Origin of the sequence: Flavobacterium algicola, assembly GCF_022399565.1 — a bacterium.
Classification (GTDB): Bacteria; Bacteroidota; Bacteroidia; order Flavobacteriales; family Flavobacteriaceae; genus Flavobacterium; species Flavobacterium algicola.
The window spans coordinates 1-115,343 of record NZ_JAJTUT010000006.1 but is presented as its reverse complement, the minus strand read 5'-3'; the positions used below and the strand labels follow the sequence as shown (position 1 = coordinate 115,343).

Annotated in this window: 93 protein-coding genes and 1 tRNA gene (1 of these 94 running past the window's edge); 43 read left to right on the top strand and 51 right to left on the bottom strand. The window is 34.2% G+C overall.

The genetic code is table 11. The features are described 5' to 3' along the window. Positions 1-388: the 3' portion of a dihydrofolate reductase gene (locus LXH21_RS16880; protein WP_239868717.1), read on the top strand. The gene continues 95 nt to the left of window position 1, outside the view; the window shows 388 of its 483 coding nt (coding positions 96-483); its start codon lies beyond the left edge, outside the window; it ends in the stop codon at positions 386-388. A gap of 51 nt (positions 389-439) precedes the next feature. Here LXH21_RS16880 and LXH21_RS16875 read toward each other — a convergent pair whose 3' ends face one another. Further along, the gene (locus LXH21_RS16875) at positions 440-757 is read right to left on the bottom strand and encodes a hypothetical protein (RefSeq protein ID WP_239868714.1); all 318 of its coding nucleotides are present in this window, start codon (positions 755-757) and stop codon (positions 440-442) included. Positions 758-1,135: 378 nt separating this feature from the next. Here LXH21_RS16875 and ubiE point away from each other — a divergent pair, with 378 nt between their 5' ends. Next, complete coding sequence (ubiE, locus tag LXH21_RS16870) at positions 1,136-1,867, top strand: bifunctional demethylmenaquinone methyltransferase/2-methoxy-6-polyprenyl-1,4-benzoquinol methylase UbiE (protein ID WP_239868711.1); 732 nt, start codon at positions 1,136-1,138, stop codon at positions 1,865-1,867. A gap of 25 nt (positions 1,868-1,892) precedes the next feature. Further along, on the top strand, positions 1,893-2,603 hold the full coding sequence (gene porT / locus LXH21_RS16865; protein ID WP_239868709.1) for a type IX secretion/gliding motility protein PorT/SprT: 711 nt from the start codon (positions 1,893-1,895) through the stop codon (positions 2,601-2,603). A gap of 4 nt (positions 2,604-2,607) precedes the next feature. Here porT and LXH21_RS16860 read toward each other — a convergent pair whose 3' ends face one another. Further along, entirely contained in the window at positions 2,608-3,336 is a 729-nt protein-coding gene (locus tag LXH21_RS16860) for a TrmH family RNA methyltransferase (protein WP_239868706.1), read from the bottom strand. A 37-nt stretch (positions 3,337-3,373) separates the two neighbouring features. Between LXH21_RS16860 and tamL the strand changes: the two genes are divergently transcribed. The 5 genes from tamL (at position 3,374) to LXH21_RS16835 (ending at position 10,968) form a co-directional block, all read left to right on the top strand. Beyond that, the gene (gene tamL, locus LXH21_RS16855; RefSeq protein WP_239868703.1) at positions 3,374-5,929 is read left to right on the top strand and encodes a translocation and assembly module lipoprotein TamL; all 2,556 of its coding nucleotides are present in this window, start codon (positions 3,374-3,376) and stop codon (positions 5,927-5,929) included. Between the two features lie 64 nt (positions 5,930-5,993). Continuing rightward, positions 5,994-7,061 carry a class II fructose-bisphosphate aldolase gene (gene fbaA, locus LXH21_RS16850; protein ID WP_239868700.1) on the top strand — a complete coding sequence of 356 codons (1,068 nt, stop codon included), beginning with the start codon at positions 5,994-5,996 and terminating at the stop codon, positions 7,059-7,061. Positions 7,062-7,149: 88 nt separating this feature from the next. Next, positions 7,150-8,004 carry an acetyl-CoA carboxylase, carboxyltransferase subunit beta gene (gene accD, locus LXH21_RS16845; RefSeq protein WP_239868697.1) on the top strand — a complete coding sequence of 285 codons (855 nt, stop codon included), beginning with the start codon at positions 7,150-7,152 and terminating at the stop codon, positions 8,002-8,004. A 540-nt stretch (positions 8,005-8,544) separates the two neighbouring features. Further along, positions 8,545-9,819, top strand: coding sequence for a dicarboxylate/amino acid:cation symporter (locus LXH21_RS16840; RefSeq protein ID WP_239868694.1), 1,275 nt, complete (start codon positions 8,545-8,547; stop codon positions 9,817-9,819). A gap of 414 nt (positions 9,820-10,233) precedes the next feature. Beyond that, the gene (locus tag LXH21_RS16835) at positions 10,234-10,968 is read left to right on the top strand and encodes a flavodoxin family protein (protein ID WP_239868690.1); all 735 of its coding nucleotides are present in this window, start codon (positions 10,234-10,236) and stop codon (positions 10,966-10,968) included. A 164-nt stretch (positions 10,969-11,132) separates the two neighbouring features. On the opposite strand, the gene LXH21_RS16830 is transcribed toward LXH21_RS16835, so the two are convergent. Further along, positions 11,133-12,383, bottom strand: a complete 1,251-nt coding sequence (locus tag LXH21_RS16830; RefSeq protein WP_239868687.1) for an ABC transporter permease — start codon at positions 12,381-12,383, stop codon at positions 11,133-11,135. Between the two features lie 198 nt (positions 12,384-12,581). On the opposite strand from LXH21_RS16830, the gene purH reads away from it, so the two are divergent. The 6 genes from purH (at position 12,582) to rodA (ending at position 19,786) form a co-directional block, all read left to right on the top strand. Beyond that, positions 12,582-14,108: a bifunctional phosphoribosylaminoimidazolecarboxamide formyltransferase/IMP cyclohydrolase gene (gene purH / locus LXH21_RS16825; RefSeq protein ID WP_239868684.1), complete on the top strand. Its 1,527-nt coding sequence runs from the start codon at positions 12,582-12,584 to the stop codon at positions 14,106-14,108. 53 nt (positions 14,109-14,161) lie between these two features. Then, entirely contained in the window at positions 14,162-15,190 is a 1,029-nt protein-coding gene (locus LXH21_RS16820) for a rod shape-determining protein (protein WP_239868681.1), read from the top strand. Positions 15,191-15,286: 96 nt separating this feature from the next. After that, entirely contained in the window at positions 15,287-16,114 is an 828-nt protein-coding gene (gene mreC, locus LXH21_RS16815) for a rod shape-determining protein MreC (RefSeq protein ID WP_239868678.1), read from the top strand. After that, positions 16,107-16,613, top strand: coding sequence for a rod shape-determining protein MreD (locus LXH21_RS16810; RefSeq protein ID WP_239868675.1), 507 nt, complete (start codon positions 16,107-16,109; stop codon positions 16,611-16,613). The genes mreC and LXH21_RS16810 overlap by 8 nt, the downstream gene beginning before the upstream one ends. Next, positions 16,610-18,538: a penicillin-binding protein 2 gene (gene mrdA / locus LXH21_RS16805; protein WP_239868672.1), complete on the top strand. Its 1,929-nt coding sequence runs from the start codon at positions 16,610-16,612 to the stop codon at positions 18,536-18,538. The genes LXH21_RS16810 and mrdA overlap by 4 nt, the downstream gene beginning before the upstream one ends. Positions 18,539-18,550: 12 nt before the next feature. Continuing rightward, positions 18,551-19,786, top strand: a complete 1,236-nt coding sequence (gene rodA, locus LXH21_RS16800; protein WP_239868668.1) for a rod shape-determining protein RodA — start codon at positions 18,551-18,553, stop codon at positions 19,784-19,786. A gap of 15 nt (positions 19,787-19,801) precedes the next feature. Here rodA and LXH21_RS16795 read toward each other — a convergent pair whose 3' ends face one another. Together LXH21_RS16795 and LXH21_RS16790 are read right to left on the bottom strand one after the other, a co-directional pair. After that, on the bottom strand, positions 19,802-20,680 hold the full coding sequence (locus LXH21_RS16795; protein ID WP_239868665.1) for a DNA/RNA non-specific endonuclease: 879 nt from the start codon (positions 20,678-20,680) through the stop codon (positions 19,802-19,804). A 10-nt stretch (positions 20,681-20,690) separates the two neighbouring features. Continuing rightward, entirely contained in the window at positions 20,691-22,943 is a 2,253-nt protein-coding gene (locus tag LXH21_RS16790; RefSeq protein WP_239868662.1) for a carboxy terminal-processing peptidase, read from the bottom strand. 177 nt (positions 22,944-23,120) lie between these two features. Here LXH21_RS16790 and surE point away from each other — a divergent pair, with 177 nt between their 5' ends. The 5 genes from surE to LXH21_RS16765 all read left to right on the top strand — a co-directional run bounded on the left by surE (position 23,121) and on the right by LXH21_RS16765 (position 27,929). Continuing rightward, on the top strand, positions 23,121-23,900 hold the full coding sequence (gene surE / locus LXH21_RS16785) for a 5'/3'-nucleotidase SurE (protein ID WP_239868659.1): 780 nt from the start codon (positions 23,121-23,123) through the stop codon (positions 23,898-23,900). Continuing rightward, complete coding sequence (locus LXH21_RS16780) at positions 23,860-24,165, top strand: hypothetical protein (RefSeq protein WP_239868656.1); 306 nt, start codon at positions 23,860-23,862, stop codon at positions 24,163-24,165. Before surE ends, LXH21_RS16780 begins: the two co-directional genes overlap by 41 nt. Before the next feature lie 83 nt (positions 24,166-24,248). After that, a complete protein-coding gene (gene lpxB, locus LXH21_RS16775; RefSeq protein ID WP_239868653.1) occupies positions 24,249-25,367 on the top strand; it encodes a lipid-A-disaccharide synthase in 1,119 nt (372 codons plus the stop codon). 10 nt (positions 25,368-25,377) lie between these two features. Further along, a complete protein-coding gene (locus LXH21_RS16770; protein WP_239868650.1) occupies positions 25,378-25,860 on the top strand; it encodes a C40 family peptidase in 483 nt (160 codons plus the stop codon). Between the two features lie 38 nt (positions 25,861-25,898). After that, entirely contained in the window at positions 25,899-27,929 is a 2,031-nt protein-coding gene (locus tag LXH21_RS16765) for a ComEC/Rec2 family competence protein (RefSeq protein ID WP_239868648.1), read from the top strand. 1 nt (position 27,930) lies between these two features. On the opposite strand, the gene LXH21_RS16760 is transcribed toward LXH21_RS16765, so the two are convergent. From LXH21_RS16760 to LXH21_RS16725, 8 genes are all read right to left on the bottom strand, one after another. Beyond that, on the bottom strand, positions 27,931-29,226 hold the full coding sequence (locus LXH21_RS16760; protein ID WP_239868645.1) for a DASH family cryptochrome: 1,296 nt from the start codon (positions 29,224-29,226) through the stop codon (positions 27,931-27,933). Further along, the gene (locus LXH21_RS16755; protein WP_239868643.1) at positions 29,226-30,758 is read right to left on the bottom strand and encodes a cryptochrome/photolyase family protein; all 1,533 of its coding nucleotides are present in this window, start codon (positions 30,756-30,758) and stop codon (positions 29,226-29,228) included. Before LXH21_RS16755 ends, LXH21_RS16760 begins: the two co-directional genes overlap by 1 nt. A gap of 2 nt (positions 30,759-30,760) precedes the next feature. Continuing rightward, positions 30,761-30,898 (bottom strand): DUF2256 domain-containing protein, encoded by a 138-nt coding sequence (locus tag LXH21_RS16750; protein WP_239868641.1) that lies wholly within the window; start codon positions 30,896-30,898, stop codon positions 30,761-30,763. Between the two features lie 176 nt (positions 30,899-31,074). Continuing rightward, positions 31,075-32,565, bottom strand: a complete 1,491-nt coding sequence (locus LXH21_RS16745; protein ID WP_239868639.1) for a cryptochrome/deoxyribodipyrimidine photo-lyase family protein — start codon at positions 32,563-32,565, stop codon at positions 31,075-31,077. Further along, positions 32,555-33,211: a flavin reductase family protein gene (locus LXH21_RS16740; RefSeq protein ID WP_239868636.1), complete on the bottom strand. Its 657-nt coding sequence runs from the start codon at positions 33,209-33,211 to the stop codon at positions 32,555-32,557. Before LXH21_RS16740 ends, LXH21_RS16745 begins: the two co-directional genes overlap by 11 nt. A 248-nt stretch (positions 33,212-33,459) precedes the next feature. Beyond that, positions 33,460-33,918, bottom strand: coding sequence for a thioredoxin family protein (locus LXH21_RS16735; protein WP_239868634.1), 459 nt, complete (start codon positions 33,916-33,918; stop codon positions 33,460-33,462). Between the two features lie 50 nt (positions 33,919-33,968). Further along, entirely contained in the window at positions 33,969-35,513 is a 1,545-nt protein-coding gene (locus LXH21_RS16730; protein WP_239868631.1) for a peptide MFS transporter, read from the bottom strand. A 61-nt stretch (positions 35,514-35,574) separates the two neighbouring features. After that, on the bottom strand, positions 35,575-37,749 hold the full coding sequence (locus tag LXH21_RS16725; protein WP_239868628.1) for a S9 family peptidase: 2,175 nt from the start codon (positions 37,747-37,749) through the stop codon (positions 35,575-35,577). Positions 37,750-37,894: 145 nt separating this feature from the next. Between LXH21_RS16725 and LXH21_RS16720 the strand changes: the two genes are divergently transcribed. The 4 genes from LXH21_RS16720 to LXH21_RS16705 all read left to right on the top strand — a co-directional run bounded on the left by LXH21_RS16720 (position 37,895) and on the right by LXH21_RS16705 (position 40,978). Next, the gene (locus LXH21_RS16720) at positions 37,895-39,241 is read left to right on the top strand and encodes a hydroxymethylglutaryl-CoA reductase, degradative (protein WP_262916227.1); all 1,347 of its coding nucleotides are present in this window, start codon (positions 37,895-37,897) and stop codon (positions 39,239-39,241) included. Between the two features lie 8 nt (positions 39,242-39,249). Further along, positions 39,250-40,194: a GYDIA family GHMP kinase gene (locus LXH21_RS16715; protein WP_239868622.1), complete on the top strand. Its 945-nt coding sequence runs from the start codon at positions 39,250-39,252 to the stop codon at positions 40,192-40,194. A gap of 93 nt (positions 40,195-40,287) precedes the next feature. Continuing rightward, positions 40,288-40,641, top strand: coding sequence for a hypothetical protein (locus LXH21_RS16710; RefSeq protein ID WP_239868619.1), 354 nt, complete (start codon positions 40,288-40,290; stop codon positions 40,639-40,641). A 10-nt stretch (positions 40,642-40,651) separates the two neighbouring features. Further along, the gene (locus tag LXH21_RS16705; RefSeq protein ID WP_239868616.1) at positions 40,652-40,978 is read left to right on the top strand and encodes a lipoprotein; all 327 of its coding nucleotides are present in this window, start codon (positions 40,652-40,654) and stop codon (positions 40,976-40,978) included. Between the two features lie 83 nt (positions 40,979-41,061). Here LXH21_RS16705 and LXH21_RS16700 read toward each other — a convergent pair whose 3' ends face one another. From LXH21_RS16700 to LXH21_RS16675, 6 genes are all read right to left on the bottom strand, one after another. Continuing rightward, positions 41,062-43,158 (bottom strand): peptidylprolyl isomerase, encoded by a 2,097-nt coding sequence (locus LXH21_RS16700; RefSeq protein ID WP_239868613.1) that lies wholly within the window; start codon positions 43,156-43,158, stop codon positions 41,062-41,064. Between the two features lie 107 nt (positions 43,159-43,265). After that, a complete protein-coding gene (locus tag LXH21_RS16695; RefSeq protein ID WP_239868610.1) occupies positions 43,266-44,525 on the bottom strand; it encodes a hemolysin family protein in 1,260 nt (419 codons plus the stop codon). A 3-nt stretch (positions 44,526-44,528) separates the two neighbouring features. Continuing rightward, positions 44,529-44,723 carry a hypothetical protein gene (locus LXH21_RS16690; protein ID WP_239868607.1) on the bottom strand — a complete coding sequence of 65 codons (195 nt, stop codon included), beginning with the start codon at positions 44,721-44,723 and terminating at the stop codon, positions 44,529-44,531. A 36-nt stretch (positions 44,724-44,759) separates the two neighbouring features. Next, positions 44,760-45,314: an LPS export ABC transporter periplasmic protein LptC gene (gene lptC / locus LXH21_RS16685; protein WP_239868604.1), complete on the bottom strand. Its 555-nt coding sequence runs from the start codon at positions 45,312-45,314 to the stop codon at positions 44,760-44,762. A 36-nt stretch (positions 45,315-45,350) separates the two neighbouring features. After that, on the bottom strand, positions 45,351-46,571 hold the full coding sequence (locus tag LXH21_RS16680) for a hypothetical protein (RefSeq protein WP_239868602.1): 1,221 nt from the start codon (positions 46,569-46,571) through the stop codon (positions 45,351-45,353). Then, positions 46,564-47,298, bottom strand: coding sequence for a type III pantothenate kinase (locus LXH21_RS16675; RefSeq protein ID WP_239868599.1), 735 nt, complete (start codon positions 47,296-47,298; stop codon positions 46,564-46,566). The genes LXH21_RS16680 and LXH21_RS16675 overlap by 8 nt, the downstream gene beginning before the upstream one ends. A 99-nt stretch (positions 47,299-47,397) precedes the next feature. On the opposite strand from LXH21_RS16675, the gene LXH21_RS16670 reads away from it, so the two are divergent. Next, positions 47,398-47,470 (top strand) — tRNA-Phe (locus tag LXH21_RS16670). Between the two features lie 220 nt (positions 47,471-47,690). On the opposite strand, the gene LXH21_RS16665 is transcribed toward LXH21_RS16670, so the two are convergent. From LXH21_RS16665 to LXH21_RS16635, 7 genes are all read right to left on the bottom strand, one after another. Continuing rightward, positions 47,691-49,454, bottom strand: coding sequence for a DUF885 domain-containing protein (locus tag LXH21_RS16665; RefSeq protein WP_239868597.1), 1,764 nt, complete (start codon positions 49,452-49,454; stop codon positions 47,691-47,693). 196 nt (positions 49,455-49,650) lie between these two features. Then, positions 49,651-50,559: a pseudouridine synthase gene (locus LXH21_RS16660; protein WP_239868595.1), complete on the bottom strand. Its 909-nt coding sequence runs from the start codon at positions 50,557-50,559 to the stop codon at positions 49,651-49,653. Between the two features lie 219 nt (positions 50,560-50,778). Continuing rightward, a complete protein-coding gene (locus LXH21_RS16655) occupies positions 50,779-53,070 on the bottom strand; it encodes an FdhF/YdeP family oxidoreductase (RefSeq protein ID WP_239868593.1) in 2,292 nt (763 codons plus the stop codon). Positions 53,071-53,114: 44 nt separating this feature from the next. After that, positions 53,115-53,909: a formate dehydrogenase accessory sulfurtransferase FdhD gene (fdhD, locus tag LXH21_RS16650; protein WP_239868591.1), complete on the bottom strand. Its 795-nt coding sequence runs from the start codon at positions 53,907-53,909 to the stop codon at positions 53,115-53,117. Positions 53,910-54,018: 109 nt separating this feature from the next. Beyond that, entirely contained in the window at positions 54,019-54,975 is a 957-nt protein-coding gene (locus tag LXH21_RS16645; RefSeq protein ID WP_239868589.1) for a geranylgeranylglycerol-phosphate geranylgeranyltransferase, read from the bottom strand. Between the two features lie 74 nt (positions 54,976-55,049). After that, the gene (locus LXH21_RS16640) at positions 55,050-55,988 is read right to left on the bottom strand and encodes a mevalonate kinase family protein (RefSeq protein ID WP_239868587.1); all 939 of its coding nucleotides are present in this window, start codon (positions 55,986-55,988) and stop codon (positions 55,050-55,052) included. 280 nt (positions 55,989-56,268) lie between these two features. Next, positions 56,269-57,351, bottom strand: a complete 1,083-nt coding sequence (locus LXH21_RS16635) for a diphosphomevalonate/mevalonate 3,5-bisphosphate decarboxylase family protein (protein WP_239868585.1) — start codon at positions 57,349-57,351, stop codon at positions 56,269-56,271. Positions 57,352-57,465: 114 nt separating this feature from the next. Here LXH21_RS16635 and LXH21_RS16630 point away from each other — a divergent pair, with 114 nt between their 5' ends. Then, positions 57,466-57,942: a TspO/MBR family protein gene (locus tag LXH21_RS16630; RefSeq protein ID WP_239868583.1), complete on the top strand. Its 477-nt coding sequence runs from the start codon at positions 57,466-57,468 to the stop codon at positions 57,940-57,942. Between the two features lie 55 nt (positions 57,943-57,997). Here LXH21_RS16630 and LXH21_RS16625 read toward each other — a convergent pair whose 3' ends face one another. The 6 genes from LXH21_RS16625 to LXH21_RS16600 all read right to left on the bottom strand — a co-directional run bounded on the left by LXH21_RS16625 (position 57,998) and on the right by LXH21_RS16600 (position 65,650). Continuing rightward, positions 57,998-58,723: a hypothetical protein gene (locus LXH21_RS16625; protein WP_239868581.1), complete on the bottom strand. Its 726-nt coding sequence runs from the start codon at positions 58,721-58,723 to the stop codon at positions 57,998-58,000. A 213-nt stretch (positions 58,724-58,936) separates the two neighbouring features. Next, positions 58,937-60,571, bottom strand: a complete 1,635-nt coding sequence (locus LXH21_RS16620) for a BACON domain-containing protein (RefSeq protein ID WP_239868578.1) — start codon at positions 60,569-60,571, stop codon at positions 58,937-58,939. A 70-nt stretch (positions 60,572-60,641) separates the two neighbouring features. Further along, entirely contained in the window at positions 60,642-61,862 is a 1,221-nt protein-coding gene (locus LXH21_RS16615) for a BaiN/RdsA family NAD(P)/FAD-dependent oxidoreductase (protein WP_239868576.1), read from the bottom strand. 29 nt (positions 61,863-61,891) lie between these two features. Beyond that, a complete protein-coding gene (locus LXH21_RS16610) occupies positions 61,892-62,569 on the bottom strand; it encodes a glycerophosphodiester phosphodiesterase (protein WP_239868573.1) in 678 nt (225 codons plus the stop codon). A gap of 274 nt (positions 62,570-62,843) precedes the next feature. Continuing rightward, positions 62,844-64,652 carry a glycoside hydrolase family 13 protein gene (locus LXH21_RS16605; protein WP_239868570.1) on the bottom strand — a complete coding sequence of 603 codons (1,809 nt, stop codon included), beginning with the start codon at positions 64,650-64,652 and terminating at the stop codon, positions 62,844-62,846. 170 nt (positions 64,653-64,822) lie between these two features. After that, a complete protein-coding gene (locus LXH21_RS16600) occupies positions 64,823-65,650 on the bottom strand; it encodes a helix-turn-helix domain-containing protein (protein ID WP_239868567.1) in 828 nt (275 codons plus the stop codon). 139 nt (positions 65,651-65,789) lie between these two features. Between LXH21_RS16600 and LXH21_RS16595 the strand changes: the two genes are divergently transcribed. Beyond that, positions 65,790-67,136: a deoxyguanosinetriphosphate triphosphohydrolase gene (locus LXH21_RS16595; RefSeq protein WP_239868564.1), complete on the top strand. Its 1,347-nt coding sequence runs from the start codon at positions 65,790-65,792 to the stop codon at positions 67,134-67,136. Positions 67,137-67,239: 103 nt separating this feature from the next. Here the strand turns inward: LXH21_RS16595 and LXH21_RS16590 are convergent, their stop codons facing one another. Continuing rightward, entirely contained in the window at positions 67,240-68,199 is a 960-nt protein-coding gene (locus LXH21_RS16590; RefSeq protein WP_239868561.1) for a DUF3078 domain-containing protein, read from the bottom strand. A 19-nt stretch (positions 68,200-68,218) separates the two neighbouring features. Next, on the bottom strand, positions 68,219-70,000 hold the full coding sequence (locus LXH21_RS16585; RefSeq protein WP_239868557.1) for a 1-deoxy-D-xylulose-5-phosphate synthase: 1,782 nt from the start codon (positions 69,998-70,000) through the stop codon (positions 68,219-68,221). Positions 70,001-70,209: 209 nt separating this feature from the next. Here LXH21_RS16585 and LXH21_RS16580 point away from each other — a divergent pair, with 209 nt between their 5' ends. The 7 genes from LXH21_RS16580 to LXH21_RS16550 all read left to right on the top strand — a co-directional run bounded on the left by LXH21_RS16580 (position 70,210) and on the right by LXH21_RS16550 (position 75,182). After that, positions 70,210-70,653, top strand: a complete 444-nt coding sequence (locus LXH21_RS16580) for a nucleoside deaminase (protein ID WP_239868554.1) — start codon at positions 70,210-70,212, stop codon at positions 70,651-70,653. Between the two features lie 1,630 nt (positions 70,654-72,283). After that, positions 72,284-72,442: a hypothetical protein gene (locus LXH21_RS16575; protein WP_239868551.1), complete on the top strand. Its 159-nt coding sequence runs from the start codon at positions 72,284-72,286 to the stop codon at positions 72,440-72,442. A gap of 32 nt (positions 72,443-72,474) precedes the next feature. Further along, positions 72,475-73,008: a carboxymuconolactone decarboxylase family protein gene (locus tag LXH21_RS16570; RefSeq protein ID WP_239868548.1), complete on the top strand. Its 534-nt coding sequence runs from the start codon at positions 72,475-72,477 to the stop codon at positions 73,006-73,008. A gap of 62 nt (positions 73,009-73,070) precedes the next feature. Next, entirely contained in the window at positions 73,071-73,391 is a 321-nt protein-coding gene (trxA, locus tag LXH21_RS16565; protein ID WP_239868545.1) for a thioredoxin, read from the top strand. A gap of 4 nt (positions 73,392-73,395) precedes the next feature. Beyond that, a complete protein-coding gene (locus LXH21_RS16560) occupies positions 73,396-73,821 on the top strand; it encodes an OsmC family protein (RefSeq protein WP_239868542.1) in 426 nt (141 codons plus the stop codon). 28 nt (positions 73,822-73,849) lie between these two features. Then, complete coding sequence (locus tag LXH21_RS16555; RefSeq protein ID WP_239868539.1) at positions 73,850-74,311, top strand: YHS domain-containing (seleno)protein; 462 nt, start codon at positions 73,850-73,852, stop codon at positions 74,309-74,311. 136 nt (positions 74,312-74,447) lie between these two features. Continuing rightward, positions 74,448-75,182, top strand: a complete 735-nt coding sequence (locus LXH21_RS16550; protein WP_239868536.1) for a hypothetical protein — start codon at positions 74,448-74,450, stop codon at positions 75,180-75,182. A gap of 173 nt (positions 75,183-75,355) precedes the next feature. On the opposite strand, the gene LXH21_RS16545 is transcribed toward LXH21_RS16550, so the two are convergent. From LXH21_RS16545 to LXH21_RS16535, 3 genes are all read right to left on the bottom strand, one after another. Continuing rightward, positions 75,356-75,676, bottom strand: coding sequence for a hypothetical protein (locus LXH21_RS16545; protein WP_239868533.1), 321 nt, complete (start codon positions 75,674-75,676; stop codon positions 75,356-75,358). A 112-nt stretch (positions 75,677-75,788) separates the two neighbouring features. Further along, positions 75,789-76,421, bottom strand: coding sequence for a response regulator (locus tag LXH21_RS16540; protein ID WP_239868530.1), 633 nt, complete (start codon positions 76,419-76,421; stop codon positions 75,789-75,791). Further along, a complete protein-coding gene (locus LXH21_RS16535) occupies positions 76,418-78,073 on the bottom strand; it encodes a sensor histidine kinase (RefSeq protein WP_239868527.1) in 1,656 nt (551 codons plus the stop codon). The genes LXH21_RS16540 and LXH21_RS16535 overlap by 4 nt, the downstream gene beginning before the upstream one ends. A gap of 490 nt (positions 78,074-78,563) precedes the next feature. On the opposite strand from LXH21_RS16535, the gene LXH21_RS16530 reads away from it, so the two are divergent. Next, positions 78,564-79,052 (top strand): PAS domain-containing protein, encoded by a 489-nt coding sequence (locus LXH21_RS16530; protein WP_239868523.1) that lies wholly within the window; start codon positions 78,564-78,566, stop codon positions 79,050-79,052. Between the two features lie 302 nt (positions 79,053-79,354). On the opposite strand, the gene LXH21_RS16525 is transcribed toward LXH21_RS16530, so the two are convergent. The 3 genes from LXH21_RS16525 to LXH21_RS16515 all read right to left on the bottom strand — a co-directional run bounded on the left by LXH21_RS16525 (position 79,355) and on the right by LXH21_RS16515 (position 84,215). Beyond that, a complete protein-coding gene (locus LXH21_RS16525; RefSeq protein WP_239868520.1) occupies positions 79,355-81,742 on the bottom strand; it encodes a ribonucleoside-diphosphate reductase subunit alpha in 2,388 nt (795 codons plus the stop codon). Between the two features lie 304 nt (positions 81,743-82,046). Further along, positions 82,047-83,024, bottom strand: a complete 978-nt coding sequence (locus LXH21_RS16520; RefSeq protein ID WP_239868517.1) for a ribonucleotide-diphosphate reductase subunit beta — start codon at positions 83,022-83,024, stop codon at positions 82,047-82,049. A 609-nt stretch (positions 83,025-83,633) separates the two neighbouring features. Next, positions 83,634-84,215, bottom strand: coding sequence for a DUF3109 family protein (locus LXH21_RS16515; protein WP_239868514.1), 582 nt, complete (start codon positions 84,213-84,215; stop codon positions 83,634-83,636). Between the two features lie 155 nt (positions 84,216-84,370). Here LXH21_RS16515 and LXH21_RS16510 point away from each other — a divergent pair, with 155 nt between their 5' ends. The 3 genes from LXH21_RS16510 (at position 84,371) to LXH21_RS16500 (ending at position 85,986) form a co-directional block, all read left to right on the top strand. Then, a complete protein-coding gene (locus LXH21_RS16510) occupies positions 84,371-84,946 on the top strand; it encodes a MarC family protein (protein ID WP_239868512.1) in 576 nt (191 codons plus the stop codon). A gap of 222 nt (positions 84,947-85,168) precedes the next feature. Next, on the top strand, positions 85,169-85,372 hold the full coding sequence (locus LXH21_RS16505) for a hypothetical protein (protein WP_239868509.1): 204 nt from the start codon (positions 85,169-85,171) through the stop codon (positions 85,370-85,372). Then, on the top strand, positions 85,372-85,986 hold the full coding sequence (locus LXH21_RS16500) for an FAD-dependent oxidoreductase (RefSeq protein ID WP_239868506.1): 615 nt from the start codon (positions 85,372-85,374) through the stop codon (positions 85,984-85,986). The genes LXH21_RS16505 and LXH21_RS16500 overlap by 1 nt, the downstream gene beginning before the upstream one ends. 5 nt (positions 85,987-85,991) lie before the next feature. On the opposite strand, the gene LXH21_RS16495 is transcribed toward LXH21_RS16500, so the two are convergent. From LXH21_RS16495 to LXH21_RS16480, 4 genes are all read right to left on the bottom strand, one after another. Beyond that, positions 85,992-87,560 carry a S41 family peptidase gene (locus LXH21_RS16495; RefSeq protein ID WP_239868503.1) on the bottom strand — a complete coding sequence of 523 codons (1,569 nt, stop codon included), beginning with the start codon at positions 87,558-87,560 and terminating at the stop codon, positions 85,992-85,994. After that, on the bottom strand, positions 87,561-87,992 hold the full coding sequence (locus tag LXH21_RS16490; RefSeq protein WP_239868501.1) for a deoxycytidylate deaminase: 432 nt from the start codon (positions 87,990-87,992) through the stop codon (positions 87,561-87,563). It lies immediately after the preceding gene. A 1-nt stretch (position 87,993) separates the two neighbouring features. Beyond that, entirely contained in the window at positions 87,994-88,587 is a 594-nt protein-coding gene (locus LXH21_RS16485) for a HupE/UreJ family protein (RefSeq protein ID WP_239868498.1), read from the bottom strand. A 274-nt stretch (positions 88,588-88,861) separates the two neighbouring features. Further along, entirely contained in the window at positions 88,862-90,331 is a 1,470-nt protein-coding gene (locus tag LXH21_RS16480) for an MFS transporter (RefSeq protein ID WP_239868496.1), read from the bottom strand. Positions 90,332-91,072: 741 nt separating this feature from the next. Here LXH21_RS16480 and LXH21_RS16475 point away from each other — a divergent pair. Next, positions 91,073-91,504 (top strand): TerB family tellurite resistance protein, encoded by a 432-nt coding sequence (locus LXH21_RS16475; protein ID WP_239868494.1) that lies wholly within the window; start codon positions 91,073-91,075, stop codon positions 91,502-91,504. 70 nt (positions 91,505-91,574) lie between these two features. Here LXH21_RS16475 and fbp read toward each other — a convergent pair whose 3' ends face one another. Beyond that, positions 91,575-92,588: a class 1 fructose-bisphosphatase gene (gene fbp, locus LXH21_RS16470; RefSeq protein ID WP_239868491.1), complete on the bottom strand. Its 1,014-nt coding sequence runs from the start codon at positions 92,586-92,588 to the stop codon at positions 91,575-91,577. Between the two features lie 148 nt (positions 92,589-92,736). Between fbp and LXH21_RS16465 the strand changes: the two genes are divergently transcribed. The 3 genes from LXH21_RS16465 (at position 92,737) to LXH21_RS16455 (ending at position 98,068) form a co-directional block, all read left to right on the top strand. Continuing rightward, positions 92,737-93,213 carry a GNAT family N-acetyltransferase gene (locus LXH21_RS16465; RefSeq protein ID WP_239868488.1) on the top strand — a complete coding sequence of 159 codons (477 nt, stop codon included), beginning with the start codon at positions 92,737-92,739 and terminating at the stop codon, positions 93,211-93,213. A gap of 23 nt (positions 93,214-93,236) precedes the next feature. After that, complete coding sequence (locus tag LXH21_RS16460) at positions 93,237-94,496, top strand: aspartate kinase (protein WP_239868485.1); 1,260 nt, start codon at positions 93,237-93,239, stop codon at positions 94,494-94,496. A 137-nt stretch (positions 94,497-94,633) separates the two neighbouring features. Then, on the top strand, positions 94,634-98,068 hold the full coding sequence (locus LXH21_RS16455) for a hypothetical protein (RefSeq protein ID WP_239868481.1): 3,435 nt from the start codon (positions 94,634-94,636) through the stop codon (positions 98,066-98,068). Between the two features lie 127 nt (positions 98,069-98,195). On the opposite strand, the gene LXH21_RS16450 is transcribed toward LXH21_RS16455, so the two are convergent. From LXH21_RS16450 to LXH21_RS16440, 3 genes are read right to left on the bottom strand one after another with little or no spacing between them, the layout of a single operon-like run. Then, positions 98,196-100,139 (bottom strand): OmpA family protein, encoded by a 1,944-nt coding sequence (locus LXH21_RS16450; protein WP_239868479.1) that lies wholly within the window; start codon positions 100,137-100,139, stop codon positions 98,196-98,198. Positions 100,140-100,155: 16 nt separating this feature from the next. Beyond that, the gene (locus LXH21_RS16445) at positions 100,156-101,085 is read right to left on the bottom strand and encodes a PorP/SprF family type IX secretion system membrane protein (RefSeq protein ID WP_239868476.1); all 930 of its coding nucleotides are present in this window, start codon (positions 101,083-101,085) and stop codon (positions 100,156-100,158) included. A gap of 54 nt (positions 101,086-101,139) precedes the next feature. After that, the gene (locus LXH21_RS16440; RefSeq protein WP_239868474.1) at positions 101,140-107,718 is read right to left on the bottom strand and encodes a DUF7507 domain-containing protein; all 6,579 of its coding nucleotides are present in this window, start codon (positions 107,716-107,718) and stop codon (positions 101,140-101,142) included. A 366-nt stretch (positions 107,719-108,084) separates the two neighbouring features. On the opposite strand from LXH21_RS16440, the gene LXH21_RS16435 reads away from it, so the two are divergent. Both LXH21_RS16435 and LXH21_RS16430 read left to right on the top strand, forming a co-directional pair. Further along, positions 108,085-109,563: a sensor histidine kinase gene (locus LXH21_RS16435; protein ID WP_239868471.1), complete on the top strand. Its 1,479-nt coding sequence runs from the start codon at positions 108,085-108,087 to the stop codon at positions 109,561-109,563. An 11-nt stretch (positions 109,564-109,574) separates the two neighbouring features. Then, positions 109,575-110,213, top strand: a complete 639-nt coding sequence (locus LXH21_RS16430; protein WP_239868467.1) for a response regulator — start codon at positions 109,575-109,577, stop codon at positions 110,211-110,213. Positions 110,214-110,358: 145 nt separating this feature from the next. Here LXH21_RS16430 and LXH21_RS16425 read toward each other — a convergent pair whose 3' ends face one another. The 3 genes from LXH21_RS16425 to LXH21_RS16415 form a co-directional block, all read right to left on the bottom strand. Further along, positions 110,359-112,302 (bottom strand): OmpA family protein, encoded by a 1,944-nt coding sequence (locus LXH21_RS16425; protein WP_239868464.1) that lies wholly within the window; start codon positions 112,300-112,302, stop codon positions 110,359-110,361. Between the two features lie 16 nt (positions 112,303-112,318). After that, positions 112,319-113,248, bottom strand: a complete 930-nt coding sequence (locus tag LXH21_RS16420) for a PorP/SprF family type IX secretion system membrane protein (RefSeq protein WP_239868461.1) — start codon at positions 113,246-113,248, stop codon at positions 112,319-112,321. Positions 113,249-113,302: 54 nt separating this feature from the next. After that, positions 113,303-115,343: gliding motility-associated C-terminal domain-containing protein (locus LXH21_RS16415; RefSeq protein ID WP_239868458.1), on the bottom strand; the 2,041-nt coding region annotated here is incomplete at its 5' end.

Sequence of the window (115,343 nt, the reverse complement as noted above, 5' to 3'; positions counted from 1 at the left end):
AGCAATTACAAGCGGGCATCGTATTGTTATGGGGAGAAAAACTTTTGAAAGCTTTCCCAAGCCACTTCCAAATAGAACGCATATCGTCATTACAAGAAAGAAAGACTACAAACCAGAAGGTTGTATAGTAGTAAATAATTTAGATGAAGCTTTAGCTCTTTGTCCTCAAAATGAAGACTCTTTTATCATAGGAGGAGGAGAAATATACAAATTGGCTCTACCGTTTGCAGATATTCTAGAAGTAACAAGAGTACACCACAGTTTTGAAGCAGATGCTTTTTTTCCTGAGATTAGCCTCGAAGAATGGGATCTATCGAAGTCGGAACCACAATATAAAGATGACAGACATCTTTTTGATTACACTTATCAGACCTTTACCAAAAAATAAAAACACCCCATCTCTGGGGTGTTTTTTTACAATGATTTTAGGATAACAAATCTACTCTTGCAGTAGAATTTGACAACTTAATATAAAAATTACAAAAGTTAACATAGCTCCCGTAAGAAAGATAATAACGTTTGATGTTTTTTGAGAGTACATCTCAAAATAGCCTTTAATACCAAATACCACGAAGGTACTAAAGACAGAGAAAATTAAAATTTCCAAAAACAAATTTAATCCTAAGAACGTATTTTGCGTTATAAACAAATTACTGCTTTTGATAGCAGCACCGTCAAAAAAACACACAAGAACAAATGAAATAACTAGCGCAAAAATTACCCATTTGATTTGACCTGTCAGCTCCTTAATAATCATTGTAATAAATATTAATATTTATTCTGTAAAAATCATCTTTTTACATGTAGTACACAATACCCACTTTTAGTGATATTTCAAATAATATTAGCGGCCTTTAATGGTGCAACTTATACTACTGAACGCCAATTACAGCAAATAAAGCATTAACCATCAATAATCTAACTCCTAAGCAGGGCTCGGAAATATACCTCACATCTCTTTTTAGCAATTATTTCGACATGCCATTTTCTATTTAAAACAGCAAATAATAAAGTCCTTTTTAATTTGCGAAGAACTATCCATACTGTCGCATCTACACCTTTATTTTGGCAATTTTAAGAACTAAATTAAAGTTCAAAATAGATTGTATTATATTTGTGGAAAATATATATAAAAATGTCAAACAACATCACCCCATATAAAAATTCGGAGCTAAGTAAAAAAGAACAGGTCGCGCAAATGTTTGATACCATTTCTGGGAATTATGATAATTTAAATCGTGTCATCTCTTTTGGAATAGATGTAAAATGGAGAAAGAATGTATTGGAGATTGTAAAAAAATCAAAACCAAATACAATTCTTGACATTGCTACTGGAACTGGAGACTTAGCAATATTAATGGCACAGACAAAAGCGGAAAAAATAATCGGACTGGATATATCTGCGGGTATGTTGGAAGTAGGTGAAAAGAAAATCGCAGCAAAAAATCTATCTAAAACAATCGAAATGGTTTTGGCAGATTCTGAAAATATGCCTTTCGAAAATGATTACTTTGATGCCATAACGGTTGCATTTGGTGTGCGAAATTTCGAAAACTTAGAAAAAGGTTTGAAAGAAATATTGAGAGTCCTGAAGCCAGGTGGAGTATTTGTTATATTAGAAACATCTGTCCCGGTAAAAACACCATTCAAACAAGGATATAATTTTTACACAAAAAACATTTTACCATTAATTGGAAAATTATTTTCAAAAGACGATGTAGCATACGGATACCTATCTGAATCTGCTGCTCAATTTCCTTATGGAGAAGCTCTGAACAATATTTTAAGAAAAATTGGGTTTATAGAAGTGAAAGCAATGCCCCAAACTTTTGGAGTTGCAACCATTTACTCTGCATCTAAAAAATAATATTGACATTACAGTAAGCTTAACAATGAAAAAAATAGCGGCACTTATAATTTTGTTTACCCTATCTCTTGACAGTATAGCACAATCAGGAACAAACATGTTTGGGAAAGACCCTATTATTCATCTGGAAAACTTTCAGAAACAAAGAGTCTACTTTGGTTACTATTTGGGATTTAATACCTTTGATTTTAAAATTGATTACAAGGATGTTCAACCTATCGATGTTGCAGTCAAAAAAACAACAGGATTTAATGTTGGTATCGTCGCCGATTTAAAACTTCAGGAATACATCAACCTTCGGTTTGAGCCGGGCTTATACTATGCAAAAAGAGATTTAACATTTCCCGGCTTTATTAATGAGGCAGAAGCATTAAGAGAAGTGAGCAGTACCTACATTCACTTTCCTCTATTACTAAAATTTTCTGCTTTACGTACCGGAAATATTCGACCCTATTTAGTAGGTGGAATCTCGTCGACATTAAATCTTTCTAGCAATTCAAAATCAAAAGACGACAACAACGAACAAAAATTTAGAGTAAAGCCATGGACTTCAAGTTACGAGGTCGGCTTTGGAATTGATATTTTTTCGCAATATTTTATATTTTCCCCTTCAATCAGAGGTCTTTTCGGATTAAAAGATGAATTGATTCGCGATAATGATCCTAACAGTCCATGGACGGGAAATATCGATTCTATGAAAAGTCGTGCCATATTAATTAACTTCACTTTTCATTAAATTGCTATAATGACCTTCTAAATTCACTTAAAATAATTGCGGTGGCAGTGGCAACATTTAAACTTTCTGTTTGTTGCAGTTCTCCTGAACGAGGAATAGTCAATCTATTTCTAACGAGTAATTCTATTTCAGGTGAAATACCGTTTGCTTCATTTCCCATGACGATAATTCCTTCTTGTGGCAATACTGTTTTATAAATAGAATCACTGTCCATAAAAGTACCAAATATTTGTTTTGATGATTTTTTCAGGTATTCACTTAGATTTATATAGTTCACATTTACCCTACCTATAGATCCCATTGTAGCTTGCACCACTTTTGGATTATAAATATCAACAGTCTCTGTAGTACATAATAATTGTTTAATACCAAACCAATCACATAATCTTAGAATGGTCCCCATGTTACCTGGATCGCGTATGGAATCTAATGCTAGCACGATACCTGAATCATTAATAGGCTTTTCTTCGGGTATTTTAAAAATTGCCAAACAGCTATTTGGAGTCGCAAGAGCAGATATTTTTTTCAAGTCCGCTTCTTGCGTTAGTGTTTTACTAAAGGCGTCAACTTCTGGGAAATCATTTTTGGTCGTATACAAATGAAGCAACTCAAAATTAGAATTCAGCAACTCCCGAATACCTTTCACACCTTCAGCAAAAAACATTTGTTGGGCAATTCTATACTTTTTCTGCTGTAAACTTGTTATAAGTTTGATTTGGTTTTTACTAACCATAAAAATATGTACTTTTGAATTAAATATTTTAGAACACTTGAAAAAACTTTCGACAAAAATATCATTTATTATTCTAATTGGAATACTAATCGCTGCCTGTAACGCCGAAAAAAGAGTTCCAGATGGAAAACGCCTACTTACAAAAAATAAAATACTTGTAAATGGTAAGCGTACCACTTCAGAAAATGTTAGCAATCAGCTCTACCAAAAGCCGAATGGAACACTTTTGGGTTATCCGTTGCGTCTGAACATGTACAACATTGCCAATCTTAATCCAGACTCTACCTATCAAGCAAAATTTACTGCAGATCCGAAAAAATACGAAAGAAAGTCAAAATGGTTATCTGCAAAACAGGTTGATCGACTTGGAAAATCATTCTGGTACCATGGAATTCATGACTTTTTGAAAAAAACTGGTGAAGCACCAGTAATTATTGATACCGCTAAATCAGTAAAATCACTGTTACGATTAAAGTACTATTATTTCAACAATGGATATTTTAATGTGGATGCAAATTATCAAGTAGATAGTTTAAAGGACAAAAAAGGACAAATACGTTACAATATAAGCACAGGTAAGCCTTATTTATTGGACACGATTAGATCTACTATTTCTACTCCTGTTTTAGATTCACTATATGAAGAAACTAAAAAGTTAAGCTTGTTAAAATCAGGAAAACAGTTTAATACTGCTGATTTTGAAGAAGAAAAAACTAGAATTACGACCTATTTTAGAAACAATGGTATTTACCACTTTCAGCCTACGTATATAAATTTTGATATTGATACCATTCAAAAGGTAGAGCAGGCCAATGTAAACCTTATCATAAATAACTATACTTACCAAGACAAAGATTCGACCAAAACCGAGCCTTTTAAAAGATATAAAATTAGTGAAGTTAATGTCTATACAGATTACACAGCAAACAACAATAATAAACCTATAAAAGACAGTGTCACTTATAGAAGAATCAATCTATACAGTCATGAAAAATTAAAATACAAGCCTCATGCCATTGCAGATGCTATCTTTATTTCTCAAGGAACTTTCTTTGCAGACTATAAGACTGTTCTAACAACACGATATCTGAACAACCTTAAAGTTTTTAATTATCCGATTGTACAGTATGAAGTTGACAAAAGAGATACAACATACAGTTCATTACTCGCAAAAATCTACTTAACTCCCAGAAAAAAGTACAGCTTTGGTGCATCTGTAGATGTGACGCATTCCAACATTCAAGATGTTGGAATCTCAGTTAGCCCTGCCTTAACAATTAGAAACATTTTTAAGGGAGCTGAAACTTTAGAGATTTCAGCAAAAGGAAATTTGGGTTCATCAAAAGATTTAGCCAATCCAAACAATCAGTTTTTTAATGTTTCTGAGTACGGAATCGATGTCAAGTTAAACTTCCCGAGAATCTTCTTGCCTTTTGGAACAGAAAAAATTATTCCTAAAAGTATGATTCCATCGACCATTATCGCTACCGGTTTTTCTCGACAGACAAATATTGGTTTGGATAAAGAAAATTTCACAAGCTCCTTTGCTTATAACTGGACACCTAAAAAAAATAACAGTTCTCGTTTTGACTTGTTGAATGCTCAGTTTGTTCGAAATTTAAATCCACAGAATTATTACAATGTATATTCGTCTTCCTATGATGCGCTGAACACGATTGGACAAACTTATAGTGTGAATGCAGCTGATTTTGACTCGGATGGTGATTTAATTATTGAAGATGGAACGACTGGTTTTACAAATGATGTAATTTCTGGCAACACTTCATTATCCTCAACAGATGACGATTACCAAACAGTAAAAAGTATTGAAGAAAGGAGAGTTCGTTTAACAGAAAATTCTTTTATTCTATCTACAAGTTTCACCTTTTCGAAGACAACCAAAACGGATCTTCAAGACAATACGTTTTATCTTTTTAAAACAAAAATAGAATCTGCAGGCTCTTTACTGTCTATGATTGCAAGAGCAGCAAAATTGCAAAGTAATGCCGACGGAAATTATGAACTCTTCAATTTACAATATTCAGAATATATAAAAACGGAATTTGACTATATCAAACATTGGGATTTAGGAAAAGAAAAAGTATTTGCAGTGCGTTCTTTCTTTGGGATAGCAATTCCTTTTGGCAACTCTGAAAACATTCCTTTCTCACGAAGTTATTTTGCAGGAGGATCAAATGACAATCGCGCATGGCAGCCTTACAGCTTGGGACCAGGAAGTAGTGGAGGTACAAATGACTTTAACGAAGCAAATATGAAAATTGCTTTGAGCGCAGAATTTCGATTTAAAATTTTAGGAGAATTGAAAGGAGCACTCTTTGCTGATACTGGTAACATCTGGAATGTCTTAGATAATGTAACTGATGAATCCTACCGATTCACCAGTATAAAAAGCCTAGAAAACATGGCATTAGGTACTGGATTTGGATTGCGATACGATTTAAACTTCTTCATTGTTCGATTTGATTTTGGTTTTAAAACCTACAATCCGGCTAAAGATATGGGAGAAAAATGGTTTAAAGAATTGAATCTTTCCAAGACTGTGGTAAATTTTGGTATCAATTATCCATTCTAATGCTATTTAATTCTTATTTTTGCAGTCTTAAACTAAAAACTAAAAGTAACTAAAAACAATTAAAATGGCACACAACATCAAAGCGGGAGTAGCTACAGGAGATCAAGTTCAAGAAATTTTTAACTATGCTAAAGAAAAAGGATTCGCTCTTCCTGCTGTAAACGTAACAGGATCAAGCACTATCAATGGAGTTCTAGAAACGGCAGCAAAATTAAATGCTCCAGTAATTATTCAGTTCTCAAATGGTGGAGCTCAATTTAACGCTGGAAAAGGATTATCAAATGCAGGAGAAAAATCAGCAATCGCTGGTGGTATTGCAGGTGCAAAACATGTACATGCTCTTGCAGCAGCATACGGAGCAACTGTAATTTTACATACTGATCATTGTGCAAAAAAATTATTGCCTTGGATCGACGGTTTATTAGATGCTTCAGAAGAACATTTCGCGGCAACAGGAAAACCATTGTTTAGCTCTCATATGATAGATTTATCTGAAGAGCCAATTGAAGAAAATATCGAAATCTGTAAAGGTTACCTAGCTCGTATGAGTAAAATGGGAATGACTTTGGAAATTGAATTAGGAATTACAGGTGGTGAAGAAGATGGTGTTGACAACTCTGATGTTGATAGCTCTAAATTATACACACAACCAGAAGAGGTGTCTTATGCTTACGAAGAATTATCTAAAATAAGCCCTAAGTTCACTATCGCAGCAGCTTTTGGAAACGTTCACGGTGTTTACAAACCAGGAAACGTAAAATTAACTCCAAAAATCCTTAAAAATTCTCAAGATTTCGTACAAAAGAAATTCAACACGGGTAACAATCCAGTTGATTTTGTTTTCCACGGTGGATCAGGTTCTACAGTAGAAGAAATCAGAGAAGGTATTAGCTACGGGGTAATCAAAATGAACATTGATACTGATTTGCAATTTGCTTACACAGAAGGTATCCGTGACTATATGGTAAAAAACATTGACTATTTGAAAACTCAAATTGGTAATCCTGATGGAAGCGATGTTCCTAACAAAAAATATTATGACCCAAGAAAATGGGTTCGTGAAAGTGAAGTAACTTTTAACACAAGACTTGAGCAAGCATTTGCTGACTTAAACAATGTGAATACACTATAAAAATTATGAATTATGAGTTGTGAAACAAGGCTTTAGTGCTTTTTTCACAACTCATAATTTTATAATACATAACTTATAATTAATTAATATGGCTTGGTTTAAACGACAAGAAAAGGGAATCACTACTGCTACCGAAGACAAAATGGATGTTCCAAAGGGACTTTGGTACAAATCTCCTACTGGAAAAATCATTGATGCTGACGAATTGGAACGCAACTTATTTGTAAGTCCAGAAGACGGTTTCCACGTAAGAATTGGTAGTGCAACTTATTTTGAAATTTTATTTGATGACAACAAATTTGTCGAATTGGATAAAAACCTGACTTCTAAAGATCCTCTGAACTTTGTTGATACAAAGAAATATTCAGATCGTCTGAAACAAGTTACCGAAAAAACCAAACTTAAAGACGCCGTGCGTACTGGAGTTGGACAATCAAAAGGAAAAGATATAGTAATTTGCTGTATGGATTTCGCCTTTATTGGTGGATCTATGGGTGCCGTTGTGGGAGAGAAAATCGCAAGAGGTATTGATCACGCTATCGCAAACAAATTACCTTTCTTGATGATCTCCAAATCAGGGGGAGCCCGTATGATGGAAGCTGCTTACTCGTTAATGCAATTAGCAAAAACTTCTGTCAAGCTAGCACAATTGGCAGAAGCAAAACTACCATACATCTCTCTTTGTACAGATCCTACAACAGGAGGAACTACTGCATCATACGCCATGCTTGGAGATATCAATATCGCCGAACCAGGAGCATTAATTGGTTTTGCAGGTCCACGTGTTGTGCGCGACACTACAGGTAAAGATTTACCAGAAGGGTTTCAAACTTCCGAGTTTTTACTTGAACACGGTTTCTTAGATTTTATAACCGCTAGAAAAGAGTTGAAAGACAAGATTAACTTGTACATCGATTTGATTCAGAATAATGAAATAAGATAATTCAAGATCCCGAGCAATCGGGATTTTTTTTGCTTTATACTTTTCAAAGCCTGCCATTTATTTTCATCTAGGAGCGGCACATCTACTGCACTTAAGACCTCTCCTCCTGCTCTACACTATATCTCTTGCTTTGGCTATCGCCACACAAGAGGATGCCGCTTCGATCAGGGCTAATTACAACTTTAACTCTTTCATTACTATTCACTGCAAAAATCAGTATTAGCCTTCGATTAAGTCGAATTATATGCAAATGAATAACTTTAGAATAAATTGCTCCTCTTTTAAAACTGAGAAGCATTTACATAATATATTTATTCACATAAAAACTTTAATCATATATAATGACATAATGTGATATTATACCCAAAAAGCAAAATTTGGTAATAATATTGCAAAGTAATTTTGCAAAACTACCTGCAATTCAAATAAGTTTCTATATTTACACATTATTCCTAAATGACGTAAGAACTCAACCACCTCCCGTAAGAATTGGATTAAATACAGTTAAAAACCAATCTAAAAAAATCAAATTACACTCAAATGAGTTCAGCAGAAACAAAAAAAGCAGGCCTTTTATCCAACCTTACCACACAAATTCTTATTGCAATGATCCTTGGAGCAGCCTTAGGAATTGTAATTCACAATAACATATCTGAAGCAACTGCATTAGAGTTCAGTAATAAGATCAAAATACTTGCAACTATTTTCATTCGATTGGTACAAATGATTATATCGCCATTGGTATTTACAACTCTCGTAGTTGGAATTGCTAAGCTAGGAAATGTAAGCGCAGTAGGTAGAATTGGAGGGAGAGCTTTGGGTTGGTTCTTCACAGCTTCGTTTATCTCCTTATTGTTAGGAATGTTTTTTGTAAATATTCTAGAACCTGGAGTAGGTTTAAATTTATCAAATGTAGATTTAGGAACAGCAACAGAAGTAGCCGAAAAAACGAAAACAATATCTTTTGATAATTTTATCGAACACATTGTCCCTAAAAGTATTTTCGAAGCAATGGCAACCAACGAAATTTTACAAATCGTTGTCTTTTCGATCTTTTTTGGCTTGGCAGCAGCTTCTTTAGGCGATTATGTAAAACCAGTTGTAGTGTTCCTAGATAAAACTTCTCACATAATTTTAAAGATGGTGACCTACGTAATGAATTTTGCACCAATAGGTGTGTTTGGAGCCATTGCAGGGGTTTTTGCCGTTAGAGATTTCCAAGAATTAGCAATTACTTATTTTAAATTTTTCGGTTCCTTTTTAATTGGAATTTCTTCCTTATGGGTTGTTCTAATCCTTGTAGGTTATATTTTTCTAAAAAGCAGAATGACTGTATTATTAAAAAGAATTGTTAGTCCTCTAATTATTGCTTTTGGAACTACAAGTAGTGAAGCAGTATTTCCTAAACTTACTGAAGAATTGGAACGATTTGGAGTAAAAGACAAAATTGTTTCATTTATGTTACCACTAGGCTATTCATTCAATCTTGATGGTAGTATGATGTACATGACTTTTGCCAGTATTTTTATAGCGCAAGCCTATGGTATAGAACTAGATATCGCTACACAAATGACAATGCTATTAGTGCTGATGCTCACTAGTAAAGGGATTGCTGGTGTCCCTAGGGCAAGCTTAGTAGTCGTTGCTGCAACTTGCGGAATGTTTGATATTCCAATAGAAGGAATTGCCTTAATACTACCAATCGATCACTTTTGTGACATGTTTAGAAGCGCTACAAACGTTTTAGGAAATGCTTTAGCAACATCTGTCGTTGGACAATGGGAAGGTAACGAAGAAATTGAGGCCACAGAATGACCTTCTGAAAAAAGTAGTTCAACAACAAAGATTTACAGTTTAGATAAGCTAATCATTCCAGTTAAAAATGGATGATTAGCTTTTTTCATTTAAGAAAGTATGATTACACTGCCTAAAGCTTTTATACCATTCGAGAATAATAAATTAAAAAATGCTGAGGTCACTAATAATTTGCATTTTTTGAATGAAGTTAATTATATATCTTTTTGAGATATTACGTAGTACAATTTATCATTATACTTTTAAACACAAATCACCAATCAACTCAAATAGAAATAATTAAATCTGTTTTTAAGCTTTTCTTATAATTTTCCTACTACATATTTCATAACTTACAAATTGAAAGTAGTAAAAGTATAACGTTAGCTATCTATTCTACTTTCAATTTATTATGCTTTTTTAAAAATATAAATCATGAAAAATATAGATTTTAGCAACTTAAAAGTAATTTACGTCAATTGTACCTTAAAAAAATCTCCCGAGATTAGCCACACTTCTCATTTGATAGATGTTTCAAAAACTATTATGAAAAAAGAAAAGGTGACCGTTGACGAAATCCGATTGATTGATCACCGAGTAGCGAGCGGAGTGTATCCTGATATGACAGAGCACGGGTGGGATGTTGACGAATGGCCTGCATTATTCAAGCGAATTATTAATGCAGATATATTAATTATAGGAACACCTATATGGCTAGGAGAAAAATCATCTGAAGCTCAGAAGTTAATTGAAAGATTATACGCCATGAGTGGATTAACAAACGACAAAGGACAGTATCTCTTTTACGGCAAAGTAGGCGGAAACATCATAACAGGTAATGAAGATGGTGTAAAACATTGCGCAATGGGAATGCTGTATTCGCTACAACATGTGGGTTACTCGATCCCTCCGCAAGCCGACAGTGGATGGATTGGAGAAGTTGGGCCTGGACCAAGTTACGGGGATAAAGAATGGAAAGGTAAAAAACTAGAGAAACCAATTGGCTTTGACAGTGATTTCACCAACAGGAATACCACATTTATGACCTATAATTTACTTCATCTTGCATCTATGCTAAAAGCAAATGGTGGATACCCTAAATATGGAAATTCTAGAGAAGATTGGGACAATGGCGAGCGCTGGGAATTTGACAATCCTGAATACAGATAGAATAGTATAGATATTATTATGGCTTGACACCGAAGTTTGGAATTACAATTAGATCTGAATTCTAAAACAAATCTAAACTTGGGTGTCAATTTGTAGTAGCTCAAAATTTCCAAGCAAGTTCAGTATAATACATATATAAATTCTTCGGCGTTGTTTTGTAACTACTACATACCAGTTCTAATTGCCTCAACTGGATCTAACCTCGAAGCTGTTATGGCAGGAATAATTCCAGCGATTAATCCAATAATTGCAGCTAAGAAGGTGCCCAAAAATACATTTCCGTAACTTAATACAAATTCGAAATCTGCTAAATTTGTAGCTATAATTGACATTATAAACACTAAGAGCAGACCAATTACCCCACCAATTACAGAGAGAATTACTGATTCAAATAAAAATTGAAATAAAATAAACCTATTCTTGGCACCCAATGATTTTTGGATACCGATTAAATTGGTTCTTTCCTTTACAGAAACAAACATAATATTAGCTATTCCAAAACCACCAACAAGTAGAGAAAAACCACTGATTATCCATCCCATTACATTCATCTGACCTATGATCCCATCAATTAAATTGGTAAACCCAGAAAAAACATTAATGAAGAAATTATCAAACTGACCATCTTTCATTCCTCTGTAATTACGGAGTTTCCCAGTTAGTTCCGCTTTGTAAGCATCCATATCAACACCCTTGGTAGGCTTTAAAATAATTACTGGAGTCATAGCATCGTTATTATCTCCATACATTCTTCGAATAAAATTTACAGGTATATAAACTGAAACATCATTACTATCACCAAATAGACCTTCACCCTTTTTCTTTAAAACACCAATTACTGTAAAACGTTGACCATATAATCTGATATTTTTGCCAATTGGATCTATATTTTCGAACAAAGAATTGGCAATTTCGAAACCTAACACAATTACTGCCTTACCGGAATTAGACTCTGATTCATTATAGAAACGACCACTTTCAAATTCGAGACCTTGAATATTTATGAATTCAGAAGAAACTGCTACAATATTAACATCGCTTGCTGTTTTCTCTTCTTGTTTTAATAATTCGTTTTTTAGAAATACTTGATAAGCTACCTCTTCTGTATTATTTAGTGAGCTTTTTAAATACTCATATTCATCATATTTGACATCAGGATATTGCTCTCTTTTCCATTTTGGAATTTCAGAGGGACCAAAAGAGAAACGCATTAAGTAAATTGTATTTTTATCTAAATTACTTAAATCACTAGTAATTTTTCTATCTAATGAATCAACTGCTGCCAAGACAGCAATGATGGAAAATATTCCAATCGTCACTCCCAACAACGACAATAATGTACGTAGCATATTATTGGTTAATGCGTGAATCGCAAAAACAAAACTTTCTTTTAGTAATCGAAAATATAAACGCATTAAGAGATGGATTTTGAATCAAGTAAAATTCCAACTTTTATCTTCAATAAGCAAATAAATTAAAGCAACTCCTTCATTTTAAAAGCTAATTTTAATAATATTAAGCCAATTAACAAGTATTTCAAAATTATCTCTTTTTCAAATAGTCTTATTTTCAGTTAAAAAAACTACTTTTGCACTTTCAAATTATAACACAATATGAGCACAACTAAAACAATTCAATCAGCATTAATTTCAGTTTTTTCTAAAGAAGGTCTTGAGCCTATTGTAAGACAACTACACAGCCAAAGCGTAACATTGTATTCTACAGGAGGTACAGAGGACTTTATAAAAAATCTAGGAATTCCTGTTGTGCCTGTTGAAGATGTGACTTCTTACCCTTCGATCTTAGGTGGAAGAGTAAAAACATTGCACCCAAAAGTTTTTGGTGGTATATTGAATAGACAAGATCATGAAGGCGATATCGCACAAATGATAGAATACAATATTCCACAAATTGACTTAGTAATTGTTGATTTATATCCGTTTGAAAAAACTGTTGCATCTGGAGCTAGTGAATCTGATATTATTGAAAAAATTGATATTGGTGGTATTTCACTGATTCGTGCTGCTGCAAAAAACTTCAAAGACACAGCGATTGTTGCTTCTGTTGATGATTATGCATTATTCTTGGACATGATTACTTCTCAAGAAGGTGCTACTACAATTGAAGACAGAAAATTGTTAGCTACAAAAGCTTTTCACGTTTCTTCTCATTACGATGGTGCTATCTTTAACTACTTTAATACTGACGAAACTTTCTATAAAGAAAGTATTGCCAACGGACAAATACTACGTTACGGAGAAAACCCACACCAAAAAGGGTTTTTCTTTGGTGATTTTGAAGCAATGTTTACCAAATTACACGGTAAAGAACTTTCATACAACAACTTACTTGATGTAGACGCTGCAGTTAATTTAATCAATGAATTTAAAACTGACGGACCTACATTTGCCATTTTAAAACACAACAACGCTTGTGGACTAGCATCAAGAGACACTATCGAGGAAGCTTACAACGCTGCTTTGGCATGTGATCCTACTTCTGCATTTGGGGGAGTATTGATTGCAAATAGTACAATTGACGTAGCAACTGCAATTGAAATAAATAAATTATTTTGTGAAGTAGTAATCGCTCCTTTATATGATTACGAAGCTTTGGCAATTTTACAAGAAAAGAAAAATAGAATTGTATTAATACAAAATGAGGTCGAATTACCTAACCGTCAAGTAAGAACATGTTTGAATGGTTTGTTAATTCAAGACAGAAACAGTATTACAGACAATAAAGAAGACTTAAAGACCGTTACTACTACAAGTCCTTCAGAACAAGAGATTCAAGATTTAATCTTTGCTTCTAAAATTTGTAAAAACACGAAATCAAACACGATTGTTTTCGCTAAAAATGGTACTTTGATTTCATCAGGTACAGGTCAAACTTCAAGAGTAGATGCATTACTCCAAGCTATTGAAAAAGCCAAACACTTTGGATTTGATTTGACTGGAGCCTCTATGGCAAGTGACGCATTTTTCCCGTTTCCTGACTGTGTAGCTCTAGCGAAAGAAGCTGGAATTACCGCTGTAATTCAACCAGGAGGATCTATAAAAGACGCATTAAGTATTGACTATTGCAATGAAAATAATTTGGCAATGGTATTTACAGGAACACGTCATTTCAAACATTAATTTGTTTAACTTTGTGCTCGATTAAATTTATAACTTTTAACCCAAAATAATCTATGGGATTTTTTGATTTCATGACTGAGGATATCGCGATAGACCTTGGTACCGCTAATACCTTAATTATCCATAATGACAAAGTCGTTATCGATAGTCCATCTATAGTTGCTCGTGATAGAATTTCAGGCAAAATAATAGCCGTTGGTAAAGAAGCTAACTTGATGCAAGGTAAAACGCATGAAAACATTAAAACGATTAGGCCACTTAAAGATGGTGTAATTGCTGATTTTGATGCTTCAGAAAAGATGATAAGCATGTTTATCAGAAGTATTCCAGCATTAAAAAAGAAGATGTTCACTCCTGCCCTTCGTATGGTAGTATGTATTCCTTCAGGAATTACAGAGGTAGAGATGAGAGCAGTAAAAGAATCTTGTGAGAGAGTAAATGGTAAAGAAGTGTATTTAATACACGAACCTATGGCTGCAGCAATTGGTATTGGAATCGATATCATGCAACCAAAAGGTAATATGATTGTTGACATAGGTGGTGGTACTACCGAAATTGCAGTAATCGCTTTGGGTGGAATTGTATGTGATAAGTCTGTGAAAATTGCAGGTGATGTGTTTACAAATGACATCGTATATTACATGCGTACGCAACACAATTTGTTTGTAGGTGAAAGCACTGCAGAAAAAATTAAAATACAAATAGGAGCAGCTATTGAAGATTTAGAAACCCCTCCAGAGGACATGTCAGTTCAAGGTAGAGATTTGCTTACAGGGAAACCTAAGCAAGTCGAAGTATCTTATAGAGAAATTGCCAAAGCGCTAGACAAGTCTATTCAAAGAATTGAAGATGCGGTAATGGAAACTTTATCTCAGACTCCTCCTGAATTAGCTGCAGATATCTACAACACAGGTATTTATTTAGCTGGTGGAGGTTCTATGTTAAGAGGTTTAGACAAACGTATTTCTCAAAAAACCGATTTACCTGTTTACATCGCTGAAGATCCATTAAGAGCAGTAGTTCGTGGAACTGGAATAACATTAAAAAATATAGGTAAATTTAAAAGTATCTTAATCAAATAAGATTTTCTTATCTGTATCTGATTTTTTATAAGATTATATAAACTTATAAAAAATCAGATATTACGCCTATTTTGAAACATATAATCAAATAAGAAAATGCAGCAAATTTTTAATTTCATATTCAAAAACAGTAATCGAATACTGTTTTTGCTGTTATTATGCATTTCACTATTGCTTACTATTCAATCGCATTCTTTTCATAAAAGTAGAGTTATTAGTTCTGCAAACTTCGTTAGCGGAGGTGTGTACGAGAAGATTAACAATGTAAGTGAATATTTGAATTTACAAACTCAAAATGAAGCTTTGGCTCTTGAAAATGCAAGATTAAAAAGTATTTTATTCAGTACCAAAGACACTACCGAAATTAAGAAAATAGAAAATCTAGAAGGAGTTGCTCCTGATGATATTCTTGTTTCGAAGGTTATCCATAATTCTTATAACGCACCAGAAAACTTTTTGACTTTAAATTCAGGAACTTTAAAAGGTGTTGAACCTGATATGGGCGTTATAAATAATCTTGGTATTGTTGGTATCGTTGATAAAACTTCACCTAACTATGCAACTGTAGTAAGTCTTTTGAATACCAGGTCTCAGATCAATGCAAAGGTTAAAAAATCAAATCATTTTGGATCATTAGTTTGGAATGGAAAAAGCACCGGCTTTGTACAACTTATTGATGTACCGAGACTTGCATCTGTTAGAAAAGGAGATACCATTGTTACAGGTGGGCAATCTGTTATTTTTCCAGAAAATATAAACATTGGTACAATTGATAAAATTTACATTGACAATAAAACCAATTATTACACGCTAAATATTAAACTTTTTAATGACATGACTAATTTGGGCCATGTTTACATTATAAAAAGCAAGAACAGAGCCGAATTGAATAATCTAGAAAACCAAAATAAAAAAAATGAATAGCTCTTTGTTAGTCAATGTTTTTCGGTTTATACTATTATTAGCCGTTCAAATTGTTATATTCAACAATATGACTTTTTTGGGCTTTATCATGCCACTGCCCTATATTTTATTCATTATACTTTATCCTGTAAATGGTAATAAATCAGGATTACTATTTGCAAGCTTTTTATTAGGATTAGCGATGGACTTCTTTTCAAATTCAGGAGGTACGCATGCTACAGCTTGCATTGTACTCGCTTATTTTAGACCGGCGATTTTTAAATTCTCATTTGGTGTGAGTTATGAATATCAAACGATTAAAATAAATGATTCGCTTACCCCAGAACGGTTCTCCTTTATATTGCTAGCTGTTCTGATTCATCATATAACATTATTTATCGTAGAAGCTTTCCAAGTTACTATCATTCTAGACATTCTACTGCGAACCTTACTAAGTGCTGTATTTACAATTCTTAGTTGTATTATTATAATCTATCTTATTAAGCCCGTAAAAAGATGAGAAAAATACTGCTGCCTTCCTTAATTATCATAGCAGCATCATTGCTACTAATTCGCATATTTTATTTGCAAGTAATCAACGATACTTTCAAACTAAAATCAGAGAATAATGCAATAAAAATAAAATATGATTACCCAGAAAGAGGTTATATTTTCGACAGAAATGGCAAATTATTAGTATCTAATCAAGCTTCTTATGATATTATGGTTATTCCTAGAGAATTAAAAAATATCGATACATTAGAGTTCTGCCAACTTTTAAAAATCACTAAAGAAGATTTCATTAAGAACATAAAAAAGGCGAAGGTTTATAGCCCTAGACTTCCATCGGTTTTTTTACCACAATTAAATAAAAGCGAGTTTGCCGCTTTCCAGGAAAAAATCCGAAAATTTGAAGGTTTCTATTTTCAAAAACGATCTTTAAGAGACTATGAAGTCGATTATGGAGCGAATGTTTTTGGCGGAATTACAGAAGTAAACGAAAGCAAAATAGCAAAGAACCCTTACTATAAAAGCGGTGATTTAATAGGAGTGCAGGGAGTTGAGCAAAGCTACGAAGAAATACTTCGTGGAATCAAAGGTGTAAAATACATTCAAAAAGACAAATACAATCGAGAAATAGGATCTTATAAAGAAGGTAAGTACGACACAATTGCTGTACAAGGTGAAGACATCAACCTTACCATTGATGCCGAAATTCAAAAATATGGTGAGCAATTAATGATCAACAAACGTGGTGGAATCGTAGCAATCGAACCTCAAACAGGTGAGATTTTGGCTTTGATCACTGCTCCTTCCTACGATCCATCGATATTAGTTGGTAGACAACGATCAAAAAACTATACTTTATTATATTATGATTCTATCGCAAAACCGCTATATGATAGAGGATTACTTGCGGAATACCCTCCTGGGTCACCGTTCAAAATCTTAACTGGTTTGGTTGCACTTCAAGAAGGTGTCATCGATGAGCAAACTACGTTTGTTTGTCATCACGGTTTTAGCTACGCTCGCGGACGCTTTATGGCTTGTCACGGTTTTGGACCACATCAATTAAATAACGGAATTTACAATTCATGTAATACTTACTTTGCATCTGCCTACATGAAAACCATCAACAAATATGCTAAACCAGCCTACGCAGTTGATGTATGGAGTAATCACGTTAAAAGTTTTGGACTAGGTGATTTTATGGGTTATGATTTACCTACCGGAAGAAGAGGAAATATTCCTGACTCCAAGACCTATAAAAAGATCTATCCTAATGGTGGATGGAGAAGTACAACTATTGTCTCAAATTCGATCGGACAAGGGGAAGTATTGATGACTCCAATTCAACTAGCAAATATGATTGCGACAGTATCAAATGAAGGTTATTACTATACCCCTCATATCATAAAAAAGATTAAGGGAGGTGCTATCGACAAAAAGTTTACAACAAAACACGTAACCACTATCGACAAGAAATATTTTAAACCTGTAATTCAAGGTCTTCATGACGTATACAATTTTGGTACCGCCAGCTCTTTGAGAGTAGAAGGGATTGAAATTTGTGGAAAAACGGGTACGGCAGAAAACTTTGCGAAAATTGGAGGAAAGAGAGTGCAATTAAAAGATCACTCTATTTTTGTTGCCTTTGCCCCGAAAGATAATCCAAAAATAGCTATTGCTATCATGGTAGAAAATGGTGGATACGGTGCAACAATTGCAGGACCAATCGCTAGTTTAATGATTGAAAAGTACTTAAGGAAAAAAATCACCAGAGTCGACTTAGAAAAACGAGTTCTTGGAATTAGTTTAAGAGATCAATATGCAAGATTAGGCGGAATGGCCGAAGCTAACGCCATTGAGTCTACGCCAAAAGAAAATTTTGTAAAAAATATGGCAGCAGCAGTAAAGGTCGATTCGACTAAGAAAATTAATTAGAGATTCATTACAATGAAAAATCAAAGTATTAAGAAAAATCTCGATTGGAGTTGCGTAATTATCTATAGCGCATTAGTGATTTTAGGCTGGTTAAATATATTTTCATCATCGCTTTCATCACCAGATAATACCTATCAAAAGCAATTGATCTTTATTGTTTTGACAATTCCTTTAATTTTTATCATTCTTGCTATAGATGGTAAAATCTACGAGAAATATGCAAGTATTATTTTTGTTGTCTCACTTATCTCTCTTGCAGGCCTATTTGTTGCTGGAAAGACAATTGCAGGGCAGAGATGTTGGTATGCCATAGGGAGTTTCACTATTCAGCCTTCTGAGTTTGCTAAAGCCGCCACATCGTTAGCACTCGCAAAGTATTTAAGTGACTCGCAAATCAATTTAAAGGACGTAAACAGACAAATTCAAGCGCTAGCAATAGTATTTCTACCCGTTTTTCTAATCTTGCCTCAACCAGATCCTGGGAGCGCCTTGATTTATAGCATCTTTTTTGTTGTATTATATAGAGAAGGACTGCCAGCTTGGTATGTACTTACAGGTGCAGCAGCGATAGTTTTATTTGTACTTACATTAGTAATTGAACCACAATATGTAATTCTCTTAGCCCTAGTTGCGCTCGTTTTACATTATTTTAAATCAAGGTTAGGAGATCGAAATATTGTATTAAGCAGTATACTCTTTGCATTAATGTCGGGATTCGTACTTTCTGTTAGCTATGTATTTGAAAATGTCTTTAAACAGCATCATCGTGATCGTTTTAATATTTTACTAGGAAAAACGGTTGATTTAAAAGGTATAGGCTATAATACAAATCAATCAGAAATTGCTATTGGTTCAGGAGGATGGATCGGAAAAGGTTTTCTTGAAGGAACACAAACTAAGGGTGGTTTCGTACCTGAACAGCATACTGACTATATTTTCACTACAGTAGGTGAAGAATGGGGTTTTGCTGGTTCATTGGTAGTTATAGGTTTATTTGCCGCCCTGCTTTTGAGAATCATCTATTTAGCCGAGAGGCAAAAGACTAAATTCAGTAGAGTTTACGGCTATTGCGTGGCAGGGATATTATTCACACACTTTTTCGTCAACATCTCGATGGTCGTTGGTATTTTCCCTACCATCGGAGTACCATTACCTTTCTTTTCCTACGGAGGTTCTGGATTATGGGGATTTACCATTTTGCTCTTTATATTCCTAAAAATGGACGCCAACAAAGTAAATGAGTGGTAGAAAGTTATGGCTATTTTAATTTGATAGCCATAACTTAGAATCAGTATTCATTTCTAATTTATTTTCAATCTTGTCATCTAGATTAGGAAAAAAATCTATTCCAGTAAGTTTTTCAATCCTATCAACAGATACAACGAACTCATAAAGGGATTTGTCACTCTTTTCATTGGGCATTAAGAACGCTATCATTTTCTGTTTTCCTACCTCATCCTCAAATACTATTTTGTAGAAATAATCAGGCACAGCTACTTTTTGATTGCCTATTGTTTTTGATGTATTCTTTAAAACACCCCCAGTGATTACTATAACGCCATTTTCTTTTTTTGCCCAGTAGCGTACTTTTTGTTCCAATCTGTTCCATATACCTCCATTAAACTCATGATTTTGAGGAGATATATTAGAGGTGTAAAATGTATCATTATATGCCTCTAGGCTAAATTCCATGTCTGCCGCAGGGCAAAGATGACCTTTGTCATAACCCGATTTTTTATAATTTCTCCAGTCAGCAGAACGTGTACTAACTTTTGGATCTTCAATGAAGTACGGTCTTTTAAAATCATTATTAATTATATAATCACTTTTAAGTTCATAAGCTACCCATTCTGCTTGTTCTACTTCCTCATTGTAAGATAAAGTATAAAATTGGTGCTCTACCACTTGATTGGTTGTTGAAGTTGGTAAGTAATGAGTCCAGTCGGCAACTTTTGGTTGCTCTGTTTTATTTTTTTTAATAGCGCTCCCCCTCCCCAACTTCGCATTATCAATCACTTTACCATCAGAAGATTCATGATCTAACTTACACGACACTATCGTCCCTAAACTCAAAACGCCCCAAAGAATCAAATTGATTATTTGGGGCGTTTTTGGGAATGAATTTAATTTAATTTGTTTCATTCAATAGAAATTATGATTTAGCTAATTTTTCTTTTTTTGCTGTTATAGCTTGCTTAGACATAGATTTTGTTTGCAAATCATCTAATACATTTAATGCCTCTTCTACATAAATGTCTTTTGACAGAGCTTCATGCCATCTTGTTCTTTTTTCCTTTAAATCAGCATCCTTAGTTGTTTGTTCAACCTCATATGGCAACGACTTAAATGATAAGTTATTTTTATATTTAGATATAGGTTTATATTTCTTAGCCTTTTCTTCAATATCTTTTTGAGCTAATCTAAATTTATCAAGATTCAAACTATAATTATAATCTGCACTACGGCTATCAATCCATTTTGCATTTTCCTCTATTAATTTAAAGTTTTCGCTACTCGCAATACGACTCTTACTGTTGGCGATAGCTTTGCTAAAATTAGCATTTTTATCCCATACTGTATAAGTTGCTGCATCTATTTTGTCCCATGGCATTGCGTTTTCAACATCGCGTTCTCCCATTTTTAAATAAGCATATCTGTCTGGCATCACTACATCACTACTTACGCCCTCTAATTGTGTAGAGCCACCATTGATTCTATAAAACTTTTGAGTGGTCGTTTTAAGAGCCCCCAAATCACCAACAGCATTATTGCGAACAAACTGATTTAAATCAATTACATTTTGAACCGTTCCTTTACCATACGTCTGCTTACTACCAATAATAACTCCACGTTTGTAATCTTGAATCGCTGCAGCCAAAATTTCAGATGCAGACGCAGAAAAACTATTTACCATAATGACTAGCGGCCCATCCCATTCGATCTTTTTGTCTTTATCGAAAAGAACTTCTTTCTTGCGACCTGCTGATTTAATTTGTACAATCGGACCTTCACTAATGAATAAACCTGCAATATCAACTACTGTTGATAATGATCCACCACCATCATCACGAACATCTAAAACAATACCATCAACGTTTTCTTTTTTAAGACGTTCTACTTCTAAGGCAATATCCTTTCCGGCATCTCTACCATTTTTATCTTCAAAATCGATATAGAATTTTGGTAAATAAATTACGCCATAATTCAGTCCATTTTTATTTACGATACTTGATTTCACATATGTTTCCTCAATTTCGACAATATCTCTAATTATAGAAATAACAGCGATTGTACCATCAACTTTCTTAACAGTCAATCTTACCTCTGTTCCTTTTGGTCCTTTGATTTTTTTGACTACATCGTCAAGGCGCATACCTACAACATCTACAGGTACATCACTTCCTTGTGCGACTTTCATCACGACATCTCCCGCTTCTAATTTTTTACCTCTCCAAGCTGGTCCTCCAGAAATTAGCTCAGATATTTCGGTAAAGTCATTTTTCTTTTGAAGTCTAGCACCAATTCCTTCCAATTTCCCACTCATACTCACATCGAAACGTTCTTTCTCTTCTGGAGCAAAGTAATTTGTATGCGGATCAAAACGAGCCGTTATTGAATTAATGAATACTGAAAACCAATCATTTTTATTTAAATCTTCCATGAATCCAAAATAATCATCTAAAGATTTTTTAGCAGTTTCACGAGTTTCTTTCTCCAATTCCACAAATGATTTTGGAGCTTCATTATCTTTTACATCCTTTTTTTGAACAGTCGCTACAACCTCTTCTTCAGCATCCCCAGATTCTTCTGCAGATTTAACTTCTTCAACAATTCCTTTGGCTTTATTCTCTTGTAATTTTAAACGATCAGTAAGTGATGACAAAGCAGATAATTTAATTTGCTTGCGCCATTTCTCATTAAGCTCAGCACTATTCTTAGCATAAGGTGCTTTCTCATAATCAGTATTGAAACTTTCATCAGTAGTAAAGTCAAATGGAGTTTTTAATATACTTTCATATATCTTTTTACTCTCTTCCATTCTTTGAATTAGTCTGTCATAAGTAACATTGAAAAAAGTCAAATCTTTATTCAAAATCTGATCATCAAGCTCATTTTCATATTTTGAAAACTCATCTATATCTGACTGTAGAAAGAATCTTTTTGATGGATCTAATGCCTGAATGTAATCCTTATACACGCCTTTCGAAAATGTATCATCAATTGCTGCAGGGCTATAGTGACCTTTTTCAATTACAAATGTTAACAATTCTAAAAGGAGTTTATCTTTATCGGGATCTGATTCGTTATTAGATTTAATATTAAACGCAAACAATGTTATTGAAAGAACAACAATTGTAAGAAGTATTTTATAATGTCTTTTCATAAATTTAATTATAGCATTCATTCAAATTTTTAAACTAAGTTAATTTAAAAACCACGCCATCACCTGTAAAGCTTGCATAATTTTTTGTTAAAGATATGAAAATGTTTTTTTTGTTTCTCGTTTAAAAACAACCATGTAAATAAATTTTGCTTCCTTTGTATTTACGACATTTATAACTTTAAAAATTGCATAAAAATCATGGACAATCAAAAACCTTTAATCCTTATTACTAATGATGATGGCGTTACAGCGCCTGGAATTCGAGCATTAATAGAAGTGATGTCCGAAATTGGTCAAGTTGTAGTTGTAGCTCCCGACAAACCACAAAGCGCTATGGGACATGCTATTACAATAAACAATACTTTATATATTGACAAAATCTCTAAAGACGGTGATGCTATCTTGCAATATAGCTGCTCAGGTACACCTGTAGACTGTGTGAAATTAGGGGTGAATGAAATTTTGAAACGCAAGCCAGATCTTTGTGTATCTGGAATAAATCACGGCTCTAATTCCTCGATAAATGTAATTTATTCAGGAACAATGAGTGCTGCCGTCGAAGCTGGAATCGAAGGAATACCTGCCATAGGATTTTCACTTTTAGATTATAGTTGGGATGCGAATTTTGAAGAAGCAAAGCCTTTTATAAAGAAAATTGCTCTTGAAGTTTTGGATAAAAAACTGCCGAAAGATGTGGTTTTAAATGTCAATTTACCTAAACTTAAAACAAACGAAATTAAAGGTATAAAAATCTGTCGTCAAGCGAAAGCAATGTGGGTAGAACGCTTTGACAAAAGAACCTCCCCATTTGGTAAAGAATATTACTGGTTGACTGGTGATTTTGTAAATGAAGACAAGGGAGAAGATACAGATGAATGGGCATTGGCAAATGGCTACATTTCTATAGTTCCTGTGCAATTTGACTTAACAGCACATCATGCAACTCAACAACTTAATACTTGGAATTGGAATGAATAAAATGGATTTTATTCTAGGCATTATTATCGGGCTAGCAACTACAATTTTGGGTTGCTATCTCTTTATATCTATTTATACCACAATGACTTTTGTAGCGGGTGTAGAAGCTTTGCAAAGACAAGGATTAATTGGTAAAGTTATTACTCTAGGCTCTTTACTTAATTTGATCTCCTTTACGATTTTATTCAAATACAACAAAGATTCGATAGCAAAAGGTATTATTGCATCTGTACTTTTGATGACACTCTTGACTATATTTCTATAAATCCAAACTTAAACTTGATTCTCGTAATTGCAATGCGTAATTTTGAAATTGGTAAATTATAATCCTCTTACATTCAACATTTCATGAAATACTATATTATAGCTGGAGAAGCTTCGGGTGATTTACACGGTTCCAATTTGATGAAAGCTTTATTGAATAAAGATTCTAAAGCTGATATTCGATTCTGGGGAGGTGACTTGATGGCTAAAGTAGGAGGCACATTAGTCAAGCATTACCGCGAACTAGCCTTTATGGGATTTATAGAAGTTATCTTTAATTTAAAAACTATATTGGGCAACATTAAAATCTGTAAAGATGATATACTAAGCTACAAACCAGACGTTATCATTTTTATTGATTATCCCGGCTTTAATATGCGTATAGCAAAATGGGCAAAAGAACTGGGAATTAAAACTCATTATTATATATCTCCACAAATTTGGGCTTGGAAAGAAAACCGTATTAAAGCTATTAAACGCGATGTTGATAACATGTATGTCATTCTACCATTCGAAAAAACATTTTATGAAGACAAACACCATTTCCCAGTTGAATTTGTAGGTCACCCACTCATTGATGCTATTCATAATCAGAAAGATGACGAGGCTACGCACTTTCGAACAGAAAATAAATTATCCGAGAAGCCAATTATTGCATTGCTACCCGGAAGTAGAAAACAGGAAATTACCAAAATGTTATCAGGAATGTTAAGCATTGTGGATAATTACCCAGACTATCAATTTGTGATTGCAGGTGCACCAAGTCAAGATTATTCCTTTTACGAACCATTTATCACCAAGAAGAATATTGAGTTTGTTTCGAATAAAACATACAGCTTATTGCGTAATGCGACCGCAGCGTTGGTAACATCAGGCACGGCTACGCTTGAGACAGCACTATTTAAAGTGCCCGAAGTGGTTTGCTATAAAGGAAGCTGGGCTTCTTATCAAATTGCAAAACGTATTATCACCCTAAAATACATCTCTCTAGTCAATTTAATTATGGATGAAGAGGTGGTGACTGAATTAATACAAGATGAGTTCAATACCAAAAATATTAAGTGCGAACTAGATAAGATCCTAGAACCTAATCATCGAAAAAATCTTTTGGATAAATACGATTTACTGGAGCAGAAACTAGGAGGTTTGGGCGCAAGTGAAAAAACTGCTGAGCTAATTGTAAAAGATTTAAAAACAACATAATATCCATCTATTGAAATACATTCTATACTTAACGCTATTTGCTCTATTATTTACATCTTGTAAATCCGGCTCTTCGGCCAATAGTAAAAACAACCATTCTTATTCAATGGCAGATAAAATTGTGAATAGCGCCAGCAAGCACATTGGAGCACCATACAAAATGGCAGGAAAGACTGCCGCAGGATTTGATTGCTCTGGGTTGGTTTACAGCACCTTTAATGAGTTTGAGGTGCAAGTCCCGAGAACCTCATATGATCAAGCAAAAATTGGTAAAGCATTAGGTCAGAATTTTAATAAAGCAACTAAAGGTGATCTTATTTTTTTTAAGACAAATAATAGCTCGCGAATTAATCATGTTGGAATAATTACGGAGGCTAATAATGACGAAATAAAATTCATTCACTCTTCTACCTCTAGAGGAGTTATTATATCATCCACAAAAGAATCATACTACCAGAGAGCCTTTACTCAAATAAATAGAATTCTAGAATAATTTTTATGTTGTATTAAGAAAATCAGTACTTTAGAATTATGAAGATACTGCATTTTCCATTAACAAAAATAACTTTGGGTTTCCTGCTCGGAATCCTTTTTGCGTATAATATAAAGGTAGAATACAGTTTAGGTTTTTCTTTTTTATTATTCGCATTTTTACTTTTCATTATTAGTTATTACACACAAATAAAAGTAGGAAAGGGAAATTTACTTTTTGGCTTAGCAAGCTGTTTTATAAGTTTTACTATTGGTATGACTACTCTCAACGCTCATACAGAGACATATCAAAAAGAACATTATTCTCATTTTGACATTAACTTTGATAGTGAAAACTATATTGCTGCCACGATTAAGGAGAGAATAAAAAGTACTGAGAAAAATGATCGGTATATTATATCTCTGGCTCAAATTAACGGTCATAAAAATTCTGGTAAGGTTCTTTTAAACCTTCAAAAAGACAAGTCAAACAGCTCTTTAATTGTAGGCAATCATATTTTCGTCAAAGGTAAAATCATTAGAAATAAACCTCCTTACAACCCTTCATTATTTGACTACTCTCGTTATTTGGAGAATAAGCAGATTTACGGTCAGCTCTATTCAAAATACGAATCACTAAAAGTGAGTACATTAATAGAAAAAGATCTTTTTTACTATTGCTCAAAATTGACTACTACTATCTTGCATAACTTAGAAAAGAGTCATTTTGATCCCCAATCTTTATCGGTTGCCATGGCCTTGATCTTAGGTCAGAAACAAGATTTATCTTCAGCTGTTTTACACGATTATCAATATGCAGGTGCTATACATATTTTATCAGTTTCAGGCTTACATATCGGATTTATATTGATTTTTCTAAACTTTATTCTCAGCCCTATTCCAAATACCAAAAAAGGCTCTTTAATTAAGTTACTTCTAAGCATTGCATTATTATTCTTGTTTGCGATCATTGCGGGTTTATCACCATCTGTTATTCGATCGGTGGTAATGTTCTCTTTCATTGCATTAGGCTATTATTTGCGACGCAGTACTTATATTTATCACACCATAATCGTTTCCATATTACTTATTCTATTTTTTCAACCTTATTTTTTATTTGATGCTGGATTTCAGTTAAGTTATCTAGCAGTTTTTTCAATCATTTGGATTCAACCGCTGTTAGCCAACATATGGAAGCCAAAAAGCAAGGTTTTACAATTCTGTTGGAACATATTCACGGTCTCAGTTGCTGCTCAAATTGGTACGTTACCCCTAAGTTTATTTTATTTTCATCAGTTTCCAGGATTGTTTTTTGTAACTAATTTGTTGATTTTACCATTCTTAAGCATCATAATGATTTTGGGTATTGTTGTGATGCTGCTAGCAGCTTTCAATTTCACGCCATTGCTATTAATCAAGATTTTCGACTGGAGCATTTATGGTATGAATTCAGTAATTAATGAAATCGCATCATTACACTATTTTGTGCTTAAAGATATTCCTTTTAATAACTATCTACTTTTAAGTTCCTACCTTCTAATTATTACCATTATCGTTTGGTTTAAGAAACCTAAATTCAGCAAACTCATTTGGATTTTTATCGCTATAATCGGGCTGCAACTTTCTTACATAAAAACAACTTATGAAAACCAGGTTGGTCAAGAATGGCAAATTTTTAACCAACAGAAAAATAGTTTAATTACAGAACGCAAGGGAGATTTGGTGATTGCATATACAAATGACACTATTACGAACCTAACTTCAAATTTGAATTTGCAAGGCTACTTAGTATCTCATTTTTCTGCACTTAATAGAAGATCACCTTTGCTAAATGTGGCTTATTTCAATAAAAATAAGATCTTAATTATCGATAGTCTTGGTATATATCCAGCAAACTGCCGACCAGACATACTAGTATTAACACAGTCTCCTAAAATAAACTTAGACCGTCTATTACCTATATTGCATCCTAAGATTGTGATTGCAGATGGAACCAATTTTAAAAACATACAGCAAAACTGGAAGTTAAGTTGTAAAAAGCAAAATATCCCTTTTCATGCTACTGCCGAAAAGGGATACTATAAACTTTAATCTAACTCTTTTTGTTCAACCAAAGATCGCGGTATATATTATCTTTATCATAATCTTTGGCTTGTTTTTCTATATTAAAATACCGATTCCCACGAGGATCATTTCCTACTCCGGCAAGATAAGCCCAGTTTCCCCAATTACTACATACATCATAATCTATGAGTTGTTGCTCAAAGTAGGCAGCACCATAACGCCAGTCTAATTTTAAGTCATTGCACAAATAACTGGCTACATTTTGGCGTCCTCGATTACTCATATAACCGCTTTCTTTAAGCTCTATCATATTGGCATCAACAAAGTCAACTCCTGTCTCACCGTTTATCCACTTTTGTAAAATTTTTGGACTACTAGGCGTAGTCGGTTTCTCTTGGCTTTTTATTCCTGATTTTAAAAATAATTGGTGGTTGTACTTTTTCATTACAAATCTGAAGTAATCACGCCAGAGTAATTCAAAAATCAACCAGTAAGTAGAATCATTGGCTGAGAACTGCTCCTCATATTTTTTTAATTCAGAATAAATAAGTCGTGGAGAAATACAGCCTAATGCCAACCATGGTGAAAATTTGGAAGAATACGAATCGCCTACCATTCCATTACGCGTTTCCTTATAGGTAGCAATATGCTTTTCTTTAAAAAAATAATAATTTAATCGTTTCAAGGCTTCACTTTCACCACCTTTAAATAGCACTGCTGCTCTACTGTCTATTTTGACAGGTTTTAAATCAAAATCAGACAAATTGGGTAACTTGAACGCTGGCATTTCTGGAGATTTAATACTAGTTGGAGCCTGAAATGCAGGTCGAATGATGGCATCCTTTTCTATTTTTTTTCTAAACACCGTAAAAATATCCGGAATGTCTTTTATTCCAAAAGGCAAATCTTCTGCATGGTATAAAGTACTAGTACTGATAGTTTCAAATTCACATTTTAATTTAAACAATTCATTTTGCACGAGATCTTCCGTTGTTTTTTCCTCTGATGCAACTTCACGTTTAGCAAAAACTTTTGAGATTTTATACTGCCTAACAAGTTTTGGGATTTCTATTTCTGGCTTGCCTATTACAACTAGTAGGTCACCTCCAAGTTTTTTTAATTCTTTTTGAAGGTCTTTTAAAGACTCCAATAGAAATTTCGCCCTATAACTTCCTGTCTTTTTAAATCCAAATGAAGTTGTTGCAAAGTGGGCTTCATCAAAACAGTAGACAGGCAGGATACAGTCACTTTTGGCGACTGCCTTTATCAATGTTTCATTGTCTTGTATTCGTAAATCAGTTTTAAACCATACTATACTTTTCATCATAAATCGTTTAAATGTTCTAAATAATACTGTGCTTGTTCTAGCAATTCCGCTTTATGGTCTGGTTTCATCTTTCTCCATAGATTATACATCATACCTATTCGTGGATTCTTACCCAATTTATCTTCATGCTTGTCATAAAAATTCCAGTACAAACTATTAAATGGACAGGCTTTGGGACCCGTCTTCTTTGACTTATCGTAGTAGCAAGATCCGCAGTAATGACTCATTTTATCAATATAAGAAGCGGAGCTGACATAAGGCTTTGTACCTACAATACCACCGTCTGCAAATTGACTCATTCCGCGAGTGTTGGTAATTTCGACCCACTCAATTGCATCGATATAAATTCCTAAATACCAAGCATCTACTTCATCTGGATCAATTCCTGCTAATAAGGCAAAATTACCTGTCACCATTAACCGCTGAATGTGATGTGCGTAGGCAAAATCTAAAGACTGATTGATACTAAATTTTAAACAATTCATTTTTGTTTTACCCGTCCAGAACCAATCAGGCAGCTTGTTCGTGTTTTCAAAATAATTAAGTTTGGAATAATCGGGCATTTTCAACCAATAAATCCCTCGCATGTATTCACGCCAACCAATAATTTGTCTTACAAAGCCCTCTACTTGATTATAAGATATCGAATTTTTATCTCCTTCCCATTTAGCAATAGCAGCGTTGATGACTTCAAGCGGCGATAGCATTTTTGTATTTAACGAAAAAGAAACTCGTGAATGGTATAATGACCAATCATTTGGCGTCATAGCATCTTGAAAATCTCCAAAATGAGGTAGAAATTCATCTACAAAGTGGTTCAACAACTCTAATGACTGTCTCCTATTTACAGGCCAAAGAAATCTTTTAGCATCGATAGTCCCAATAGTTTTACAATCGGCATCTTGAATTTCTTTCAGTATCGATGTGGTATCATTTTCGAACTCTAATGGTGGTGCTGGCTTAGTGCTTTTGGGCAATTTTTTTCGGTTGCTTTTATCGAAATTCCACTTCCCATTTACTGGAGCATCACCAACCATCAGAACTCGGTGCTTCTTTCGCATATAATGATAAAAGCTTTCCATTAAAAATGTTTTTTTCCCATCAAAAAAATCTCCTAACTCATTTCTATGACTGAAGAAATGTTCAGAATCAACTGCTTTTGATGGAATCTTGAGCGTTAAACAAAAGTTTATTAAGAGCTGGTCTAATCGATACTCATCTGGCAATTGATATTCGAAAGATTCAAATTTATCGCGTTCCAATATTCTACTTATATTAGCCTCAAAAGAGTGTAGATTGGTCTTATCTGTGAGTTTAATATATTCAAAATTAAAGCCCTTCTTTTTTAAATCAGCAGAAAAATTTCTCATGGAAGCAAAGAATCCAACTACTTTTTGAATATGATGTGTTGCATAACTTGTCTCCGTTGCTACTTCCATCATAATGTAGTACACATTTGACTCTGCATTATCAAACCACGAATGGTTACTATTTAATTGATCACCAAGTATAAGTCGAAGAGTCTTCATATCTATTTTGTATTTCTGCAACGCTCGCTGCAGTATTTTACGGAATTCCAATTTTTCTCCCATTTTTTCCGCCAAGAAAAGGGCCTGTTACAGACCGTACACATTTTTGTTGGCAAATCAGATTTCTTTACATTTTTCATCTGCTAGTATTTGTAGCACGAGTTTGACTTTATAATTTCTTATTTAGAATTGTATGGGTCTTCTTCACGCAATGACCATATAACTATAATTGCACTCAACAAAATCCTTACAATTTTCGAATAAAAAAAATATAATTCCTGTAGTCAGAATAGCTATTTCATATTAATACTATTATTTAATTCATCTTACTTTTTCGAGAATCCTTATTATTTACGTGCTTATTCAGAGTACGATTCCCTTCTTTCTTAGCCAATACAGATTCTCTCAAACTCCAAACCACATTACTTGCTTCTTTCCGGGTTGATTCAATATCTACAATTGGAAATGGATAATGCTCCCCTAGTTTAAAATCATACAACTCTTGCTCCATGCTACTTAATTTCCATGGTTCATGTATAAAATTTAATGGAACGTTCTGCAACTCAGGCAACCATTGTCTTATGAAAATACCGTCGGGATCGTGGTCTTCAGAATTTTTAACCGGATTATAAATTCTAATTGTATTTATGCCTGTTACTCCCGCTTGCATTTGTAATTGCGGATAATGTATTCCTGGCTCATAATCTAAAAATTGCCTTGCCAAAAAATGTAATTCACGCCAATCTTGCCATAAATTGAAAACAAAAAATGAAACTACCATGGCACGCATTCTAAAATTAATGTAGCCTGTTGCTGCCACACAACGCATACAGGCATCAACGATAGGAACTCCGGTTTGACCATCTTGCCAAGCTTTAATATAATGCTCATTTTTTGGTTTGCTTATGGCATCATAGGCTTTGTTAATGTTCTCAAATTCCATACTAGATTCATCTTCAAACTTCTGTATAAAATGACAGTGCCAAAACAAACGAGATACAAAATTGGAAATTGCTCTTTTATTAAGTGCAGTTTCATAATTTTGCATTGTATATTGATAGACCATGCGCATGCTTATGTTTCCATAGGCTAAATAGGGTGATAATCTACTACAACCCTTCCGACTTAAACTTGGTTTTGATATGTGCTTGCTGTAGTTTACAGCCCTTGTTTTTATAAAGCTATCCAGATAACGCCATGCCCAATATTCGCCTCCTTGTTGGAAATTTTCATTTCGACTAGTAACCTCTGTTGGTAAAATTTTTCCTTTTAAACTCAGGTAGAGATTTTCTGTTAGATTTGTAAAAACTATTTTATCAAGCTCATTATTAATAACAGGGTCGGTCATCTTTGTGCTCCAACGATGCTGCCAATTGTTCCTGTTTTTTAATTTTCGAATTACACCATTAGTTTGATATTCTCTCCACAAAATTTTATTATCAGTAAATAATTTCTGCATCGAAATATCACGATCAAATGACAGCTTATTCCCTATTTCTTGATGAGAATAAATAGTTTGAATATCATAGTTTTGAATCAATTCTTTATAAACAACGCTTGTTTCATTATGAAAGTAATATAGATGAGTCTCATATCTTTGTAGTTTTGTCTCCATTTCTAGAACAGACTCATATATAAACCGCCAATGTCGTAAATCGCTATCCGGGTAGTCCATAAGCGAGGGTTCAAAAAAGTAAAGCAGTAAAGTGGGTAATCCTGCCATTTGAGCTTCATAAAGAGGCTCGTGATCTACAAATCGTAGATCGCGCTTAAACCATACAATATTTACTTTTTCTTTACTCAACATAATTTAAATTAATCGACCTAACAGCTTTATCGGGCACTGCATAACTCAAACGATCTAATCGTACTGTAGAATGATAACTGTCCAAACCACTGCAAGTAATTGTATCAGCTTTTTCGATATCAATAAAACCGTCAACACACAAGCAGTCTTCTGGGTAATAAATAGCTTGAACTTCACCGATAATCAGTATTGTACCATTAAGCTCAATATCTATCTTCTGCTTAAATTTCATTGCCATTTGAATATTACTTTCCTGCACAAACGGAGCAGTAAAGCCGTCTTTGTATAATGCATGCAATCCAGTAATATCAAATTCCGAAGTAGATTTATCATATCGTGCAGCTGTTTGATGCGCCTGTTTATAAATTGCACTGTTAATATGATTAATAGTATAAGATCCGGTTTCTAGCAAATTACTTAAAGTATGTCTTTCTACAGAATCTGGTCTAGTTATAAAACCTATTAATGCAGGGTTGGACCCCAAATGAATAATAGAACTAAAGACAGCTAAGTTCTCATTACCCAAAGTATCAACAGTACCAATTAGATTGACACATTTAAATCCTACAATTGCATTGATTAAATTCACTCTTTCCCTACTGTCCATGGCCTCTATTTGGTCTAATGATATACTTTTTTGCATCATAATCTATACTTTTCTACTTTAAGTAAAATACTTTGTTTAACAATTATAAGAATAAGTTAAACAAATATACTTCATTTTGATTGACTGCCCAAATGTTTGGGGACTAAAAAACACCTTACAATTTGCTATTTAAATAAATAAATTCTCGAAAAACACATCACAATTTTAAATGAAATCGTAGATTTTGGCGCAAAAAAAATCCCTTTACAGCTTTCGCCATAAAGGGATTTTAAAATTATAAATATGATTTACTTTTGATTTACTATACCATTAGCTTCTGCTAACCAAGCTTGGGGTCCACCAGCAACATAGCCAGTCTTCCCTAACGGTTTGAAATTAAATTTACCGTCTTTTTCTTTTACAACATTTGTAAAAAATATAGTTGGGAAACCTTGAATTCCAAATACTTGCTGTAGCTCTTCATTTTGTTTTTTGATCTCTGGGATTTGAGGCGTTCTTCTTGGATAATCTAACTCTACAAGAACGACACTTTTTGCCCACTTTTTAAACTCCGGTGTTTGAAGAACCTCTTTTTGTAGGCGTATGCACCAGCCGCACCAGTCACTACCTGTAAAAAAGAGCATTAAAGGTTTACTTTCTTTATTGCTTACTGTAATAGCATCTTTTATATTGGTATGCCATTTTAAATCTTGCGCTTGCGTACTTATTGAAACTAGGATGAGTAATGTCAGTAAAAATTTCTTCATTTTATTTCGGGTTTCTTTTTTAATGATCTAACAAATATAATGCCTTAATATTACTTAACACCATGCATTAACTTTTTCATAAGAGGAGATAACGCTATCATTATCAATCCTAAACCTACTGGAACAATTGTAAATATTAAGAAAAAAGTAGACAAACTATATTCATTACTAATCGTTTCAATCAATCCACCCATAGAACCTGCCAGTTTATTACCCATTGCTAAGAAAAGGTAGTAAACCCCAAACATGATACCAATCCAACTCGCTGGAACTAATTTACTAATGTATGATAAACTTACAGGAGATATACATAGCTCACCTAAAGTATGAAACAAGTAAGCCGCTACAAGCCAAAACATACTTACACGAACAACTGAATCTGCTGTAATGCCCATACTTCCGTATGCTAAGAAACCAAAGCCTAAACCTAGTAAGGCTAATCCTAAACCAAACTTCATTGGTCCAGAGATATTGTAGCTACTCTCCCACCATTTTGAAAACAAAGGAGCAAAGCAAATAATGAATAATGAATTTAGAATTCCGAACCATGATGCAGGAACCTCTGTTTCTGTCATTGAAAAGTCTCTGTAAATCTTCCAGATTACAATACCCCAAATTAAGATAAAACTTAAAGCAAGAATACTGTTACCTAATGCGTAATCTTTTACGGTTTTTGCAAACAACTTCAGTAAAACGTAAGTGATTACAACCAGTGGAATAAGTGTTAAAAGTGTATCTGATATTTTAAAAATCATTGCCGAATTGCCAAACAATTCTCTTTGCGTAAACTTATCGGCAAAAATAGTCATCGAACCACCCGCTTGTTCAAAAGCTGCCCAGAAAAACACAGAGAATACAGAGAATATAACTACAGCGATAATACGATCACGTATGATATTTGGAGCAATATTATCTTGTGCTTCTTTTGCTTTTATTGCTAATTTACTAGCTTCTGTTGGAGGTAAGCCAATATCACCAAAAATATTTTGTGTAAAATAGAACTGTAACATTCCAAAAAACATAAAGATTCCTGCCAAACCAAATCCTAAACTCCAAGAAACTTTTTCACCTATATATCCGCAAAGCATAATACCTAAAAAGGCTCCTGCGTTAACTCCCATATAAAATAAAGAGTATGCACCATCTTTCTTCTCAGGGTGATTGGCATAAGCATTGGATACGATTGAAGTCATATTAGGTTTAAACAAACCATTACCAATCATCAAACAACCAATACCAATGTAGAGAAACAGTGGTGTCTCTATCGCCATTGAGGCATGCCCTAGAGTCATAATAGCTGCACCAATAACAACGGCCCATCGATAACCAATATAGTTATCTGCTAGATACCCCCCTAAAATTGGTGTAAAATATACAACCATCGTGTAAGTACCGTACAATGCCATCGCATCTTGTACACTCCAGTTCCACCCACCTTCTGCAATGGATGTTGTTAAGAACAAAACCAATAAAGCTCTCATTCCATAATATGAAAAACGCTCCCACATTTCTGTGAAAAATAAAACAAATAGCCCTGCTGGATGTCCTAGAACAGGATTTTTAAAAAACGGATCTTCTGTATTGCTTACACTCATAAACTTGTAATTGATATTATATATTTTAAATTAGTGCTGTAAAAATAACTTAAATATTATATTAAAGGTGTTCTTTAATAAAATTTGTCATTTTATGGTACAATTGCAATCTGGTTTTTCCGCCATAAATTCCATGATTTTTATCTGGGTAAATTTGAGAATCAAACTGTTTGTTGGCTTGTATCAAGGCTTCCATCATCAACATTGAATTTTGCACATGTACATTATCATCAGCACTACCGTGTATCAATAAAAATTTCCCTTCCAATTGATCAGCAAAATTAATAGGGGAATTATCACTATACCCACTAGGGTTTTCTTGCGGTGTTTGCATATATCGTTCTGTGTAGACAGAATCGTAAAATTGCCAGTTGGTAACTGGTGCCACAGCAATTGCCATTTTAAATATATCACCTCCTTTTAAAATACAATTAGATGACATAAAGCCTCCAAACGACCAACCAAAGATTCCAATTCGTGATTGATCTACATATGAATAACTAGCCAAAACTTTTGCCGCTTCCATTTGATCTTCTAACTCATATTTACCTAATTGCTTGTAAGTAACTTTTTTGAATTCTTCTCCCTTAAAGCCTGTTCCTCTACCATCAACGCAAGCGACGATATAACCTTGTTGCGCCAACATTTTAAACCAATAGTCATTAGCACTATTCCAGTCATTTTTAACTTCTTGCGATCCTGGTCCCGAATACTGATACATCAGTACAGGATATTTCTTAGCTGCATCAAAGTTGTTTGGTTTAATAATCCAAGCATTCAATTCAATATTTTGTGCCGTTTTGATTGTCAAGAATTCCTTGACAGGAAGATCATATGACTTCAAGGTTGCTAGTAGATCTTCATTGCTTTCAATCATCTGTAATTCCTTACCAGACTTGGAATCATTTAAAGTAAATGTTCTTGGTTGTGACGCGTTTGAAAAAGAATTAATAAAATATTCATAGTTTGGACTAAACGTAGCCTTGTTAGTACCCGTTTTACTAGAAAGGCGCACTTTATTTTTACCATTTAACCCAACACGGTATACATCACGATTAGAAATACCATTCTCTACAGATTCATAATAAATAGTTTTCGACTTTTCGTCAAGACCATAAAAATCGGTAACCTCCCAATTGCCTTTAGTTACTTGCCGGATCAATTTTCCTGTTTTATCATACCAATAAATATGATTGTGTCCATCTAGTTCACTCGACCATAAAAATTGATTATCTGATAAGAAATACAAATTATCCTTATCTACAAAATCGATATATGATTTATTCTTTTCGTTTAAAATCAAACTTGTTTTTCCTGTGTTAGCGTCAACAAATAAAATATCCAGATTATTTTGATGACGGTTTAATACCACAACAGAAACTTTTGAAGCATCATTGGTCCATTTTATTCGACTGATGTAAAAGTCATTATATCCATCTAAATCTACTTTCTTTGTCACTTTGGAAGACACATTATACAAATGCAAAGAAACTGTTGCATTACGCTCTCCTGCTTTGGGATATTTTATTTTTTCGATTGTTGGGTACAGACCGGTTTCAAAAATGCTCATTGCAAATTCAGGAACCTCTCTTTCATCAAAGCGGATGTAAGCAATGTTTTTACTATCTGTACTCCAGTCAAAAGCGCGAACAAAGGCAAATTCTTCTTCATACACCCAATCAGTGATACCATTGATTATTTCATTTTTCTTACCATCTACTGTAATCGGTGTAGTAACTTTGGTTGATAAATCATAAATAAAAAGATTATTATCTTGAACAAAAGCAATTTTCTTTCCATCAGGAGAAAATGTCACCTCTTGAATAGAAGATTCTGTTACCTTAGACAATTCTTTTTTTGCAATATCATAAACAAAGTAATCAGCCTTAAAAGAATGCCTATAAATAGGTTGCTTATTACCTGCCAATAAAATAAGTTTTTCAGAATTATCAAAACTATAGCTTTCAATCATTGGCAAACGGCTGTACGAAGCAGAATTAAATAAAGTTGCTACTTTCTTTAAATTTGCGAAGTCATATAAATCAATCTGAGAACTATTACTGTTTTCATCATAATTTAAAACTGTATATTGATTAGATTTTTTCAATGATTGTAGCTCAGGCATTCCTTGAGCACGAAAAGTTCCCCCATATATTTCTTCAATTGTTAATTGTTTTTGAGCAAAAAGTCCGCAATTGAAGCACAGAACTAGAAGGATAAAATAATACTTAAACATGGATTTTTTTTTGATTTTAAAAAGAGTTCAATTTTAGTGAAAATTTTACACTTTTTAATCATTAGCAGTCATAAAACATTACTTATTGCCCTCAACATTTTTTTGGTTTTTTAATCTAAGGTATAAAAGACCTAAAAATGTATCTTTGCAGTCATCACAATCAAATTATAACCGAATGAATCAGCCATTTTCTGGATTTTCAAAATTGTCCAAAGAAGACAAAATAAACTGGATAGCAAAAGAATATTTCTCGACTCCGAATGAAGCTAAAGCATTGCTAAAGCAATATTGGAATAGTGATGCAAAAATTCAGAAACTACATGATGAATTCATAGAAAATACAATAACCAACTTTTATATTCCACTTGGTGTTGCCCCTAATTTTTTAATTAATGGCAAGTACAGCACAATCCCTATGGCAATAGAGGAAAGCTCTGTTGTTGCGGCAGCTGCAAAAGCGGCAAAATTTTGGTCTACTCGTGGCGGCTTCACAGCTACTGTTATGAATACCGAAAAAATTGGTCAAGTTCATTTTACATATAAAGGAGATGTCTCCAAATTAGAGCTGTTCTTTGCAAAAGCAAAGGCTACCTTTTTTGATGATACTGCAAGTATTACTGCTAACATGCAAAAACGTGGTGGTGGTATACTGAATATTGAACTTCGAGACAAAACCAATTTAATCCCTAACTACTTCCAGCTACATGTTACCTTTGAGACTAAAGACAGTATGGGGGCCAACTTTATAAATTCTTGTCTCGAGCAATTTGCCAATACATTAAAAAGAGAAGCTCATAACTACCAATCTTTCTCTGAAGAAGAGAAAAATATTCAGGTAATAATGAGTATTCTCTCTAATTATGTTCCAAACTGTATTGTACGTGCAGAAGTTTCCTGCCCTATTGCAGACTTACAAGAAAAACACATTACCAACCCCCAAGATTTTGCAGAGCGATTTGTACAGGCGATTCAAATTGCTGAAGTAGAACCTTACCGCGCTGTTACTCATAATAAAGGAATAATGAACGGTATAGACGCAGTGATTATCGCTACAGGCAATGATTTTAGAGCTGTAGAAGCAGGAATTCATGCGTATGCATCAAGATCAGGTCAGTATTCTAGTTTGTCACATGCTAAAATTGAAAATGGAATTTTTACATTTTGGCTTGAGGTACCTTTAGCTTTAGGTACTGTAGGCGGATTAACTAGTTTGCACCCACTAGTGAAACTATCATTAGAAATGCTAGAAAAACCATCTGCCAAAGAATTAATGCAATATGTAGCAGTAGCTGGCCTAGCGCAAAACTTTGGTGCTCTACGATCACTAACCACTTCTGGAATTCAAGAAGGACATATGAAAATGCATTTGAATAATATCTTGAACCAGTTAGAAGCGACGGATGAGGAGCGAATTCAAGTTCGAAAACATTTTAAAGAGCATGTGGTATCTCACAGTGGCGTTGTAAATTTTGTCGAAAACCTCAGAAAATAATATGAACGATGGATACCAAAACTTTTTATAGCAACGGGAAACTTTTAATAACTGGAGAATATCTTGTTCTGGATGGTACTAATGCATTGGCCCTACCTACGCGACTTGGACAAAGTCTGATCATTGATCAAGGTCTAAACCAAGAAATAAATTGGACAAGCTATGATTCTGATGGTACTATTTGGTTTAAGGAAACTATATTATATACAGATATTAGCAACTTCATACCTACAAAGGTCGAGACGGTAAAGAATACCTTAATTCGTATTTTACATCAAGCATACATACAAAATTCATCCTTTCTGCAGGACAACTTTGGTTATAACATAGAAACCAAGCTAACATTTGCGAGAAAATGGGGTTTAGGAACTTCATCTACTCTAATCAATAATATTGCACAATGGTTAACTATTGATGCGTTTGAATTATTGAATAATAGCTTTGGAGGCAGCGGCTATGATATTGCATGCGCACAATACGGTCACCCCATAACATATCGATTGGAAAACGGAAAGCCTATTGTGACCCCGATAATTTTCAAACCTGAATTTAGAGATCAAATTTATTTTGTCTACCTCAATCAAAAGCAGAGTAGTAAATCTGCTATCGAAAATTACAAACTAAATAAAAAAGAGAATTTTAACGGAAAGATAGCATTCTTTGATCGGCTAACTACAGACGCAATTGAAGCTAACACAGCAGCGGAATTTGCTAATATATTGGAAGTACACGAATCAAAATTGAGTTCTATATTAAACACACCTACTGTAAAAGAATTACTTTTTCCAGATTTTGAAGGCACTGTCAAAAGCCTCGGTGCGTGGGGAGGAGATTTTGTTATGGCAATTGCTACTAAAGACCCCAAAGAATACTTCATCTCAAAAGGATATGAGACAATTTTCACCTATGATGCATTAATTTTGAATGAGGCAACGAACACTTCACAACTATAAATTCTTAATCATTTCAATCTCATTTGCCGCTAATTTATTATAGAAATTCCTAAATAAAAGTATATTTGTATGTAAAAAATTAAAATCATACAAATGAAACAAAAAGCCCCTTACTGGATCATTCCTTGTTTATTTTTTGTCAGTTGTTCAACAGTTGGACATTTAAAGACTAGTGACAATACAACGTCAGACTATCCTGCTACAAACCCAAATGATGTAGCAGTATATTCAACAGTACCAAACGCAAACACCAAATACACTGTTATTGGCCAAGTAGTTGTGAGTGCAGACGCAGGTGAAAATGCAAAAAAATCTGTAAATTTATTAAAAAAGGAAGCTGCCTTATTGGGAGCAGATGCAGTAATTGATCTTACCCTAGAAATAGGAATGGGATACTGGACTAATGCTATAAAAGCGACAGGAACAGCTATAAAAATCAACAATTAAAAATAGAAAGATGAAAAAAATTATTACAACATTTGTTATCCTACTTTCATTAAGCAGTTGTTCGATTTCTACTTACTATGCTCAAGATGAAACTGCAGCAACTACTCCTACAACGCAAGAAAACATCAAACTGTACACAAACAACGTAGAACAAAAGTACACAGTACTAGGAAGCATTGCTATTGATGCTGTGGGAAATACTCAATCTGCAGAAAAGTTCTTAAAAAAGAAAGCCGCGAAAATTGGAGCTGACGCCATAATCTACTGTAAACTGAATAAATTAAATTCTTTCTCTCAACGAACAGGAATTTCAGGAGTTGCAATTAAATACAATTAATCAAACTTCTTATACAACCAAAAAATCCGATACAAATTGAATTGTATCGGATTTTTTTTGAAATTAATAATTACTAAATAAGATTAGAAATTAAACTGTCTTCTATTATCTTCTATATCTGCGATATCTTTTAGAGCAGGTAATACTCTACTAGCATCATTAGCAGATTGCGCTTTTAATTTAGCAACATACGGAGCAAAATCTTTAATAGCAGCTGCTTTTACAGTTTTGGTGTTTTTTACAACATATACTCCAGTGATTCCTTCAATTGGAGCAGACATTTTGTTTGCTGCCAATGAGAAAGCTGTTCCAACTACTCTTGGTTCCAAACCTGCATTGGCAAGCATTGGATTTTCTAAAGTTAAATCTGCAGCTTGTTGTACTGTAGAACCAACTGTTTTAGCCATTGTTTCTAATGAGCTTCCAGCCATTTTAGCTTTAATCATTTCTGCTTTCTTCTTGTTTTTCAAAATCCCTTCAACATAAGGTTTTGCTTGACTCATCGCTACTAAACCTGAATCATCAATAGATTTCACTCTAGCAATCACATGACCTAAGTTAGCCACCTCAAAACGTTTAATTGAATTTACTTTTGTATCTCCTTCAAATCCCCATCTCACGATAGCTCTCTGATTTCCTAGAGCTCCAAAATTTTCATCCATTGCAGTTACTGCCACAGCAGGATTAACTGTAAGATTCATCGTTTTCGCTACTTGGTTAAAGTCTTTATCAGCAGCACCCATTTCAAATTGTGTTGCTTGTGTAAATACTTTATCAGAAGTTGCTTCAGATGGTTGAATTTTTTGAGAAATTGTTGCTAAACGTACTCCGTCTTGCTTATCTGTAATTTTAATAATGTGGAAACCAAAGTCAGTTTCTACTAAACCTATTTTTCCAATTCCGTTATTGAAAACAAAATCATTAAAAGGTTTTACCATTTGGTTTTGTCCAAAGTAACCTAAATCACCACCTTGTTGTGCAGATGAGTCATCAGAGCTTGTGTAAGCCAACATTAAGAAACTTTCTGGATTAGCGTTTACTTGCGCTAATAAACTTTCAGCTTCAGCACGTGCTTGGTCTTTTGTTCTTTGTTGTTTTTTGTTTGGTACTTGAGTTCCTTCATAGCTTATTAAGATATGGCTTGCTTTTGCATTTACACCAATCTTTTTACCTAATGATTTAGAGATACTGTAATAATCACCATTTACATAAGGCCCGTAGATTTCTCCCGGTGCTAAATCATATAATTTATCAGCGTCAACAGCTGGTAAACGATTTTTTGCGATATAAGTAGAATCGTAAGGAACATCAGAATTTGAGTTAACAAATTCAGCTGGATTCTTTGCAGATCTAAATCCTGACAATGTATCATTTTTACCGGTAGCTTCATTGTAAACAACGCTTCCTCCTAGTAATGCTGAAATCCTAGCTTTAACCTCAGCCACATCTTCATTAGAAGGTTTGTCTTCAATTAAAACATATTCAATCTCACGAGATTCGTCTGATTTAAATTTCTTTTTATTCTTTTTCATATAATCTGTAATCTCAGCATCAGTAATTTTTACATCACTGTCTTTAATTGTAGAGAATAATCCACCTACATATGCAAAGCTAACTTTATCAGCTTCCATTTCGTATTTAAGTTTACCTTCAGCTTTCGTTGTATACGTACCTGCTTTAATTAATGCAGAATAAATTTGAAATTTAGCATTCAAATCAGCACTTTTTTCTCTTTCAACTAAGTTTGCTGCCAAATCTGGATTTGATTGGAAGAAAGCTTTAAATTTTGCTACATCAAAAACGCCAGCACCATTTTGGAACTGTGGATTTTGACCAATATTTGGGTCAGATTTTAAGACTTCAACAAGGTGCTGCTCTCCTACTCTTAATCCTAATTTTTCAAATTCAGAAGTTAATAAAGCGATAGAAACTTCTTCTTCCCATACTCTATTTGCTGCAGCTGTAGAAGTAATTCCTTGACCACTTTTTTCAACATTACTTACCTTTACTCTAAAGCTTTCAAATGAAATATCCTTTCCATTAATGCTTCCAACATCTTTAGAAGTACTGCTGAAGCTACCGCTTTTGAATAAATCGCCAATGATAAATGCAAATAAAGCCAATGCTATAACTGCAATCATTAAAGCGGAACGTTGTCTAATTTTTGATAAAACTGCCATTTTTATTGTTGTTAATTTTATATTCAGTTTGCGAAAATACAATTATATGATTAATATTTACAATTGTACCCTTTTATTTTGCAAAAAATTTGCTAGAATAGAAAAAACTACTCTTTTAGGGTCATTTTGACCAATTCTATTTTTTTATTAGTTGATTCTTCGATTACAAAATGATAGTCACCAATGTCGATAACTTCTCCTTTTTGCGGAATATCTTTTGTGTGATCAACAATATAGCCACCTAGAGTTCCGTAAGAATCACTCTCTGGGATATTTAATTTATAATTCTGATTTAGGTATTCGACATCAAATCTAGTAGAAAACATAAAACCACCTTCCTCTAGCTCTAACTCAATTAGCTCTTCGTCTAAATCGTGTTCATCTTCAATCTCGCCAAATAATTCTTCTACAATATCTTCGATTGTAATTATTCCAGAAGTTCCGCCGTATTCATCGAGTACAACTGCAACACTTTTTCTTTTTTTAGTCAAAAGATTCATTACATCTTTTATATAAATTGTTTCAGGAACAAATTCAACAGGTATAACAATTGCTTTGATGTTCTTAGGTTTCTTAAACAAATCAAATGAATGTACATAACCTACTATATCATCTAATGAATTTTGATACACCAAAATTTTTGAATAACCTGTTTCTATAAAAAGATCTTTGATTTCATCAATCGTATCAAAAAGCTCAACCGCCTCAATCTCTGTACGCGGACTCATAATATCCCTAGCTTTAACACTCGAGAAATCCAGTGCATTTTGAAACATCTGAATTTCAGAATCTACTTCATCATTATCCTCTACCGAACTCATCTGTTCGGTTATATAATCACCTAATTCGACTTTACTAAAAAACATCTGCATTTGATCCCCCTCTGTCCTGAAGAATTTCTTCAAAATAAAGTCTGAAACCCAAATAAAAAATGTTGAAACAAAATAAAATAGTTCGTAGAAAAAGTAAGCAGGAATTGCAAAAAACTTAATCAAGGAGTTGGCGTAAATCTGAAAAAAGACTTTCGGAAAAAACTCCGCCGTGATCAAAACAATTAAGGTAGATAATATTGTTTGAATAAGAAGATTTGATAGACTTGAGAAATCAAAATCTAATGTATCGATCCATTTCATCAACAGATCTCCCATAAAAAAACCATAAACAACCAAGGCTATATTATTCCCAATAAGCATTGCAGCTATAAATTTGGAAGGTCTCTCCGTAAGTTTTGTTAGGATTTTTGAGATAAAATTATCTTGTTTCTTCTCAATTTCAAGGTATATTTTATTAGAAGAAATAAATGCAATCTCCATCCCTGAAAAAAAAGCACTTAGTATTAAACACAATATTATAATACTAATTTCCATGACTTACGATTTAGGATTTTGACCACCCGTTTTCTTAGCAAATCTTCTTCGAAAGAAAAACATAAAAATAGCCATAGCAGCAATAAAAAATTGCATAAATGGATTTGTTCCTTCGTTAGTCCACTTCATTATTCCGTCATAGATAAAGTAGATAGCAAAAACAAGGTACACATACTGTGTATATTTTAAATAATTCATTTTAATTTTATTTGTAACAGAAAGTTGTAATTCATATTATTCATTAGAATCCACTTCGCCATTTATTTTTTGAGAATGTATTACCTTAAAATCTTTACTAAAATCAATCCCTTGACCGTTTGAAATTCCTTTAAGATCTGTAAATTTAAACTTTTTCTCGGTATAAAACCATTCGTTCTTTTGATCATAGAACAATTGCTCTGTTTCAAGTCGCTGACCATCTTGCGAAACGATCTTCACTTTACCTTGTAAATCAATAATACCTGTTTTACCATAAGATACGGCATAATTTGAAGTAACTCGTGTAGTTTTGGCTTTGTTGTCATATAAAGTCACATCGATTCCTTTTGGAAATTCAGTAAAAGGAAATACTAAATTTGAATAGTCTAACATTTTCGAACTTACGAGAACAACCTTAATCAATCCAGAGTCAGTATATTTCAAATTCACATTATCCGCATCGCCACCAGGTACAAATTCCGAATAATTTATTTTTTGAACTTCTTTGAATTTGCTCTCACACCCAATAAAGAAAGTCACAGCAATAGCTGTGACAATATAGAGTAGTCTTTTTTTATAATCAAGATTCATAGCGCAAAGATAGTGCTAAATAATAGAATGGAATCCTTAATTGAACTTACGTTTTTCAAACCATTTGTCATTTAATGACAAACCTACACTAAAATTAGCATAATTCTCTTGAATCAACCCAGAAGAAGTTGTTCCTTTTTTACCTATTTCAAATCCGATATTAACATTAGAAAATGTACCTGAAATTGGTAACCCCAATCCCATAGTTACACCGATATTATCGATAGCTTCGTCTCTAATGATTAAGCCTGTTCTTTCATATTTAAGCCCCCCTCTATAGACAACTCGTTTTAAATAATTTGTAAAAGAATTATAATCAGGGATATAATACCCTCCTAAACTTACACTTCCTGATCTACCGTAAGCTACGTCTGGTGAAACATTATAAGTGTTTGAAAGATCAGATGCACCTTGCATCACTACTTTACCACCTATCATCCACTTTCTAGTTTCCCCAACACCAGCACTCAAGCTTAATTTAGAAGAAAAAGATATTGTTTTGTTTGGCTGATCTATTGTTTGTGGGTCAGTTGATGTTTCTATCAAACGTGTGTTTTTTGATTTTAAATCGTTCTCTAATGTGTAATTTACACCACTGTAAAAATTCAACTTTTTAGTTAATTTAGCTTGATACATTGAACCTAAATTAAAATTCAATCCTGACAAATTAGAAGTGTTGGTCTCACGGGTACCTGATTGAATGTTACCATTTAGCTCCGAATTAACAATGCTTATAATTCCAAAATTATAGTTTACATCAAATCCTACGCTAAATTTTGGTGTGATTTTATACCCTACCCCAGCAAAAACTTTATTAATACCACCACTACTAGTAAAAGTTGATGTATTCTCTGAGTCAGTCCCAGTAATCGTCTGAATTTTGTATCCTACAGATGAATACGGAATCAAACCAAAACCAACTCCAAACTTACCTAACGGAAGTCCTATTGCTAAATAATCCAAAGTTGTTCTTTGTGCTTTTTCAGAAACGGCATCTGTTTTCATCGTTGTACTATTAAAAGTACCACCAATTGTATAAGTAGTTAATTTTAAGTTAGCAAAACTCGCAGGATTTTCTAGATTAATATGAATACTATCTTGTTCTACAGCAACCCCTCCCATCGCACGAGCTTCAGTAGTCCCTTTAAAACGAACATCACCAATTCCATAAAAAGAATACGGAGAAGAAGAACCCTCCTGAGCATACGATAAAACACCCAAAAGCAAGCAAATACTGGTTACTATATTTTTAATCATTGTTGATTTTATATTGAAAAGTTTGATTCAAACTCTCTAAAAGGAAATTTGAATTGGCAAATATGGTATTTTTTAATCGTTTAGCCAAAAAATCTGTATCTCCACCCGTTAAAATTATTATAAAGTTTGCGTCAATCTCCTTATATTCCTCTATGAAACCCTTTATTTCATAGACCAAGCCATTGACAACGCCCGAATGCATAGACGCAGCTGTAGAGTCACCTATCACTGTATTTATATCCTTTAATTCCAACAAAGGAAGCTTTGAAGTATAATCATTAAGTGCTTTATAGCGCAATTGCAAACCAGGACTGATAGCTCCTCCCAAATACTCGTCATCAGCATTTATATAATCATACGTAATACAAGTTCCTGCATCTATCACAAGACGATTTTGTTTTGGGTATTTTAAAACTGCACCTGAGGCAAGTACCATGCGATCTATACCTAATGTTTTTGGTGTTGCATATCGATTTGAAAACGGAAAGAGATCTAAATGCGATATGAAATGAATTTTTACCTTATTTTCGAACAATAAAAAAGCATTCTTCTCTACTTCACCAACAGAAGCAATAATAATGTCGTAACACTTTTCGTACTTTAATAAAATTGTACTAATTTTTTTTTCAATATCTTTTTTCTCAAAAACAAATTGTTCTAGAATAGTATCTTGTTCAAAAACAGCACCTTTAATTCTTGTATTACCAACATCAATCGCTAAAATCATATCTCAAAATTTGATGATGCAAAGATACAAATAGATTTTTTTAAATAAATGTTTTGGAGAAACGAAAAAACATCTTATATTTGCACTCGCAATAAGCACGGTACCTTAGCTCAGTTGGTAGAGCAATGGACTGAAAATCCATGTGTCCCTGGTTCGAACCCTGGAGGTACCACGAAACCCACTAAGAAATTAGTGGGTTTTTTGTTTTCATTATTTTTACGACTGAAATGGATCAAGTTCAAAAGTTGGGGATTATCCAAACAAAGTAGATTATGAATCAAGCCAGAAAGTTATGAGGAAAACATTAAATATCGACAATCTCATTTTACACAAAAATAAAGCCCATACACTCAGAGTATACGGGCTTTATTTTTAATAAGGTCACCTAAATGTTATTTCTCAGCAATCCAATCATCTATTTTTTTCTCTAGTAATGCTAACGGCATTACACCAGACTCTAAAACCTTTTCGTGAAACTTCTTAATATCGAAATTCTTACCCATCTTATCTTGCGCTCTTTTACGTAATTCGATAATCTTTAACTGTCCAATTTTATAAGATAGTGCTTGACCAGGAATAGCCATATAACGTTCTATCTCGGTAGTAATACCAGCTTCACTTTCTGCCTCATTCTCTAGTGAGTATTTTATAGCCTGCTCTCTCGTCCAGCCTTTACTATGAATACCAGTATCTACTACCAAACGGACAGCTCTGTGAATCTCGTTACCCAGCATTCCAAAATAAGCATAGGAATCTTTATATAACCCCAGTTCCTTACCCAAACTTTCTGTATACAATGCCCAGCCTTCTCCGTAAGCACCAAACCAATTGTATTTTCTAAAATCTGGTAAACTCGAATTCTCTTGTTGCAATGAAATTTGAAAGTGATGCCCTGGAATTGCCTCGTGCAGAAACAGATCTTCATCTGCATATCCATTGTACTCTTTTACATCTGGAATTGGCACATAAAACACACCTGGACGAGAGCCATCAGCCGCACCTTGATTGTATTCGGCACTAGCCGTATTTTCTCTAAAAGCTTCCGTTCTTCTAATTTCAAATTTCGTTTTTGGTTGCAATGAAAACAACTTATCGACATTGGGTTTTATAACTGTATAAATTTTTTCGAAATTAGCAATTACTTCCTCCGGAGTTTTAAATGATTTCAACTCTGGTTTATTACGCACATATTCAAAAAACTCTAATAAAGTTCCCTTAAACCCTACTTCATTCTTAACTTTTTCCATTTCGGCTTTAATACGCGCCACTTCACTTAAACCAAGTTCGTGTATTTCCTCGGGATTCATATCGGTAGTTGTCCACTGCTTAACGTAAACAGCATATAAATCCTTGCCAGATGGTAAACTTCCTATTCCGCTTGTAGTTCTGGATGCAGGCAAGTATTCGTCTTTTAAAAAAGCGGTCATTTTTTTATATTGCGGAATCAATTTATCATTGATTTCTGCTTTATATTTTGCCATTAATTCTTTTTTAGTTTCCTCAGAAAAACTGTCTGGCATTATCTTTATTGCCGAATAAAAAAGATTATCCTCTATGTTTGGTGTTTCCATTTCTGCGAATTGCGGAATCACTTTCTCTGTTAACGCTTTTGGAAGAACAATTCCTTTATCGATTCCTTTTTTCATATAGACCATCGCAGAATCAATCCACACACTATACAAGTCCATTCTTTTCAAAAAATTCGTATAATCTTTCTCTGTTTTAAAAGGTTGCGCACTAGTACCTCCTGCATACTGACCCATGGTAAGATGCGTTCCCCAAAATTGATGAATCGGCATTAAGTTAGTCGATTGTTTCAAGAGCGATTTACCAATATTTATCTCCCATTTTATTATCGAATAACTATTCTTTTCTTCTGTCGATAAATCTTTTTCATCAATTGAATCAAGTGTTGCTTCATATTTATTAAAAAATGCGAGTTGATTTGCTCTATAACTATCTGTCATCTCGAATTGCAACTGATCGTTCAATTCATTTTGCCCACTTTGCGTAGCATTTAATGGATCTAATAAATTTTTGCCATCAAAATAACTTTTGGTAACGGCAGAAAAATCAATTTTACTTTCTTGTGTCTTACATTGTGTTAAAAATGCAGCCGCCAAAACTACAATTAAAATCTTAGGTGTCTTTGTCATACTTACGTCAATTTTTATGTAAGGTAAAACTAGCGTAAAAAATCAGGATAAAATAATTTTTATTAACTAGGCGCCAAGTAACTGCACTATTAAAATAATCATTGCAAAACTTAGAGTCAGGAAACTGCTTATTATATCAAAAAAAAAAATACCATTCAGAGTATGAATGGTATTTTATAGCTACAATTTTTAAAAACTATACGTTTTTCAAATTGATAATTTCTTGATCGGTCAATAACCTCCAGTTTCCTCTTGGTAAATTTTTCTTAGTCAAACCAGCAAATGAAACGCGATCTACACGTAATACATCATACTTAAAACTTTCAAAAATTGCGCGAACGACTTTAATATTTGAAGAGCGTAATTTTAAACCAATTTCGCTTTTAGCTTCTCCTTCAATATAACTTACTTCCTCTACAAAAACACGGTGGCCTTCTAAAGTCAATCCTTTACTGATTTTTTCCAAATCTTCAAATTTTAAGTTTTTATCCAGTGAAACTTGGTAAATTTTTGAGGATTTTTGACTCGGTAAACTAAATTTACGAATCATATCGGTATCATTGGTAAACAAAAGTAATCCTGTAGTATTCTTATCCATTCGTCCTACAGATGCAATTTTTGCAGTTGTAGAACCTTTTACCAATTCTAATACATTACGAAACTCTTGTCCTTCGTCAAATGCTGTTGTAAAGTTTTTAGGCTTGTTCAACAATATGTAAACTTTTTTCTCTGGAGTCAAAGTCATACCATCAAAATTAACGGTGTCACCTGGTTTTACCATGTATCCCATTTCGGTAACAGGTATTCCATTTACTTTTACATTTCCAGACTGGATGTAAATATCTGCATCACGGCGAGAACATGCTCCCGAATTAGAGATGTATTTATTTAAACGAATTTCGTCTTTAACCTTAGGTCTTTTTGGCGCTTGATTCGGTTTTTTCTCTATTTTGTTAGGATCTACTGCTGCAACTTTGGTGTTTACTTTAGCTTTTTTAGGTCCTTGCGCCCTTTTTTGCATAGCGGGTTTTGGCTTATTCGAATTTGTTCTTGAACCACCTGGTTTAGAACCTCCTCCTCTATTACTGCCTTGCTTGTCATTCATAATCAATCATAATTTTTGCAAAGATAGTATTTATATTGTTGCAAATGGTTACTTCTAACTCATTAAGTAAGAACTATTAAATAGTAGTAATGAAGCAGTTACCTAATAATTCATATTGAAAATATTTTTCGAGAATTATTCTTCGCTTTCATATCAAATTTTCTGTACTTAAAACTATCTTTTACGATCGTACAACTAATTCTCAAGAATGATAGAAAATCACCTTCTATGTATAGTAATGATAACTGTCTTTGATGTGGGTTGGTTGCTTATTCGAGCTTTACTGTGTAAAGGCACCAAAACATTGGCTTCTGGAAAATAAGTTGCTGTGCAAGATCTTGGTATGCTATACGGAATGACAATAAACTTTTCTGCAAGACGTTCTTGACCTTCAAAATGGCTTATTAAATCGACTAAGTCATCTTTCTTCAATCCAGCTTCGTCAATATCTTGCTGGTTCATAAATACAACACGACGTTCGTTTAAAATTCCACGATAGCGATCATTTAAACCATAAATCGTGGTATTGTATTGATCGTGTGTTCGTATTGTCATCATCATGTATTGCTCCTTTTCAAGTACAACATCAGATGTTTCGTTGATTGTAAAATTTGCTTTACCACTGTGGGTGTTGCTAAAATCATTTTCCCTAGCATTATTGGGTAAATAAAATCCGCCTGGAATTCGCACACGCTCATTAAACTTATCAAATCCAGGAATTGTAGCTTCAACTGCATTACGAATCAAATCATAATTTGCTGACAGAGCGTCCCAATCTACTTTTGAATTTTTAAGTGTTGCTTTTGCCATTCCTGCTACAATAGCTGTTTCGCTCTTTAAAAATGATGATAATGGTTCTAAAATACCAACTGATTTGGAAATAACACCCATTGAATTTTCTACGGTTACGAATTGATCACCACTTGCTTGCGTATCTATTTCTGTTCTACCCAAACAAGGTAAAATCAACGCTTCTTTACCATGAATCAAATGAGAACGATTAATTTTTGTCGAAATATGCACCGTCAGGTCGCAATTGCGGAGTGCCTGAGCGGTATATTCTGTGTCTGGAGTAGCCGAATTAAAATTTCCGCCCATTCCTAAAAAGAAACGTGCCTTTTTCTCATGCATGGCTTCGATCGCTTTTACAACGTCATAACCATGCTTACGCGGTGATTTGAAATCAAAATAAGCATCAATATTTTCTAGAAATTGTTCAGGCATTTTCTCCCATATTCCCATTGTGCGGTCTCCCTGCACATTTGAATGTCCACGCACAGGACATGTACCTGCACCTGGTTTCCCAATACTTCCTTTGAGTAATAATAAATTTACTACTTCACGTATATTGTCAACACCATTTTTGTGTTGTGTTAAACCCATCGCCCAGCAAACGATTATCTTCTTATTATCAGCAATCATTTCGGCAGCCTCAACTACTTCTTTATGAGACAGTCCAGTTTGCGCAATTAAATCAGTAACATTATATTTTTCTAAATCAGCTATAAATGACTCATAGCCTAGTGTTTGTTTTGCTATAAATTCTTGATCGAAAACAGTTCCAGGATTAATTTTTTCCTTTTCTAACAGTAATAACAAAATAGCTTTCAGCAATGCAACATCACCATTGATTTTAACTTGTAAAAACAAATCAGATAAATCAGTACCCGTACCAAACCATTTTAATGGATTTTGCGGTTCTATAAAATTTTTCAAACCAACTTCGGGCAAGGGATTAACGCTAATGATTTTTCCGCCATGCTCTTTCGTTTCTCCCAAAGCTGTTAACATTCTCGGATGATTTGTCCCTGGGTTTTGCCCCATGACTATAACTAAATCTGCATGTTTGAAATCATTTAAAGTTACAGATCCTTTGCCTATTCCCAAGGTTTCGCCTAATGCAGATCCACTCGATTCGTGGCACATATTGGAACAATCAGGTAAATTATTGGTTCCATACTGTCTTACAAATAATTGGTACAAATAAGCCGCTTCATTACTAGTTCTACCAGATGTATAAAAAATTGCTTCATCAGGAGATTCCAGCTCATTTAAGGTTTTAGCAATCAACTCAAAGGCACCGTCCCAACTTATTTCTTCATAATGAGTCCCACCTTCACGCAAATACATCGGATTGGTGATACGTCCTTTCTTTCCCAGTTCATAATCTGACAATTGGCCCAATTCGTCAATACTATTCAAAGCAAAAAAAACTGGAGAAACTCTATTTTTAGTTGCCTCTTCGGCTACTGCTTTTGCACCATTCTCGCAGTACTCAGCCAAAAATGAGCGTTTTTCATCTGGATCTGGCCAAGCACAACCGGGACAGTCAAAACCATCTTTTTGATTTAGTTTTGCCAGCAGACCAATTCCTTTTACCATCCCTACCTCATCATTGATATAAGTCAAAGCAGATTTAATCGCCTTAAATCCTACGGCAGAATGAGGCACTTCTATTTCTTCAATTCCGGTAAATTTTTCTGGCGGCTGTGCAATTGTTTTTTTTATCATGGTGATGGATTGTATTAAATTTTAATATGAAAGGGAATTGCGCATTAAGGGTTGGAATAAATCGTAGCTTTATTTTCTCTAGAAAATCCAATTAAACATATTCCAAATTCCTTCGCATAATCTACGGCTAATGATGAACAAGCAGAGACCGCAACAATAGTTCCTATTTTGGCGAAAAATGCTTTGGTTATAATTTCATAAGAAACTCGACCACTTACCAATAGAAACGCACCTTTTTTTAATTGCTGGGACTGAATTAAATCGCCCACGCATTTATCTACTGCATTGTGACGGCCTATATCTTCTTTAATTGTTAACATTTGATAATTGGCATCAAAAATTGTCGCTGCATGAGAACCACCGGTCAAACTAAACGTTTTTTGGTTGGCTTTCATTAATTCAAACATCGTTGGTAATTGATTCAAATTAAGAGCATGTAGTAATTTAAGCTTGGTTTTGGGACTATCAAAATCTTCTAACTGTTGCTTACCGCAAATTCCACAAGAGGAAACAGATAGCAATGATCTTTTATTAAGATACCCTTTCCCTATCTCTCGTTCAGGTATTGTAACTTCTACTTTGGTAAAACCATTTGAAGTTTCGGAGACTACTTCTATAGTCAAAGCAGCTGTATTTCTATAAATATCTTCAACGTAGAGTAATCCTCGAATTAAATCGAAGTCATTTCCTGGAGTGCGCATTACAACCGTAAAAGGACTTTGATTGATACTTATTTCCAAAGGCGCTTCGACTACCAAAAAATCAGTAACTAGTTCACTGGTTTCAGCATTCTTTTTAATTCCTTCGTAAGTGACGGTTTGAAGCTCATTCTGTATCATATTGTAAAAATACAGAAAAAGTCAGCGATACTATAGTCATCAATAGTTAAAACAATAAGCTATTATGTTAACTTTTAAAATGAAACTGAAAATGAGTTGTCACAATGAATTAGCTTGCCAGAATCCACCTCTTACCGTTGTACAACACCGAAGGATCAATAAGAACAATGCAGAATACTCCCGAAACTATTAGAAATTTCAAAACATTGTGAAGTAATAAATACTGTTCTTTGGTGCTCGCTCTCCAAAGATAAACTAGAAATAAAATAAGTATTATAAAAGATGCGTAAAAGTAAATATCCATATAACCAACTTCATATATACCAACTAAAAGATATACTGGTAAAATAGTTAAGAAGACCAATAGAGTAATGATCTTCTTTGACATTGATTCTCCATAACGTATTGGAATTGTGCGGTAATCATTTGCCAAATCTCCTTTGATATTTTCTAAATCTTTTATCATTTCTCGAATTAAAAGCAATAAAGAAAGGAATGTAGCGTGCGAAAAAATAACCGCAAATTGAGATTTGTGGCTAATAATTTCTTCAAAACTTAAGTTGTAATAATAATGTAACGTAATAGCAAAGAAAGGAATAACCGCCATCATTGTCGCTGTAAGATTGCCCACGACAGCATATTTTTTAATTTTATGAGAGTAGAACCATATCATAAAAATATAGATCGAAAAAAACAGAAAAACCTTCCACGATACTAGCAAAGCTAAAGCAGCAGCTAAGAAATTGAGTCCAAAATAAACCTTTAATTTCGTGGCTTGACTTATCAAGCGATCTAACATCGATTTATTTGGTCGGTTGATTAAATCTTTTCTACTATCATAAAAATTGTTGATGATGTATCCAGAGGCAATTGTAATTGCTGAAGCAAATACTAAAAGAAATAAATCAATATCAAATAAAATCTCCAAAGCTCTTTTCTCTGGAGCTAAGATGAATATAGCCGATAAATACTGAGCTAAAATAATGACCGGAATATTATATCCTCTTACTACAGAGAATAAACTCACGATCTTTTTTAACAATAGCCTTTGCTTTCTATTTAGCATTCTTTAAATAGTCAAATTATTCGCATGCAACAGATACAAAACGGAATTATAAAATTTTTATTTGAAGTAAACTCTTAAAATTGATATACGACTTCTAGCTTATAATCTTTTAAAGAAGCTTTGGCGCGTTCTAAATCTTCAGTAAAACCTAAGATGTAACCACCACCGCCTGAACCACATAGTTTTAAATAATAATCGTTACTGTCAATTCCTTGTTGCCATAATGCATGAAATTGTTCTGGAATCATTGGTTTGAAATGATTCAAAACGACTTTTGACAATTTTTTGGTATTTGCAAATAATGATTTCATATCACCGCCTAGGAAGTTTTCAACACAAGCATCTGTATGTTTCACAAACTGGTTTTTTAACATAGCACGAAAACCTTTATCTTTTAAGTTTTCCATGAAGATGTTCACCATTGGAGCAGTTTCTCCAACAATACCTGAATCGATCAAAAACACGGCACCTTTACCATCAAAACTTTGAGTTGGAATACCCGTTGCTTCGATATTATCTTTTGAATTGATCAAAATTGGAATACTCAAATAACTATTTAAAGGATCTAATCCAGAGCTCTTTCCATGGAAAAAACTTTCCATTTGAGAAAATATATTCTTTAATTGTAATAACTTTTCACGAGTCAAATTCTCTAAAACTGTGATTTTATCTTGTGCATACTTATCATAGATGGCTGCAACAAGTGCTCCACTACTACCTACACCATATCCTTGTGGAATACTAGAATCAAAATACATCCCTGTAGCGATGTCTTCTTTCAAAGTAGCAAAATCAAAGGTTACTAAATCCGGCTGCTCTAGTTGAAGATTCTCAAGATAAACTGCCAAGCGATTTAAACTCGCATTAGAAGCAATCGCTTCTGGAGTAGGGTTTTCGTCTCTTTTTAACGCACCGTTATAAAAATTATAAGGTATTGACAAACCCTTAGAGTCACGAATAATTCCGTATTCTCCAAAGAGTAATATTTTTGAGTAAAATAAAGGTCCTTTCATATTTTGTAAATTATCAATTTGGGGTCGGTAATTATTCTATTTTGTTAATCTTGTTTGGGTTCTGTCTAACATTAAAAAGAGAGAGAATCCTAATTTGCTTTAAATTATACTGACAATAAATCGTTGTTTGCTTTGACAGAACACATCTATATTGAGTTCTAATTACTTGCGATCTTAAAAAAATTTCTGATTTTATCTGAATGATTGAAGGTGCTTTATCAATGCTAACTTTTCTAATTGAATATCCATATTAAACTCATGAATCATAAAGATACAAAAATTACAACTGGTTTGCACCATTTCCAATTTCGTCACAAATGTACTGACCATTTTGACAATACCCAACTAATTCGTCCTGAATAAATTGCAAAACTTTTTCACTTACGTTCTTTGGATATAAAACATGAACATTTGCTCCTGCATCGAGCGTAAAGCAAACTGGTACTTTGGTTTCATTTCTGAATTTCCAAATTGCATTAATTATCTCTAATGTATTTGGTTTCATTAATATAAAATACGGCATCGAGGTCATCATCATAGCGTGCAATGTCAAAGCTTCACTTTCTACTACTTTAATGAATGCGTCCAAGTCTCCGCTTTCGAAAATAGTTATCAATTTATCTAAGTTATCATGAGCTTGTGCAAAACGTGTACTTGCGTAAGGATGGTCGTGCATTAAATCATGACCTACTGTACTTGACACCTGCTTCTCTCCTTTGTCAACTAGTAAAATGGTATCTTGGTAATTCTTGAAATTATCATGAATAACATATGGGAATTCTACTCCAAACAAGTCTGAACTTCCTGTAATGTTCGCCTGATTTCCCCACGCAACAACTTGGCCTTTTACGCTGCGACAAGCACTACCAGATCCTAACCTCGCAAGAAACGAAGCCTTTTGATAAAAATACTCATCAGTCATAGCTGGGTATAATTGTCTTTCGACACTCATTAAATTCATTGCCAAAGCCGCCATCCCAGATGCTGATGAAGCAATTCCCGAACTGTGCGGAAAAGTATTCTCGGTATCTATCGTAAAATGATAATCTTTTAGAAAAGGAAGATAGTGTGCTACTCGCTCAAAAAACTTATTTATTTTTGGTTTGAAATCTTCTTTAGACTGCCCTTCAAATAATAAATCGAATGAAAAATTAAGGCTATCTTCTTTTTTGGCAAAAGCCAGCTTAGTAATTGTTTTGCAATTATTTAAAGTAAAACTCACCGATGGATTGGCAGGTATTTGATTTTCTTTCTTGCCCCAATATTTCACTAAAGCAATATTACTTGGTGCAGTCCATTTGAAATTTCCTTTTTCAACAGTTTGTGTATATTTTGGTGGAATAAAATCGGTATCTAAAAACATGAAAGTCAATTTTTAGGCAAAGATACTTTTTTTGTCGTATCTCTATAATGCAACTATTGATTTATTACTACAATAAATTTGAGTAAATTTGCTTTTTGAAAAAAACATACCATTATGAATAAGATTACAAAAATACTTACCATTGTTGTTACTTGTTTAGCAATAGGTTATTACGCTAGTACAGTTACGCAATCTGCAATTACCAATTGGTACCCAACTTTGATCAAGCCAAGCTTTAACCCTCCTAATTGGGTATTCGCTCGTGTTTGGAGTTTATTATATGTCATGATGGGAGTAGCGGCAGGATTAGTTTGGGATCGAATCGATTATGAACAAGAAATAGTCAAAAAGGCACTAATTGTATTTGCCGTTCAATTGGGGCTAAATGCACTTTGGTCCTATTTGTTCTTTGGTCTTCACAACCCTTTATTGGCACTAATAGAAATTGTAATTCTATGGTTATTGGTATATGAAACTTACATACAATTTAGTAAAATAAATAAAATATCTGGTTACTTATTCTTGCCGTATTTGGCCTGGGTAAGTTTCGCAATGGTCTTAAATGGAAGTATTTGGTGGCTAAACCGTTAAATTTTTACGGGAATGTACGAATAGGTTTTAGATAAATATTTTAAATCTCTGAGACCTATTGTTTTTTAAATTCTAAGCTTTTTTTATATAAAAAATCCATTGTACTTAATTTATTATTGGTATTGAGAATTTCAAGTGACTCATCATCAGTCTCACAGAATTCTAAAAACAACATGACTTCTTCTGGCTTTAAATTTAAAGTTTTTGTGAAGTAGCTCGTACTGCAGCTCGCTTTTGCAAACTCTTGAAAATTACTTAGCGGTAATTCTTCTTGACGAGGTTTTTTGTTTTTCTTAAATAAGTCAATCAATTTACCTCCCAATCTAGCAAAGTCAATTCCTGCAGTAGTCCCCATATTCACGCCTGTGACTTTCAATGCACTTGTGCTTTTGTCCAGCGCATACGTATCTACCTTACCCCTTTCCCAACTCCTATCGCCACTCAATTTAACAGATGGCGTGTTTGACACTACAACTTCCTTTAATTCTTCTGGTATCAAAGCGATGTCTATGACCACATTATTTGTATTTATTATATCTGCTGTGACTTTTATTTTTTTGAAATTATGGTCTTTTGAGACGAAGACAAGTTCTTCATTAAGTTTTGCGGCTATAGAAAAATCACCATTGTCGTCTGATACCGTAAGAGTTCGAGTTGTAGCATTAATCACCTCTACTTTAGACACACCATAAGTATTAAAAATTATTTTACCTGTCACAACTTGTGCAATACACATTTGAGCAGCAAAAAGAAGTAATATGGTAAATAACTTGAACTTCATTGTTTCTAATATAATATCTAAAAGTAAAATTAGTTGATTCTTCTTAACAAATTCTTAGTAAATATGTAAATCCATGTTAATACTGTCATTATCGAAGATGACATAGCAATCTGATTATCAAATAAACAGAAAAGCTGCTCTATACCTTTAGAACAGCTTTTACAATTTACTTTCACTATCGTTAGCTTTTTAACTTTCGAACTAATAGAGTCATTACTGAACGAGCATTTTTTGAATAGCCCACTCATTTACTAAGCCTGAACCTTTGGCTTTGGTCAATACGTAAATAACATTACCTGAAGAATTGCTAAATACAAAGTGAGGTTCTGCATCAAAATAATTAAACCCACCTGTCGTATTTTGCACTTGATACTTTTCTAATTCAAGTTTGTTTTTAAAGTTTAGATTGATAGCGTTATAAGTGTAGATGTAAGGCAACCTTTCATTTTGCCAAACATTACCCGAATTTATGATGACGAATAAATTATCTTTTGCAGCTGAATGATTAAGCCATTCTATATTCGAATCGGCAGTAATACTACCATTGTAAATCATATCTGAAGTTTTAATATCAGAAGTTTTTAATACTGTTTTACCTCTTGTGAAAATTCTGTTTCCATCTTCCGTAAACCATAAATTTCCAGACATTGGGTAATCACCATGGTAAGGAGAGTCATAAAGCATGTTTGCAACGCCATTCTGAATATCATACTTTTCAATATCTGAAGGACTTAGTCCGTTGTCTGCTCCGTAAATATACTTACCAGACGGATGTAATCTTCCTTTTGTTCCTGCATAAATTGAACCACCAGTGCTATATGTTTCATTATCATTTGATAAATTCATATTGATACACCTAATATACGTCCATTGATTTTCTTTAGGAAATACGTATGCCCACTTATTATTACCTAATACAATATCGAGTGCAAAACATGACGAACTGTAAGTTTTTATAATTGATTTTGTTTTTAAATTGATATAAGTGATATGCCCATCGTGACCTACAACCGCAGTTTCTCCATCTTGTGATACAGATACACAAGTTGGCGTGTATACTAATGGAACCGTCTCCATACTTGATGTACTAGGATTATATATTGATAATTTTGACGGATTTGCTGATACAAAAACCAATTGATCTTTAACCTTGGAATATTCAGCATCCATTACATCACCCACTACCATTGATTTCAGCTCTTTAAAATTATCGACAGTAACAGCAATTGTTTCTGCACTGTTGTTAATCTTTAAGTTTAAGTTGAAACTGGTCAATCCATTTGGGAAACCATCTCTATTGATAGTTACTGCAATTTCTTTTTGACCACGAACTTCAATTGTGCCTGAATTTGAAGATAATGTGGTTTTTGTGTTTTGATTGTCAATAGTATATGACAATGGAACATTACCGTTGTTCTTTATTGTAAATTTTACTTCATTATCGCTAATAGAGAAATTGAGGGTTTTGGGAACAGTGTACGTCAAATTATCTCCAACAATTGCTTGCAAAAGAATTGTTTTGTTTCCTAGTGTTGTCGTAAATTCCAAATTACCTTCATAGGTTCCGGGCTGTAAATTTGTTAGATCTGAAGTTAATATTATTTCATTAATACCATTCGAGGCATTTAAATTTCCAGATTTACGATCAGCCTTAACCCAACTAGGCATTGAAGTAATTTGATAATCACAATCTGATTTTGGATTTGTTGAGATATAAAGAGATTTTGTTTCAGAACCTTTAAAAACTACAGTTTCTTCTGAGAAAACTAATTCTGCTCCATCAAGATTATCTGATACACAACTAAAAAGAGAAACTATTATGGCAACAAAGAGTAATGTTTTTTTCATTTGCTAAGTTTTGAATTACCTCAGTTTGAAAGTATAATCTGAGTTTGGGCAAATATATATAAAAAAACGTTTAAATTGCATTTGCTACGATAAATCCACTGGTCCATGCGTTTTGAAAATTAAAACCTCCAGTTATCGCATCAATATTTACAATTTCACCAGCAAAATAGAGGTTTTCATGCAACTTACTTTCCATTGTTTTAAAATTAATTTCCTTTAAATCAATTCCTCCAGCGGTAACAAACTCTTCTTTAAAAGTACTTTTCCCATTGACTTGAAACACACCATTTGTCAATTGATTGGATAAACTTTGTAATTGCACTTTGGACAAGTCTGCCCATTTTGTGTCAATATCAATTGCTGAAGCCAGCACTAAACTTTCCCACAAACGATTAGGAAAATCAAATGGAGATTTTTTTGAAACCGCTTTTTTGGCATGTTCTTGTTTCAGTTCTTTTAATTTTTTCTCTGCATCTACTGCATCTGTATCATTTAACCAATTTACATAAATAGAAAATTGATAATTTTTGTCATGTAAGATTCGGGCGCCCCAAGCGGATAATTTCAACACTGCAGGGCCACTCATTCCCCAGTGGGTAATAAGCAGTGGTCCCGTTGACTCCAGTTTTGTATTTTTAACTTTGACCGTAGCCAATGCAGCAACACCAGGTAATTCTTTAATTCGAGTATCTTTGATGTTAAATGTAAATAAGGACGGAACCGGATTTATAATTGCATGACCATAAGTTTGCAGCATTTCCCATATTTTAGGATTGCTACCCGTAGCAAGAATTAATTTTTCGGCCACGTAATTTCCAGTTTGGGTTTCTACTTTCCAAATATTGCCTTTCGACATTTCAGGTTTAAAAATAGATTGAACACTTTGACCAGTTAGAACTTTAATTCCAAGTTTTTGAGTAGCTTGTAAAAAGCAGTCGATGATTGATTGAGATGAATTAGAAACTGGAAACATCCTGCCATCTTCCTCAATTTTTAACTCCACACCATGCTTTTCAAACCATTCTATAGTATCTCCCGAACAAAACTGATGAAAAGGACCTCTTAATTCTTTTTCTCCTCTAGGGTAGAACTTCACCAATTCGTTTGGCTCAAAGCAAGCATGTGTCACATTGCAACGCCCACCACCCGAAACACGAACTTTTTGTAATACTTCATTACCACGTTCTAGTATCACAACCTTTAATTTAGGGTTTTTCTCAACAATATTTATTGCCGTAAAAAATCCAGCTGCACCACCACCTACTATAATTATATCAAAATCTTGATTCATCTTATTCTTGTTTTTGCACAACGCAAAATTTATAATCTATCGGGATAATCAGATATGATTCCGTCCACTTTAAATGTTTTCATTCGCTCTATATCCTCCATCTCATTAACTGTCCAGGTAAAAACTTCAAAACCTTGATTTTGTATTTCGAGAACATTTTCTTTAGTTAATAAATGAAAGTCTGGATTAATACTTTTGGCTTTTATATTTTTGGCAAATACTACTGCCTCATCAAGATCTTCCTCTGTTAAAACACCTATAGGAATGGCCGAATTTAAATCATTGACTTTTTCTAAAGCCTTCCAGTCAAAACTCGAAACTAAAAATCGGGAGTATTTCCAATTTTTATTCGACACATATTCCTCAATTAAACGAACGACTTTCTCGGTTGACTCAAAGCTTTTGATTTCAATGTTGATATCGCACTTATCCGCGATCAAATCTAGAACCTGCGTTAAGGTTGGAATAATTTGTTCACCTTCGATACAAAAATTTTGAATTTGCAAAAGCGTTAATTCATTTACATTGCCTGTTCCGTTTGTCGTTCTATCGATAGTTTCATCATGAATGACAACAATCTCTCCGTCCTTGCTCAAATGAACATCTAGCTCAATTTGATCAACATGAAATGAAATTGCTTTTTCAAAGCCTAGTAAAGTATTCTCTGGTTTATGACCTCGAGCACCACGATGACCTATTTTTAGCATAAAAATAATTTTTAGCAAAGGTACATAAACTAGTCAAAGCTCCATATTTATTAGCTGCGAAGATAAATGGTAATTTGAGCAATTTTTTATAGATGCTACAAAAAGTGACTATGTAGAAATTTATTATTTAAAAGTGTCAATATACTCCCAAATAACATTAGGTAATAAGCAGGTAAATCCAAATTGCAAATTCAGTTTTTTTTTCTGATTCTACAGATTAACACCTACCTTAATCAAACTTTATTAGAGGATCAATAACAAAATGATTAGCTATTTACCTCAACTCTAAGATTAAAAAAGATTTTCCTTCGATCGAAATATCATTGATTAGTTCTATTTCTTCATTTGTAAAAACAGATAAGCCTGTTGTGAACTTTTCTATATTTTCTTTGAATCGAATTGTTCTTACTGTACCCATTTCAGTCTTATTATTGATAATTACCATAATTGAATCTTCATTATTATATCGAAAGTAGACATAAATATTATCCTCCGGAATATAGTGTGTTGTTTTGCCAAAATGAATAGCTGCTTTTGTCTTCCGCCATTGAAATAATTGAGAGGTAAACTCAAAATAAGCTTTCTGATCCTCTGTGCGTCCTTCTGCATAAAAAGCATTGCTCGCATCTCCTACCCAACCACCTGGAAAATCCTGTCTAATATCGGCGTCACCCATAAAATATTGATCTCCTGCCATTCCTACTTCTGAACCATAATACAACTGCGGGATTCCGCGCACAGTAGCTAGCACAACCATCGCCAGCTTGTACTTTTGTAAGTCCAGTTCGTAGCAGTGATTCAACCTCTTGGAATCATGATTTTCAGCAAAAATCAATAAATTATGCACATTAGGATACAAAAAGTCAAATGTGAGTGAGTCATAAATCCTCGTCATCCCTTTGTCCCACATCCCATCATCATCATTAAAAGCCAACTGCAACGCATCACAAAGGGAAAAATCCATCAAGGAAGGTAAGTTGGAATTAAAATTATAAATTTCACCCGTTTTACTGTCCTTTTGCCAGTATGACAAAATTCCGTGATTGCGTTGGGTTATTTCCCCGACCATGTTAAAATTGGGATACTCAGTCATGATTGCTTTCGTCCACTTCACCATTTGCAATGGTTCGGCATAATTGAAGGTGTCAATCCGTAAACCGTCTAGATTAGCATATTCAATCCACCAAATTGCATTTTGAGTTAAATATTTAAGCACCAGCGGATTTGTTATATTGAGATCAGGCATGCTGGGAACAAACCAGCCTTCTATGCATTGCTGTCTGTCGATTTTTGAGGCATTGACGTCGATAACGGTAGTACGCTTATGATTTGTTTGTACATAGGTTTCAAAAGTATTGATCCAATCTTTTGTCGGTGGATCTTTGACCATCCAGTGCTGTAATCCCCAATGATTAGTTACATAGTCATGAATTAATTTCATTCCGCGCTGGTGCAGTCCTTCAGACAAGCGAACATAATCTTCATTTGTTCCAAAGCGAGGATCTACCTTATATACGTCTGATTGCGCATAGGTGTGATAAGAGAACTCGGCTTCATTATCTTCACAAACAGGAGTATTCCACAAAGCAGTTACGCCCAAGGACTGTATGTAATCTAAATGCTGTGTAATACCATTAATATCTCCACCATGACGACCGCCAGGCAATTCTCTATTGTACTTTTCGGTTACTGTTTTATCATTGTCATTAAGTCCGTTGCCATTAGCAAAACGGTCTGGCATGATGAGATAGACAACATCCGAGGAATCAAAGCCTTTACGATCTGCCGAATTTTTACGACGTTGTTTAATGCTGTATTTTTGACTGAATAAAATTTTATTATTTCTTTTAAAAATAAATAGAATTTCCTTTTCAATCTCCCAATTCACATTAATCGTTACAAATATAAAGTTGGCATTATCCGTTTTGGTGACTTTGATAATGATGCCCTGTTCTGTAGTTTCTACAAAATTTTTAGCAATATTTTCGCCGTAAAATAAGATTTGCAATTCCTTATTACACATACCCGCATACCAGAAAGGCGGTTCAATTCTTTGAATAGGAGAATCCTTTTTTGAAGTCATGGTGGGGCTAAGATTGAAATGGGATCTGTTATCAAAAATACGACTTTAAGAAAGACAAATCACCAACAAAAAGAATTTTAGTGCAATAGCATGCTGGTGCTCCTACTTTTGTCATATGAATTAAGAATGAAATCGAACTAGAATCAATAAATGTATTTCTACTTTAAAAATTAAGCTACTAACGATTTTTTAAAATCTGAGGGAGAGAGACCTTCTGCTTTTTTGAAAAATTTGCTAAAGGCTTGAATATCCTCATAACCAACTTCATAAGCAATTTCCTTGATTGTTAAATCAGAATAATGAAGCAGTCGACGGGCTTCGAGTACAATTCGGGCTTGAATAATTTGCAAGGGTGATTTTTCGTTGTATTTCTTAAATAGATTCGAAAGAGTTTTGGGACTTTTATGTAACATCTCGGCATAATCAGCAACTTGATGCTTGGTTTTAAAATGGCTCTCGACCAAGTAATTGTATTCTCTCACAATATCTAATTGATTTTTATCGAAAGTAGTGAGCTCCGTTTGTTCCTTATAAATTCGAGTACTTAAGATGAGAAGACGCTTAAGCATCATTTGGAGCATATCATTTTGAAGACTGTCTTTAGATTCCATTTCGATAATAAACATCTTCCAAAGAACTTCAAACTTTTCTATTTCATTTTCTGGAATAGTTATTTTTGGAAACTGGGAAGCTCCAAAGAACAAAATTCCCTTGCACCCCACCTCACCATCATGGTCGGATATACAATAGAAAGCACGATTAAATCGCACCAATCGTGCTTTTGTAACAGATACGATCGTGACTTTGTGGTATTCGGTCAAAAATAAAACCGTGTCTTTTGCAAATACATAGTCATTACCATCAACATTTACTTTCATATCCTCTTGACACCAAATTACGCTTAAACTTTCGCCTACTTTCTCTCTGAGCAGTTCACAATTGCTAGCATCAATTTCGGCTAATCGTACAAATTCATTGAGCTGACCAGTATATAACATGTTTACAGAGTATTTGGGAATCCTAAAATTAGTTCAAAATTCTCAAATAGACGTACGTTTTAGAAATCCTTACAAAATTATTGCTATTGCTCGCTTTTAAGTATCTTTGAAACCAATCTAAATTACACAAAACAATACCATGAACTGGGAACAACTTTTATCATTAAGGCGTCAGGGAGACAAAGGCAAAAGGTTACGTATCGAACAAGATGACACTAGATTGGGTTTTGAAGTTGATTATGATCGAATTATTTTCTCGGCAGCTTTTAGAAGTTTACAAGACAAGACACAGGTGATTCCGCTTTCAAAAACAGATTTTGTACACACCCGATTGACACATAGTTTGGAAGTTTCGGTTGTGGGTCGTTCTTTGGGCCGTTTGGTAGGAAAGAAGATTATTGAAAAACACCCACATTTAAAAGAAGTTCACGGCTTTCATATGAATGACTTTGGCGCTATTGTAGCTGCGGCATCATTGGCACATGATATAGGAAATCCACCATTTGGCCATTCAGGTGAAAAAGCAATTGGTGAATATTTCTCTATAGGAAACGGACAACAATATAAAGAGCATCTAACTCCAAAGCAGTGGCAAGATTTGGTTGATTTTGAAGGAAATGCAAATGGCTTTACAGTTCTTACCAGTACCCGTCCGGGAATTGAAGGAGGCTTAAGAATTTCGTTTGCAACGCTTGGTGCTTTTACCAAATATCCAAAAGAAAGCTTACCTAAGAAACCTACTCAAAATATTGCAGATAAAAAATATGGTTTCTTTCAAACTGATAAGGAGTTTTTTAAAGAAGTAGCAACAGATTTAGGGATGATCCCAAATAAATCAGGAGATGATACAGGTTTTGAGAGGCATCCTCTTGCTTACTTGGTCGAAGCTGCAGATGATATTTGCTACACAATTATTGATTTTGAGGATGGTATTAATCTTGGACTTGTGTCTGAAGATTTCGCTTTAGAATACCTAATCAATCTTGTAAAAGACAGTATTGATAGTTCAAAATACAAAACACTTGAGACAAAAGAAGACCGTATTAGTTATTTGCGAGCTTTGGCAATTGGGAGTTTGATTAGTGATGCCGTAAATGTTTTTATCGAAAATGAAGAAGCTATTCTTGCCGGAAAATTTCCCTATTCGATAATGGATAAGAGCAAGTACAAAGCGCAGATGAAAGATATAATTAATTTGAGCGTTGATAAAATATACCAAAGTCGTGAAGTGATTGAAAAAGAAATTGTTGGCTATCAAATTATCCAGACATTATTGGACAAATTTATCACAGCTTTTAACAATTGCCATGATGGTAAGGGTTCAAATTATGACGCTTTGATTATGAAACTTTTACCCGAAAAACATCATATTGCAAAAGAAAGTTTATACGACCGTCTTTTACACATGTGTCATTTCATCTCATTGCTTACTGATGGTAATGCATTAGAATTATTCAATACTATCAACGGTAAGAAGGGTATCTAGATTATTTGAATGTAAATTATATTATTAAACTCCAGTAATCTTTTAATATAAAATATCTTTTTCTTGCAGTCATTTGTACTGCAAGAAAAAGATATTTTTTTTACTAGAAACTGTATGTCATACCAACTCCCAGGACTTGTTTCAACTGCGTTTTTGGACCTACAGTAACTTGTTCTCCGTTAATTTCGTCCTTAGCCTTAATATCATCATCATAAATTATATGCATACCAATATTGGTTTTTACATATTGATTTACAACTAAGTCAAATGCTAGTTCGTAATCTATATCAACATTTCCATATTTATTGATGTAGTCAGAATACAAACTTAAACGGTTTTCTAATGTGATATTTTTGGCCACTTTTTGCTTGTGATAAGCAGTTATTAAAGTACCTAACTCTGATTTGACTTTTTCACCATGCTTAACCAAATTCCCATCCTCATCATAAATTGCTTTCGGCACACCGAAAGATCCCTTATCGGCCAGTCTTTGATTACCAACATAAGTAACCTTTGAAGTAAAAGGTGAGAAATAAAATAATCTATCCTTTTTCTCTGAAGCATATTCGGCACCAACTCCTAAAAAGGAATATGCGGGAGCAAATGGCCCTGAGACTGATATTTCTGTATTGGGGTAGCTGTAACCGTTTGAAAATTGTGTATTGAAATTAAACTTGGCACTGTGGTACCAATTGGAATTTGTATTCTCGCGGTAACCAAAAGTAGAAGTAAACTGAAAAGCATCATCTGTCTTACGCACAGAGATTCCATCTTGTTTATTTAATCCATAACGCATTATAAGTTCGTTGGCCCACTTAGTGTTATCGTTGGAATAATTTCTATTAAATTGTGTTCTTAGCAAACCAGAAATAGAATTGGTCCCCCCCGCATTCCAGTTCACAAATAGAATTTCTGAAATTGTAAAACCTATGATGTTTTTCTTTTCCCAGTGTGAGATACTATCTACCTTTACAGGTATTGGATTTAAACTCGTTATAATTTTCTGCGAAAATGCAGAAGTCGTAATGATCAAACAAAGGAGAGTAATATGAATTAATTTCATCTGTAACTTTTTTTTATTTTTATAAGCCTAAAAAATGGCTGGTCAAACTTCTAACGTCTATTTTACACATATGTTGCAATTCATCGACTGTTCCATGCTCAATAAATGTATCAGGCACTCCTAATTTTTCTACCGGAAGCACATAATTATTTTGTGAACAAAAGTTCAAAATCGATGCACCAAACCCACCAATTACTGTGCCATCCTCGACTGTTAAAATTTTTTTGAAGGTTTTACATATATAATGTAAGGTTTTTTCATCCAAAGGTTTAACAAAAGGAAAATCATAGTGTGCAATTTTGTCTTGCTCACCTAAATTATGAATCGCAGCGGTAACATTTTTACCAATGGGTCCATTTGATAGTACTGCTACAGTTGTTCCTTGTCGCAAACATTTTGATTGTCCTATTTCTAACTCCGTATAATTACCTAAATGATCTTTTTGCCAATTGAGTGTTACGCCACGGCCACGCGGGTAACGAATCACAATTGGAAAATCAATACCCAGCTGAACAGTATATAAAATATTTTGTAACTCAATCTCATTCAGCGGTGAGAAGATAACCATGTTTGGTATGCACCTCAAATAAGCTATATCATAAACACCATGGTGAGTTGCCCCATCCTCTCCTACCAATCCTGCCCTATCCAAACAAAATATTACAGGTAAATTTTGCAAAGCTACATCATGTATTACTTGATCATACGCACGTTGCAAAAAAGTAGAATAAATGTTGCAGTACACTATCATACCCTGTGTCGCCATTCCTGCAGCGAGAGTTACAGCATGTTGTTCTGCAATTCCCACATCAAATGCGCGTTCTGGTAACGCTTCCATCATAAATTTTAATGAACTCCCAGAAGGCATTGCGGGGGTGATTCCTATAATTTTTTTATTTTTCTTCGCTAAGTCCAACAATGTTAAACCAAACACATCCTGGTATTTTGGCGGTAAATTTTCTTCTGATTTTAAATAAATCTCTCCCGATAATGCATCAAATTTGCCTGGAGCATGATACTTTACTTGGTCTTCTTCGGCTTGCTTTAATCCCTTTCCTTTGATTGTAATAATATGCAGGAATTTTGGACCTTTAATTTTTTGCAATCTCTTTAATTCTTTAACTACAGCAGCCATATCATTCCCATCAATTGGTCCTGAATAATCAAAATTCAAAGATTTGATCATATTATTTTGGCGGTGATTCTTACCTGTTTTGACTGCAGTCAAATAGTTTTTTAAAGCACCCACGCTTGGATCAATTCCGATAGCATTATCATTTAAGATCACTAGAAGATTAGCATCTGTTACTCCAGCATGATTCAATCCTTCAAATGCCATTCCGGATGCAATCGAAGCATCTCCAATTACGGCAATGTGTTGTTTTTCGAATTCCCCTTTCAAATTAGAAGCAATTGCCATTCCTAGTGCTGCTGAGATGGAAGTGGACGAGTGGCCGACACCAAAAGCATCGTATACACTTTCACTCCTTTTAGGAAAACCCGAGATACCACCCATCTGCCTATTCGTATCAAAGCGCGCTCTTCTTTCTGTTAAAATCTTGTGACCATAAGCTTGGTGTCCCACATCCCAAATTAGCAAATCATCTGGAGTGTTAAAAACATAATGCAAAGCAACGGTTAATTCAACTACTCCCAAACTCGCTCCCAAATGCCCCTCTTTCACAGCCACTACTCCAATAATAAAATCACGAAGTTCTTGTGCTAATTGAGGTAATTGCGCTTCGGTAAGAAGACGCAAATCGGTTGGGTTGTAGATATTTTGGAGAAGATTGTTTTTCATATTATTGTAAAAAGCGAATTTACGGTTTTAATTTTATTTGCTTTTACTGTCTGATAAAACTTTTAATAATGCCTTTCTATTTGCAGTATTCTTCTATTAAAAACTATCGCAGCCACACAACGCTTCTGCAAGCAACAGGTCCAGATTTCACAGGACCATTATTTTAAATTGAGATTATTTTAATAATTTGAAAATTGTACTTTTACAGCATGATAGATTTTTTTTCTGATGATTATTTGATGAAATTGGCGTTACAAGAAGCTCAGGCCGCTTTTCAAAAAGGCGAAATACCCGTGGGTGCCATTATCGTTGTAGACAACCGCATCATTGCACGTTCGCATAATCTTACCGAATTACTCAATGATGTAACTGCTCATGCCGAGATGCAAGCTATTACAGCTGCAGCTAATTTCTTGGGTGGAAAATATCTAAAAGACTGTACTTTATATGTTACTCTAGAGCCTTGTCAAATGTGTGCAGGAGCTTTGTATTGGAGTCAAATTTCAAAAATTGTATTTGGCGCGAGTGATGACCATCGTGGATTTGAAAAAATGGGCGGACAACTACACCCCAAAACAACCGTTGTACGTGGTGTACTTGCGGATGAAGCTTCCGACTTAATGAAACGTTTCTTTGCCGAGAGAAGAAAATAATAGGACTCGGATAATAGAATATTTTACAACTTCCCTACAACTCATAGTTTGTCTCGTTGAAAGCGTCTCAGCAGCTTTGAGCCTATTGCTTAGAGAGTCTTGCAGAGTGCCAAATGGTATGTAATAAAATTTGTGTGCATTGCATTGTCCAATAATAATCCTCAATCAACTTCCATTTAGTTTGTCTCGCTAAAAGCGTCTCAGCAGCTTTGAGTCTATTGAGTAGAGACTCTTTCAGAGTGACAAATATTGTGTTATAAATTTTGTGCATGGCGTTGTCCAATAATGATCCTCGATCAACTTCCATTCAGTTTGTCTCGCTGAAAGCAGCTCAGCAGCTTTGTGTCTATTGCGTAGAGACTCTTTCAAAGTGACAAATATTGTGTTATAAATTTTGTGTGCATGGCATTGTCCAATAATAATCTTCGATCAACTTCCATTCAGTTTGTCTAGCTGAAAGCGTCTCAGCAGCTTTGAGTCTATTGCGTAGAGACTCTTTCAGAGTAACAAATATTGTGCATGGCATTGTCCAATAATGATTCTCGATCAACTTCCATTCAGTTTGTCTCGCTGAAAGCATCTCAGCAGCTTTGTGTCTATTGCGTAGAGACTCTTGCAGAGTGACAGACATTGTGTTATAAATTTTGTGCATTGCATTGTCCAATAATGATCCTCGATCAACTTCCATTCAGTTTGTCTCGCTGAAAGCGTCTCAGCAACTGTGAGTCTGCTGCGTAGTGACTCTTTTAGAGTGACAAATGGTGCGTGAATAAGCTTGTGTGCTTAGGGTTGTCCAATAATGATCTTCGATCTACTTCCTACATTCAGTTTGTCTCGCTGAAAGCGTCTAAGCAGTTTTGAGTCTATTGCATAGTGACTCTTTCAGAGTGACAGATGGTGCGTGAATAAGTTTGTGTGCATGGCATTACCCAACAATTATCCTCAATAAACTTCATTACAGTTTGTCTCGCTGAAAGCGTCTCAGCAGCTTTGAGTCAATTTCGTAGAGACTCTTGCAGAGTGACAAATGGTGCATGAATAAGTTTGTGTGCATTGCATTGTCCAATAATGATCTTCGATCTACTTCCATTCAGTTTGTCTCGCTGAAAGCGTCTAAGCAGTTTTGAGTCTATTGCATAGTGACTCTTTCAGAGTGACAAATATTTTGTTATAAATTTTGTATGCATGGCATTATCCAATAATCATTCTCAAATAACTTCCATGCAGTTTGTCTCGCTGAAAACGTCTCAGCAGCGTTGAGTCTATTGCGTAGATTACTTTCTTTTTTTCTACAAAATGCTCTCGTGTAAGGGTATTGCGTGAAGGATAGAACGGAAATCCTTTTATGGGGCTTTTTATGCCCCGTAAAAGATTGGAGAGATAGCCTGACCCGTAGTTTTTACGAAGGGGCACGCCCAAAATACTATGCTTCTTTTCACTTTCTCAACATTATTACTTTCTGATTTAAGTTGATTTACTTAAAAAAATGCCTTTTTGGGCTCAAAAACCGTCGCTTTTACCATAAAAAGCAGGCTAAAGGAAGAATGGGCAACTCGTCGGGAAATGTGAACTAACTTTTAGGCCGTCTTTGTTCGCACCTTTGTACCAACAAATTAAAACAACAACAATCATGACAATATTCACTCAAATAATAGCTAACGTTAAGTCGTTTTTTATCGAAAGCTCAAAAGAAGTTCAACCACAATTAATCGCCGTAGATCAGGCTCATTTTTGTGACGCACTTGCCATCAACGATTACTACTGTGACGAAAACAACTTATTTATATAATTATTAATTCAACTTTTAAAACAAAAAAAATCATGTCAACATTTAACGTACCTACAAGAGAAGAAGTTTCTGCAAACAATCAAGCCATTTTTGATAACCTGCAAAAAGGATTAGGGTTTGTTCCTAATTTATATGCTGCAATGGCTCACTCTGAAAATGCACTGGGAAGCTTTATGCAATTCTCTGGAGCTGCTACCTCTTTATCCAAAAAAGAAAAAGAAGCTATCGATTTAGCAGTAAGCCAACTAAACGAATGTCGTTACTGTCAATCTGCACATACGGCTATTGCAAAAATGAATGGCTTCACAGATGAGCAAGCTATCGAATTACGAAAAGGTGGTGCTAGCTGGGATGCTAAACTTAATACGCTTACTCAAACAGCACGCGCTCTTGTTGCTAATCAAGGTAAAATTACTGCCGAAGAAACAGCTGCTTTTTATGCTGCAGGTTACACAAAAGGGAATTTGGTAGATATCATTATCGCCATAGGAGTTATTACCGTTACTAATTATTTACATAATGCCACTGATGTAGCGATTGATTTTCCAGTTGCTCCTGAATTATAATTAACAATATAGCGCGAAGTTTCGCTAATAACGACACTTCGTGTTCCAAAAAAAATAACATCATGATACAACATTTAGACAAATCAAATTTTGACACCACAGTAAACAATAACCAAGTCGTTCTCGTTGACTTTTTTGCCGACTGGTGTGGTCCTTGTAAAGCGCTACATCCTACACTTGAAGAATTAGCTTTAGACTTTGATGGAAAAGCCATTATTTCTAAAATAAATGTAGATGAGAATCCAGAGTTAGCCGCACAATTTAAGGTAAGAAGCATTCCTGCTTTGTTTTACTTTAAAAATGGTGAGATTGTAGGTACGCAAAATGGAGTTCACAGCAAATCGGTTATCTCAAGTCACCTAAATAGCATTTTAAAAAATTAAGATTATGGGAAAAAAGATAAACATTAAGAATTTGCCAACTGGCTATCAATCTTTTATCACAAACGGAAGACATTCTATTACCGGAGATGAGCCTTTGTCTAGCAAGGGAACCGATTTGGGTTTCTCGCCAGAGGATTTAATTCTATCTAGTTTGGCTATGTGTAAAGTAGCAACTGTACGCTACATTGCTCGTAAGAACGATTGGCACATTGAAGATGTTGATGGCGAATTTGAGCTAAATGTAAAACGTGGTCCAGAAGGAAAATTATCTACCACAGTAACTGGAAAAATAAAAATCGAAGGAAATATCACCGAAGAGCAAAAAGCAGAACTGCTTAAACAAGCTGACGCTTGCTATGTACATCGCATGATCGAAGGAGACTGGAGTATTGAACCCATAGAGGAACTTGCAGTTACCGCCCAATTTTAAAAAATAAATTTAAATTAAAAACAAAAATATGAAAAGTTTAAAAATCGCATTTGTAGTCGCATTCATCTCCCTATTTTCTAATACAATACTAGCTCAAGTAGATCCAATTGACAAAAATGGTTTGGCGCTAGGTGGTTATGATGTTGTGGCTTACCACACAGTAAATAAAGCTACTAAAGGAAGCAACAACATTATTGAAAAAATTGGTACTACGGAATATCATTTTGCTTCAAAGGCAAATGCTACAGCATTTAAAGCAAACCCTAACAAGTTTTTACCCGAATGTGAAGGATATTGTGCTTGGGGTGTAGCAGAGAAAGCTTCGAAATTCTCTATAAACCCAGAAACATTTAAAATAGTTGATGATAAACTGTACTTGTTCTTTAATGGTGATTTTAATGGAACGCAAGTAAATACTCTCGATATGTGGAACAAACAAGAAGATAATTATTTGGAAACTTTGGATGCGAAATGGTCTAAATTAAAATAATACCACGATTGCTTACTAATACAATTTGGTTCACATTGGGTTTCACTGTCAAAAGTGGAACCCTTTGTCGTTTACAAATAAATTGTGGTCTTATTTTAGTAAATTTGAACAGATTATATACTAAATTATTATCCTAATGAAAAAATTCTTTAAAACGGTGGGGATTATTGTCCTCTTCCTTATCATCTGCACGGCAGGCTATTTATATTTTATAAGCGAACCACTTCCTAAAGGACAAACAGGAATTCAGGCAGAGGCGTTTACAGATAAAATACAAACTGCCATTAACCAGAAGGCTTGGAACAGTACTGCCGCAGTTGGATTCAGTTTTGTAGGTAGTCATCATTATCTTTGGGATAAAAAGAGAAATTTAGTGCAAGTGCAATGGAGTAATAATAAAGTACTTTATAATACTACAACCTTGAAAGGATTAGCATTTGAAGATGATCAAAAATTAATAGGTTCTGATAAAGAAGACGCAATTAAAAAAGCAAATGATTATTTCAACAACGATTCCTTCTGGTTGATTGCCCCCTTCAAATTACGAGATGCAGGGACTACGCGCAGTATCGTTACAGTAGACAATAAAGAGGCATTAATGGTAACGTACGCATCTGGCGGAAGCACACCTGGCGACTCTTATGTTTGGCTGGTGGATAAAAATTACATACCACAAGCTTGGCGCATGTGGGTAGGCATTATTCCTGTAGGTGGTATTGAAACTAATTGGGGAGATTGGAAGACCTTTTCTAATCAAGTGAAAATAGCCACTAGTCACAAAGGATTGATCGATTTAAAAATTGAGGGTATTAAAATAGGACAATCTATCGAAGAGATTAATAATGGCGTTGATCCTTTTATGGGAATGTAAAACTTCATCCCTTTTAATAAAGATGACATTGTTTAAATATTGTCAAGTTTAATTTTAGAAACTGTTGTCGACATATATTAAAGACTTCTTCTCATTAAGTAAAAATAGAGAAAGAGAAAGGCTGTTCACATGTATGAACAGCCTTTTTTTAGTATTGTTAATTTAGAAAGATATTATCCTTTATTACTCCATGGCCCGTAGTTTTTGTACGCTGGTCCAGTTAGTTTTTGTCTTTCACTACCCGTTGTTTTCACCTCAACAAGATCTTGATTCAAAGTGTTTTTCGCAGGATTTGCATTTTTATATGCTGGCCCTTGAAGTGTAGTTTTATTGTTTTCTGAATATATTTTTGTTGGTGTAGTTTCGTGCGCCCCATGTCTATAATTTTTATAAGCTGGTCCTTTTAAATCACTTTGTTTAACGTTACTTTTTTCTTGCGCTAGGGCACTAAAAGAAACTAATACAAATCCTAATATTAATGCTATCGTTTTCATGACTATTACTTTTAATGTTCCTTACAAAGTTACATTGAGTAATAGGTTTATGGGAGTATCAGAATCTACCCTATTTGCATCCGTATAAATACGGACAGCAGCAATTACACCCCTATATTATATTCATTTTTACTGCTTTCTTGATGAGTTCAGCAGTATTTTTAACTTCTAGCTTTTTTAGAATATTGGCGCGGTGCGTCTCTATTGTGCGGGAACTCACAAATAGTTTAGCCGCAATTTCTTTTGTCGTTAACCCTTTAGAAATCAAACCTAAAACTTCCATTTCTTTATTAGACAAAACATTTTCACTGATGCTTTGTGTAGACATAAAGTTGATCATTTTTTCGGAAATATCAGCACTAAAATACTTTTTCCCTTTGTTAACCGTGCGCACTGCTAGAATTAATTCTGCTTCGTCGGTATTTTTTAGTAGGTACCCATAGGCACCCATTTTAGCACATTTTGCGATGTAATTACCGTCACTGTGCATCGAAATAACAATCGGCTTAATCGTAGTTGACAAATTTTGCAACTGTTTTAGAACCTCAAAACCATCCATGTTTGGCATTGTAATATCTAGCAAAACAATTTCAGCTTCAAATTGATCATTTATAAGTTCCATAAAATCAGAACCGTCAGCAACACTTTTTACTATCTTTATGTCGTCATGCTTTCTTAGTAGCTCCGCTAGTCCATTTCGAAAAAGCTCATGATCATCAGCTATAATTAATTTGATTTCGTTCATAATTCTATGGGTAATTCAATTTCAAAGGTTGTGCTTCCAGGCGATGCATTGATAGTGATTTCACCATTGCAAATGGCAACACGTTCTTTGATGTTAGTAATTCCTAAACCTAATTTAACCGTATCTAAATCAAACCCGATACCATCGTCAAAATAAAAGAGAGATATAAATTCATCAAATTCCGAGAGGGTGATTCGGATGTTTTTTGCATTTGCATGCTTTAATGAATTATTAATCAACTCTTGACTTATTCTAAAAAGGTTAATCGCTTGATTGTTTGTAATATTTGAATTCTCTGACTGAGTTAAATCCTCATATTCTATAATTACAGTTGTCGATTTTTTTAAGCTTTCGATAAAATTCGTTAATGTAACCCCTATCCCAAAATCATCTATTGTAGCAGGCATGAGGGAATTTGACATTAATCTGATTTCAGATATGGTATCATCCACTATTTTTTTCATCTCTGTCTTCTGCAATTCATTTTCAACCCTATTTTCGATGTAGTGCTTTAGCGATGTCAAATAAGGTCCCACTCCGTCATGAAGTTCTCTAGAGAGTCGACGCCTTTCATTTTCCATACCATTTACCAACATACGTTTTGATAGTAATCTGGTATTTTCTTCATTATTCCTAAACTCTATGAGCTTATCTCTCATTGCCAAAAGACTTTTCCCCAGCAAATCATTAGCACTTTTAGGTTTAAAGTCAGTATGTAAATTCATTTTACCAATGTCGTCAGAAAATTTTACGGCACCTTGCAGTGAAGCTTTTAAATTGGCTAGCGCATCAAACATCTCCTTGATTTCATTAGAATTTTTTATAAATTCATTAGTTTGGTTATAATCTCCTTCAGCCATAATTCGGAGACTTTTTTGCATGTTTTTAATTGGATTGGTGATAATTCGCGTCAGAATTAGCGAAAGCATCACTCCCAGTAAAAAAACTCCAAGAGTTATACCTGCCAATCTTTCCCTCAATTGTTTTAAGGGAATGGTAACCTCATCCACATCTATTTCAGACAAAATAACCATTTTAAGTTTTCCAACCTTTATTAGACTATACACACTGTAAACATCGACGCCTCTATAATCCTTAAATATTCCTCTACTATTAATTCCTTTTAAGGCATTGGCTACTCCTTTTGTCTTTACAGATAAAGTAGAAGGGATTTTATTGGGGTAAAAGCGAGATTGTGAACGCATTCGGAAATCTTCACCTACGAGATATGATTCTCCGCTGTCACCCATCCCTGTGCGTTCTAGAAGTATTTTTTTTACCTTGTTATAATCTAACACTTTAATCTTTGTACCTTTTTTAGAATTAGAAACAAAGCCTATTGTTGTTTTCTTACCAATATGATAGGAAGTAAAATCGTGAATTCCAGTACTATTTTTTAAGCTATCCGGAAGTTTTAAAACTGAACTATCAAAGTCCTGCGTGTAAATATCCGAAGATTCAAATCGCTCCCATTCTGATTTTAATAAATGTTCAATCTGGTTCTGCTTGAGTGTTTTAATAGAATTTAGTTGCAGTAAAACACGATCGTTCAAAACGTTTGAAAACTGTTGGTATGATGAAAAAGCTAATAATGCAATAACCAATGCGATTAAACTATTAATTATAATCAGTATTAATGTTTTGATGTTCATTAAAATCTATTTTAAAGATAAAGTGAGTTTAGTATGGCAAGTCAAGCCTGAAATGTAACTTTTCTAATTTACGTAAATATACTTCCTTTGCTGTTTTAAAAGAAACTTTACAATATATAGTTGTGTAAAATATTTTATAAGAATGCTTTGAATTGATAAAAGCGGGGTCAGTGATTATCTAAATTTTTAAAGCTAATTGCAAATGGTTTTTTAATTTAATAGATGAAGTACATAAAAAAAACAATCATAAGTTATTGCTTTTATCCCGATCACTGGGATTTTTAATATGTTTTTACAAGGGTAAATTTACCTTCCTATAAAGTCCGCTTATAATTTTAAAAGTAGAGTTAACTTTGTTTCTAATTAATACTTAAATTAGCAGTTCAATAATAGACACTTATTTTCGAATGAAGTAAATAGTACAACACGACTTCTACTATCCTATGATTGTAACCAAAAAAATATTATATTAATTCTAAACTATTTGACCATGACACCTGAATATGACAAAGCTTTAGTCAAATATAGCAACAGTTTACGCATTGTTCCTCTACCATTACTTTCTTGGGATTTTTTTGCTAGTCACACAGCGGAAATCAACAAATTTGTGGCTATTCAAAAACATTGGAAATCTAAAGTTAATTTTAGTGCCATCAATTCTAATGCAAAAACACAGATTTTAATCACCAATTCAAATCAAGAAATTGTTTTTGCCAGTCCTGGTATCTATAAAATGAACGGTTATTATACGCACGAAATAATAGGGAAAACACCCAAAATATTTCAAGGTGAGCTGACTTCATCAGTGAGCAGAGAAAATATAAAAACAGCGATTCAAAACAACCTTCCTTTTAAAGAAGTAATCGTTAATTATAAAAAAGACGGAAGCACCTACCTATGTGAGATCGAAGCGTATCCCAAATTCAACAAAAAAGGTGAACTCGTTAACTACATCGCTTTTGAGAGAATTGCATCTTAAAAATATAAGCTTACAAACTTCTTTTTATTCGAAACTACAATGCAATTTAAGAACTGCATTCTCCCTAAATTAATGATATTTACTTATTTGTGAATCCCTTTTTTTTTCTCTGATTATTTCGTTCCATTAAAATTTTTCAAAGACATTCCGTAAACTTTCTTTACGTTGAAAGTCCCTTTATCTTTTTCTCTGGATAACGAATCGATATAACTTCCGGAGGCTTCAAAATCAGGATTAGTTCCAAAAAAAAACAGCTACCCAAATTTGGATAGCTGTTTCTATTTATTCTAATTCCTAAAAAATTAAGACCCACACATTTCACAATCTTCTGGTCCGTCTGATTGCGCTTGTAAAATCATTTTTTTGTATTCATCAATATTGATTGCTTCTGTTTGAATTTCTTCGGCAATTGGTTGCTCTTTTTTATCGTTGTTTAATGTAAATTTGATCGCATCTACCGCAGCTTTTGTTCTCAAATAATACATTCCAGTTTTCAATCCTGACTGCCAAGCATAAAAATGCATTGACGTCAATTTTGAATAATTAGCGTTTTGCATAAACAAGTTCAATGACTGTGATTGATCTACAAAATACCCACGTTGACGTGACATATCGATAATATCTTTCATAGACATTTCCCAAACTGTTTTGTACAACTCTTTCAAGTCTCGTGGAATATCCAAATCTTGAACCGATCCGTTGTTACGCATCAATTCTTGTTTCAAAGTTTCATTCCACAATCCGCGGTCTACCAAGTCATGCAACAAATGTTTGTTTACTACAATAAACTCTCCAGACAATACTCGACGCGTGTACACATTGGAGGTATATGGCTCGAATGCTTCGTTGTTACCCAAAATTTGAGAAGTTGAAGCAGTTGGCATTGGCGCTACTAATAATGAGTTACGCACTCCATGTTCTTTTACTTCTTTTCTTAAAGATGCCCAATCCCAACGACCAGACAATTCTTCATCTTTTATTCCCCATAAATTATGTTGGAATTCACCCTCAGACATTGGCGAACCCTTGAACGTAGAATAAGGACCTTCTTCTTTAGCCATTTCCATCGAAGCAGTTACTGCTGCAAAGTACATGGTTTCAAAGATCTCTTGATTCAGTTTCTTAGCCTCATCAGATGTAAACGGTAAACGCAACATAATGAAAGCATCCGCCAATCCTTGCACCCCTAATCCTATTGGACGGTGACGCATATTGGAGTTTTCTGCTTCTTTTACTGGATAGTAATTTCTATCAATTACTTTATTTAAGTTTCTTGTTACACGTTTGGTTACATTAAAAAATGTCTCGTGATCAAACTTCCCGTTTTCAACAAACATTGGTAACGATAGTGAAGCCAAGTTACATACTGCTACCTCATCGGCAGATGTATATTCCATAATTTCTGTACACAAGTTTGAAGAACGAATTGTTCCTAAATTCTTTTGGTTTGATTTACGGTTCGCTGCATCTTTGTACAACATATAAGGAGTTCCGGTCTCGATTTGAGATTCTAGAATTTTCTCCCATAATTCGTGAGCTTTGATAGTTTTTCTACCTTTACCCGCTTTTTCATAATCCGTGTACATTTTTTCAAATTCTTCACCGTACACGTCATACAATCCAGGGCATTCGTTAGGACACATTAACGTCCAAATTCCGTTTTCTTGTACACGCTTCATGAACAAATCAGATGTCCACATGGCGAAGAATAAATCTCTAGCACGCATTTCTTCTTTCCCTGTATTCTTTTTCAAGTCTAAGAAATCAAAGATGTCTGCATGCCAAGTTTCGATGTATATCGCAAAACTACCTTTACGTTTTCCACCACCTTGATCTACGTAACGAGCTGTATCATTGAAGACACGTAACATAGGTACGATTCCATTTGACGTTCCGTTTGTTCCACGTATGTAGGAACCTGTAGCACGTACATTGTGAATAGAAAGTCCTACTCCACCTGCCGATTGAGAGATTTTTGCCGTTTGTTTCAACGTGTCATAAATTCCATCAATACTATCGTCTTGCATCGCCAAAAGGAAACAAGAAGACATTTGAGGTTTTGGCGTTCCTGAGTTAAACAACGTAGGCGTAGCATGTGTGAAGAATTTCTTAGACATTAAGTCGTAAGTCTCTAAAACCGAATCCATATCCCCTAAGTGAATTCCAACCGATACACGCATCAACATATGTTGCGGACGCTCTACGATTTTTCCATTGATTTTCAACAAATACGAACGCTCTAGTGTTTTAAAACCAAAGTAATCGTAGTTGAAATCTCTGTTATATATAATGTGTGAGTTCAAAAACTCAGCGTTTTCTTGAATTACAGCATGTACTTCATCAGACAATAATGGCGCTTTTTGTCCATTTCTTGGATTTACATAGTGATACATCTCATCCATCGTTTCTGAGAACGATTTATTGGTATTCGAATGTAGATTCGAAATAGCAATACGAGCTGCTAGTTGTGCATAATCGGGATGCGCAATAGTCATTGACGCGGCCGTTTCTGCTGCTAGATTGTCCAATTCTGAGGTCGAAACTCCATCGTAAAGTCCTTCGATAACGCGCATTGCTACTTTCACAGCATCTACCAAATCATTCAAACCATAGCATAGCTTTTTAATTCTATCTGTGATTTTGTCAAACATTACAGGTTCTTTCCTACCATCTCTTTTAATTACGTACATAAGCTTTTTGTTTTCAAAACAGAAAATCCCTTTCCTGTTTTTCGGGTATTCGTTAATTTGTTGTTTTTGGGAAACTAATCCCGGGCATTATTATTATTTTTTTGGAGCTAATCCCGCTATCCGTTTCAATCTTTTATTTTTAAAAGAAAAAATAAAAGGATTTCCACTACTATCGGGGCTAGGAAACCTGCACAATTTCACAAGTAAAAAATTCACCATTAAGAAATTAAGAATAATTAGGCTTAATGACTCTTAATTTCTTAATGGTTATTCTCCTTGCGCCCTAGCGACTTAGCGGTAAATTTTAAAAATCAGCGTCGAAACTAATTTTTTGAGCATCACCATCTGTGTTCATTACACCTGATTTTTGGTATTCAGCAACTTTTTTCTCGAAAAAGTTCGTTTTACCTTGCAACGAGATCATGTCCATAAAATCAAACGGATTCGTTGTGTTGTATTCTCTTTCGCAACCTAGTTCAACCAAAAGTCTATCTGCTACAAACTCTAAGTACTGTGTCATTAAAGTAGCGTTCATACCTATTAAACTTACTGGTAATGATTCTGTAATGAACTCTCTTTCGATGTTTAAAGCATCAACGATAATTGTTCTTATTCTCTCTTTTGAAACTGGGTTGATCAAATGGTGGTTGTGTAAATGCACTGCAAAATCACAGTGAACACCCTCGTCACGAGAAATCAATTCGTTTGAGAAAGTCAAACCTGGCATTAAACCACGTTTCTTTAACCAGTAAATAGAACAAAAAGCTCCTGAGAAGAAAATCCCTTCTACTGCTGCAAAAGCAATTAAACGTTCTGCAAATGAATCAGAGTCAATCCATTTTAAAGCCCAGTCTGCTTTTTTCTTGATCGCTGGAAAAACTTCTAATGCATTAAACAAATCATCTTTCTCTGCTTCATCTTTTACATAAGTATCAATTAATAATGAATAAGTCTCACTATGAATGTTCTCCATCATGATTTGGAATCCGTAGAAAAATTTAGCCTCTGCATACTGCACTTCATTTACAAAGTTTTCTGCTAAGTTTTCATTTACAATTCCGTCAGAAGCAGCAAAAAATGCTAAAATGTGTTTGATAAAATACCTTTCATCATCATTTAGCTTATTATTCCAATCGTTTAAATCTTGTGATAAATCGATCTCTTCTGCCGTCCAAAAACTAGCTTCCATAGATTTATAAAATTCCCAAATATCATGATGTTTGATAGGAAATATTACGAAACGATTCTTATTCTCTTGTAAAATTGGTTCAACTTGAGACATATATACTTGTTTATTTTTAATGAATATTATTCTTGAAGAGTTTGAATTTTTGAAGATACAAAGATGGCAAAATATTGCGTATTTAAAAAGTCAAAACCACTAAAAATCAAACTTAGTTCTTAACAAAATAAAAACGAATAAATTATTTGTTAAATTTGTAAATAATTGGTTTTCAATGATTTAAAATCTAAATAAAACCCAAGACAAGAGCTAATAAAATTCCCAAAACCACTATAAACAAAGGGTTTCATTACTGTTTTTAAGGCCTATTTTTTTACTAATAAAAATCAAAAAAGTTATTAACACAAGCATCGCAAATTTATCGCGTACATCGTATTTTTTTAAATCATTTCATCTTTAACCAATAAGTAGACTCAGCAAATAGAAATACAAAACAGAAAACAGGAATGACACGAAATAATCGTGGAGAAGTAAAATCAAGTAATTTATTGATTAGTGATTACATACCTTAAAAACTAATTTATAAAAGCGAATGTTTTATAAATTTCTTAAAGGGCGATTGAGACAAAATGCTAAACTAGCACTTTATTTCATCTACCTATTATTACAATCAGAAACAAATCTTAATTATCAGCAAGACAAACCAAGTTATTTTTTTGAACCTTGTTTTTTCCATTCTTGCGCAACCAAATCAAGCTCTGCATACCAATCTTCTCCAAACCTTCTTACAAGAGCTTCTTTGACAAATTTATAAACAGGGACTTCCAATTCTTTACCTAAAGAACAGGCATCGTCGCAAATATCCCATTTATCATAATTTACGGCTGCAAATTCTGAAAAATCTTTAATTCGAATTGGATATAGATGACATGAAACAGGTTTTTTCCAATCGACCACACCTTGATTATAGGCTTGTTCGATACCACATAAGGCCGTTTTACCATCAAAAATCACATAGGCGCAATCTTTTTCATCTATTAATGGTGTTTCAAGATCTCCATCTGTACCATTTCTCCAAGTTCCTTGTGCTTCAATAGCAGCAATTCCCTCTTTGCGTAAAAACGGCTTTACTTTAGGATAAATTTCTTGTAGAATTTTAGTTTCCTCTTCACTCAAAGGTGCCCCAGCATCTCCATCTACGCAACAAGCGCCTTTACAAGCAGACAAATTACAAACAAATTCTTTTCCTAAAATATCTTCTGAAACGATGGTTTTTCCTAGTTGAAACATGGGGTATAGTGACTAAAATTATAAAATGCAAAGGTAGTCAAACAAAAGGAATTACGAAGAAATTAAGCGAGACTATTCTCGAAAACAAATCATGCAAAAACACAAATCGACTATTACAGTATTTCAACAAAAAATAATATCTTTGTTAAAAAAATATGTTTTTAGACCTTAGAGAAATAGCTACAGTTGGAATGGTACTTTTTGCAGTAATTGACATTGTGGGATCTATCCCCATTATTGTCGATTTAAAAAGAAAACATGGCATCATCGAATCTGGTAAAGCCTCTATTGTCGCTGCTATCATTATGTTAATCTTCTTGTTTACAGGAGAAGAGTTCTTAAAAATAGTTGGAATAGATGTTAGCTCTTTTGCCGTTGCAGGGTCCTTTGTATTATTTTGTATAGCACTTGAGATGATATTGGGAATTAGAATTTACCGTGACGAGGAAGCTAGTTCTGCATCAATTGTACCTATTGCTTTCCCTCTTGTCGCTGGAGCAGGAACAATGACTACACTCTTGTCATTGCGTTCTCAATACCATACCGTTAATATTGTTATTGCTATTATACTGAATATCACAGTAGTTTACTTCGTTTTGAAATCTTCTTCAAAAATAGAAAAATTATTAGGTCAAGATGGCCTAGGTGTTATACGTAAAACATTTGGAATCGTTCTTTTGGCAATTGCTGTTAAATTATTCGCTGCTAATGTTAAAGGGCTGTTTGTTTAAATAATTTTTTTATAAATTTACCCACTATTACCACAGGTATAGACGGATAAGCTTTTATAATCATCTGTTTTACTTACATACCAGATACAAATTATTCTATGAAATAAGCCTATTAAGAAACTCTTAAACCATTGTTCATATTACTGCGAATGGTTCTAGAGATTATACAACTACCGTTTGCAATTCTTGATACGCTTTTTATAAAAAAACAAACTACACCTCATGAAAATCTTTATTAACATATTAGTATTTTTAGCTGTTGCCCTTATAATTTTTAACATTACCATGTTAGATTTTTCAAACTTATTTCAGGGAGAAAGCGCTGTAGCCTTCATAGGTATTGCCGCTTCACTGTGTGCAGTCTTAATTCTTCTTATTTTTAAAACATCTAAGAAAATTGAAGACAAATTGAATGACAAGCAATAATGAAACTTGACGCTTTTATAATTGGTGGCGGTGTTTCTGGATTATCATGCGCCCTTGTTCTAGGGTCTGCTCACACTAAAATTTTCGCTCAAAATAAAAAAATTGCCCTAATTGCACATCAGAAGGCATCTGCCTTACAAGATGCTATATTTTATAATGCTTACGGTATTCATGCAGGAACTCTAGGCTCTGAATTGCTCATAACTTCCACAGCGCATTTAAGTGAAAGCTATCCTCATATTTCTCAAATTACAAATGAAAAAGTGATTAAAATCGAAGGTGCCTACCCGGACTTTTTAGTTATTACAAACAAAGCTACCTATAATACAGCTATTGTAGTTGTCGGAATTGGTTCTGCTAATACTTTTGACATTGAGGGCTTGATGGACTATGTTGAAGGTCATCAAAAAGCATTACCCATAAAAAACCGCATACAGTTAAAGAATATTGATCACAAAGTAAACGAAGGTATCTACGTAATAGGAACGCTGGCGGGTTGGAGAAGTCAACTTGCAATTGCAGCTGGAAGCGGTGCCTCTGTAGCAACTGATATTTTGACCTTGTGGAATGAAGGGGAACAAACACATTCTCACGACAGCATTCGAAAAAAGTAATCTATTTATTGTTTGTTCAAAACCTTCTGAATCATCTTGTCATCACTTAAAATCAAATGATAATACTGATCTTCACCGTATAACTGTCTAGCGAATTCTGCATTTAAATACCGTTTAACGAAATCTCTGTCCTTTGACAAAGAAATAGATAGTCTATTCTTAAACACAAACGCTTGAAATTCATTAAAATACTGGTTAGTCTCTTTCATTTTATTCGAAAATTCAGAAAAAGACATCCCCTTAAAAAGAGAACGATCATTATCTAATTGTTCAAAAACAAAGTTTCCGACTATACCCGACTGCATCAAAAAGTTCACATTGGCATTCTCTATTTCGACTGGAACAAAGACATCTGGAACAATTCCGCCACCACCATAGAGGATACGTCCTTTCGGTGTTTTAAATTTAAGACTATCCGCTATTTTTATACTGTCTTTGGCATAAAGCTCCCCGTTGAGGAAACGACTTTCAGATTCTTTAAAATAAGATTCTTTACCTTTTGCATATGATTTTTGAATCGAACGTCCGGTTGGTGTATAGTAACGAGCTACAGTCAATCGAACAGCAGAACCATCATCAAAATCCATTTCGCGTTGTACGAGGCCTTTACCAAAAGAACGGCGGCCTATGATTGTTCCACGGTCATTGTCTTGAATAGCACCAGCTAGTATTTCACTAGCCGATGCGCTGTTCTCATTAATCAATAGGACCACTTTACCATTTTCGAATATACCATTCTTGGTAGCGTATGTATTTGTAGTATTCCCTTTTTTATCTTTCGTAAAAACTATTAATTGCTTCTCCTTTAAAAAGTCATCAGCGATTGCAATAGCTTCTTCCATATACCCGCCTCCATTATCTCGTAAATCTAGGATCAGAGTATTCATTCCGGATTTCTTCATTCTTAAAAGTGCCGTTCTAAATTCGGCATAAGTAGTTTCCGAGAACCGATTGATTTTAATGTACCCGGTAATGGAATTTAACAATAGAGAAGCATCTACACTCTTCAACGGAATAACATCTCTTTTTAAATCAATGTTTATTTTTTTATCTTCAGATTTTCGATAAATAGTCAATGCGACATCAGAACCTTTTTCTCCTTTGAGTTGAGAATACAAACTATCTGATGGCAAATTTCGACCAAAAAGCTTGGTATTATTGGCAAACAAAATTCTGTCTCCCGCTTTAATTCCTGCCTTTGCCGAAGGACCGTTTTCAATTGGTCGTATTACAGCCAAAGTATCTTTGAACATATAAAAACTAATTCCTATCCCTACAAAATCACCTCGCATATTTTCTACAACTCGCTGTTGCTCTCTAGGAGAAACATAAACCGAGTGAGGATCCAATTGACTCATGATTTTATTAACTGTAAGTTCTACAATAGAGTCAGTATCTACTTCATCAACATAATCATTCTCGATGAAATCAATTAATTTACTAAGTTTTTCTTTTGAATCATTTTTTATCTCGTCACGATTGTTGGTTAACCCAGACAAACTTCCGCCTACTACAATGCCAATAGCTAAGCTAAAACCAATAAATATAGGAAGGTATTTTGATTGAATCTTCATTTAGTCTTCTAGATCGGTAATATTTTCTACGGTTACTCCAGCTTTTTTTAAGAATTCAATTCCAGATTCATCACGATATCCTTTATGGTAAACAACACGTTTAATTCCGGATTGATAAATTAACTTACTGCACTCCTTACAAGGTGATAGTGTAATATATAAAGTAGCTCCTTCACAAGATTGTGTAGAGCGTGCGACTTTCAATATTGCATTTGCTTCTGCGTGCAAAACATCCCAGCGCGTAATTCCATCTTCATCTTCACAACAATTTTCAAAACCTGTAGGCGTACCATTGTATCCGTCTGATATTATCATTCGGTCCTTTACAATTATAGCACCAACTTTTTTGCGATTGCAATAGGATAAAAGTCCCCACTCGGTTGCGATTCGCAAGTAAGCTCTATCGTATCGATTTAATTTTGATTTTTCCATATTATCTAAGCCAAATTTTATTGGCAACTATTAAGGGGATTACTACTCCAATTATAAAAGAGGACATCACCAAGGTCCAATCTCTTTTTGAGAATCGAAAGACGGTTTGCACAATATAGGATATAATTAATGTAACTACAATAATTACTAATTGTGCGGCTTCTATACCCAATGAGAATTCGGCCAAAGGCAACAATTTGGAAACGGTTCCACCAGGTAAGATTGCTTTGAAATAACTTGAAAAACCTAGACCGTGAATGATCCCAAAAAACAAGGTCACAAAGAATACAAGATTAATACTTTCTTTCTTATTTGTTTTTCCTGCTGTAAAAAGATTAAACAGCGCCACTATTAATATTGTAATGGGAATCAACATTTCAACCACGCTTACTTTGATGGCTATTATTCCGAAAATAACCAGCAATAATGCCATAGAATGACCAATCGTAAATAAAGTAACCAGTAACAAGATACGTTGCCAGTCCTTGAAGCTAAAAGGAATAGCCAAGCCTATTAAAAATAAAAGATGGTCATAGGAATAGACATTTAGTATATGTTTTAATCCTAATTGAAAATAAATTAAAAACTCTGACATAAAGTTTATGCGTTAAATTTGTTTGGGATTGTAAACTTACGATTATTTTTGAAAAAGACCGATTGCATCTTCAAATTGTGCCGTCTTTACTATGATACATCATGAAAAACATATTATAACAGTAATTGGTGGTAAAAGTATAAGCATAAAAAAACCACTCTAAAAAAGAGTGGCTTCAATGTGATTTATAATTCAAATTACAATAGTAGTATCATAAAATGAGCCAAGCTATTGTAATATCAAAAGTTATATTATATATTTTCGAACCTTAAAATTAATGACCTCCACCTTCTGATTCAACATGATAAACACCTTGTTTTTTTAATATTCTAGGACAGTAAAAACCGTAGAACGATAAATAGGCAAATCCTAAAAGAGGAACAACATATGAAAAGTGGGTCCATGAAATACCAAAGATTCCCTCAGGGCTTGTCAAATCAATATCACAAATACTTCCTTGTACAAGTGGGATCACACCACCACCAAGAATCATCATGATTAAAAAAGATGATGCTTTACCTGTGTTTTTTCCTAATCCTGCGATAGCTAAATCAAAAATAGACGGCCACATAATCGACAAGAATAACCCTCCAGAGATAAAGAAGAATTTTGCAATCTCTTTATCTGGATATATTAAACCAATAAACATCATAGCTAAACCTGATAATCCAAAAAGCATCAATGTTTTACCTGCATTCTTTCCACCCACAAAACTTACCAGTATAAAGATAAGAATCCAAATTGGGTAAATATAAAAAGCTGAAACGTCATGCTCTGCAAATATATTCGCACCTATAATAACTCCAAATGCTATAGCAGGAACAATAAATTTAAGTGCAGTGTTTACCAAGTTGGATGTGTTAAATACATTGACACCACCATTCCAACGACCAATCATTAAACTACCCCAATATAAGGCTATAAAGGGTGCAATAGATTCCTCTAGAATACCACCAAATTCTGCTGTGTGTAGTAGAGCTGGTAAATTACTGATAATCGTTACTTCTGTACCAACGTAGATAAATATTGCCAACATCCCTAAGTATAATTGTGGGTAATCCATGATGCTAAAACCTTTTAGAGATTTATCAACCACTACCACTTCCTCCTTTACAGGATCTTCAATTTTTGAAACTAACATAAATATTGCTACTGCAATAAAAGCTATACCCAATATGATAAAAGGCATCTTAATATCTTCTAGTGATAATGCTGTTTTTTTATTGTCACCCATTCCAAATATTGCGATTCCTAGTAGAATAGCCCCTATCGTTGTACCAAATGAATTTACTCCTCCTGCTAATGTCAAACGGTGCGCTCCTGTAACAGGACTTCCCATCTTGATAGCAAGTGGATTTGCTACAATTTGCTGAATAGAAAATCCTAATCCAACTGTAAACAAAGCGGTCAAAAAGAAGGGAAAACTTTCCATAGTTGCCGCTGGAATGAATAAAAAGGATCCAATTGCTGAAAGTATTAAACCTGCTGAGAGTGTTTTTTTATAACCAAATTTTTGAAGCACATCTGATTTAAGCGAGATTAAAAAGAAAATCATTGACCCAACAAAATAGGCTGCATAAAATGCCCAAGCTACTAATTGCGATTGCACTTGAGATAAAGTAAAGACTTTTTTAAATACTGGAATTAATATATCATTGGCAGAGCCAACAAATCCCCAAAAGAAGAACACTATAACTAACGATATAAACTGCCCCCATTTGGTTTGTACATTTTCTGAATTCATAATTGATTTAGTTGGTTAGTTCTTTTTATAAAAATTTAAATTCTGTTTAATATCGTGTTGCTTGCTTCTTAAAATCAGTTAAGGAAATATTTTCTACTTTTATTACTGTGTATTACAAATAATATAATTTCAAATTAAAGTATTTTCTCTGAACTTCTAAGCATTATGCAATTCCACTTTACATAATTTTTAGCCTAATTTTTTCTTATATTAAGCAATATTAAGTATATTTTTTTCATATTCATATTTAAACACCTATACAAAATCTTATCATTAGCACATTAAGCACTATACACTACCTTATCACTAACTGTATAACAACCTATAATTAAAGCAATTAATACAAAATATATCGTTGCTATCACTTTAAAAAGAGATTAACATCAAAGAATTTATTGTTTTCTCTTTTTATTTTTTAACTTTTTATAAAACAAAAATAGTAATTTTTCTTACTAGTGATTTTTAAAATACTACTGTAAGAAAGTCTCTGTTCTTTAATTTACATATATTTCAGTTTTTACAAATAGACTACCTTAGTAAGGCATCATGGTCAATTACAAAATAACGTCAATAACAGGTAACATTTTCAAAAATGCATTGTATTCGCAAATTATTAACCCTCATTACTATAGCAAAAAACTATTATTTTACTGCGAATTTAGATATCTCATAAAATTATAGTGATTTGAATTTAAAGAAATAAAAATTAATTTATCTTTGCGCTATATAAAAACAATAATTATGTCATTTTCAGATTTATTTGATAGCGAATTCAAGCAAAGAAACAAAGGTCACTTTTCTTCTATTGTTCGCCTTGCTTTAGCCGACGGTATATTAGCACCAGAGGAGAAAAACTTTTTAGACAAACTTGCGACTAAACTTGAAATTTCAGCTTCTGAGTTCGAAGAAATTTTAGCTAACCCTGCAGGTTACCCGATAAACCCTCCGTATTTATACACACAAAGATTGGAGCGTTTGTATGACTTGGCTAGAATGGTACATGTAGATCACCATTTGGGAGACAAACAAGAAACGATTTTAAAGAAAATTGCAATCGGTCTAGGATTTACTCCAAGTAACGTAAACTATATTATTGCAAAAGCATTATCACTAGTAGACAAAAAAGTAGATTTTGATACTTTTGTTTATGAAATGCAAAATATGTACAAATAACATTTTGTAATACAGCATAAAAAAAAGCTCTTGAAAATTTCAAGAGCTTTTTTTGTAGGTATAAATGGAACTATTCTTTGTTTGCATTTTGCATAAATTCTTCTGCTTTTTCGACCATATTATAAGATCCGCAGAAAAAAGGAACCCTTTCGTGTAATTCGTTAGGTTTGATTTCCATGATACGTTTAAATCCATCTGAAGCTTTTCCTCCTGCTTGCTCTGCGATAAACGCCATTGGATTACACTCATATAATAAACGTAATTTTCCTTGTGGGGCTTTTGAGCTTGTTGGGTAAATATAAATTCCACCTTTAATCATGTTTCTGTGTATATCAGAAACCAAACTTCCGATGTAACGTGACGTATACGGACGGTCTTCCTCTTCAGACTGGCAGTATTTAAGATAGTCTTTTACTCCTTGTGGGAATTGAATATAATTTCCTTCATTAATAGAATAAATATTTCCATCTTTAGGAAATTGCATATTTGGATGAGAAAGATAAAACGTACCAATTGCTGGATTTAATGTAAATCCGTTCACACCACAACCTGTAGTATACACTAACATTGTCGAAGTACCGTAGATGACATAACCTGCAGCTACTTGACAAGTACCTGGCTGAATAAAATCTTCTAATTGAACAGGAGTTCCAATTGGAGTAATTCTTCTGTATACAGAGAAAACAGTTCCTACAGAGACATTTACGTCAATATTTGAAGATCCGTCAAGAGGATCCATTAGTACGATGTATTTATTTGAGTGTTTGTTATCACTACCACGAACCGTGATAAAATCATCGTTTTCCTCAGATGCAATTCCGCAAACAATCTCACGATTGATTAACGTTTGAATAAATACTTCATTGGCGTAGACGTCTAATTTTTGCTGGTCTTCACCTTGTATATTCTGTTCTCCTGCAGCTCCAGTAATATCTACCAAACCTGCTTTGTTCACTTTATAGCTAACCACTTTGGCTGCCAAGCGAATAGAATTGATAATTCGAGATAATTCTCCAGATGAATATTGAAAAGCATTTTGATTCTCAATAATAAATTCTCCGAGTGTTTTGTTGCGTTCTTCCATTTAAGAAATCGTTGTAGTTTGTTTGAAGTCACAAATATCGGTTTTTTTGTGAAAAGGAAAATAATAAAACCAACCTAATTTGTTAGTATTGTATATTTGTCAAATAATAATTTAACAGAATGTTATAAAAATATAAAAAACAGTCCAAATGGTCATTAGAAAAGGAAACTCAAACGATATGGAAGCAGTTCTCGAATTAATTCAAGAATTGGCTGATTTTGAAAAAGAACCAGATGCAGTAGAAATTACTGTTGCAAACTTGAAAGCAGATGGGTTTGGTTCCAATCCTTTGTTTGAACTGTTTGTTGCAGAAAAAGATAGCAAAATCATTGGAATGGCACTCTACTATTATAAATACTCTACTTGGAAAGGAAAAAGTATTCATCTAGAAGATCTGATTGTTACTGAATCTGAACGAGGAAATGGTATTGGAAACATATTATTAGAGCAAATGGTTGCACTAGCACAAGAAGAAAATATAAAGAGATTGGAATGGAATGTTCTAGACTGGAATACGCCCGCCATTGAATTCTATCAAAAGTTTGGCGCCGAAATATTAAAAGAATGGCAGCTCGTTCGCTTTGATGAAGCTAGACTTAAAAATTTTACCAAAAAAAATAATTAAAAATATAAAATTACAATTAAAGCATGAGAGTATTTAAATTTGGAGGTGCCTCTGTCAAAGATGCAGATGGAATCAAAAATGTTTATGATGTTTTACAGAAGGTTGGTTATGAAGATGTATTGCTTGTAGTTTCGGCTATGGGAAAAACCACCAATGCATTGGAAGTGGTAATTAAAAACTACTTTGAAAAATCACCTTTACTACAATCATCTGTTCAAGAAGTAAAAAAATACCACAACCAAATCCTTTTGGATTTATTTGAAGACGAAAAACACGATGTTTTTAATGCGGTAGGGAGTCTTTTCTCTGACCTAGAATTTTTCTTGTCGCATAACAAATCACCCAACTACAATTTTGTCTATGATCAAGTTGTAAGCTTTGGAGAATTAATTTCGACTACAGTACTAAGTCAGTATATGTCATTTATGGGCATTCAAACGCAATGGCTTGATGTACGTAATTTTATTAAAACTGATGCAAATTATAGAGATGCCGAAGTTGATTGGGATTTGACACAGAAGAATATTTCGAAAAATGTAAAAAGAAAAATCTTAAACGTAACTCAAGGTTTCTTGGGTTCTGATGAGAATAATTTTACGACTACATTAGGTCGTGAAGGTTCTGATTATACTGCTGCCATTTTTGCCTATTGCTTAAATGCAGAAAGTGTTACTATTTGGAAAGATGTACCTGGAGTGATGAATGCCGATCCTAGATATTTTGAAAACGCAAGTTTACTTAATCAAATATCTTATAGAGAAGCAATTGAATTGGCATTTTACGGAGCTACTGTAATTCACCCAAAAACATTACAGCCATTACAAAAAAAGGAGATACCTCTTTATGTAAAATCTTTTATCAATCCATTGTTAAAGGGAACTGTTGTGTCAAAAGGTGTTGCACTAGAGCCTTACCTACCTTGTTTTATTGTAAAAAGAGACCAATTGTTGATTTCTCTTTCTTCTATTGACTTCTCCTTTATAATGGAAGAAAATATTAGTGAAATTTTTGCTTTGTTTCATGAGTTTAAAATTAAAGTGAATTTAATTCAGAACTCTGCCATTAGCTTCTCTGTTTGTGTGGAAGATAAATTTGGAAATTTTAAAGATCTAAATGCTGTACTATCAAAAAAATTCAAAGTAGACTTTAATGAGCATGTTACCTTGTATACTATTAGACACTTTAATGATCTTGCCGCAGAAATGGTAGAAAAAGATAAAATTGTAATCTTGAAACAAGTAAGCACAGAGACAATGCAAGTTATCACGAGTGAAAAACAATAAATTTTAAGAAGCACTCTTATATTGAGTACGACACAAAATAAATAAGGGCTATTTTACTTCTTTGAGGTAAATAGCCCTTTTACATTATATAATACTCAAGAATATACTACTTTTGACATATTGACGTTATAAGCGCTATGTTAAAAAAGCTTCTTTTTTATATACTTGTACTCTCCTTTTCTTGCATCAGTGCACAAGAGAGTCACTCTTTGTATAAAATAAAAAAGATCGCTGTTACAAAAGACACCATTCACATTGAAGAATTTAGCATTAATCCTGCGCAATTCAAATTAACTACTACTCAAAATCAAATCATTGACAGCACAAGCTATATTGTTAATTATGTAAAAGGCACACTAATTCTAAAAGATGTTTTTTTTGATTCGAAAGAGGATTCGCTTTCAATACACTACTTTAACTACCCCAATTTTTTGACTAGAAAATATCAGATTTATGATGAAAGCAGTGTCGTATCAACAGATATTTCAAACCAACCCGTTTATAGAATAGGTAGTCAAAACACAAATAAAAGCCAACCATTTGACGGTCTTAATACTTCGGGAAGCATAACTCGAGGCGTTACTATTGGTACGAATCAAAATGCTGTTTTAAATTCTAATTTAGATTTACAAATTACAGGAAAAATATCTGAAAAAGTTAGTCTACGTGCCTCTTTACAAGACAGCAATATTCCAATTCAAAATGGAGGTTACTCCCAAAAGCTGGATCAGTTTGATAATATTTTTATGGAATTGTACAGCGACCAATGGAACATAAGGGCAGGAGATATTTTTCTCGAAAATCATAAAACACAATTTTTAAATTTTAATAAAAAAGTACAAGGACTTGCAGCCAATTTTGATTTTGGCACAGAAGAAAAGAATACAAATGTATTTGCATCGGCTTCATTGGTAAAAGGACAATATGCCAAAAGTACTTTTGCAGGAACCGAAAGCAATCAAGGACCTTACAAATTGATAGGACAAAACGGTGAATTATATGTGTTGGTTATCTCCGGTTCAGAACGTGTTTACGTAAACGGACGTCAATTACAAAGAGGTGAAAATAATGACTACACGATAGATTACAATGCAGGTGAAATTACATTTACATCATTATTTACAATTACGTCTGAGATGCGCATTGTAGTCGAATATCAATATAGTGACGCCAACTTCACGCGTTTTGTTACTTATGCAGGTGCATCACATCACGAAGATAAGTGGAGTTTGGCAGCTTACCTTTATTCTGAAAATGATATCAAAAACCAACCAGTTCAGCAAACACTTTCGACAGAACAAGTCCAAACCTTAGCGCAAGCAGGTGATAATACAAATTTAATGACATCGCTATCGGCATATAGAGATACTTATTCTGAAAGCAAATCGTTGTACATTCAAAAAACAGATCAAGAAATCACTTATTATGAATATTCGAATAATCCAGATGCCGAACTTTATAATGTTTCTTTTAGTCTTGTAGGGAATAATAACGGAAATTATACCTTACTCAACAGTTCAAGCATTAGTAAAATTTATCAATATGTTCCACCTATCAATAACATTTTGCAGGGGAACTACGAACCAATAACTCAATTAGTAGCACCGGTAAAAATTCAGATAGCCGACTTTGTAGGGAAATACAATCCGTCTGAGAAGACAATAGTCGATTTTGAAATTGCAGTTAGTAACAACGATAAAAATTTGTTTTCGACTCTTGATGATGATAATAATCAAGGAGTAAGCGCACGAATAAATGCAAAGCAACGTTTGTATTCTAAAGGTTTGAATATCGACGCTTTTGCAAAATACCAGTTTATTCAAAAAGATTTTAGCTCTGTAGAACGTTTGTACAGTATTGAATTTGATAGGGATTGGAATATAGAATCAACGTTATTTGGTAATCAAAGTTTACTTACATCGGGCTTGAACTTTGAATTACAACCACATCCAAACTCGACAAACAGGGCTAATTTTACTTATCAATTCGAAAAGTTAGATTTCTCTAACTCATTTTCAGGAAGTAGGCACTCTCTAACTGGAATTTTTCAGGTAAAGAACTGGAATTTCAGCTCAGAAGGTAGTTATTTAAAAAGTGATGCTACCGAAAGCACATCTACTTTTATACGAAATCAAGCCCAAGTGCGCTACCATTTTGGTAAGAATTGGGTAGGTGCCAGTAATCGCATTGAAGACAACCAATCAAGGAACAAAGCAACCAATGTCTATGCATCCTTGAGTCAGAGATTCAACGAATTTGGTGTTTTTGTAGGTCGTGGTGATAGTACAAAAGTTTACGTAGAATTAGGAATTTTGAAAAGATCAAACGATAGTATCCAAAATTCAATTTTACAAAGAGTCAATAATTCGAACTCTTATTTTTTAAAATCGAAATTACTACAAACCAATACCAGTGATCTAACTGTTTATGCGAACTACAGAATTTTGGACTACAATGATCCTTCAATTGAAAAAGAATCTACACTAAACTCTCGAGTTGTGTTCAACGACCGTTTCTTTAATCAATTGATACAAACGACAAGTACATATGAAACCAATTCGGGTTCTTTATCTCAGCAGGAATATACTTTTGTAGAAGTAGATGCAGGTCTGGGTGTATACATGTGGAATGATTACAACAATGATGGCATTCAAGAATTGCAAGAATTTGAGATTGCCCCATATATTGATCAAGCCAAATATATTCAAGTCTATTTGCCAAACTTACTTTTTATCAAAACACATCAAACCAAATTTTCTCAATCTTTGATTATCAATCCAAGTCAATGGCAAAACAAATCAAACTTGTTAAAGTTGGCCTCGCATTTTTACAATCAGACTAATTTCTTGATCAATCGAAAAACGAGAAATAACGGAGATAATTTCGAATTAAATCCTTTTGCTAATTCTTCTGAAGATGTATTGGGGTTAAGTTCTAATTTCAGCAATAGTTTGTTTTACAATCGAGGCAAACAAAATCATTCTGTAACCTATACCTATCTAGGAAATAAGTCAAAAAATTTACTTTCGAATGGAACTCAGGAAACAGAAAACAATTCCCATCAATTACAATATGCTCACTTGTATCATAAAAGTTGGCTGTTCAGTTTCTTTACCAGAAGCATTAATACGAGTGTAAATTCCGAAAATTACCCCCTCAAAAATTATGAGGTGACAGGGTATCAACTGGCTCCAAAAATTAGTTATTTATTTTCGAAAAATACCAGTTGGGATATTTTTTATGAGCTACAAAATAAGGAAAATCAAATTGGTAATTTGGAAACATTAGTTCAAAATAGATTTGGAACCTCTGTATCTTACTCCGGTAAAAAGAATTTTACGATGAATGGAGAAGTTTCATTTTATGAAAATAATTATACTGGTAACGAATTTTCGTCTGTAGGTTTTCAAATGTTAGAAGGTTTGCAGACGGGTCAAAATATTGTATGGAAACTTTTATTACAAAAAAATATCACTCAGTTTCTCGATATCAATTTGAATTATTTAGGTCGAAAGAGTGAGACCACTTCTATGGTTCACACGGGCAATGTACAGTTACGAGCCTATTTTTGATAACTAGTATTAGATATTAAAAATCTTTGTTATTTAAATTTCTACTTTAGTTGTAATAGCGATTGATAAAATATAGAAAAAGACCATTTTCACAAATGGTCTTTTTCTGTTTCAGTATCAAAAAGTATTAATCAATCGCAGTAACGATAAACTCACTTCTTCTATTTAATTGGTGTTGTTCCTCAGTACAACTAGATTCATTGGTTGGCTCGCAACCACAATCATTTATCAATTGTTTTTCACCATATCCTTTTGCTGTTAATCTACTGGCCGCAACACCATTTTTAACTAACCAAGCCATCGTAGATTTTGCTCTCCTATCAGACAAACTTTCATTGTATTTTGCTGTTTGTCGGCAATCTGTATGTGATCGAATATCAATTTTAACTGCTGGATGTTGGTTTAAAACATCTAATATTTTCTCTAATTCTACAACAGCATCTTCTCTTATAAATGATTTATCCAGGTCAAAGTAAATCATCTTTATATTGAAACATTTCGCTAAATCGGTCCCCACTACCAAATGACATCCGTCTTTTGTCAATTTCAGTGGCAAGGTTGATGTGCCCGATTGGTTTGGAATTATTGTAATATCTTCATTCGAATCATAATGTTCTTTCTTAGCTTCTACCACATAAGTTCGACCGCAGTCTACGGTAAAGGAATAATTTCCATTAGCATCAGTGGTCACATTCAGCAGCGGTTTATGGTCTTTGTCATATAAATTAACAATTGCATTGGGTATGATCGCATTGCTTTCAGCATCACTTATTACCCCTGATAAGGTTTGCTTGCAAAGTATCTCGCTAAATTTATAGATATCATCATAACCATGTCCTCCTGGTCGATTAGAAGTAAAAAATCCTATTCTACTTTTGCTATCGATAAACAATCCAAAATCATCCTGCGGACTGTTTATAGGCATGTTCATATTGGCTACTTCTCCAAAAGTAGGTATCGTACCTTCTCCAATCTTCGTATGGTAAACATCCAATCCACCTAAACCTGGTCGACCGTCAGAAGCGAAGAAAAGTTCGTTATCATCGGCTATAAATGGAAAAGTTTCACGGCCTTCTGTATTGACTGCTCTGCCTAAATTCACGGGTGTAGAATAGGTACCATCACTATTTATAGTTACTTTAAAAATATCTGATTGTCCTAGTGTTCCAGGCATATTGGAAGCAAAATATAATTCCGTATCGTCTGGGCTTAATGCAGGGTGCGCAACGCTATAGGAATCGCTGTTAAAAGGTAATTCTATAACATTCTGCCATTTACCATCTACAGCTGTCGCTTTGTAAATCTTTAGCAATGTAATTCGTTCTGCATCTTTTCCTCTCTTACCATCCAAATAGTTATTACGTGTAAAATACATTGTACTACCATCTTTTGTGAAAATCGGTGTGGATTCGTGAAACTTCGAATTTATATTTTTACTGAAGCGCTCCGGTGCGCTAAGTTTTCCATTTGATTGTACTGATGCGCTGTACAAATTGGTAAATGATTGGTTGGTCCACTTAAATACTTTTTTTGAAACTCCTATAGTATCTCGCGCTGAAGCAAAAACTAAATTATTCCCTGAAAATGCAGTTCCGTAATCGGAATATTCTGAGTTGATTCCAGCATCTTCTATCGCAAATCTTCCAGAATTAGATTCGATATCCTCGAGGTAGTTTTTATCCTTGGCATGTAAAATTGCTCTTTGATCTGTTCCTACTTTTTTACTATAAAGAGCAATGATTTCATCTGCTTTGGTATACTCTCCAATCGATTTTAAACTCTGCGAATAACGGTAGCAATATTCCGCCTCCTGGTCTTGGTTCATTGCAAACAATTCTCCATACCAATGCGCGGCTTGAGCAAGGTTGGCATTAAAATAGTAAGCGTTTCCAAGTTTCTGAAACATCTTTTCGTCTTTATATCCCTTAATGGCGACGCGCTCGTAGGTTGCAATGGCTTCGATATAAGCATATTTTTCATATTGTTTATCGGCAGCGGCTACACTTGCTTTCTGCGCAAAATTCTGCTGTACAAAGAGGATTAAAATAATATTGAGTATAATTTTTTTCATGTTTGTCTTTTTAGATTTAAAAGAATCTTGGCGATACAATTCTATCGTATTTGTTGAATAATTCATATCTCAAAAATATCTCATGCGACCCGCTATTGTAATGTGCCAAACGTGTTGTCTCTAAATCATATCCATAACCAATAAACCAAGAATCGGATACCTGAAAACCAACCATACCACTTACAGCTGCACTCCAGCGGTAAGCGCCACCAATAACAAATTTATCATTGATTAAAAAATTGGCAGACAAATCTACTTGAAGCGGAGCTCCTTGCGTTAATTTGGTCAAAAGTGAGGGTTTGAATTTTATATCTCCTGTAAGATCAAACACATGTCCTGCTGTTAAGAAATAATGCAGTCTCTCTTTGGCAATGTAACTGGTCGCTCCATCATTTGCATATTTATCAAAATGTTTGGTCTCTAATATGTTGGGAACCGAGAAACCAATATAAGTATTATCAGAATAGTAATAAACTCCAGCTCCTACATTTGGAGAGAATTTATTATCGATATTATTCTCAAAACTTTGATCTGCCGGACTTAGATAGGTCAGCTTCGTAAAATCAATGTTCAATAGATTAACAGATCCCTTTATTCCAAATGACAAGGTATAATTCTCTGTTGTTTTAATATTGTAAGAGAAATTTACACCAATATCTGTCTCATCTGAAGGACCTATTTTATCATTTAAAATAGATAATCCCAATCCCATATTCCCTCCATTGATTGGAGAATGTATCGAGACATTGTTGGTCACTGGCGCTCCCTCCAAGCCAACCCACTGTGTTCGGTGCAAAGCAAAAATGCTCATCTTCTCTCTCAAACCAGCATAAGCAGGGTTGATAGCCATCGTATTGTACATATATTGCGTAAACTGAGCATCTTGTTGTGCAAAACTTAAACTCGTTACAAGTAACGTAATCAATGTTGCTATTTTGTTTTTCATCTTTTTTATTTTAAAATCTGAGTGATATCAAGAATACCACTCAGAACTTTATTACTATCTGTTTATATACAAGTAACCCGCTTTTTGATGCATGTTCGAATCATTATCTTTATAATTTAAGATGTAGTAATAATTACCTTCTGGTAATTCGGAACCTTGAGATACGGTTAATCTACCTTCTGATACACCTCTAAATGATCGATCACTGTTATTATAGTTTGTACGTTCGAATACCAAAACACCCCATCTGTTGTAAATCTCTAATGTATTGTCTGGATGACACTCTAGTCCTTTGATATAGAACATTTCATTATCTCCGTCTCCATTTGGTGAAACGGCTGTCATCGGTTCTACTTTACAACCGTTTAATTCGATAATTGTCCTATCATCTTCTAATGCACTATCATCATCAGAAAGATCTGAAACAATATTATTTAAACTAGTCGTACCAAATACTTTAGATTGATTGGCTACCATACCGTTTCTAATGTCAGCTTCTGTAAGTACATAAGATGATTTAAAAGTATTAGAATCTGAACCACCGACTGCCAAATTAATACTACCGTTGCTATTGTTATGACCTGTCATAATATCTTCAACCCACACATTAGACAAGGATACATTACCTGTATTGATAACTGTGTAGGTGTATGATATGGATTCTCCTATCTGAGCCAATCCATCACCATTTTCATCTGCAAATGTTGCCTTCATAATTAAAGCAATTTTTGGTGACTGCGTTAATTCGGTCATGGTACATAATGCACAACTAGGATTTACTGGACATGTACTACAAATTGTAGGATCTGTAGACTGAGCTGTTATTATAGGAGTACCAATTACTGGCGTATTAGCTGTTACCGTTGCTAAATTATATACAATACCGGCATCCATATCTTGCTGCGTTATGCCATGTGTTGCTGTGTATGCTGTGCTATTAACTGCATTAACTTCCATAATTGGTATTGCAACACCATTCACTATGGCATTATTATCCTCAACTGTCACATTGGTCAAGACTGTGTTACCTGTATTTCTAATTACAAATACATAATTAATATTATCCCCGACATTTGTTATACCATCTCCATTTGTATCTTGATAAACACCGTCTTTAGTAATGCTTATCGAAGGAGACTGAGCCAGTTGTGTAATCGTTGGCGTGTCATTACCTATCGCTGTTCCAGAAATATCTGCCACATCGTTATTCGCTGAATCTTTACCAGTCGCTTCAGCTGAATTAACTATTTGTCCTCTATTAATATCAGATTGAGTGATTGTATAGTTACCTACGATTGAACTACTGGTCTCTCCTGGATTTAAAGTTAGAATCGAAGAAATAGGAAGAGTTAATCCAACCATTGGGTCTGATATAATAATATTACTAATAATACCAGTACCTAAGTTAGTCACAGTAAATGTATATTTTACATTTGAACCAATGGATATTGGACTTACTAACTCTGCCGTTTTCACAAGAGCAATCCTATTATCTATTGGAATTGTTGTGATCGTACTGTCGTCATTATCCACTGCAGTTCCCGATATGTCTTCTACCGTATTACCATCGCCATCTTGTCCTGTTGCAATTGCGGTATTGGTCACATGTCCTAAATTAAGATCGGCTTGGGTGATGGTATAGCTTCTTGTTGCAACTCCAACTTCTGTTGGTGCTAATACGCTTGGCGTTAATGCTACATTGGTTGCACCCAGTTTTGCATCATTGATTACAATGTTGTTTACAGATACATTTCCGGTATTGGTTACCGTAAAGGTGTAAGTGATTACATCTCCTACTTTGGCTTTAGTTGGGTCTCCGTTGTAAACGGCTGTTTTTACAAAGGCTAATTTACCATCGGTAGGAATTGTTGTGACCGTACTGTCGTCATTATCCACTGCAGTTCCCGATATGTCTTCTACCGTATTACCATCGCCATCTTGTCCTGTTGCAATTGCGGTATTGGTCACATGTCCTAAATTAAGATCGGCTTGGGTGATGGTATAGCTTCTTGTTGCAACTCCAACTTCTGTTGGTGCTAATACGCTTGGCGTTAATGCTACATTGGTTGCACCCAGTTTTGCATCATTAATTACAATGTTGTTTACAGATACATTTCCGGTATTGGTTACCGTAAAAGTATAAGTGATTACATCTCCTACTTTGGCTTTAGTTGAGTCTCCGTTATAAACGGCTGTTTTTACAAAGGCTAATTTACCATCGGTCGGAATTGTTGTGATCGTACTGTCGTCGTTATCCACTGCAGTTCCCGATATGTCCTCTACCGTATTACCATCGCCATCTTGACCTGTAGCAATTGCGGTATTGGTTACCTGCCCTAAGTTAAGGTCCGCTTGGGTGATCGTGTAGCTTCTTGTTGCAACTCCAACTTCTGTTGGTGCTAATACGCTTGGTGCTAAAGCTACATTGGTTGCGCCTAATTTTGCATCATTGATCACAATGTTGTTTACAGATACATTTCCAGTATTGGTTACCGTAAAAGTATAAGTGATTACATCTCCTACTTTGGCCTTGGTAGGGTCTCCGTTGTAAACGGCTGTTTTTACAAAGTCCAATTTACCATCGGTTGGAATCGTTGTGACCGTACTGTCGTCATTATCCACTGCAGTTCCCGATATGTCTTCTACCGTATTACCATCGCCATCTTGACCTGTAGCAATTGCGGTATTGGTTACATGTCCTAAGTTAAGGTCGGCTTGGGTGATCGTGTAGCTTCTTGTTGCAACTCCAACTTCTGTTGGTGCTAACGTGCTTGGCGCTAAGGCTACATTGGTTGCGCCCAGTTTTGCATCGTTGATTACAATGTTGTTTACAGATACATTTCCAGTATTGGTTACTGTAAAAGTATAAGTGATAACATCTCCTACTTTGGCCTTGGTTGGGTCTCCGTTGTAAACGGCTGTTTTTACAAAGGCTAATTTACCATCGGTCGGAATCGTTGTGATCGTACTGTCGTCATTATCCACTGCAGTTCCAGATATGTCTTCTACCGTATTACCATCGCCATCTTGACCTGTAGCAATTGCGGTATTGGTTACTTGTCCTAAATTAAGGTCGGCTTGGGTGATGGTATAACTTCTTGTTGCAACTCCAACTTCTGTTGGTGCTAATGTGCTTGGCGCTAAGGCTACATTGGTTGCGCCCAGTTTTGCATCGTTGATTACAATGTTGTTTACAGATACATTTCCAGTATTGGTTACTGTAAAAGTATAAGTGATTACATCTCCTACTTTGGCCTTGGTTGGGTCTCCGTTGTAAACTGCTGTTTTCACAAAGGCTAATTTACCGTCGGTTGGAATTGTTGTGATCGTACTGTCGTCATTATCCACTGCAGTTCCAGATATGTCTTCTACCGTATTACCATCGCCATCTTGTCCTGTTGCAATTGCGGTATTGGTCACATGTCCTAAGTTCAGGTCGGCTTGGGTGATCGTGTAGCTTCTTGTTGCAACTCCAACTTCTGTTGGTGCTAATGTGCTTGGCGCTAAGGCTACATTGGTTGCGCCCAGTTTTGCATCGTTGATTACAATGTTGTTTACAGATACATTTCCAGTATTGGTTACTGTAAAAGTATAAGTGATTATATCTCCTACTTTGGCTTTGGTTGGGTCTCCGTTGTAAACTGCTGTTTTTACAAAGGCTAATTTACCATCGGTCGGAATTGTTGTGATCGTACTGTCGTCATTATCCACTGCAGTTCCCGATATGTCTTCTACCGTATTACCATCGCCATCTTGACCTGTGGCAATGGCGGTATTGGTCACATGTCCTAAATTAAGGTCGGCTTGGGTGATCGTGTAACTTCTTGTTGCAACTCCAACTTCTGTTGGTGCTAATACGCTTGGTGCTAAAGCTACATTGGTTGCACCCAATTTTGCATCGTTGATTACAATGTTGTTTACGGATACATTTCCAGTATTGGTTACTGTAAAAGTATAAGTGATTATATCTCCTACTTTGGCTTTAGTTGGGTCTCCGTTGTAAACTGCTGTTTTTACGAAAGCTATTGCAGGATCTTGACTCAGCGGCGTTGCTGTACATGTAGGGCAAACTGGATTTATTGGACAAGTAACACATGGAGTCGGATCTGTCGATGTCGCTGTAATAACTCCTCCAAAAGGTGTTGCAGCATTAACTGTTGCTAAATTGTAAACTACTCCAGCATCAACGTCAGCTTGAGTAATAGTGTAGTTTGCAGAATATGAAGTTGTATTACTAGTTCCAGCTGCCAAAACACCTATTGGAGTTCCTACTACTGTTGCATTATCATCTGTCAATGTAACATTTGTGAGATCAACAGCACCAGTATTATTAATTCCAAAAGTATAATTGATTTTATCTCCAGCATTGGTAATACCATCTCCATTTTCATCAGTATAAACACCCTCTTTTGTAAGTGTAATAGATGAATTGCATTGTAGATTACCTGTTCCTCCATCATTGCTATTAGCGGTATTTACAAATGCACCATATACATTGATCGTATTTATTACACTAGCAAGTGAATTTACTGATAATCTTATTTCGTCAAAGGGAGAATCAGCAATAAAACCTACATTATAACCTCCAGGTCCTGAGCCAAGAATTACGCCTCCTAGTAGTCCTAAATCGATCAGACTATTACCCGATTTTGATTCTTGAAATACACCGTCATTATATAAACTTATTGTTAATGATTGAAACAAATTTAACTGTAACAAAGTATTATTGTCAAATATTTTAAAACCTGCAAATGTACCTTTTGGATATGTGAACAACTGATCTTTTACCGAAACAGAACCACTAGAAGAAACCGCCGCCGTTAAAGTTATGGTTGCAAAATCGGTATTACTTGAAGTTAATAAATTATCAGTATCATTGACGGCACATGCGACACAAGCTAAGCCATCAATACCTGAATTACTTCGATTGATAACAACAGGGAAATCTGGATTTGATAATTCATATGAAGTATTACAGGCAACAACTGGAGCACATAATTTCTGAAAAATAGCATTGTAAACATTTACTGTTCCAAGATTTACGCTAGCTAAATTTTGAAAAACAATCTGAACTTCATCAAAATCTTTTGAAGTAACAAATCCTATTGTTTGTTTACTAGTCCCGACTAATAAGCCTGTCCCTACAGAGATTAAAGCTCCACCTCCCGACTCACTATCTTGTAAAATACCATTTAAATATGTATTTACAGTAACCGCGTCTAATGCATTTACATTTAATAATGAAGGGTTTTCAATAGCATAGCCTGCAAACGTACCTGCTGGATAATCGGTTATTTGATCCTTTACAGAAAGACTAGCACTTGTCCCCACCCCCACGGCTAAATTTACAGAGGCAAAATTTGTTGGATCTGCATCTACCAAATTGTCCTGACCACTTATATCACAAAGCAAACATGCAACTCCATTAATTCCAGAATTTACTGAATTCACAAAAACAGGATACTCTGGCGACGTCATGGCTGTTTTTACATTACATGACAAATCTGGACCAACACAAAATTTCTGAAAGATCGCACTGTAAATTCGAGTAGTTCCTAAAGAGACATTTAAAGCCTGATTGATCGTAAACTTAACTTCATCAAAGTCTTTGGTAGTGATAAATCCAATTTTATTTCGACCTGTAGCATTTAATAATGAAGTACCAACTAGAAGATTACTTCCTGAAAATTGTTCTTGATAAATTCCATTTAAATAGGTAGCTACAACAACATTACCTAGTGCTCCAATGCTTAGTAAATTTGTGTTTTCAATTTCGAATCCCGCAAATGTTCCAGCAGGGTAATCTGTGATTTGATCTTTAATAGCAATATTTCCCGTAGCTAGTAATCCAACTGTTAAGTTTATAGAAGCAAAATCTGATGTGCTAGCACTAACTGCATTATTTGCGTTGGATACGCTACCAACACTTATACCAGATATTCCAGTATTTGCGGCATCGATAATTACAGGAAAGTTGGGTAAACTCATTACCGTGCTTTCATTACAGTCCAATGTGGGTCCCGCACAATATTCTCTTATTACTGCGTGAAAAATATTTGTTGCTCCACTTGTAAGTGCAGTACTTAATTCAATACTAATTTTATTAAAGGGCATAGTAGCATTTCCACCCAATATATAATTACCGCCGTCCAAAAGTGATAATAAACCTGCAGTTTCAAAGGTATTCGTTAATGTGTTACCATTATATAATTTAATTTTAATCCCACCTAGTAGGCTGACCAAGTTTGAGCTCTGGATTTTAAATCCAGCATAAGTACCCGCTGCATAAACGGTATTACCATCTGTTATCGTGAGTGTATGAGTGGCTAATACGCTGACCGCTCCAAAATCTGCGGTCGCATAATTAGTCGTAGAAGGATCTATCAAGCGATTTGCATTATCTATGCTACAACCTAATAAAGATGTACAAACACCCGAAGATACAGAAGTAACCGATAAATCGTCAAAATTGCTATTTGTGAAAGGAACTGGCGCATCTGAGTTACACTGTGCATAAATACGTGGCGCAGATAAAATTGCAGCGAAAAGCATTATTACATAGCATAACTGCATCTTCATTCTAATGATTCTTTTAGTAATTCCTTTTTTAGAATGATTGTATTTTTTTGACATAATCAATAGATTTAATGGTTACCCTAGAAGCATACTGGCCGGATTTCTGCAATTTATACTGCAAAACTTATCGTACTTCGACCTTATGTACCTTTGTGTTTTAAATCAAAATTAACATAACTTTAAAACAATATTTAGAATTTATACTAAACAAAATACTACAAATACCTAAATATAAAACGATATTATTATCGTAAAATTTCGAGGGGGTACTAGATTAATTCCTACATATAATTTAGAATTATTTGATAAAAAAATGTTATATTTGAGATAATCCTCTTATTATTTATTAAAAAGTAGTACGTCTAATTTTAAAAAATCTATGGTTTGTAATTTCAAAATCTGATTTAAATTAATCCTTCTTTGATGAAAAAAAAATATATTTCGATCTACAAAAACATTAAAGAAACAGAGTCTAAACATTTAATTATCACAATATTATTCTCTTGTGCAATGTTGATAGTGACCAATTATTACACTCTCAAAACTTTGTCAGCTACAAGAGCTTATATAAGCGGTGAGTCACATTATTCAAAGGGCCATAATAAAGCAGTTCGAAATTTAATCACCTATTTATTTACAACAGAAGAAGAATACTGGCAATTATTTAAAAAGCATCTATCAGTACCGCAAGGTGATGAGACTGCTAGACTCGCAATGCAAAATGGTAAAGACATTACGATTATTAAAAAAGGATTTTTGGCAGGAGAGAATTCAGAGGATGATTTAAATGATATGATTTGGCTATTTCAGAATTTTCAATCGTTACCATTCCTAAAAAAATCAATTGGTGAGTGGGAGAATGGAGATAGGTTAAACAGAGAACTTTACCAATTGGGATTAGAAATTCATCAGCAAATTGATAATAATGAAAGCTATAATTCAGAAAAAATACTCACCGATATTCATGCAATAAGCAATGAGATTAGCATAAATCAGGATTCTTTTTCGCAATCACTAGGAGATGGGACACGCCAAACAAAAAAGTATTTATTTTTTATAAATGGACTTTTAATTATGTTTATAATTGGTTCCATTTCATTATACTACAATGGAACTATTAAAAAAATCTTAATATCAAAACAGAAATTAAGCATTCAGAAAAAACATTTGCAGAATATTATTAATGATTTAGAGAAAACAAAGGAGAGTCTTTCGACAGAAATTATACAGCACAAAAAAATCATTGGAACCATCAGTCATGACATCAGAAGTCCTTTAAAATACATTCAATTAATTGCAAAGCATTTATCTAGTGAAACTAAGAAAAAAGAAGATCCTATTTTACATAAATATGCGACATCAATTCATAAATCATCTTCGCAACTTTATCAATTTACGAAAACCTTAATTCAATATTCAAAAATATACATCGAGGATAAGCAATATGTCCAAAAATCATATTCGGTACACAACTTAATTGAGAATAAGAAAACATTTTTTGAATACATTGCTCGTAACAATGATGTTGAAATAATTAATACTACAGATGAAAATTTAATTTCAAAAGTAAACATTAGAATTCTTTCTATCATTATACATAACTTACTAGATAATGCTATAAAAAATACCCATAATGGAACTGTGAAAATTGGAGCAGAAGCGAATGAAGGTAAAATTATTTTCTGTATTAAGGATACAGGAATTGGTATGAATCAAGACATCATAGATTATTATACAAATCTTTTTAATAACCGCGACCCAGAGAAATTAATTCTAAGTACTTATGGTATTGGTTTGCACCTTGTATTAGAATTATTAGTAATTATACGAGGAGAAATTTCTTTTTCTAGTAAAAAAAATGAGGGGACGACAGTTATGATTAAACTTAATCATATTCACTAAAATCAAAATATATGCAAAAAGAAATACTAATTGTAGATGATCATGTTGTAGTTAGTAGTGGAGTGTCGATAATTTTAGGGCAAAAATTTAAGGGGTTCAACATCTATACTACCGAAAATTACAATCAAACATTAAAAACATTAAAAAGCAAAAAAATTGATCTAATCATCTTAGACATTAATATTCCAGGTGGTAAAAATACTGATATGATTCACGAATTAAAGAGTATTCAACCTGATATTAAAATTCTAATTTTTTCTGTATACAATGAAGAAACACATGCTTGCCCTTACATTGTAGCGGGGGCCAATGGTTATTTAAACAAACTGAGTACCAAAAAAGAAATTACAAAAGCTGTAGATACTATATTAAAAACAGGCTCTTACTTAACTCCTACAATTCTACAATCTCTTATTGATAATTCTACCAACAAAGAAAGTGCAAATCCACTTGATAAATTATCAATGCGCCAAAAAGAGATTACTGAGTTGCTAATTCAAGGTGATGGTAATATTGAAATAGCTAATAAATTGAGCATACAACTAACGACAGTTAGCACTCATAAAAATAAAATATTCAATAAACTTAAGATTAAAAATATTGTCGAACTGATAAGCTTGTTAAACAAACCTCCTGGATTAAATTTTTGATTCCAATCATTCGCTTTATTTAAAATTTTAGATTTCGATGATACTTATTGTATCTATTAGCTAAGCAAGCTTATCAAATAACAATTACATAAAAAAAAAGACCATTTTCACAAATGGTCTTTTTCTGTTTCAGTATCAAAAAGCATTAATCAATCGCAGTAACGATAAACTCACTTCTTCTATTTAATTGGTGTTGTTCCTCAGTACAACTAGATTCATTGGTTGGCTCGCAACCACAATCATTTACCAATTGTGTTTCTCCATATCCTTTGGCTGTTAATCTATTGGCCGCAACACCGTTTTTAACTAACCAAGCCATCGTAGATTTTGCTCTCCTGTCAGACAAACTTTCATTGTATTTTGCTGTTTGTCGGCAATCTGTATGTGATCGAATATCAATTTTAACTGCTGGATATTGATTTAAAACATCTAATATTTTCTCTAATTCTACAACAGCATCTTCTCTTATAAATGATTTATCCAGGTCAAAGTAAATCATCTTTATATTGAAACATTTCGCTAAATCGGTCCCCACTATCAAATGACATCCGTCTTTTGTCAATTTCAATGGCAAAGTTGATGTGCCCGATTGGTATGGAATTATTGTAATATCTTCATTCGACTCATAATGTTCTTTCTTAGCTTCTACCACATAAGTTCGACCGCAGTCTACGGCAAAGGCATAGTTTCCATTAGCATCAGTGGTCACATTCAGCAGCGGTTTATGGTCTTTGTCATATAAATTAACAATCGCATTGGGTATGATCGCATTGCTTTCAGCATCACTTATTACCCCTGATAAGGTTTGCTTGCAAGGTATCTCGCTAAATTTATAGATATCATCATAACCATGTCCTCCTGGTCGATTGGAAGTAAAAAATCCTATTCTACTTTTGCTATCGATAAACAATCCAAAATCATCCTGCGGACTGTTTATAGGCATGTTCATATTGGCTACTTCTCCAAAAGTAGGTATCGTACCTTCTCCAATCTTCGTATGGTAAACATCCAATCCACCTAAACCTGGTCGACCGTCAGAAGCGAAGAAAAGTTCGTTATCATCGGCTATAAAGGGAAAAGTTTCACGGCCTTCTGTATTGACTGCTCTGCCTAAATTAACGGGTGTAGAATAGGTACCATCACTATTTATAGTTACTTTAAAAATATCTGATTGTCCTAGTGTTCCAGGCATATTGGAAGCAAAATACAATTCCGTATCGTCTGGGCTTAATGCAGGGTGCGCAACGCTATAGGAATCGCTGTTAAAAGGTAGTTCTATAACATTCTGCCATTTACCATCTACAGCTGTCGCCTTGTAAATCTTTAGCAATGTAATTCGTTCTGCATCTTTTCCTCTCTTACCATCCAAATAGTTATTACGTGTAAAATAGATTGTACTTCCGTCTTTTGTAAAAATCGGTGTGGATTCGTGAAACTTCGAATTTATATTTTTACTGAAACGCTCCGGTGCACTAAGTTTTCCATTTGATTGTACTGATGCGCTGTACAAATTGGTAAAAGATTGGTTGGTCCACTTAAATACTTTTTTTGAAACTCCTATAGTATCTCGCGCTGAAGCAAAAACTAAATTATTCCCTGAAAATGCAGTTCCGTAATCGGAATATTCTGAGTTGATTCCAGCATCTTCTATCGCAAATCTTCCAGAATTAGATTCGATATCCTCGAGGTAGTTTTTATCCTTGGCATATAAAATTGCTCTTTGATCTGTTCCTGCTTTTTTACTATAAAGGGCAATGATTTCATCTGCTTTGGTATACTCTCCAATCGATTTTAAACTTTGCGAATAACGGTAACAATATTCCGCCTCCTGGTCTTGGTTCATTGCAAACAATTCTCCATACCAATGCGCGGCTTGAGCAAGGTTGGCATTAAAATAGTAAGCGTTTCCAAGTTTCTGAAACATCTTTTCGTCTTTGTATCCCTTATTGGCGACGCGCTCGTAGGTTGCAATGGCTTCGATATAAGCATATTTTTCATATTGTTTATCGGCAGCGGCTACGCTTGCTTTCTGCGCAAAATTCTGCTGTACAAAGAGGATTAAAATAATATTGAGTATAATTTTTTTCATGTTTGTCTTTTTAGATTTAAAAGAATCTTGGCGATACAATTCTATCGTATTTGTTGAATAATTCATATCTCAAAAATATCTCATGCGACCCGCTATTGTAATGTGCCAAACGTGTTGTCTCTAAATCATATCCATAACCAATAAACCAAGAATCGGATACCTGAAAACCAACCATACCACTTACAGCTGCACTCCAGCGGTAAGCGCCACCAATAACAAATTTATCATTGATTAAAAAATTGGCAGACAAATCTACTTGAAGCGGAGCTCCTTGCGTCAATTTGGTTAAAAGTGAGGGCTTGAATTTTATATCTCCTGTAAGATCAAACACATGTCCTGCTGTTAAGAAATAATGCAGTCTCTCTTTGGCAATATAGCTCGTCGCTCCATCATTTGCATATTTATCAAAATGTTTGGTCTCTAATATACTGGGAACTGAGAAACCAACATAAGTATTATCAGAATAGTAATAAACTCCAGCTCCTACATTTGGAGAGAATTTATTATCAATATTATTCTCAAAACTTTGATCTGCCGGACTTAGATAGGTCAGCTTCGTAAAATCAATATTCAATAGATTAACCGATCCTTTTATTCCGAATGACAAGGTATAATTCTCTGTTGTTTTAATATTGTAAGAGAAATTTACACCAATATCTGTCTCATCTGAAGGACCTATTTTATCATTTAAAATAGATAATCCCAGTCCCATATTCCCTCCATTGATTGGAGAATGTATCGAGACATTGTTGGTCACTGGCGCTCCCTCCAAGCCAACCCACTGTGTTCGGTGCAAAGCAAAAATGCTCATCTTCTCTCTCAAACCAGCATAAGCAGGGTTGATAGCCATCGTATTGTACATATATTGTGTAAACTGAGCGTCTTGTTGTGCAAAACTTAAACTCGTTACAAGTAACGTAATCAATGTTGCTATTTTGTTTTTCATCTTTTTTATTTTAAAATCTGAGTGATATCATGAATACCACTCAGAACTTTATTACTATCTATTTATATACAAGTAACCCGCTTTTTGACGTCCATTTGACTCGCTATCTTTATACTTTAGAACATAAAAATAAGTCCCTTCTGGCAACTCTGCCCCTTGGGACACAGTAACTCTACCTTCTGAAACACCTTTAAAGGCCCTATCGTTATTGTTATAATTTGTACGTTCAAAAACTAAAACTCCCCAACGATTATAAATCTCTACTGTATTATCTGGAAAACATTCTAAACCTCTTATATAAAAAATATCATTGTCCCCATCACCATTCGGCGAAACAGCAGTTAGTGGTTCAATCACACAACCTGTAACACCTAATACGGTAGGTTCATCTCCTACATTATCGGCATTATCAGACCTATCTGTTACGACAACTCCTTTTGGAGATGTACCCTCAACTATAGCTTGATTTTCTACAGAACCATTGTTTATATCATCTTGCGTTAGAGCATAATCAGCATAGTAAGCTGTAGTATTTACTTCTCCTGGGTTAAGAACTGGGATTGGAGAACCGTATAATTTAATATTAGGTAATAAATCAGTAATCATTACATTAAATAATGGAACATCACCTTGATTACTAATTTCAAAAGTGTACCTAATTGTTTCCCCTGCTTGCGCGAAACCATCATTATATTTATCATCAGTAAATACAGCTGTCTTTATTAATGAGATTTTTGCATTTTCTAATAATGTTAAAGTGATTGTTGCAGGACTCAAATCTACTAGTCCTCCATTATCAACTGCTGCAATTAAGAAAGTGGCAGTATCTAATGAATAAAGTAAATCTGGAGTAAATTTAATCTGAGAACTTTGAGCTACTGTTATGTATTGACCTGCCACTATAGGAATACCATTAAGAGTTAATACGCCAGATAATGGATTTGGTAAACTTGTAACTAAATAGCCACTGATAGCACCATCTGCATCTGCTCCGGTAAAAGGAGAGATTGTCTGCCCTACTCCATTTTTAAACAAAGTAATTGAGATATCATTTGTCGTTGGTGGTGTATTGGTCACTGGGATAGTAACTGAAGATGGTGTTGCATCAACTGCTCCATCATTATCCGTTGCTGTGTATGCAAACGTAGCATTGCCCGTAAAGCCCGGTGCTGGAATAAATGTTAATCCTGCAGCTTGCGTTGGAGTTAAAACCGTTGCAGTTGTCACTGGTGTTATTCCATCAGCTAAGTATAAAACTCCTTGCGAAGCCAATGGCAAAGTTGTAACAATATAACTTGCTATAGTACCATCTGCATCAGTAGCCGTTAATGCTGCAACTGCTTTGGCAGATCCGTCATTTACTATACTTGGAGAAGCTGTTAATGTCGCAACTGGTGGCGTATTCGCTAACGGAATCGTTACCGTTGCTGGTGAAGCATCTTCTAATCCTCCGTTGTCTCTAGCTGCTACGGTGAAACTTGTCGTTTCCCCTGCAAAGTCCGCTTTTGGTGCGAATGTTAATCCTGCTGCTTGTGCAAGCGTTAACTCTTGGTTTAATGTAACCGCTGTTGTTCCGTCAGCTAGGTATAAATTACCCGATGCCGCTGATGGTAATGTTTTGACAATATAAGCAACTACTGCGCCATCTGTATCTGCTCCTGTTAATGCAAGTAGACTTTGTGCCGTATCGTTTTTTGTCAACGTTGTAGCCGTTTTATCATCTGTCGTTGGTGGTGTATTGGTCACTGGAATTGTAACTACTGGTGGTGTGGCATCAACTGCGCCATCATTGTCAGTCGCTGTGTATGCAAACGTAGCATTACCCGTAAAGCCCGGTGCTGGAATAAATGTTAATCCTGCAGCATCCGTTGCACTCAATAAAGTACCTGCTGTAACTGGTGTTGCTCCATCATTTAAGTATAATACTCCTTGACTTGCCAATGGCAATGTCGTTACACTATAACCTGTTGTAACTATCGTCCCATCTGCATCAGTAGCCGTTAATGCTGCAACTGCTTTGGCAGATCCGTCATTTACTATACTTGGAGAAGCTGTTAAGGTCGCAACTGGTGGCGTATTCGCTAACGGAATTGTT

Bases quoted from the DNA above. Each gene is read 5' to 3' on its own strand.
- LXH21_RS16875 (WP_239868714.1), bottom strand. From the start codon at position 757: ATGATTATTAAGGAGCTGACAGGTCAAATCAAATGGGTAATTTTTGCG.
- ubiE (WP_239868711.1), top strand. From the start codon at position 1,136: ATGTCAAACAACATCACCCCATATAAAAATTCGGAGCTAAGTAAAAAA.
- porT (WP_239868709.1), top strand. From the start codon at position 1,893: ATGAAAAAAATAGCGGCACTTATAATTTTGTTTACCCTATCTCTTGAC.
- LXH21_RS16860 (WP_239868706.1), bottom strand. From the start codon at position 3,336: ATGGTTAGTAAAAACCAAATCAAACTTATAACAAGTTTACAGCAGAAA.
- fbaA (WP_239868700.1), top strand. From the start codon at position 5,994: ATGGCACACAACATCAAAGCGGGAGTAGCTACAGGAGATCAAGTTCAA.
- accD (WP_239868697.1), top strand. From the start codon at position 7,150: ATGGCTTGGTTTAAACGACAAGAAAAGGGAATCACTACTGCTACCGAA.
- LXH21_RS16840 (WP_239868694.1), top strand. From the start codon at position 8,545: ATGAGTTCAGCAGAAACAAAAAAAGCAGGCCTTTTATCCAACCTTACC.
- LXH21_RS16835 (WP_239868690.1), top strand. From the start codon at position 10,234: ATGAAAAATATAGATTTTAGCAACTTAAAAGTAATTTACGTCAATTGT.
- LXH21_RS16830 (WP_239868687.1), bottom strand. From the start codon at position 12,383: ATGCGTTTATATTTTCGATTACTAAAAGAAAGTTTTGTTTTTGCGATT.
- purH (WP_239868684.1), top strand. From the start codon at position 12,582: ATGAGCACAACTAAAACAATTCAATCAGCATTAATTTCAGTTTTTTCT.
- LXH21_RS16820 (WP_239868681.1), top strand. From the start codon at position 14,162: ATGGGATTTTTTGATTTCATGACTGAGGATATCGCGATAGACCTTGGT.
- mreC (WP_239868678.1), top strand. From the start codon at position 15,287: ATGCAGCAAATTTTTAATTTCATATTCAAAAACAGTAATCGAATACTG.
- LXH21_RS16810 (WP_239868675.1), top strand. From the start codon at position 16,107: ATGAATAGCTCTTTGTTAGTCAATGTTTTTCGGTTTATACTATTATTA.
- mrdA (WP_239868672.1), top strand. From the start codon at position 16,610: ATGAGAAAAATACTGCTGCCTTCCTTAATTATCATAGCAGCATCATTG.
- rodA (WP_239868668.1), top strand. From the start codon at position 18,551: ATGAAAAATCAAAGTATTAAGAAAAATCTCGATTGGAGTTGCGTAATT.
- LXH21_RS16795 (WP_239868665.1), bottom strand. From the start codon at position 20,680: ATGAAACAAATTAAATTAAATTCATTCCCAAAAACGCCCCAAATAATC.
- LXH21_RS16790 (WP_239868662.1), bottom strand. From the start codon at position 22,943: ATGAATGCTATAATTAAATTTATGAAAAGACATTATAAAATACTTCTT.
- surE (WP_239868659.1), top strand. From the start codon at position 23,121: ATGGACAATCAAAAACCTTTAATCCTTATTACTAATGATGATGGCGTT.
- LXH21_RS16780 (WP_239868656.1), top strand. From the start codon at position 23,860: ATGCAACTCAACAACTTAATACTTGGAATTGGAATGAATAAAATGGAT.
- lpxB (WP_239868653.1), top strand. From the start codon at position 24,249: ATGAAATACTATATTATAGCTGGAGAAGCTTCGGGTGATTTACACGGT.
- LXH21_RS16765 (WP_239868648.1), top strand. From the start codon at position 25,899: ATGAAGATACTGCATTTTCCATTAACAAAAATAACTTTGGGTTTCCTG.
- LXH21_RS16760 (WP_239868645.1), bottom strand. From the start codon at position 29,226: ATGAAAAGTATAGTATGGTTTAAAACTGATTTACGAATACAAGACAAT.
- LXH21_RS16755 (WP_239868643.1), bottom strand. From the start codon at position 30,758: ATGAAGACTCTTCGACTTATACTTGGTGATCAATTAAATAGTAACCAT.
- LXH21_RS16750 (WP_239868641.1), bottom strand. From the start codon at position 30,898: ATGAAAAATGTAAAGAAATCTGATTTGCCAACAAAAATGTGTACGGTC.
- LXH21_RS16745 (WP_239868639.1), bottom strand. From the start codon at position 32,565: ATGTTGAGTAAAGAAAAAGTAAATATTGTATGGTTTAAGCGCGATCTA.
- LXH21_RS16740 (WP_239868636.1), bottom strand. From the start codon at position 33,211: ATGATGCAAAAAAGTATATCATTAGACCAAATAGAGGCCATGGACAGT.
- LXH21_RS16735 (WP_239868634.1), bottom strand. From the start codon at position 33,918: ATGAAGAAATTTTTACTGACATTACTCATCCTAGTTTCAATAAGTACG.
- LXH21_RS16730 (WP_239868631.1), bottom strand. From the start codon at position 35,513: ATGAGTGTAAGCAATACAGAAGATCCGTTTTTTAAAAATCCTGTTCTA.
- LXH21_RS16725 (WP_239868628.1), bottom strand. From the start codon at position 37,749: ATGTTTAAGTATTATTTTATCCTTCTAGTTCTGTGCTTCAATTGCGGA.
- LXH21_RS16715 (WP_239868622.1), top strand. From the start codon at position 39,250: ATGGATACCAAAACTTTTTATAGCAACGGGAAACTTTTAATAACTGGA.
- LXH21_RS16710 (WP_239868619.1), top strand. From the start codon at position 40,288: ATGAAACAAAAAGCCCCTTACTGGATCATTCCTTGTTTATTTTTTGTC.
- LXH21_RS16705 (WP_239868616.1), top strand. From the start codon at position 40,652: ATGAAAAAAATTATTACAACATTTGTTATCCTACTTTCATTAAGCAGT.
- LXH21_RS16700 (WP_239868613.1), bottom strand. From the start codon at position 43,158: ATGGCAGTTTTATCAAAAATTAGACAACGTTCCGCTTTAATGATTGCA.
- LXH21_RS16695 (WP_239868610.1), bottom strand. From the start codon at position 44,525: ATGGAAATTAGTATTATAATATTGTGTTTAATACTAAGTGCTTTTTTT.
- LXH21_RS16690 (WP_239868607.1), bottom strand. From the start codon at position 44,723: ATGAATTATTTAAAATATACACAGTATGTGTACCTTGTTTTTGCTATC.
- lptC (WP_239868604.1), bottom strand. From the start codon at position 45,314: ATGAATCTTGATTATAAAAAAAGACTACTCTATATTGTCACAGCTATT.
- LXH21_RS16680 (WP_239868602.1), bottom strand. From the start codon at position 46,571: ATGATTAAAAATATAGTAACCAGTATTTGCTTGCTTTTGGGTGTTTTA.
- LXH21_RS16675 (WP_239868599.1), bottom strand. From the start codon at position 47,298: ATGATTTTAGCGATTGATGTTGGTAATACAAGAATTAAAGGTGCTGTT.
- LXH21_RS16665 (WP_239868597.1), bottom strand. From the start codon at position 49,454: ATGACAAAGACACCTAAGATTTTAATTGTAGTTTTGGCGGCTGCATTT.
- LXH21_RS16660 (WP_239868595.1), bottom strand. From the start codon at position 50,559: ATGAATGACAAGCAAGGCAGTAATAGAGGAGGAGGTTCTAAACCAGGT.
- LXH21_RS16655 (WP_239868593.1), bottom strand. From the start codon at position 53,070: ATGATAAAAAAAACAATTGCACAGCCGCCAGAAAAATTTACCGGAATT.
- fdhD (WP_239868591.1), bottom strand. From the start codon at position 53,909: ATGATACAGAATGAGCTTCAAACCGTCACTTACGAAGGAATTAAAAAG.
- LXH21_RS16645 (WP_239868589.1), bottom strand. From the start codon at position 54,975: ATGCTAAATAGAAAGCAAAGGCTATTGTTAAAAAAGATCGTGAGTTTA.
- LXH21_RS16640 (WP_239868587.1), bottom strand. From the start codon at position 55,988: ATGAAAGGACCTTTATTTTACTCAAAAATATTACTCTTTGGAGAATAC.
- LXH21_RS16635 (WP_239868585.1), bottom strand. From the start codon at position 57,351: ATGTTTTTAGATACCGATTTTATTCCACCAAAATATACACAAACTGTT.
- LXH21_RS16630 (WP_239868583.1), top strand. From the start codon at position 57,466: ATGAATAAGATTACAAAAATACTTACCATTGTTGTTACTTGTTTAGCA.
- LXH21_RS16625 (WP_239868581.1), bottom strand. From the start codon at position 58,723: ATGAAGTTCAAGTTATTTACCATATTACTTCTTTTTGCTGCTCAAATG.
- LXH21_RS16620 (WP_239868578.1), bottom strand. From the start codon at position 60,571: ATGAAAAAAACATTACTCTTTGTTGCCATAATAGTTTCTCTTTTTAGT.
- LXH21_RS16615 (WP_239868576.1), bottom strand. From the start codon at position 61,862: ATGAATCAAGATTTTGATATAATTATAGTAGGTGGTGGTGCAGCTGGA.
- LXH21_RS16610 (WP_239868573.1), bottom strand. From the start codon at position 62,569: ATGCTAAAAATAGGTCATCGTGGTGCTCGAGGTCATAAACCAGAGAAT.
- LXH21_RS16605 (WP_239868570.1), bottom strand. From the start codon at position 64,652: ATGACTTCAAAAAAGGATTCTCCTATTCAAAGAATTGAACCGCCTTTC.
- LXH21_RS16600 (WP_239868567.1), bottom strand. From the start codon at position 65,650: ATGTTATATACTGGTCAGCTCAATGAATTTGTACGATTAGCCGAAATT.
- LXH21_RS16595 (WP_239868564.1), top strand. From the start codon at position 65,790: ATGAACTGGGAACAACTTTTATCATTAAGGCGTCAGGGAGACAAAGGC.
- LXH21_RS16590 (WP_239868561.1), bottom strand. From the start codon at position 68,199: ATGAAATTAATTCATATTACTCTCCTTTGTTTGATCATTACGACTTCT.
- LXH21_RS16585 (WP_239868557.1), bottom strand. From the start codon at position 70,000: ATGAAAAACAATCTTCTCCAAAATATCTACAACCCAACCGATTTGCGT.
- LXH21_RS16580 (WP_239868554.1), top strand. From the start codon at position 70,210: ATGATAGATTTTTTTTCTGATGATTATTTGATGAAATTGGCGTTACAA.
- LXH21_RS16575 (WP_239868551.1), top strand. From the start codon at position 72,284: ATGACAATATTCACTCAAATAATAGCTAACGTTAAGTCGTTTTTTATC.
- LXH21_RS16570 (WP_239868548.1), top strand. From the start codon at position 72,475: ATGTCAACATTTAACGTACCTACAAGAGAAGAAGTTTCTGCAAACAAT.
- trxA (WP_239868545.1), top strand. From the start codon at position 73,071: ATGATACAACATTTAGACAAATCAAATTTTGACACCACAGTAAACAAT.
- LXH21_RS16560 (WP_239868542.1), top strand. From the start codon at position 73,396: ATGGGAAAAAAGATAAACATTAAGAATTTGCCAACTGGCTATCAATCT.
- LXH21_RS16555 (WP_239868539.1), top strand. From the start codon at position 73,850: ATGAAAAGTTTAAAAATCGCATTTGTAGTCGCATTCATCTCCCTATTT.
- LXH21_RS16550 (WP_239868536.1), top strand. From the start codon at position 74,448: ATGAAAAAATTCTTTAAAACGGTGGGGATTATTGTCCTCTTCCTTATC.
- LXH21_RS16545 (WP_239868533.1), bottom strand. From the start codon at position 75,676: ATGAAAACGATAGCATTAATATTAGGATTTGTATTAGTTTCTTTTAGT.
- LXH21_RS16540 (WP_239868530.1), bottom strand. From the start codon at position 76,421: ATGAACGAAATCAAATTAATTATAGCTGATGATCATGAGCTTTTTCGA.
- LXH21_RS16535 (WP_239868527.1), bottom strand. From the start codon at position 78,073: ATGAACATCAAAACATTAATACTGATTATAATTAATAGTTTAATCGCA.
- LXH21_RS16530 (WP_239868523.1), top strand. From the start codon at position 78,564: ATGACACCTGAATATGACAAAGCTTTAGTCAAATATAGCAACAGTTTA.
- LXH21_RS16525 (WP_239868520.1), bottom strand. From the start codon at position 81,742: ATGTACGTAATTAAAAGAGATGGTAGGAAAGAACCTGTAATGTTTGAC.
- LXH21_RS16520 (WP_239868517.1), bottom strand. From the start codon at position 83,024: ATGTCTCAAGTTGAACCAATTTTACAAGAGAATAAGAATCGTTTCGTA.
- LXH21_RS16515 (WP_239868514.1), bottom strand. From the start codon at position 84,215: ATGTTTCAACTAGGAAAAACCATCGTTTCAGAAGATATTTTAGGAAAA.
- LXH21_RS16510 (WP_239868512.1), top strand. From the start codon at position 84,371: ATGTTTTTAGACCTTAGAGAAATAGCTACAGTTGGAATGGTACTTTTT.
- LXH21_RS16505 (WP_239868509.1), top strand. From the start codon at position 85,169: ATGAAAATCTTTATTAACATATTAGTATTTTTAGCTGTTGCCCTTATA.
- LXH21_RS16500 (WP_239868506.1), top strand. From the start codon at position 85,372: ATGAAACTTGACGCTTTTATAATTGGTGGCGGTGTTTCTGGATTATCA.
- LXH21_RS16495 (WP_239868503.1), bottom strand. From the start codon at position 87,560: ATGAAGATTCAATCAAAATACCTTCCTATATTTATTGGTTTTAGCTTA.
- LXH21_RS16490 (WP_239868501.1), bottom strand. From the start codon at position 87,992: ATGGAAAAATCAAAATTAAATCGATACGATAGAGCTTACTTGCGAATC.
- LXH21_RS16485 (WP_239868498.1), bottom strand. From the start codon at position 88,587: ATGTCAGAGTTTTTAATTTATTTTCAATTAGGATTAAAACATATACTA.
- LXH21_RS16480 (WP_239868496.1), bottom strand. From the start codon at position 90,331: ATGAATTCAGAAAATGTACAAACCAAATGGGGGCAGTTTATATCGTTA.
- LXH21_RS16475 (WP_239868494.1), top strand. From the start codon at position 91,073: ATGTCATTTTCAGATTTATTTGATAGCGAATTCAAGCAAAGAAACAAA.
- fbp (WP_239868491.1), bottom strand. From the start codon at position 92,588: ATGGAAGAACGCAACAAAACACTCGGAGAATTTATTATTGAGAATCAA.
- LXH21_RS16465 (WP_239868488.1), top strand. From the start codon at position 92,737: ATGGTCATTAGAAAAGGAAACTCAAACGATATGGAAGCAGTTCTCGAA.
- LXH21_RS16460 (WP_239868485.1), top strand. From the start codon at position 93,237: ATGAGAGTATTTAAATTTGGAGGTGCCTCTGTCAAAGATGCAGATGGA.
- LXH21_RS16455 (WP_239868481.1), top strand. From the start codon at position 94,634: ATGTTAAAAAAGCTTCTTTTTTATATACTTGTACTCTCCTTTTCTTGC.
- LXH21_RS16450 (WP_239868479.1), bottom strand. From the start codon at position 100,139: ATGAAAAAAATTATACTCAATATTATTTTAATCCTCTTTGTACAGCAG.
- LXH21_RS16445 (WP_239868476.1), bottom strand. From the start codon at position 101,085: ATGAAAAACAAAATAGCAACATTGATTACGTTACTTGTAACGAGTTTA.
- LXH21_RS16440 (WP_239868474.1), bottom strand. From the start codon at position 107,718: ATGTCAAAAAAATACAATCATTCTAAAAAAGGAATTACTAAAAGAATC.
- LXH21_RS16435 (WP_239868471.1), top strand. From the start codon at position 108,085: ATGAAAAAAAAATATATTTCGATCTACAAAAACATTAAAGAAACAGAG.
- LXH21_RS16430 (WP_239868467.1), top strand. From the start codon at position 109,575: ATGCAAAAAGAAATACTAATTGTAGATGATCATGTTGTAGTTAGTAGT.
- LXH21_RS16425 (WP_239868464.1), bottom strand. From the start codon at position 112,302: ATGAAAAAAATTATACTCAATATTATTTTAATCCTCTTTGTACAGCAG.
- LXH21_RS16420 (WP_239868461.1), bottom strand. From the start codon at position 113,248: ATGAAAAACAAAATAGCAACATTGATTACGTTACTTGTAACGAGTTTA.